77 protein-coding genes (1 of these 77 cut by a window edge) are annotated in these 88,974 nt (G+C 41.3%); 40 read left to right on the forward strand and 37 right to left on the reverse strand.

The window, feature by feature from the left end:
* The 3 genes from ACJAZP_RS06915 to ACJAZP_RS06925 all read right to left on the reverse strand — a co-directional run.
* Positions 1 to 585: the 5' portion of a Gfo/Idh/MocA family protein gene (locus ACJAZP_RS06915; RefSeq protein WP_415230010.1), read on the reverse strand. It extends 399 nt beyond the left edge of the window; the window shows 585 of its 984 coding nt (coding positions 1–585); the start codon lies at positions 583 to 585; the stop codon falls past the left edge of the window.
* 17 nt (positions 586 to 602) lie between these two features.
* Positions 603 to 1,538 (reverse strand): aldo/keto reductase, encoded by a 936-nt coding sequence (locus ACJAZP_RS06920; RefSeq protein WP_415230011.1) that lies wholly within the window; start codon positions 1,536 to 1,538, stop codon positions 603 to 605.
* A gap of 115 nt (positions 1,539 to 1,653) precedes the next feature.
* Complete coding sequence (locus ACJAZP_RS06925) at positions 1,654 to 2,634, reverse strand: aldo/keto reductase (protein ID WP_415230012.1); 981 nt, start codon at positions 2,632 to 2,634, stop codon at positions 1,654 to 1,656.
* Between the two features lie 174 nt (positions 2,635 to 2,808).
* Here ACJAZP_RS06925 and ACJAZP_RS06930 point away from each other — a divergent pair, with 174 nt between their 5' ends.
* Positions 2,809 to 3,690, forward strand: a complete 882-nt coding sequence (locus ACJAZP_RS06930; RefSeq protein WP_415230013.1) for a LysR substrate-binding domain-containing protein — start codon at positions 2,809 to 2,811, stop codon at positions 3,688 to 3,690.
* A 96-nt stretch (positions 3,691 to 3,786) separates the two neighbouring features.
* On the opposite strand, the gene leuE is transcribed toward ACJAZP_RS06930, so the two are convergent.
* Positions 3,787 to 4,422 carry a leucine efflux protein LeuE gene (leuE, locus tag ACJAZP_RS06935; RefSeq protein WP_415230014.1) on the reverse strand — a complete coding sequence of 212 codons (636 nt, stop codon included), beginning with the start codon at positions 4,420 to 4,422 and terminating at the stop codon, positions 3,787 to 3,789.
* 335 nt (positions 4,423 to 4,757) lie between these two features.
* Here leuE and elbB point away from each other — a divergent pair, with 335 nt between their 5' ends.
* Together elbB and nhaD are read left to right on the forward strand one after the other, a co-directional pair.
* Positions 4,758 to 5,417: an isoprenoid biosynthesis glyoxalase ElbB gene (gene elbB, locus ACJAZP_RS06940; RefSeq protein WP_415230015.1), complete on the forward strand. Its 660-nt coding sequence runs from the start codon at positions 4,758 to 4,760 to the stop codon at positions 5,415 to 5,417.
* Positions 5,418 to 5,996: 579 nt separating this feature from the next.
* Positions 5,997 to 7,349: a sodium:proton antiporter NhaD gene (nhaD, locus tag ACJAZP_RS06945; RefSeq protein WP_415230016.1), complete on the forward strand. Its 1,353-nt coding sequence runs from the start codon at positions 5,997 to 5,999 to the stop codon at positions 7,347 to 7,349.
* 90 nt (positions 7,350 to 7,439) lie between these two features.
* Here nhaD and ACJAZP_RS06950 read toward each other — a convergent pair whose 3' ends face one another.
* Positions 7,440 to 8,609 (reverse strand): YbfB/YjiJ family MFS transporter, encoded by a 1,170-nt coding sequence (locus ACJAZP_RS06950; RefSeq protein WP_415230017.1) that lies wholly within the window; start codon positions 8,607 to 8,609, stop codon positions 7,440 to 7,442.
* Between the two features lie 421 nt (positions 8,610 to 9,030).
* Here ACJAZP_RS06950 and arfA point away from each other — a divergent pair, with 421 nt between their 5' ends.
* Positions 9,031 to 9,258, forward strand: a complete 228-nt coding sequence (arfA, locus tag ACJAZP_RS06955; protein WP_415230018.1) for an alternative ribosome rescue factor ArfA — start codon at positions 9,031 to 9,033, stop codon at positions 9,256 to 9,258.
* 525 nt (positions 9,259 to 9,783) lie between these two features.
* On the forward strand, positions 9,784 to 10,362 hold the full coding sequence (locus ACJAZP_RS06960) for a site-2 protease family protein (protein ID WP_415230019.1): 579 nt from the start codon (positions 9,784 to 9,786) through the stop codon (positions 10,360 to 10,362).
* Between the two features lie 130 nt (positions 10,363 to 10,492).
* On the opposite strand, the gene tsaA is transcribed toward ACJAZP_RS06960, so the two are convergent.
* From tsaA to ACJAZP_RS06975, 3 genes are all read right to left on the reverse strand, one after another.
* Positions 10,493 to 10,984, reverse strand: a complete 492-nt coding sequence (tsaA, locus tag ACJAZP_RS06965; RefSeq protein WP_415230020.1) for a tRNA (N6-threonylcarbamoyladenosine(37)-N6)-methyltransferase TrmO — start codon at positions 10,982 to 10,984, stop codon at positions 10,493 to 10,495.
* 273 nt (positions 10,985 to 11,257) lie between these two features.
* Positions 11,258 to 11,941: a hypothetical protein gene (locus ACJAZP_RS06970; protein ID WP_415230021.1), complete on the reverse strand. Its 684-nt coding sequence runs from the start codon at positions 11,939 to 11,941 to the stop codon at positions 11,258 to 11,260.
* Positions 11,942 to 11,958: 17 nt separating this feature from the next.
* Entirely contained in the window at positions 11,959 to 14,115 is a 2,157-nt protein-coding gene (locus ACJAZP_RS06975) for an adenosylcobalamin-dependent ribonucleoside-diphosphate reductase (protein WP_415230022.1), read from the reverse strand.
* Between the two features lie 468 nt (positions 14,116 to 14,583).
* Between ACJAZP_RS06975 and ACJAZP_RS06980 the strand changes: the two genes are divergently transcribed.
* A complete protein-coding gene (locus ACJAZP_RS06980) occupies positions 14,584 to 14,982 on the forward strand; it encodes a CBS domain-containing protein (protein WP_415230023.1) in 399 nt (132 codons plus the stop codon).
* 19 nt (positions 14,983 to 15,001) lie between these two features.
* Here the strand turns inward: ACJAZP_RS06980 and ACJAZP_RS06985 are convergent, their stop codons facing one another.
* Together ACJAZP_RS06985 and ACJAZP_RS06990 are read right to left on the reverse strand one after the other, a co-directional pair.
* Positions 15,002 to 15,391, reverse strand: a complete 390-nt coding sequence (locus ACJAZP_RS06985) for a hypothetical protein (protein WP_415230024.1) — start codon at positions 15,389 to 15,391, stop codon at positions 15,002 to 15,004.
* A gap of 232 nt (positions 15,392 to 15,623) precedes the next feature.
* The gene (locus tag ACJAZP_RS06990) at positions 15,624 to 15,893 is read right to left on the reverse strand and encodes a hypothetical protein (protein ID WP_415230025.1); all 270 of its coding nucleotides are present in this window, start codon (positions 15,891 to 15,893) and stop codon (positions 15,624 to 15,626) included.
* Positions 15,894 to 16,428: 535 nt separating this feature from the next.
* Here ACJAZP_RS06990 and ACJAZP_RS06995 point away from each other — a divergent pair.
* Both ACJAZP_RS06995 and ACJAZP_RS07000 read left to right on the forward strand, forming a co-directional pair.
* Positions 16,429 to 17,448, forward strand: coding sequence for an NERD domain-containing protein (locus ACJAZP_RS06995; protein ID WP_415230026.1), 1,020 nt, complete (start codon positions 16,429 to 16,431; stop codon positions 17,446 to 17,448).
* A 125-nt stretch (positions 17,449 to 17,573) separates the two neighbouring features.
* A complete protein-coding gene (locus ACJAZP_RS07000) occupies positions 17,574 to 20,780 on the forward strand; it encodes a DUF3427 domain-containing protein (protein ID WP_415230027.1) in 3,207 nt (1,068 codons plus the stop codon).
* 89 nt (positions 20,781 to 20,869) lie between these two features.
* On the opposite strand, the gene ACJAZP_RS07005 is transcribed toward ACJAZP_RS07000, so the two are convergent.
* The 8 genes from ACJAZP_RS07005 to ACJAZP_RS07040 all read right to left on the reverse strand — a co-directional run bounded on the left by ACJAZP_RS07005 (position 20,870) and on the right by ACJAZP_RS07040 (position 29,646).
* A complete protein-coding gene (locus ACJAZP_RS07005; protein WP_415230028.1) occupies positions 20,870 to 21,343 on the reverse strand; it encodes a hypothetical protein in 474 nt (157 codons plus the stop codon).
* Between the two features lie 100 nt (positions 21,344 to 21,443).
* Complete coding sequence (locus ACJAZP_RS07010) at positions 21,444 to 22,250, reverse strand: NERD domain-containing protein (protein ID WP_415230029.1); 807 nt, start codon at positions 22,248 to 22,250, stop codon at positions 21,444 to 21,446.
* Positions 22,251 to 22,339: 89 nt separating this feature from the next.
* A complete protein-coding gene (locus ACJAZP_RS07015; RefSeq protein ID WP_415230030.1) occupies positions 22,340 to 22,546 on the reverse strand; it encodes a KTSC domain-containing protein in 207 nt (68 codons plus the stop codon).
* 31 nt (positions 22,547 to 22,577) lie between these two features.
* Positions 22,578 to 24,350, reverse strand: a complete 1,773-nt coding sequence (locus tag ACJAZP_RS07020) for an ATP-binding protein (protein ID WP_415230031.1) — start codon at positions 24,348 to 24,350, stop codon at positions 22,578 to 22,580.
* Positions 24,340 to 25,518, reverse strand: coding sequence for an SIR2 family protein (locus tag ACJAZP_RS07025; RefSeq protein ID WP_415230032.1), 1,179 nt, complete (start codon positions 25,516 to 25,518; stop codon positions 24,340 to 24,342). Before ACJAZP_RS07025 ends, ACJAZP_RS07020 begins: the two co-directional genes overlap by 11 nt.
* Before the next feature lie 73 nt (positions 25,519 to 25,591).
* Positions 25,592 to 26,278, reverse strand: a complete 687-nt coding sequence (locus tag ACJAZP_RS07030; RefSeq protein WP_415230033.1) for a hypothetical protein — start codon at positions 26,276 to 26,278, stop codon at positions 25,592 to 25,594.
* Positions 26,279 to 27,695: 1,417 nt separating this feature from the next.
* Positions 27,696 to 28,610 carry an AEC family transporter gene (locus ACJAZP_RS07035; RefSeq protein WP_415230034.1) on the reverse strand — a complete coding sequence of 305 codons (915 nt, stop codon included), beginning with the start codon at positions 28,608 to 28,610 and terminating at the stop codon, positions 27,696 to 27,698.
* Positions 28,611 to 28,980: 370 nt separating this feature from the next.
* Positions 28,981 to 29,646, reverse strand: coding sequence for a hypothetical protein (locus ACJAZP_RS07040; protein WP_415230035.1), 666 nt, complete (start codon positions 29,644 to 29,646; stop codon positions 28,981 to 28,983).
* A 730-nt stretch (positions 29,647 to 30,376) separates the two neighbouring features.
* On the opposite strand from ACJAZP_RS07040, the gene ACJAZP_RS07045 reads away from it, so the two are divergent.
* Positions 30,377 to 30,589 (forward strand): cold-shock protein, encoded by a 213-nt coding sequence (locus ACJAZP_RS07045; protein ID WP_415230036.1) that lies wholly within the window; start codon positions 30,377 to 30,379, stop codon positions 30,587 to 30,589.
* Between the two features lie 1,134 nt (positions 30,590 to 31,723).
* Here ACJAZP_RS07045 and amt read toward each other — a convergent pair.
* Positions 31,724 to 34,774 (reverse strand): ammonium transporter, encoded by a 3,051-nt coding sequence (gene amt / locus ACJAZP_RS07050; RefSeq protein ID WP_415230037.1) that lies wholly within the window; start codon positions 34,772 to 34,774, stop codon positions 31,724 to 31,726.
* A 374-nt stretch (positions 34,775 to 35,148) separates the two neighbouring features.
* Between amt and ACJAZP_RS07055 the strand changes: the two genes are divergently transcribed.
* The gene (locus ACJAZP_RS07055) at positions 35,149 to 35,418 is read left to right on the forward strand and encodes a hypothetical protein (protein ID WP_415230038.1); all 270 of its coding nucleotides are present in this window, start codon (positions 35,149 to 35,151) and stop codon (positions 35,416 to 35,418) included.
* A 26-nt stretch (positions 35,419 to 35,444) separates the two neighbouring features.
* Here the strand turns inward: ACJAZP_RS07055 and ACJAZP_RS07060 are convergent, their stop codons facing one another.
* On the reverse strand, positions 35,445 to 37,829 hold the full coding sequence (locus ACJAZP_RS07060; protein WP_415230039.1) for a diguanylate cyclase: 2,385 nt from the start codon (positions 37,827 to 37,829) through the stop codon (positions 35,445 to 35,447).
* Between the two features lie 638 nt (positions 37,830 to 38,467).
* Here ACJAZP_RS07060 and ACJAZP_RS07065 point away from each other — a divergent pair.
* The 4 genes from ACJAZP_RS07065 to ACJAZP_RS07080 all read left to right on the forward strand — a co-directional run bounded on the left by ACJAZP_RS07065 (position 38,468) and on the right by ACJAZP_RS07080 (position 44,212).
* Positions 38,468 to 39,112 (forward strand): HAD family hydrolase, encoded by a 645-nt coding sequence (locus ACJAZP_RS07065; protein ID WP_415230040.1) that lies wholly within the window; start codon positions 38,468 to 38,470, stop codon positions 39,110 to 39,112.
* 323 nt (positions 39,113 to 39,435) lie between these two features.
* Complete coding sequence (locus ACJAZP_RS07070) at positions 39,436 to 41,358, forward strand: PrkA family serine protein kinase (protein ID WP_415230041.1); 1,923 nt, start codon at positions 39,436 to 39,438, stop codon at positions 41,356 to 41,358.
* 86 nt (positions 41,359 to 41,444) lie between these two features.
* On the forward strand, positions 41,445 to 42,716 hold the full coding sequence (locus ACJAZP_RS07075; protein ID WP_415230042.1) for a YeaH/YhbH family protein: 1,272 nt from the start codon (positions 41,445 to 41,447) through the stop codon (positions 42,714 to 42,716).
* Positions 42,713 to 44,212, forward strand: a complete 1,500-nt coding sequence (locus ACJAZP_RS07080; RefSeq protein WP_415230043.1) for a SpoVR family protein — start codon at positions 42,713 to 42,715, stop codon at positions 44,210 to 44,212. Before ACJAZP_RS07075 ends, ACJAZP_RS07080 begins: the two co-directional genes overlap by 4 nt.
* A gap of 270 nt (positions 44,213 to 44,482) precedes the next feature.
* Here ACJAZP_RS07080 and ACJAZP_RS07085 read toward each other — a convergent pair whose 3' ends face one another.
* From ACJAZP_RS07085 to coxB, 10 genes are all read right to left on the reverse strand, one after another.
* On the reverse strand, positions 44,483 to 44,860 hold the full coding sequence (locus ACJAZP_RS07085) for an ATP-binding protein (protein WP_415230044.1): 378 nt from the start codon (positions 44,858 to 44,860) through the stop codon (positions 44,483 to 44,485).
* A 32-nt stretch (positions 44,861 to 44,892) separates the two neighbouring features.
* Positions 44,893 to 46,224, reverse strand: a complete 1,332-nt coding sequence (locus tag ACJAZP_RS07090; protein ID WP_415230045.1) for an MATE family efflux transporter — start codon at positions 46,222 to 46,224, stop codon at positions 44,893 to 44,895.
* 129 nt (positions 46,225 to 46,353) lie between these two features.
* Complete coding sequence (gene cyoE / locus ACJAZP_RS07095; RefSeq protein ID WP_415230086.1) at positions 46,354 to 47,304, reverse strand: heme o synthase; 951 nt, start codon at positions 47,302 to 47,304, stop codon at positions 46,354 to 46,356.
* On the reverse strand, positions 47,304 to 48,449 hold the full coding sequence (locus ACJAZP_RS07100) for a COX15/CtaA family protein (protein ID WP_415230046.1): 1,146 nt from the start codon (positions 48,447 to 48,449) through the stop codon (positions 47,304 to 47,306). The genes cyoE and ACJAZP_RS07100 overlap by 1 nt, the downstream gene beginning before the upstream one ends.
* Before the next feature lie 73 nt (positions 48,450 to 48,522).
* Positions 48,523 to 49,023 carry a transmembrane cytochrome oxidase associated protein gene (locus tag ACJAZP_RS07105; RefSeq protein ID WP_415230047.1) on the reverse strand — a complete coding sequence of 167 codons (501 nt, stop codon included), beginning with the start codon at positions 49,021 to 49,023 and terminating at the stop codon, positions 48,523 to 48,525.
* The gene (locus ACJAZP_RS07110; RefSeq protein ID WP_415230048.1) at positions 49,020 to 49,790 is read right to left on the reverse strand and encodes an SURF1 family protein; all 771 of its coding nucleotides are present in this window, start codon (positions 49,788 to 49,790) and stop codon (positions 49,020 to 49,022) included. The genes ACJAZP_RS07105 and ACJAZP_RS07110 overlap by 4 nt, the downstream gene beginning before the upstream one ends.
* Positions 49,791 to 50,678, reverse strand: a complete 888-nt coding sequence (locus tag ACJAZP_RS07115) for a cytochrome c oxidase subunit 3 (protein WP_415230049.1) — start codon at positions 50,676 to 50,678, stop codon at positions 49,791 to 49,793. It lies immediately after the preceding gene.
* Between the two features lie 18 nt (positions 50,679 to 50,696).
* The gene (locus ACJAZP_RS07120; RefSeq protein ID WP_415230050.1) at positions 50,697 to 51,215 is read right to left on the reverse strand and encodes a cytochrome c oxidase assembly protein; all 519 of its coding nucleotides are present in this window, start codon (positions 51,213 to 51,215) and stop codon (positions 50,697 to 50,699) included.
* Between the two features lie 10 nt (positions 51,216 to 51,225).
* Positions 51,226 to 52,821: a cytochrome c oxidase subunit I gene (gene ctaD / locus ACJAZP_RS07125; RefSeq protein ID WP_415230051.1), complete on the reverse strand. Its 1,596-nt coding sequence runs from the start codon at positions 52,819 to 52,821 to the stop codon at positions 51,226 to 51,228.
* Positions 52,821 to 54,818 carry a cytochrome c oxidase subunit II gene (gene coxB, locus ACJAZP_RS07130; protein ID WP_415230052.1) on the reverse strand — a complete coding sequence of 666 codons (1,998 nt, stop codon included), beginning with the start codon at positions 54,816 to 54,818 and terminating at the stop codon, positions 52,821 to 52,823. Before coxB ends, ctaD begins: the two co-directional genes overlap by 1 nt.
* A gap of 526 nt (positions 54,819 to 55,344) precedes the next feature.
* On the opposite strand from coxB, the gene ACJAZP_RS07135 reads away from it, so the two are divergent.
* The 7 genes from ACJAZP_RS07135 (at position 55,345) to ptsG (ending at position 61,937) form a co-directional block, all read left to right on the forward strand.
* Entirely contained in the window at positions 55,345 to 55,704 is a 360-nt protein-coding gene (locus ACJAZP_RS07135; RefSeq protein ID WP_415230053.1) for a DUF2750 domain-containing protein, read from the forward strand.
* Positions 55,705 to 55,946: 242 nt separating this feature from the next.
* Positions 55,947 to 56,477 (forward strand): RNA methyltransferase, encoded by a 531-nt coding sequence (locus ACJAZP_RS07140; RefSeq protein ID WP_415230054.1) that lies wholly within the window; start codon positions 55,947 to 55,949, stop codon positions 56,475 to 56,477.
* 121 nt (positions 56,478 to 56,598) lie between these two features.
* Entirely contained in the window at positions 56,599 to 57,258 is a 660-nt protein-coding gene (locus ACJAZP_RS07145; RefSeq protein WP_415230055.1) for a DsbA family oxidoreductase, read from the forward strand.
* A gap of 158 nt (positions 57,259 to 57,416) precedes the next feature.
* Entirely contained in the window at positions 57,417 to 57,719 is a 303-nt protein-coding gene (locus tag ACJAZP_RS07150; protein WP_415230056.1) for a DUF496 family protein, read from the forward strand.
* An 80-nt stretch (positions 57,720 to 57,799) separates the two neighbouring features.
* Entirely contained in the window at positions 57,800 to 58,600 is an 801-nt protein-coding gene (locus ACJAZP_RS07155; protein ID WP_415230057.1) for a 4'-phosphopantetheinyl transferase family protein, read from the forward strand.
* 207 nt (positions 58,601 to 58,807) lie between these two features.
* Positions 58,808 to 60,196 carry an ATP-dependent RNA helicase DbpA gene (dbpA, locus tag ACJAZP_RS07160; protein ID WP_415230058.1) on the forward strand — a complete coding sequence of 463 codons (1,389 nt, stop codon included), beginning with the start codon at positions 58,808 to 58,810 and terminating at the stop codon, positions 60,194 to 60,196.
* A 331-nt stretch (positions 60,197 to 60,527) separates the two neighbouring features.
* Complete coding sequence (gene ptsG / locus ACJAZP_RS07165; protein ID WP_415230059.1) at positions 60,528 to 61,937, forward strand: PTS glucose transporter subunit IIBC; 1,410 nt, start codon at positions 60,528 to 60,530, stop codon at positions 61,935 to 61,937.
* Between the two features lie 263 nt (positions 61,938 to 62,200).
* Here ptsG and ACJAZP_RS07170 read toward each other — a convergent pair whose 3' ends face one another.
* Both ACJAZP_RS07170 and ACJAZP_RS07175 read right to left on the reverse strand, forming a co-directional pair.
* Complete coding sequence (locus tag ACJAZP_RS07170) at positions 62,201 to 63,268, reverse strand: methyltransferase (protein WP_415230060.1); 1,068 nt, start codon at positions 63,266 to 63,268, stop codon at positions 62,201 to 62,203.
* 108 nt (positions 63,269 to 63,376) lie between these two features.
* On the reverse strand, positions 63,377 to 64,600 hold the full coding sequence (locus ACJAZP_RS07175; RefSeq protein WP_415230061.1) for an NAD(P)/FAD-dependent oxidoreductase: 1,224 nt from the start codon (positions 64,598 to 64,600) through the stop codon (positions 63,377 to 63,379).
* Between the two features lie 206 nt (positions 64,601 to 64,806).
* Between ACJAZP_RS07175 and ACJAZP_RS07180 the strand changes: the two genes are divergently transcribed.
* From ACJAZP_RS07180 to ACJAZP_RS07260, 17 genes are all read left to right on the forward strand, one after another.
* On the forward strand, positions 64,807 to 65,529 hold the full coding sequence (locus tag ACJAZP_RS07180) for a beta-ketoacyl synthase chain length factor (protein ID WP_415230062.1): 723 nt from the start codon (positions 64,807 to 64,809) through the stop codon (positions 65,527 to 65,529).
* A 1-nt stretch (position 65,530) separates the two neighbouring features.
* Positions 65,531 to 66,313 (forward strand): lysophospholipid acyltransferase family protein, encoded by a 783-nt coding sequence (locus ACJAZP_RS07185; RefSeq protein WP_415230063.1) that lies wholly within the window; start codon positions 65,531 to 65,533, stop codon positions 66,311 to 66,313.
* Positions 66,314 to 66,319: 6 nt separating this feature from the next.
* Positions 66,320 to 66,577, forward strand: a complete 258-nt coding sequence (locus tag ACJAZP_RS07190; RefSeq protein ID WP_415230064.1) for a phosphopantetheine-binding protein — start codon at positions 66,320 to 66,322, stop codon at positions 66,575 to 66,577.
* A 4-nt stretch (positions 66,578 to 66,581) separates the two neighbouring features.
* The gene (locus tag ACJAZP_RS07195) at positions 66,582 to 66,839 is read left to right on the forward strand and encodes an acyl carrier protein (RefSeq protein WP_415230065.1); all 258 of its coding nucleotides are present in this window, start codon (positions 66,582 to 66,584) and stop codon (positions 66,837 to 66,839) included.
* Complete coding sequence (locus tag ACJAZP_RS07200) at positions 66,839 to 67,399, forward strand: hypothetical protein (protein ID WP_415230066.1); 561 nt, start codon at positions 66,839 to 66,841, stop codon at positions 67,397 to 67,399. The genes ACJAZP_RS07195 and ACJAZP_RS07200 overlap by 1 nt, the downstream gene beginning before the upstream one ends.
* On the forward strand, positions 67,396 to 67,548 hold the full coding sequence (locus ACJAZP_RS07205; protein WP_415230067.1) for a hypothetical protein: 153 nt from the start codon (positions 67,396 to 67,398) through the stop codon (positions 67,546 to 67,548). The genes ACJAZP_RS07200 and ACJAZP_RS07205 overlap by 4 nt, the downstream gene beginning before the upstream one ends.
* The gene (locus ACJAZP_RS07210) at positions 67,545 to 69,317 is read left to right on the forward strand and encodes an AMP-binding protein (protein ID WP_415230068.1); all 1,773 of its coding nucleotides are present in this window, start codon (positions 67,545 to 67,547) and stop codon (positions 69,315 to 69,317) included. The genes ACJAZP_RS07205 and ACJAZP_RS07210 overlap by 4 nt, the downstream gene beginning before the upstream one ends.
* Positions 69,317 to 71,017 carry a glycosyltransferase family 2 protein gene (locus tag ACJAZP_RS07215; protein ID WP_415230069.1) on the forward strand — a complete coding sequence of 567 codons (1,701 nt, stop codon included), beginning with the start codon at positions 69,317 to 69,319 and terminating at the stop codon, positions 71,015 to 71,017. Before ACJAZP_RS07210 ends, ACJAZP_RS07215 begins: the two co-directional genes overlap by 1 nt.
* Positions 71,007 to 72,551 carry an HAL/PAL/TAL family ammonia-lyase gene (locus ACJAZP_RS07220; protein ID WP_415230070.1) on the forward strand — a complete coding sequence of 515 codons (1,545 nt, stop codon included), beginning with the start codon at positions 71,007 to 71,009 and terminating at the stop codon, positions 72,549 to 72,551. The genes ACJAZP_RS07215 and ACJAZP_RS07220 overlap by 11 nt, the downstream gene beginning before the upstream one ends.
* An 87-nt stretch (positions 72,552 to 72,638) precedes the next feature.
* The gene (locus ACJAZP_RS07225; RefSeq protein WP_415230071.1) at positions 72,639 to 73,073 is read left to right on the forward strand and encodes an acyl-CoA thioesterase; all 435 of its coding nucleotides are present in this window, start codon (positions 72,639 to 72,641) and stop codon (positions 73,071 to 73,073) included.
* Complete coding sequence (locus tag ACJAZP_RS07230; RefSeq protein ID WP_415230072.1) at positions 73,060 to 73,680, forward strand: LolA family protein; 621 nt, start codon at positions 73,060 to 73,062, stop codon at positions 73,678 to 73,680. The genes ACJAZP_RS07225 and ACJAZP_RS07230 overlap by 14 nt, the downstream gene beginning before the upstream one ends.
* Entirely contained in the window at positions 73,664 to 75,964 is a 2,301-nt protein-coding gene (locus ACJAZP_RS07235) for an MMPL family transporter (protein ID WP_415230073.1), read from the forward strand. Before ACJAZP_RS07230 ends, ACJAZP_RS07235 begins: the two co-directional genes overlap by 17 nt.
* A 12-nt stretch (positions 75,965 to 75,976) precedes the next feature.
* Positions 75,977 to 76,558, forward strand: a complete 582-nt coding sequence (locus ACJAZP_RS07240; RefSeq protein ID WP_415230074.1) for a DUF3261 domain-containing protein — start codon at positions 75,977 to 75,979, stop codon at positions 76,556 to 76,558.
* A gap of 18 nt (positions 76,559 to 76,576) precedes the next feature.
* Positions 76,577 to 77,797: a beta-ketoacyl-[acyl-carrier-protein] synthase family protein gene (locus ACJAZP_RS07245; RefSeq protein ID WP_415230075.1), complete on the forward strand. Its 1,221-nt coding sequence runs from the start codon at positions 76,577 to 76,579 to the stop codon at positions 77,795 to 77,797.
* On the forward strand, positions 77,790 to 78,257 hold the full coding sequence (locus ACJAZP_RS07250; RefSeq protein ID WP_415230076.1) for a hotdog family protein: 468 nt from the start codon (positions 77,790 to 77,792) through the stop codon (positions 78,255 to 78,257). Before ACJAZP_RS07245 ends, ACJAZP_RS07250 begins: the two co-directional genes overlap by 8 nt.
* Positions 78,250 to 78,975, forward strand: coding sequence for a 3-ketoacyl-ACP reductase FabG2 (locus ACJAZP_RS07255; RefSeq protein ID WP_415230077.1), 726 nt, complete (start codon positions 78,250 to 78,252; stop codon positions 78,973 to 78,975). The genes ACJAZP_RS07250 and ACJAZP_RS07255 overlap by 8 nt, the downstream gene beginning before the upstream one ends.
* A gap of 59 nt (positions 78,976 to 79,034) precedes the next feature.
* On the forward strand, positions 79,035 to 80,261 hold the full coding sequence (locus tag ACJAZP_RS07260; RefSeq protein ID WP_415230078.1) for a beta-ketoacyl-ACP synthase: 1,227 nt from the start codon (positions 79,035 to 79,037) through the stop codon (positions 80,259 to 80,261).
* A gap of 113 nt (positions 80,262 to 80,374) precedes the next feature.
* Here the strand turns inward: ACJAZP_RS07260 and gcvT are convergent, their stop codons facing one another.
* Positions 80,375 to 81,505, reverse strand: coding sequence for a glycine cleavage system aminomethyltransferase GcvT (gene gcvT, locus ACJAZP_RS07265; protein ID WP_415230079.1), 1,131 nt, complete (start codon positions 81,503 to 81,505; stop codon positions 80,375 to 80,377).
* A 113-nt stretch (positions 81,506 to 81,618) separates the two neighbouring features.
* Positions 81,619 to 82,245, reverse strand: coding sequence for a helix-turn-helix domain-containing protein (locus ACJAZP_RS07270; protein WP_415230080.1), 627 nt, complete (start codon positions 82,243 to 82,245; stop codon positions 81,619 to 81,621).
* A gap of 425 nt (positions 82,246 to 82,670) precedes the next feature.
* On the opposite strand from ACJAZP_RS07270, the gene gcvH reads away from it, so the two are divergent.
* Together gcvH and gcvP are read left to right on the forward strand one after the other, a co-directional pair.
* Complete coding sequence (gene gcvH, locus ACJAZP_RS07275) at positions 82,671 to 83,048, forward strand: glycine cleavage system protein GcvH (RefSeq protein ID WP_415230081.1); 378 nt, start codon at positions 82,671 to 82,673, stop codon at positions 83,046 to 83,048.
* A gap of 124 nt (positions 83,049 to 83,172) precedes the next feature.
* Positions 83,173 to 86,073 (forward strand): aminomethyl-transferring glycine dehydrogenase, encoded by a 2,901-nt coding sequence (gene gcvP, locus ACJAZP_RS07280; RefSeq protein ID WP_415230082.1) that lies wholly within the window; start codon positions 83,173 to 83,175, stop codon positions 86,071 to 86,073.
* Between the two features lie 1,065 nt (positions 86,074 to 87,138).
* Here the strand turns inward: gcvP and ACJAZP_RS07285 are convergent.
* The 3 genes from ACJAZP_RS07285 to ACJAZP_RS07295 form a co-directional block, all read right to left on the reverse strand.
* Positions 87,139 to 87,654, reverse strand: a complete 516-nt coding sequence (locus ACJAZP_RS07285) for a DVUA0089 family protein (RefSeq protein WP_415230083.1) — start codon at positions 87,652 to 87,654, stop codon at positions 87,139 to 87,141.
* Positions 87,655 to 88,028: 374 nt separating this feature from the next.
* A complete protein-coding gene (locus tag ACJAZP_RS07290) occupies positions 88,029 to 88,178 on the reverse strand; it encodes a hypothetical protein (protein ID WP_415230084.1) in 150 nt (49 codons plus the stop codon).
* A 35-nt stretch (positions 88,179 to 88,213) separates the two neighbouring features.
* Positions 88,214 to 88,974 (reverse strand): DMT family transporter (locus tag ACJAZP_RS07295; RefSeq protein WP_415230085.1); only part of this gene is annotated, 761 nt, incomplete at its 5' end.

Raw genomic sequence — 88,974 nt, forward strand, 5'->3', positions numbered from 1 at the left:
AAGTGTCGAAAGTGCAGCAAAAATGGGATAAATACCTATATCTAAAAGACTGCCCCCGCCGAGTGATTTATTAAAAAGCCTAGATTGTCCGTCAAATTCTTTTATAAAACCAAAATCTGCTTCTATTTTAAGGAGCTTGCCGTAGGTTTGGTTATTTAACGCGCTTAATACAAACTGATAATGCGGCAGAAAATAGGTCCACAGCGCTTCCATCAACAGCACATTTTTTTCTTGTGCCACGGCAATCATGCTATTCACTTGTTCGGCATTCATGGCAAAAGGTTTTTCGCATAACACCGCGATCCCCTGATCTAAACACAAGAGTGCATTTTTTTGATGCTCGGAATGGGGGGTTGCTATATAAACAGCATCAATATTTGTATCATTGGCTAAGGCTTGATAGCTGGCATAGGCTTTAGTGGCGTGATGTTTTTGCGCAAAGTCCTGCGCTTTTTGCTCGCATCTGGAAGCGACGGCATATAGCTCTGCGCCCTTAACCGTTAATAAATCACTCGCGAATGTATCGGCTATATTACCTAAGCCAATAATTCCCCAGCGAATATTCCTATTTTTCAGTGAGTTCATTTGTCTCTTCCTAAAATTTACCAGCCTAAAGGCGCTGATTTAACCTCGGTTTCATAATACGCTTTAAGTTTTTGCTGTAGTTCCGAGGACATTACTTTTTGAGACGCGGCGATATTATCAGCCAACTGCTGCTCATTTTTTATTCCGGGGATCACCGTAGAAACTTCTGGTTGAGCGAGAATGAATGACAGCGCAGCCTCGTGAAGTCTCATCTCAGTGCCGATTATCTTAAGCAGTTCCTGCTGCAGCACAAAACGCTGTTCAATCTCCTGTTTAGACCAGCGCGAGCGTATATCATTAAAACGACTCTTATCGTTAAATTTACCCGTTAACCAGCCGGAGTCGAGTGGCACTTTTACGACTATGCCATAGTCTTTTTCAGCCGCTTCTTTAAACGCATCACCACTGTCTTGAAAATTGATATTATAGAGCGGCATGACGATATTACTGGGTGTTGTTGTAACCAGTTTATGGATACTTTGATAATCATCAAGCGAGGCACCAAAGCCAAGTATTTTACCTTCCTGTACTAACTCCTCAAACACCTTATAAACCGAATGTTCACCATCACACAGTTCAATAACCGGACTGTGCAGCAGCACGGAATCGATATAATCGGTTTTTAAGGTAGTCAGGGTTTTTTCAACGGTCTTTTTCAGGGTTTTATGATCAAAATTTTCACCCTCGGGGTTATGCCCGAACTTAGTGTTTACCACAACAGCAGCGCGTTTACCTACCAGTGCTTTGCCCAGATATTCCATCGAGGCGCCCTGACCATAGTTAGGCGCGGTATCAAAAAAGTTAATGCCCTGATCGATGGCTGCATGAACAAGGCGAATAGGATCTTGATTTACATCTCCCCATTCATTTTTATTGGTATTACCTAACTGCCATGCGCCAAACCCTAACTGCGAGACCCTTTTTCCGGTTTTTCCATATTTTCTTTGTTTCATATAATGCTCACCTAGTTATTTTAGGACCATTAAACGTCCTGTATAATTTACGTTAATTGCATTTTTCACAGGCTTTTTAAACACAAGCTGTGCGTTTAACTAATAAAAAAATCGGCTAAATATCACCACGAACGTGCTCTCTGACCTGCGAGTAATAGAAATCGGATAATGTATCGTGTAAGGATTTTGATAAAGATGCCATGCCGGCAACGCTGGCATTTTGCTTAACTTGCTGCGCGCTGCTTGCGCCGCTAATAACGCTGGTTACTTGTGGTTGATCGACCAGCCAACGTAACGCCAGTTGCGCTAATGGAATATTGGATGGCAGCAAGCCTTTAAGCTTATTGATTAATTCAATGGCTTTAGCATAAGGTAAACCAGAGAAGGTTTCGCCAACATTAAAGAACGCGCCGTCTTTATTGTAATTGCGATGATCGCTTTTACTAAATTCAGTGTTCAAAGCAAATTTTCCGCTTAATAAACCGCTGGCCAGTGGTAAACGCGCAATAATCCCCACATCAGCCGCAGCCGCTTGTGGTAAGAGTTTTTCAACTGCATCTTGACGGAACAAGTTAAAGATTATCTGTAATGAGGTTAAACCCGGCTTATCCAGACACATTAACCCTTCTTTAATATTTTCAACACTTGCACCGTAATGTTTGATTAAACCCTGTGAGCGAAAATCTTCCAGCGCCTGCCATACGGCATCACCTTGTAACACGGCAGGGGGAATGCAATGCAGTTGTACTAAATCGAGACAATTTACCTGTAAACGCGCGAGTGATCCTTCAATACTGCGCTGCATATTTTCAGCGCTATATTGATTCGGGTAAAGAGAAGCATCACGACCAAGCTTAGTAACAATGGTGCGTGGTTGCGGATGCGTCTGTTGCCAATCACCTATTTTCTTTTCGCTTTCTCCACCGCCATAGACATCGGCTGTATCCCAAAAAGTGATCCCTTCATTATCTGCCGCACTTAAAATTTGCTGGCTATTTTCAACACCAGCAGGACCAAAATCGCCTCCTAACTGCCAACAGCCCAAGCCAATGACCGATCCAGATAGTCCGCTTTTACCTAATTTACGTTGTTCCATTATTACCACCTATTATTTACGACCAAGAAATAACCTCAATACATTAACACCAATCTAATCGCATTCTCTGCTAAGCACCATTGTAATAAATCGCACAGTGTTTATCATCATCAATACAATCAACTTACTGTTCAACTTTACTTAACAATCAAAACTGACAATAGAAGATAATTTATGTTAAAACCTGAGATATTGGCATTTTTAGCGGTGGTAAAAACGGGCAGTTTTACCCGTGCAGCAGAACAGATGAAAACATCAAAATCCCGTGTATCACAACAAATATCGAGCTTAGAGAAAACCCTCGGGATCACCCTGTTACACAGATCAACCCGTAAAATACGACTAACAGATGCGGGTGAATCTTATTACAGCGAATGCGCCCGCGCCGCCGCTATTTTAGAACAGGCCCGAAAAAACTTAAATGAGCGGCAGGACCAAGTAGCAGGACTGATTCGACTCAATTCAGTGGGCGGTTTATTTTCAGAAAAGATCCTTGCGCCTGCGCTTATTGCTTTTATGAAACAATATCCGCAAGTCGAAATACAACTCGATTTCAGCAGCGCACAAGTTGACGTTATTGCTGAAAGCGTTGACTTGGTGGTGCGCATGGGACAATTAAATAACTCAGCGCTTATTGCGCGTAAGTTAATGGAGATAAAAACCGACGTCGTGGCCAGCCCGGCGTTTATCAAAAAACACGGGAAACCCGATCAACCGCAACAATTAGCCCAGTTCAATTGTTTATGCGGCAGTATACGAAAATGGCACTTCCAGCATACAGGTTCAGAAAAAACGCAGGATGTAACTGTTGCAGGCTCACTCACCTCTGCTAACGGTCATATATTATGCATGGCGGCCCTTGCGGGGTTAGGGATAGTGCGTTTAAACGAACTTTACACTGATCAGTATTTACGCACGGGAAAATTGATCTGCGTATTTGAACAATGGCAAATCCCATCGGTCCCGGTATCACTTATTTACCCCAAGGTGCGTTATAAAACCAAACGCATTAAGATATTTGTAGATTTTCTGATAGATTGGTTTAAGAATAAATAAGGACAATGGCAGTTGCTATTATTCAACACAGCCCACACATCACCCCATAGTTTTTTATCACATTTCTGAAAATTAAAGACTCGGTGCCGCGGGTTTCTAATTCAGGCTGCTCAGCCTTGCCGCAAAGCCCATAAAAAACAAACCTAACAGGCTGTTTCCCATTTTGGCTAAAGGCTTGTTTTGATGAAAATACTGCGTCAGCGCACGCCCCAACACAATTAAGAGACTCAGATAGATTAAACTAAAAACCTCTAATATCATTGCCAAAATTGAATACGAAATCCAAGTACTGTGATAACTATAATCAACAAATTGAATAAAAAACGACACATAAAAAAGCAGGGCTTTAGGATTGGTCAAGCTCAAGGTAAGTGACTTACGGAAAACTTTTTCTGTCTTGATCTTTGGAGACAATGTTTTAACTTTCGGGACGACCCAGTTGCTGTAGATTAAGCTCAGACCAAGATACAAGAGATAAGCTGCGCCTAAATAACGAATTGCGGTAAACAAAACAGGAGAAGTTTGCACCAAAGATGCAACACCAAGATAAGACAATAAAATCAGAATCGCATCCCCTAACAATACCCCTGCTGCGGCGCGGTAGCCAGTAGCAATGCCGTAACTGGCACCCGTTTTCAATACGTAGAGTGAATTAGGTCCAGGGGCAAGAATAATAAAAATGAGACCGGCAATATAGGTCCAGATATTAATGACGCCAAAACTTTCAAGCATATAAATTCCTCGCAATAAGCAGAATACGTTATTACTACATAATCGCGGCCGCTGTCAATAATTTTAAAATAATGAACAGCGAGAGTTCATCTTTGTAGCGTTTTTTACACTCTTATCCTGACTTATAAAAAGGCTCAACAGCCGATTTAGAACGGCGTAGCGGATGCCAATCTTTAACTGTGTTTAGCGAATAAAACAAATGATGGTTTACCGTGGCTGCAACTAAACTCAAAAAGACTAGAATGTACGAATGAGAGAAGAGTTAGTGTTTTTTAGAAGTTCAAGGTTCAAGCACAGATAAATTCAATTTATAAAACTATAAAAGGAAAATATAGATGAAACATGTAGCAGTGATATTAGCCGGATGCGGCTTTCTTGATGGCTCGGAAATTAGAGAATCGGTTCTGACGCTTTTAGCCCTGGACAGTGAAGGTGCCAAATATAAAATATTTGCGCCGGATAAAGATCAACACCATGTTATTGATCACCTTAAAGGTGAAGAAGTGCCCGGTGCGAGCAGAAACGTGCTTGTAGAATCAGCTCGAATTGCGCGTGGCGAAATTCAAGATTTAGTGAATTTAAATGCCGAAGATTTTGACGCTTTGATTATTCCCGGTGGTTTTGGGGTGGCCAAAAACATGTGTTCATTTGCATTTGATGGCAGTGCGGCGTCGATTGATCAGCAAGTTGTTGCCAAACTGCAAGACTTTAAAAAGGCAAACAAACCTATTGGCGCAATCTGTATTGCTCCGGCCTTGGTTGCCCTGTCGTTTGGTGAGCACAACCCCACACTTACTATCGGTAGCGATGAGGGCACCGCTGCTGAACTTGAAAAACTGGGCGCCAAACATCAAAACTGTGCAACATTTGACTGTGTCGTAGATGCCGCGCATAAAATCGTCACCACGCCAGCTTATATGGATGGCGGTGCCGGGATAGCCGATGTTTATGCCGGTATTTCAAAGCTAGTGAAAAACGTGCTTAAACTGGCTTAATATAAAAAAGGTACATTGACTCAAACGGCTTTGCTGTGAATGTGCCTTTACTATTAGTTCGCCTATTGCCAGATGATGTGGTCTATTTACTTTGAAGTCCGCTTTCGCTTGAGCCGTTTGGTTTAACTTACTTTGAACAATCCTCTACTCCTGAATCTCTCCCCCATTATTTACGACAGTTCAGTGTCATTCTGCGCGCCCTTTCCCTTTCTAGCTGCTCCCTAAAAATACAATTCTTTATAATTAATAGCGATAACTAACGCAAACAACAGATACATAGCGATATATATAAAAAGCGACCGTTTTGTTGATCTAGGTCTGTTGCATAGCTCTGGGATAATGTTTATTCTTCCCCTGCTTAAATCAAAACTAACAAAAGGCAGCACATCGATTTACTGAAACAGAAACAGAAATAACAATAAGTTCCTCGATAAAACACTCTGAAGTTCAGGGTAAAAACAGATACCCGTTAACAATAAAATTAGTTATTCAGTCAATATTGACGCTGAAATAGATTTTCCTATCAGCATTAGCGAGATAGATATCTAAAAGTGTCCACACAATTTTACAGGAGGTAACATGACACGAGCAGGAAGTGGCATTCAAGCCGTTGATTTAGCGGTTGAACCATTTGGTTGGTTATTATTAGCAATATTTATCGTAGGATATTACTTTATTGCTGCAGAAGAAAAATACCATATAAACAAAGCTAAACCGGCATTGTTTACCGGCACATTTATGTTCATGTTGCTCGGCGGTTATTACGCCGTTAATGGACTAGATTTTTCAGCCTTTGACACAGAAATAGCACATCTGATACTGGAAATTGCAGAGATTTTCTTCTTCTTATTTGTCGCAATGACCTTTATTGAAGCACTTATTGAGAGAAATGTTTTTGATGCTTTAAAAGAAAAGCTGCTCAAAGCTGGATATAACTATAAAAAGCTCTTCTGGGTAACCGGATTATTAGCCTTTTTCATCTCTCCCGTTGCAGATAACTTAACCACAGCGCTTATTCTTTCAACCGTCCTTATTACCATAGAAAAAAACAACAAGGCTTTCTTAGTACCTGCTGCAATCAATATAGTCGTCGCGGCGAATGCCGGCGGTGCCTGGTCTCCCTTTGGTGATATTACAACACTGATGGCATGGTCTGCGGGTAAGGGAGGATTTATTGATTTCATATTTTTATTCCCTTCTGCTGTTGTTGGTTGGGGTGTTACCGCCTTCTTACTTTCACGTTTTGTACCGGAAGGATCTCCTCAAAAAATTGAAGGGGCAGAGCCCGTTCATATTCACAAGGGTGGTAAAGTAATTATCGGTCTGGGTATATTTACTATCGCTTCAGCCGTTTTAGGCAAGCAGCTTATGCACTTACCGCCTATGTGGGGAATGTTATTCGGTCTTTCACTTTTACAACTTTATGCATACACACTTAAAAAATATCATGACCACGACATTCAGATTTATAAATCTGTTTCAAAAGTTGAAAATGACACACTGCTGTTTTTCTTCGGTATATTAGCAGCCGTTGGTGCACTTCACTTTGCCGGTTTCTTAGGTCATGCGGTTAAGTTATATACCATGTTTAATCCAATGTACGTCAATATGGGTGTCGGTTTCTTGTCGGCAATTGTTGATAATGTGCCGGTTATGTCTGCCGTTTTAAAAGCGTCTCCGGATATTCCTTTAGCACAATGGATGCTGGTGACGTTAACCGCCGGTGTTGGTGGTAGCATGATCTCTTTCGGCTCTGCCGCAGGTGTTGGTGTAATGGGCAAACTTAAAGGTGTATATACCTTTGGTGCGCACATGAAATACTCATGGACGATAGTTATCGGTTACTTTGTATCCGTTGCTGTTTGGTATACTCAATATGAAGTTTTAGGCTTTTATATTAAACCCGCAGTGCAAGCCGTTGCTGGTCACTAAATAAAAAATTTGTTCTCAGGCTTTGCTTGAGAACATCCCCCTATTGCTACTCAAATCGAAACTCAAAGCTCGCAGCTGAAAGCTTGATCCTTAAGCCTCTATTCTTTTTGCATAAACCAAAAGCACGATGCCTGTAAAAACGATGAATGCGGTTAAATAAAGAGCAGCGTCATAATCACCAAAATATTCAATCAGAGCGACGCAATAAAGGGGCGCGGTTACCTGCCCTACACCATAAGTCGCGGTCATTGCTCCCATCAGAACAACCGGGTTTTTGGCAGCCAGCCTACCGCCAAGGTTCATAAACAGAGCAACAAGCCCTATAAAAGTCCCTCCGTATAAAATGCCACTGAGTAAATTTAAATACATATTATTGGTCAATGCCGGAATAAGAATACCGACCAGCTGAATAGACATAGCAACAATAATAATATTTATACTGCCGTATTTATGCGCTAACCTCATCCAGATAATAGAAGATGGAATGCCTGCAATGCCGACTAAAAGCCATGCCAAACTGCCATAACCATCAAGCCCGTCAAGAGAGTTTATAATATCAGGCAAAAATGTTCCCTGAACGACAAACCCCACCCCCTCGGCAAAATAGGCCAAAATAAGCAGTACCACATAAGGGGAAAAAATTGACTTTGAAAGTTTATGTTTGATAGCTTGTTGCTTGAGTTGTTTGTCAAAAGAGAGAATATACACAGAGTAAAAAGAGATAATAAAAGCGAATAAGCTCAAAACCAGCCAGGCATCACTCCAAGTTCCCCCGTGCAGCACATAGCGGCTTATTAAATCACTGACAACGATTGCAATGCCGATACCGCTGAAGTGTATTCCCATTGCTTTAGTTTTATCTTCAAAATTAAGCTTTACCATGACGATCGCGGTACCGACTATGATAAGCATGGCAGAACCGAATCCTGCAATCACTCTTGATACCAGCCAAAGGGTTTCATTTGTAGTTGTCGCTAAAACGAAGGTGGTCAACACACTAAGCACCATACCAATTCTAAAATATTTTACTTTGGTATTAATGTCCTTTATAAAAATAGAAAAAACCGCCCCGGCGAGATAACCTGCAAAGTTTAAGGAGGCTAAGATACCGGCATAGGTAAGGGTTAAAAAACCATCCAGCATAGAAGGTAGCAGAGATGTAAATGCAAATCTGCCGACCCCGATACCGACAACAATGGCTAATATTCCGGCCAAAAGAATGGCGATATTATTATTTCTATCCAGCAGTGTTTTTCTCAATGGGTCATCCTCGTCATTATCTGAAGCTAAGTTTCTAAAAATTCTATTTTTAACATCTTAGCGGTAACGACCGCTCTAACCCTATATTATATACATCTATTTTCTAACTTTTTAAATCAGTGAATAAAACCGGATACGGCGGTTATTGCAAAGTATATGGCTGTCTAGGCTTTGCTTGAGAACATCTATTCTCTTGTTACTCAATTCAAAAGTAATCCATCAGGCTAAGTATTTCATGGTGCCCGCTCTTATATAAAATCCACTCATTTTCTGTTCATTTAGGCTGATTAAAGGGGCAGATTTTTATAAAAATTTAAACGCAAAAATAATTTCTTTTAACCTGCAAAATTGATTAGATATTTATCGGATTTGGTGTAATAGTATTGTCAGACTGATTGCACTTCAAAGGAGAAGACAACAAATGGCTAAACATAAAAAAGTGCTAAAGGCGCCAGCGCCGAGCCCAAAACAACAACCAGTACAAAAACAGGCAGACCTTGCACGCGGTACGATCAACCACTGTGCATTGGCGGCACTGGTAACAAGCAAAGTTTTTTGCATGAGAGTCGTAAAAGCGAAGAAAGGCAAAGGCGCATTTAATCGTAAAGCAAAGCACTCTGGAAAAGAGTGTTATCAAATAGCGGCTTAATCTCCAGTTATTATTTGATAACACTTTTAAAAATGGTTTCAAAGCGCAGAACTAAAAGGTTAGAAGGCCAAAGATAACAGCCTGAAATCTGCAAGGAAAATCCCCCCCACACCCCGTCATTCCCGATTTTTTTATCGGGAATCTAGAACCAAAAGGCTGGACAGCCAATCTTTTTTTACAGTTTAGGCAAAAGGAAAGACCCTAGTCGCAAGTTCCAAGAACCGGTGCACACTTTATCATTTGGAACCGCGCCTTCAGGCGGGCTAATGTTTTGTAAAATATCCTATCAAAAATGCTTATACCCAACGCATAAATTTAATGCGTTGGGTATGATTCAACTCACATTGCTCGACGAATGGCGGCGTTATTTTCCTCATAATATAATACCAATTCAGCAGTGAAGAGCATGAGCTGTTTGCATTGATTAGTGGTAAAGTGATTAAACAAAAATAATAACTTAACAAGGTTAAAAATTTAGCTATGGGCCTCTTATCTCTTTTAATGCAAAACCCGGTAACATTTTTAATGTTAGCGATACCGCTTTTATATTCCATTATTTTTCATGAGATTGCACACGGGCTGGTTGCGTCGTGGTTTGGTGACAACACGGCAAAACGTTCCGGGCGATTAACCCTCAACCCTGTTGCACATATCGATCCGATTGGCACGCTGATGCTGTTGCTGGTTGGATTTGGCTGGGCTAAACCAGTACCGGTAAATTTCAACAATCTAAGACCTTCTAGGCTCGGTGTTATTTGTGTCGCACTTGCCGGTTGCACAATAAACATCATCATTGCAATGACCGCAATATTGTTGATGCAGTTTGACGTTTTTAATACAAGTTCGGTATTTTCAACGGTTTTACCTATTGTGGCAAAAATTAATATTATGCTGGCGGCCCTTAACTTAATCCCGATCCCCCCGCTTGATGGATCTAGAGTGCTGATGGAATTTCTGCCCAGGCAGTTGCAGGCAACGTTATCGCGGTTCGAACCCTATGGATTTTTGATCATCTTAATATTGCTTTATACCGGTTTCTTGTACCCTGTTATTAATGTTTTCGAGGATGTTATTTATAGCTTTATTTCGATATTTTTTGTTTAGTGATGAGTGGCAGGTTTGCTTAAACTTTGGGCTTATGAGTGAAATAATGAAAGGCTAGGCAGCCTAGTCAGCATCAAAGTTTAATGCTGTCTCAAACTACTTTTTTACTGGATAAGCTTGAACACTCCGATTAAACTATAAATCTTTCATCGGAACGAATTTCACTCACTTCTTGATAGCTTGATTTCATCCACCCATTTTTGATTTCACCCTCTATTCTATCAAAATCACCGATATGTGGTTTTATGTCTAACAGTGGTGTTCCATCAAGTATATCTATCCCCTGTACCGTCACTATATTTTTTTCCACACCGATAAGTTTAACGACAGAGAGTCCGATACTGTTGGGATGCATGGGTGTTCTAGTTGAGAACACCCCTCTTGAGGTATTGGTCTTATCATTAAAAGGTATGACGCTAAGGCTGTGCATCTCTATTTTATGAAAATAATAGATCAGATATACATGGCTAAAACCATCCAAATCTTTAAGTCCATCAATAAACTCATCTTTAAATTCAATCGTAGCATAAGTATCTTTTGCACCAACAGGTTGAACGGGCATATTCTTTAAATCACTAAATGGCGATCTAATAGTGGCAATTTGCTTTAAATTTATATTCATTTATTTTCCAAAACTCTTAACCTGAGCAAAGCAGATTCAAATTCGGTGCACTTTGTATGCTCGCCAGACAATCTTCACTGATAATAAGTAGCCTGCTGTCTTAAATCAATCAAGCTACATAAAATCCAATAACAGATTAACTAACAGATTAAACAGCCAATCCTTTTTTAAAACCTTTTTACGATTTTGCAAAAGGAAAGGCTTGGTCCTATGCCGATTAACCTCAGGCCTATTAACCCTATGCTTATTCGCTCCCAGGGCGCTTCTTTGCCATTAGCCGCACTTGCTATCACCACAGTTTAGACAAGTCAAACAGCCATCCATGGTGATCGCCGCTTTCTGGTGACACTTATTACACATGATAGCCGTATCAGGGAAGCTACCATTATTGCTTTCTTCGGTGGCATTTTTTGCCATCTGCGCTTTTTTTTCAGCGAGGTAGCGTTGCTGATGGACATCTGTTTCATCTTTGAGCATACCAATCCGCTTCATGTGTGTTTCGATCACAAAACCTATCTCGGCAACAATACTCGGCATATATTGCCCGGTACCGGGCTTGAAGTATCCGCCCTTCGGATCGAATACCGCTTTCAACTCATCGACCAGGAAGGTTGCATCACCGCCTTTACGAAATACCGCAGAGATCACTCGTGTCATTGCAACTACCCAAGCATAGTGCTCCATACTTTTAGAGTTGATGAAGATCTCGTAAAGGTGGACTTGTTCATGTTCAGTACCTTCATTGAGTAGCACATCATTGATGGTGATATAGAATGCATGCTCAGAAACCGGTGGTTTAATCTTATAGGTAGAGCCCATTAAAAAATCTGGGCGGGATACCGTTTCATTCATTTTCTGAACCTGATCTTCATTTTTATCTTCAGGTGCTACTTTCGGTTTTTGCTCGTTGCTGACAACCTTGTAGCCAACAATTTTTTTCTCTATTTTAATCGTCATAATGGATCCTTTCCTGCTTATAATTTTCCGTAGTAGCCTTCTTTTAGCGCTTCGAATAGGTTTGCTGCCGTATGTTCTTCGCCATCATAATCAATGTGATCATTACCCTTGAATGTTACCGTCGAGCCATCTTCGAGAGTGAATTCATACTGGGTATTTTCAAGATCCTTCTCTTTGACCAAAACCCCCTGAAATGCCTCGGGATTGAAGCGGAACGTTGTACAACCTTTTAACCCCTGTGAATGTGCATAGAGATAGATCCCTTTAAACTCTTCGTAGGAAATATCCGTTGCGACGTTGATCGTTTTAGAGATAGATGAATCGATCCAACGTTGGGCTGCGGCTTGAATATCAACGTGTTCGCTTGGAAGCACTTGCTCAGAACTGGTAAAATAATCTGGTAGGTCAGTTTCAGTGACGCTGCCGTCGATGAGTGAGCGATAAGCTAACATCTCAAACGAATAAACATCGACCGCCATCTTAGATTTTTTGCCCTCGGTGATAATATTACGCATGTATTTATGGGAGAAACTCGGCTCAATACCATTACTGACATTATTTGCAATCGACAGTGAAATCGTACCGGTAGGCGCAATAGAAGTATGGTGGGTAAAACGACAGCCCTTTTCTATCATTGCTTGAATCAGTTCAGGCTCTTCTTCGCCAATCTGTTGCATATAACGACTGTAAAGCGCATGCAGCACCTTGCCTTTGACTTTATCGCCAACTTTAATGCCGTTATCGACCATCTCTGGGCGTTTAGCTAACATCGCAGCACTGATTTCAAACTCTTCATCCATAATCGGCGCAGGACCTTTCTCTTCGGCCAATTCAACACCCGTACGCCAGCCCTGCAGCGCCATCTGTTTAGATGTTTCTTCAGTAAAGGCCACCGATTCTGCACCACCATAACGAATACCTAACATCGCCAGCGCTGAGCCCAAGCCAAGGAAACCCATGCCGTGACGACGTTTACGCATTAGTTCTTGTCGCTGTTCTTCCAGGGGCAGGCCATTAATCTCCACCACGTTATCGAGCAGACGGGTAAATACGGCTACGACTTTACGGAAACGATCCCAATCAAAACGGGCTTGATCACTAAAAGCATTATCAATAAATTTGGTCAGATTAATAGAGCCCAACAAACAAGCACCATAGGGAGGAAGTGGCTGTTCACCACAAGGGTTGGTTGCGCGAATATGCTCGCAGAACCAATTGTTATTCATCTCATTAACACGGTCGATCAGGATAAATCCCGGCTCAGCGAAATCGTAGGTTGATGCCATGATCACATCCCAAACTCGCGAAGCGCGCATATATTTGTAGACACGACAGGCTACCTGACCATTGTCGTTGAGGATATATTGCTGCTGTTTTGTGTATTCTAAATCAAAGGGGCTGTCGCGCCATACGATCTGCTCGCGATCATTAAGCACCAGGTTATCCGCTTCAACCTCTTTAGCTGTCGCAGGGAAACTAAGCGGCCATTGTGCGTCTTCTTTTACTGCGTTTATAAACTCTTCAGAGATCAGCAGTGAAAGGTTAAACTGGCGGAGTCGACCATCTTCACGCTTGGCACGGATAAACTCTAATACATCAGGGTGAGAGACATCAAAAGTCCCCATTTGCGCACCACGACGACCGCCAGCAGAGCTGATGGTACAACACATCTTATCAAAGATATCCATAAAGGAGAGCGGACCGGAGGTATAAGCGCCGGCGCCGGAAACGTAGGCATGGCTAGGGCGAAGAGTCGAAAACTCATAACCAATACCACAGCCGGCTTTCAAGGTTAAGCCCGCTTCATGAACCTTGCTAAGAATGCCATCCATAGAGTCTTCAATAATACCAGAAACGGTACAGTTGATAGTGGAGGTTGCAGGTTTATAAGCTTCAGCCCCGGCATTAGACGTGATACGACCAGCAGGGATAGCACCATTTTGCAGCGCCCAGAAAAAATCTTGCGTCCACCGATCCTGCTCGGCTTTGGTCTTCTCAACGGCAGCCGTTGCTTTCGCAACGCGCATAAATGTATCATCCAACGATTGATCGACAGGATTTCCGTGCTTGTCTTTTAAACGGTATTTTTTATCCCAGATATCCCAGGATGCGCCCTGTAGCGGTATCTCCTGAGCAGTTGTTGGGGATGTTTTTTTAAAGCTGGTTGAGGTCATGTCACTTTCCTTAGGAATGCCATATATAGTGTTTTATATGATAGCTGACACTATATGTTGTGTTTAAGCGAAAAAGTATAGCATATTGATAATTATTTTTTCGGGATATTGATGAGATATTTTTGGATTGCTGGTTTGTTATCGGTTGCACGGTAACCCTCGGCACCCTGCGGGCCAGAAAATCGGGAACATAGCTTTTTAAAAGATATATATTCATCTTACCTTAATGATTTTTACGGTTCAGGCAAAAGAAAGCCGCGACCCTATGGATTTTCCATCATCTTAATCTTGCTGTATACCAGTTTTTTGTACCTTGTCATCGATGTTGTCGAGAATGTTATTTATAGCTTCATTTCGATATTTTTTGTTAAGTAATGAGTCGCAGGTTTACTTAAGCCTCTAGGCTTATTGCATAGCTCAGGAATAGCGTTTATTCTTTCCATACTCAATGAAAACTAAGGCTAAAAAATGAAAGAGATGATCGTTAAAGACTTTATGAATGTTAATTTTGCGAAAATCAGTGACGACATGCCGGTCATTACAGCATCCATCGAGCTCATTAAAAAAGAAGCTCTGGGTGGTCCCGTTGTGGACAAAGAAAACAAACTGCTAGGCTGGATTTCCGAACAAGAGTGTTTACAAGTGGCAATCCAATTTGCCTATCACAACGAACGCGTTGCCCTTGTTAAAGATATTATGCGTAAAGACGTACTGAGCACCAAAGCGAATCAGTCGATTTTTTCTCTTGCAGAAAAGATGATAGGTACACAACCTAAAAACTATCCCGTTATCGACGACGACAACAAAGTAATTGGCGTGATCACCCGTCGCCGAGTTTTAAATGCCCTGCTCGGCCCGCTTTTCTAATAAAAAATCATGGGAAAAGTTATGGGTGTTTAACCTTCTCTAACCCACCTGCTTTAGTCGGTGCGTTAGAGTTTATTTTATCTTGAAGCCTCACTGCCTCAGCAAGTATTTCATCAGAAACTTTAGCTGCCCTAATTACATCAGATTCTATTCGAACCATAATAATTATTTGAAATAGTTCGATAGAATTAAAGTTCATAGATATTTTCTTCCCAACGTTTTTCTCTGAAAATTCCGTAAAATAAGAGGCTTTACTCGGAACAAGTTTTAATGCAATTTCCCTATCTTGGATATAAACATCTTCTACATCTTGATCATTTATATTCAATTTTATAAGTTCTGAATCTGCAGCAACGAGGCCAACCTGAAAGCACAATAATAAGCTAAATAAACACAGCGACTTTTTCATTTTGAGCCTTTAAATAATTAGAAAAACAACGGGCCTCTGATTCTAAATAGCATTAATAACAGGGGTTAATTGGCATTCCCTCGGCCAATAAAAGACAGGATAGCCAATTCTTTTTCTAAAAGCTTTTTTAGGATTTATGCAAAAGGAAAGACTTGGCCCCATGCCCTTCTTGAACTAAAAGGAAAAACGCAAGACTTAGCCCTATTTGCCGCTTTAGACCTGAGCCATCCCGTTACTTTGAACGAGTATTTTTTGGAGTGTTTTCCGAGTGATTTTGGTTTCTGTTAGCTTCACGTTTCACTAACAAAATAGTTAAATACATTTTTGTTGGCAAAGAAAAAATAAAACCGAATGCAATACAACTGGCGCTAATGATAATTCCGTTTGCTCCCAAAGAATCAATATATTCGCTATAGTTGTGAAGATATATACCTGTCAGCAACAATCCTAAGCCAATAAAAATAGACAACTTTAATAAAAATATTTGTTTATTTTCTGACATAAGCGTTTATACCAATTCCACTAATTAAGTGATCTATTTAGGCGCTGGAAAAATGCATGAAAGCAAGGCATTAATTGAAGTAACTAGTTGTTCTAATTATAAGATAAATAACGAAGCTAGCATATGTTTTAACCAGCATAAATGAGCAGAAAATTAATGGATTTGGTATTATGACCCTTTTAATCGTTATCCCTTGCACATATAGCCGTTAAGCAATATTTGGGATTTGGCTACCAACAAAAACAATGTAGCACAATGGCTAGAAAATACCGGGCAGCCAACTCTTTTTCTAAAAGCTTTTTACGATTTATGTAAAAGGAAAGACTTGATTCAATGACTATGATATTCCTAATAAAAGTAAAAATTTTATTTCTTTCTAACCTTTTACTTTCGGTATAGCTGTATTTAAATCAAATAACTTTAAAAAAATCAATTTGTTGTGAGATACTTATCATCATCATTTACATGCCCTATTAAAGTGATAAAAAGATAAATTTCATTACCACTCATCAACTCCTACTGAAAGGCTTTCGTTTTGATAATTAAGAATAAAGAAGTAACCACGTCCATTGATGTCAGACAATTAGCCGGCAATAAACAAGAACAAGATGTCGCCTTTTTCTTACGTAGAGCCTTCAAAGATCATGAAAAAGTATTTGTTTTTAATGACTTAAGAATTGAACACAATAACGAAGTGGCACAAATCGATCACTTGGTTTTATATGTCTATGGTTTCATTCTTATTGAATCTAAAAGTATCACTGGTGAAGTGAAAATCAATACCGATGAAGAATGGTCTCGCAGTTATAACGGTAAATGGGCGGGTATGCGTTCCCCTATAAAACAGGTCGAGTTACAACAAAAATTACTACGTGAGCTTCTCCATGAAAACCGTAAAATTATGCTAGATAAAATTATATTTGGAAAATTACAAACCACTTTTGGCGGACGTTGTTGGAACCAATTTTGTGCTATTTCAAGTAACGCGATAACTCATCGTGAACATATGCCAAAATCTGTATCTGACAAACTAGTGAAATCAGAATTTCTAATAGATAAACTCAATAAAATCATACCAGGTACTATTAAAAGCAGTCTATTTAAGTTTTCTAGTCAACCTTGGTTCGTAGATGATGAGCTAAAAAATATTTGTGACTTTTTGATGGGGCAGCACAAACCTATTTCTACTATTATGGAAGCTAGTGAAAAGAATGTACAACATATAATCGCTGAACAAGTTCAACAAAAAACAGCAAAATCACACGATGAAAGAACTATTAACTCAGAGCCAATTAAAACGCTTAAAGCAATTCAATCCACCAGCACATTAGTAATGTTATCCTGTAAAAAATGTAACAACACAGTGAATTTGCAAGCTGCCTGGGGGAAATATGGTTATTACGTTAAATGCCCAATTTGCGAAACCAATACCGCAATGAAAAGCGCTTGCCCAAGTTGCAACAGTAAAAATACTAAAGTGAGCAAAAAGAAAGCGTATTACCACCTTATCTGCCAAGAATGCAGTAACCGTAGCGAAATTTTTGTTGAAAATTAACGCTTAACAACCGCAAACTAGCATTCTTTAAAATCGTTACGGGAACGATTAAATAAATATCCGATAAGCATTAATTGCTAACTTATTATTCCCCTTTTATTCGTACGCATAATACATAGGCTTTCATGAATCAAACTGGTATCTACGAACAACTTATTACTCAACTCGTTGAACAAAACCTTGACCGCGAAAAATTTTATGTGGGCGAACGGCAGTTAGAGGCGAATGAGGCGACAACTTGGTTATCACGATTTCTCACCCGGCTTATCGAACTGACTATGGATTCCGTTCCACAAAGTACTCACCGAATTAGTGAGCAAATTTCATTAGCCAACACTATCATTCGCTGGCTAAGCGAACATCTTCAAGACTCTGAAATTATCAGCGAGAACTTACTCGATAGCCAAGGAAAAATTTTAACCGCCCTTTTTGATAAAACCAATGCAATAGCAGCCGACCTACCCAAATATGTTGAATCTATCATTCCTATTACAGGGCTCACTCAAAGTGAGCTGTTTTCTGGCAGCAACGCCGGTATCTCACTTGATTCAGAATTAAAACGTGAAATACAATCCTCTGATAAGATCTATTGGTTAGTCTCATTTATTAAATGGTCTGGCCTTCGCATACTTCAAAAAGAGTTAGAAGCCTTTACCCGCAGTGGCAAAGAATTAAAAGTGATCACCACTTCTTATATGGGTGCAACCGATGCAAAGGCGGTTGAATTTTTAGCCTCGCTGCCTAATACCGAGGTCAAGCTCAGTTACAATACCAGCCGCGAACGACTGCATGCAAAATCCTATCTGTTTATGCGCGACACAAACTTTCACACTGGTTACATAGGCTCATCTAACCTATCTTATTCGGCATTAACCAAAGGCTTAGAATGGAACTTAAAAATCACTTCACAAGAGATTCCGCATATTATTGAGAAGTCACTCAATACCTTTAAAACCTATTGGGAATCACCTGATTTTGAAATTTTTAATGGTGATCTGGCAAGCCGCGACAAATTAAAACAAGCACTGCAAACAGATCGAGGTGATTTTAGTGCCAATACTCCAAGCCATTACTTTGATATAACACCTCATTCCCACCAGCAAACTATTTTAGACAAATTACAGGTTGAAAGAGAACTCCACCAGCGTTATAAAAACCTTATTGTAGCGGCCACGGGAACAGGTAAAACGATCATCTCCGCATTTGATTTTGCACGTTTTTACCAAAGTAATCCCGATGCTAAATTTCTATTTATTGCTCATAGAGAAGAGATATTAAAACAAGCATTAGGGGCATTTAGAGGCGTACTTAAAAACAGTGATTTTGGTGAATTATGGGTAGGGGGTCATCAACCAAGCAGTTACAAACACCTATTTGCTTCGATTATGAGTTTGAATAATCAAATCGACGAGCTAAAACTAAGCAAAGACTATTTTGATTATATCGTTATTGATGAAGTACATCATATTGCAGCCAACAGTTATCGAGCAGTATTAGCTCATTTTCAGCCACAGATATTATTAGGCTTAACCGCAACACCTGAGCGCCATGATGGTGTCGATATCCTATCTGACTTTTGCAATGTTATCGCGGCTGAAATTCGTTTACCGGAAGCGATTAACCAACGTCATTTATCACCCTTTCAATATTTTGGCATTGATGATGACACCGACTTAAGCAGAATAACTTGGTCTAAAGGCGGTTACGATATCGCTGAACTCACTAAGGTGTATACCCATAATGATCAGAGGGTGTTTCGTATTCTGCAAAGCCTAGATGAAATCATTACAGATATTAGTATGATGCGCGCCTTAGCATTTTGTGTCAGTCGTGATCACGCTAAATTTATGGAACAAAAATTCACACTGAAAGGAATAAAGTGCGACATTTTAACCAGTGATAATAGCAAAGACCGAGAAATACAGCAGCAACGCCTTAAAAGTAGAGAAATCAATATCTTGTTTGTGGTCGATATCTTTAATGAAGGTGTTGATATTCCGGAGCTTGATACCCTGCTATTTTTACGCCCCACTGAAAGCCTCACCATTTTTCTGCAACAACTGGGTCGCGGTCTACGACTAACCGATGGCAAAGAGTGTTGTACCATACTTGATTTTGTTGGTAACTCTCGCCCTGAATATGACTTTTCACAAAAATTCAGGGCGTTAGTAGGTAAAACAAATCAGCCGATCGCCAAAGAAATTAAACAAGATTTCCCACACTTACCCATTGGTTGTCGCATTGAATTACAGAAAAAAACCCAAGCGATAATCTTAAAAAACATCAGCCAAGCAACTCTTACTAAAAATAAGTTAATACGGGATATTACCCACTTTCAACACATCACCAACCTGCCCTTAACGCTAACTAATTTTTTATATATTCACCCCAATATAACATTAGAGGATATCTACAAAGTTAAACTCGGACGCCCTTCAAATTGCGGCGGCTGGCAAGCCTTGATCGCAGCAATTAAAAAAAATGAGGACAACGACACAACTCCAGCACTCTATGCAGCCTATTATCGCGCTATTAATAACCGCTTGCTAAACTGCACTTCCATTTCATATCTGCGCTTTTTACAGTGCTTATGTAAAAACAATTTTATTTTTAATGAAAATGACAATACAAGCCACAGTGCAAAACAAAACCAACTCTTTGCGCTGATGTGCCACTATGATTTTTGGGATAAAACAGGCGCACAACTTGGGGTAAAATTACTAATCGAAAGTTTACAAGCACTGCATAATACAAGCTTACAACATGAGCTTAACGAAGTGTTATCGCTGCTGATTGAACGTTTAGCGATAAACGAATTTGCGATGCCAACGGGGAACAATAAAACCGTGAATACTTCACCACTGAAGATGCACGTACGCCATCCCAAAGAGCATATTATGGTAGCTTTTGGTGATAGCACCTTTAATAGAAAATCATCTAGCCGCGAAGGTGTGTTAAACCTGCCCGCAATAAATACCGAACTGTTATTTGTGACCCTCAATAAGTGCGAGAAACAATTTTCACCAACCACTATGTACCATGACTTTGCCATAAGTCCCACTCTATTCCATTGGCAAACGCAAAATAGCGCAAAGCCGACTTCAGGCAAAGGTCTTGCTTATATCACCCAAAAACAGACCCGTAAAACAATACTACTTTTTGTTCGCGAACAAGCCAAAGATGAAAATGGCCGCACTATGGGTTTTGTAAATTTTGGGCCAGTGGAATTTGTAAAATATGAGGGCAGCCAGCCAATGAATATCACATGGAAACTTGCCAAACCAATGCCAGCTTACTTGTGGCATGACACTGCGAAGTTAGCGGTTGGTTAGGACAGAGTAAGAAACAGCATAATGTAAGTTGAAATATTTATGGTGTAACACTTTTACGTTTAGGCGAACGGCACAAAGCAATCCGACAGTTATTTACACATCAAATCTCTTTCGACTATAAGATCTTTATTCTTATTCCCCATTGTTTTTAAAATGAGTAAGTTACACTGTTTCTCTTTTTTTCGTTGCTTAGTCTTCTTTTTGGGATTAGATATTGTAGCTATAACGGGTTGGTAATTTACTGATGCATTACAATACATGTTTTTAGTTTTTTTTATTTTCCAATTTGAATCATCGCGTTTAGTTAACTCTTTGCAAAGTTTGCTAAAAAGAGATTTTGCTTTAACAGTGCATTTAGAGAAAGTAGGTGTTCCTTGGCTGTAGGAAGAACAAACAGTATTATTTTTTACCTTCCACATCTGGTATTGAAACGAAATACTCATATCTTCATATTGTATAAATTCAGTTTTAAGCTCTGTTCCATAAATATCAGAAACCTGTAAATGAACATTGGTTGTTGCAGCCGAAATATAGGCCGCTAGAAAAGCTGATACTGGATCCATTACATATCCTTATGTTTATTAACCAAATTAGCGGTAGCTATCATCATGCACTGAAATAGTTATAGCCATCTTGTTTTAACTGACATCGCAATATATTAAATCAGTTACCAATCACCGTCCTACACTGAGGGAAATTACTGCATCCCCAAAATTGATTGCCTGTATTTTTACCTTTTTTCGCTTCACGTAAAATCATCACAGTTCCACATTTTGGACATAACTTTTGTTCAATATCAGAGTGTTCTACAACCACTTTAGGTATCTGTTTTGCTGTAATAATCGTTTTTACATGCTTTATATGCTGTAAATTTGTTTTCAAACCACGGGTTAAGCGACCCGCTTCAATCGCCGTTACTATTTCGTTAACTTGCTCAGCGGTATAATGAGTCTCATGTTTGCTTTTGATGTATTCCACACAACCTCGGGCATAAGTGACATTTTCAGGCATCCTAGTTTTAAAGGTGCTGTCTCCAATAAACACAATCACAGAATAAATATGCTCACTTGGTATGGCTAAACAGCTTGCTAACGTTTGTGTGTGTTTGTAATTTTGATGCAGCGGGTTTTGAAACTTTCCAGTGTATTTAAAAATCTTTTGTGTCCACTGTTTTTGTTTGGCATTACCAAAGATCCACCCTTTCATATTCTTGGTTTCAATAACAAATACACCGAACTTCGACACCACAATATGATCTATTTGAGTCGTTCCATCATCCGTTGGTAAAGTGACATTTTTGATCAAGGTGTATTGATCTTTTGGCAGGAATGTTTTTAATAAAAAATTAACCAAAAACTCGCCTAACACGCCTTTAAACCAAGCCGATTTTAATACAACAATCAGAAGAAATAACGAGAAAAAATACCAATAAGCACTTAATGCGTTAAATATGAGAGGAGTTAAATCCATTTTAAATCCTTGGTGGTTAGATAAAAGGCAAAGGGAAAGATTTGATCCCAGAACTATTGCTGGCTTGATCCACCATTTTTAATTTAGTGTTAAATTCGTTCGCAGCTAAAAGAATTTTTTACAGTTCTATGCATATATGATCCCTTTGAATCAGAATTCATAAGTTCTTCATATACATAAGCAGGTACGTCAAAATACTGATAAAGACCACTATTAAACTCAACTTCGAGCGTAGATGTATCTTTATCGTATCCAACTGAAACGAGATTACTTGAATCTACTGACATTCTTTCCATTAGTTATGTTCCCTATATTGTTTAAGTAAGATTACTTCTTTGGTTTGGTATCTTGCAAACGCCAGCAGTTAACTAACGATTTGAAGTCTGATGGCTGAAATTCTTTCGACCAACTTTCAGCTATTTTAGGATCTTTGCTATCTGGAAATTGTCCTTCTTGAGGAATTCTGAATTTGAATCTCATAGGTAATTTTGCGGCTTCACCAGTGACTATAGCTTCGCCAGTTCTTAATATAGGTAAAGCATCTATAATGCCTGAAAGCCCATCAGCCATCGCTGATTTGACCCTTGCTCTATCGGTTGCATTATTTATTCTCAACGAAAATAAAGTCCCACATTGAGATAAAATAGTTTCATCGATTTCAGAAGGCCTCTGACTTACTAGCATTGTACCGACACCAAATTTGCGACCTTCTTTAGCTATTCGACGAACCATATTTTTTGCTAGCCCATTATTGTCAATAGATAAATATCGATGTGCTTCTTCCATAACTAATAATAAAGGATTTTTATTCATTCCATCGTCTAGATAACGCCCCCATATAGCCGATTCAAATAACACCTCGATGACTGAACCAAGTAGCAACTCTAAGCGAGAAGATGGCATTCCAGATAAGTCAAGGATAGAAATTGGTTTCCCATTACTTAACCAAGTACTAATTAATTCATGTAAGTCTTTTTGTATTTCGTTGTGTATATCAGGAGTCCAATCACCTGGCTTTAATAAAAATGAGTACTGATCATCTAAAAGTATTGACCGCATCTGCTCTAATTGTTTCCGCCACAGTTGATTGCCTCCTTTGAATGGAGGTTTACTTGCCGTACCAGGAGGGTTAAATACAGGTGCAATGAGATCTTCAGCACATCCTTTATTCATATAAGAGGAATTTGTTTTTTCTTTTTCTAGATAATTAACATTGTCATAATGAACTAAGTCATACCAAATCTTTTTCAGTCGAAATGGCAGAGGAGTCATTGCAGTTACTTTCACAGGATCAATATTTAGTTCTACACGCTTTTCTGCATAGCCCCTTTTTTCTTCGAGGACTAACTCCATAAATTTATTGCTCAAACTTTCATTTTGACCACAAAGAAAGCTACATAAACTATAAGGTGAAACACACCAATAAGGAATATAGAAATTTTTTTCTCCTGCAATTGGTGTAATAGAATAAACAGTAGCAATATCCCATAGCGCAGAAGCATATTCACCATGTATGTCGAATAATACAACTCTCGCTGAAGGCATCACGACATCATTTCCATGTGAAGTAATTATTGCTCGTAAAAGGCTTGCTACACTAGTAGATTTACCAGATCCAGTTGAACCTAGAACCGCTGAATGCCTGCTTACTAAACTGTCCAAGTCAACACTTACGTTGATACTGTCGGAGCTAGATAGTTTTCCAATAACTATTTTCCTATCATTTTTTTCACCATAAATCTTTTTCAGATCATCTTCAGTAACCAAATGGACTTCTTCAGATATTGATGGAAATTGGCTAATCCCCCTTTCGAAATCATAACCGATTGACTCACCAACAAGTTCTACTTTAATTAATCTTTTTTCATTAAAAAGTTTACTTTCATCGTCACGGGAAGATGTTTCACTTGTTTCCGATATCACACCAAACAAATTGTTATAGCCTTGAGGAATACGGACAAAACTACCCACTTGCCCAATTCGATATGTTTTTCCTTCGATGATTAATAAGCCAGACCTAACTTGTGGAGTTAATTCTACGCTAACCGAAGAACCATACACTGAAGTTATTTTTCCTAAATAAGTTGGATTATGATTCATTTTCTTCACCTAGAATTGATTTGATATCCGCGACGCTTTTCCCTCCCCCTGAATTAGCTAAAAATTTTGCAAATTTAACAAAATCGCCTAAATGAAACTGCTCATTATCCCAGTATTCTTTCCTGATTATTTCCCAGTTTTTACTGGGTTCTTCACCTATTTTCCATTTAGCTTCAACTCCGTTAATTACAGCTCCATCTTTACAATACACGCTTATATTAGGCCGACGGCGCGCGGCTTCTATTGCGGACGGCTCATCCACCAAGTCATTGAACTGAAATGCAAATATCGCAGACGATTGATTTTCAGAAAGACATTCATCCAGTTTTGCTGTGATATGAGCGTCCGCAAATGAAAATCCAGTTGTTAGTAATAAACTATCCGGTTCAAGCAAGAAATTTTTTAGTCTGTCAAACAAAGATGAAAAAGGGGCAGACTGTGTTTGGTCATATTTAATATGAGAGGGGTATACCATTGTACCTTCATCTGTTCCATCTCCACGGATAACTTCATTTTTAGCATTTTTAGACCAATTAATAGAACCATGTAATTTCCATAACCGTATCCATCTCGCAGGCATATCATTACTAGAGATACTGGATGGATCAAAGAAGGCTGCTTTGGATCCGGAAAAACCATCAAAATATGGCGTTCTTGCTTTTTCCATTGCTTCTTCTGCTAACAGATCATAGTTTGTTGTAAAAATTTCCACAGCATAATCGCGGTTAATTCCATTGATCCAAGAAATTAGATGTGAATAAGGGTTTTCACCATCAGGTAATGATTTATTAACTACTTCTTTAATCTTTTTACAAATGGTTATTGAAAGAGTTTTATATCCGTCACTATTCAAACCATGAACTTTGGCTTCACCGATAACCTCGGCAAGTGATCTAACACGAGAGAGAACCTGTTCAATATTATTATTTGATAGTGAATCAGCGATAGCATTAAATGCAATGACATCATCTCCAGCTAAGCTCTCTTTAACTATTTCAGTAAGTCCTGCTATATCGGGAATTAGTGACTTCCAAGTTTTTTCATTACCTACATTTATGCTTACTGGCGCACCAGCCCCCAGTAGGATTCCGATCTTCTTTTTGCTATGAGTTAATACATGTTGAAAATCATACATGTACTGATCCGGATTATGCACTGTAGTAGTCATATCTTGCCTCAATTAGTATTCTTAAAATTATTATTGGTCAATTAACTATGCCGAAGAATTACCCACGAATAGTTTATTTTCTGACTTTAGAGCCAATTTTTTCCGGTATATATTTCCGCTCAATGACTGCATCACTAGGTAACAGAAAAGTCTTCAATATTTTGTCTTCAGGAAGGTAAATGGTTATTTCTTGCTCTTTTTTATCTAACAGTAAACCTTCAAACTCAACCAACTTATTCGAGTCGGTATAGGTTACTTTGGAGCACTTCTCCCAATATTTTGATTCAATATCACAACCTTTTTCGTTGATGAGCTTTATTTCTTCGTGCGCAGTTGTCATACCCTTTTCATAAGCGGCCATAGGGAAACCGATGAATATATAAAGAAAAATCAAAAATACATATGCGTATTTAGCATATTTTTCCGTTACTGATGTGAGTCCTTCAGCAGGTTTTTTCTCTATGAACACATCAAATAAAACAATAAAAGTACCTATCAATAGTCCAACAATTATCATGTGCCAATTAGTTATAGCTAACCAAAAAGCATTTAATGCAATTGGGCCGACTAGTCCTATTAATATTATTAAACCAGTAGCAACTAATTCTTTCTCGGTTCCAACTACGCTACTAACGCCATAACCATCGTCTATACCTTTAAAAAAGAAAAAAGCCACCATATAAAATAAGAAAGCAAACACTACAACTAGCGCTGTTAAGAAAGGTATAAATCCATTGACTTTATTTAAAGTTTTTTCCATATTCCATTCTCAATTATTATTTTTATTTGTCAGTTTTAGTGCTTTGCTAAAGTAAATCACCTATCAATTCTTAAAGGTTATTTCACAATGATGTGCGAGATCATCAACTGAGCTGTTTTCTGTATTTAAACCGGGCAGGGCCATAATTCGGTCAACGAGCAAAAAGCATGCAGTGATTTATCTATCCAAACACAATTATGCTGATCGGTTTTCTTAATGATTTAGAAACGTCGACGCACTGCATTAGAAGCGTTTTCTTTATAAAATTTTGATAAGCGATAGGGCCTAACAATCTGATATATCAGCGATAATATAGAAGCCAGTAGTATAATGTCATCGCATAGCTCAAAATTACAGATATTTTTCATAAAAACATCACATTTAAATAAAGCTAAAATAGGTGCAGTCAAAAATCATATGCGCTTAAGCTGAAAAACCGTTTTACTATCTTCTGGTGATTTTATTGAAAGCTTCAGCAGCACGGACTGAGATTCCCGCTAAAATACTGCGGGAATGACGGCGTGGGAGGGAAGGTTTGCCTTCAAGCTTTTTTGCCTTTCGCTTTCCAGCCTTTTATCCAAACCAGTGCGGCCAGGCAATTTCCGATCATTTTATTGAAAGTTGGCGAATAGGGAGAAGGAGCATAATTGCTAAATTATCAAATGTAAGGACGGTCTTATTGGAGTTCGCAGGGTACACTCCGCGCACCAAGCATCATTAACGGTGCATAAAATGCACCCTACATATAACTTCCTCCGACCGTCATCCCCGAGTTGTTTCATCGGGGATCTAAGCGTCATTCTTGCCAGCGCACCGATTACCGCTACCTTTTTTTTTAAGTAAATTCAATGCATTAGAATGTCAAACCAATGTGGCTAGGCAATTTCCGTACGTTTTTCTTGCTCAATCAATATCTTTAGCAAGTGGAAACATGGATATTTCCACTAAGTTCGGCTCTGCACATGGATGTGCTGTCCGGACTGGTGCGTTAAAAAGAGATTTATTTAGTAAGATAAAAAAACGTCTCGGACGGCACTTTTTGGTTACTTTTACTTGCTGTTGAGAAAAAGTAACACGCCGTCAAGGGCGGAAGACCAACAAAAAAAGTTACACCAAACGCTTACAAGCGACAGGCTACAAAAACACCTTCCGGTTTATCTTGGCAAAAACAGACAGATTAAACAGGAAGGCAGCCAGCCAATGAATATCACGTGGAAACTAGCGCAGCCGATGCCAGTTTATTTGTGCCATTACACAGCGAAGTTGGCGGTGGGATAAAAAGTTGATTTGATAATAGAAACAGCGTGTTAAGCGCCGTTATATTGATAAAGGATTTTTACGGTTTAAGCAAAAGGCAGGACGCGCCCCCGTGAAAAGTACAGAAACTGTTACTAATGGCTCACGATTCGGACTCTAATTAAAGCAACAGTATTCCTAATACAGGCATAATAAGAAATGCTAATAAAGTTTGCACTGTAATAATAGAGGCCATTGTCTCTTTATCGCCACCTAATTGGCGTGCAAGTATGTATGCAGAAGGCGCTGTTGGCGTCATAAAGGCAATAATCAATACGGCTGCAGCGACACCAGTAAGCCCCGTATAGGAAACTAAAGTTATAGTAATCAATGGCTTTAGTCCAAACTGTGCTATTGACGATAAAGCAACAGCCCTAAAATGGCCTTTGATTCCTTGTAGCTGAAGCGCCGCTCCAACGGCTAAAAGTCCAAAAGGTAATGCCGCTTGCCCCACTATTTCTAGAACATCTCCAACGACAAAGGGTAATCCAATACCGCTTAGACTTAAAAACCAACCAATAGCACAAGCTATGATTAATGGATTGCTAACAATCTCTTTTATAAAGGGTAGTACCCCTTGAAATGAAGCTTTTCCCCAAATCACAAAGACTGATATGCACCACAAATTGATCAATACAATCATAAAACCAGCAGCAACAGAGCCCATTGCGAGTCCCGTTGCACCATATAAACTTTGTGCAACAGCCAGTGTAATGTAAGTGTTGAAGCGTATACCACCTTGGAAAATGGAAGTGAAAGTCGCATTATTCTTTGACAGTGATTTACGTAAAATAATAAGTAATAGCGCAGATGTCATTATTGTTCCAACGACAATCAATAACATTGATGGCCAAGGCGCGCCAATAAGGGATTGTTTTCCAAGAGTCCTGATGAGCAAAGCCGGGAAAAGCACAAAATAGGTCAGTTTTTCTATGCCTGCCCAAGTTTCTTCTGGTAGAAATTTAGCACGCCTTAAAATAAATCCCAAAATAATAAGAATCATGATGGGGATAAGCGCTGTAATAAAAGTCATCATTCTGAACTCACTAGAATTTTGCAGTTAACTGACTGGCTTTAATCGTTTGAAAATGAAATAAAATGAAAACCACAATAATTTATATTTGCTTGATATTCAATGGATTATTCTATTTTTAATAATCGACAGGTTAACTTGAGCGCCAAATCAATAAACGCTGCCATTATAGTTCGTAGGGTGCGCTCCGCGCATCGATTACTGCTGCCTGTTGTCTACTTTTCTTTTGTAGGCAATTCAATGCATTAGAATGCTAAGAAAAGACAGGACAGCCAAACATTTTTAGGTAAAAAATATGGTTGTCGGCTACGCGACACCCATATCTTTATATTACTTTCCCCCAAGCCCAAATTTAGTTTTTTATTAAAACCGGTTATAGATTCCAGTCTGATGGTGAAGCGGTATTAAAACGAGAAATTCGCTTACTTGACTCCCCTTTAAGCTGGTAATAACTATCTTCATAAATATTCCACCTGCATAGGTCGATCGGGGTAACCTCTGATGCATTTATACTAGCCACTGCGCCTGAGACCTCTAATCCTGCGCAGACAAGCTCAGAACAAAAGAACTTGCTGAAATCTTCTTGATTGTATCCAGGACCATGCATTCCTAATGGAAGATTATCTAGCGCATCGACCACCGATTTTATTGCCTGAGGCATATCATAAGGTTTTCTTTCTTTGGCTTGATTAAATAGAAAGTTAAAGAACTCAACTTTATTAAATGAAGTATCTCTAATGCTTTTTTTGAGAGGTAGCCACCACAATTCACCGCTATAGGTGTTGAGTCTGTCACTAAATCGAGAAACATTTACGCCATTGAATCCATTGAGTGAGGTAGATTCAATAATTTGATTAAAGAATCTACCGGTTTTATCTTCCGGTATTTTTGTTTGCAAAATAACGCCAACATGAGAAACACCGGAGAAAGTGGCAAACTTAATTATTTCTGAAAAATGACCTTTTCCTCCAAAAGCAATGACATCTCCTGGCTGCATTAGGTTTCTAGCTTCTTGGTAGGATATTTGTTTTGCTGACATAATACTTCACCTTATCTAGTAGTTAGACCAAAAGAATTAATGAAGTAATCAATGATTGCGAAGGAAAAATCAGCACTAAAGTTGCATTCGAGCGTTGTTCTCTCTTCACAAAATTGTATACCACAATTTTGAACAGCTTTAGCTGACCACGTGGTAGTGGTGAAGAACAGGATGTTCTGAATAAAACTCATAACGCAATTAGGGATGATTTTAACCAGCAAGGGTGATCACCTTTTTAGTTCTTTTGGTATTAGGATTATTCCGTACAAACTAGGCTGTAGAATTCTTTTATTACGATAAAAGCTCTATTTCAGAAATTTAAAGCCTGCAAAAACCATAGACTAAAAAGTGAATTTTATGTATAAAATGACAAATGCATTCGAGCTTAAGCACCTTACTACCTACCAATAAATTAGCGCTGTTTTGTTGTTTACAGAAAAGAATGCATATTGAAGAATTGAAAACGAACACCAGCAATAAAGTTGGGGTGGGCAAATAAAGTTGAAAATAAAGTTAGCTGTTGAGGTTTTTTTAGGCTATCATACGTTCGCTCTGAAAAATAAGAGTTGTTAATGAAATTATAAAGTCCAAGTTGTTATCTTAGTTACTCCCGCGTCATCGTAGTTGTCCTTAGTTTATCCCTTAGCTTCATCATCACATTCAATAATTCAATTCTCAGCACTTCGCATTTTCGCGATATTTTTTTAATGAATTTATATAAGGGACAAACATGTCTAATTCAACAACTGGTCTAGTAAAATGGTTTGACGAAGCAAAAGGTTTCGGTTTTCTTGCTCAAGATAATGGCGGCGCTGACGTATTTTGTCATTTCCGTGCAATCGCTTCTGAAGGCTTCAAAACATTGGCTGAAGGCCAAAAAGTTTCATTTGAAGTTGAGCAAGGCCAAAAAGGTCTGCAGGCTGCAAATGTAATCGCACTATAATTTAGTGCAATAAAAAAGGTGGTATCAGATCACCTTTTAGTCAATCATTACAACATTAAATTACCCGCTACAAAGATTAATCCAGAACACCCACTTCAGTTTGTGTCATGTCGATTTATATTCTTATTGTTAGCGCTAAAATTTAAAGCTGTAGTGGTTATTCTTTTCTATCCAAATAAGGATATTTGTTATGGCTCGTGCTACGGGAAGAAAACGATTTTGGTACCATCAAAGTCGCGTTCTATTATCAGAAACAAAAAACACCATTAAACAATCACAACAAGTAACTCAGTAAAACTACCAGCGATGTTATTTTTGAGGAGCCTCTATCCTTTTAAAATAACCGAGCGGGAATATTTCTCGTTACCGCTACCGGCTAATAAAACTTGATAATGTTAAACCCCATCAAGGTCAGCCAATAAAAAACCGCACACTTAAACCTTTATAATCCCCCTTTTGCTATAAAACATTCCGCTAAACTTGATAAATCAACCATCCTATTTACTGCTGTTTATCTTTTTATAACTCATCGAGATCTTCGATTAAAACACCTCGAAGATGACAGTGTGGGAGTGTGATCGAAGATGACAATGTTGAAGTGGGATCGAAGATGATAATGTTGAGGTGGGATCGAAGATGATAATGTTGAGGTGGGATCGAAGATGATAATGTTGAGGTGGGATCGAAGATGATAATGTTGAGGTGGGATCGAAGATGATAATGTTGAGGTGTTATTTTTGAGGAGCCTCTATCCTTTTAAAATAACCGAGCGAGAATATTTCTCGTTACCGCTACCGGCTAATAAAACTTGATAATGTTAAACCCCATCAAGGTCAGCCAATAAAAAACCGCACACTTAAACCTTTATAATCCCCCTTTTGCTATAAAGCATTCCGCTAAACTTGATAAATCAACCATCCTATTTACTGCTGTTTATCTTTTTATAACTCATCGAGATCTTCGATTAAAACACCTCGAAGATGACAGTGCTGAAGTGTAATCGAAGATGACAATGTTGAAGTGGGATCGAAGATGACAATGTTGGTGTGTGATCGAAGATGACAAGGTTGATGTGTGCTCGAAGATCACAAGGATGTTTAAAGGACATCGACTTCTGCATCAACTCAGAACGATTTATGCCGGCACTGCTTCTCGCTGCAGTAGTTTTTCGATAACCTGCGCCGAATTTGGTTTATGGAAGAAGTACCCCTGATAGGCATTGCAACTATGTGCGGCCAGAAAATCCAGTTGTGCCTGAGTTTCGACTCCCTCGGCCACGGTTGTCAGCTCCAGGTTTATAGCCAGATTAATGATCGTTGCACATATTTTTCCGTCTTCTGATGAGGTGGCACACTCATCAACAAATGATTTGTCAATTTTAAGCACATCGATAGGCAGGCGTTTTAGATAGGTTAGTGAAGAATACCCCGTTCCAAAATCATCGATGGATATTTTAATGCCTAATGATTTGAGATCTGACATCACTTCGATGCACCTATCTATATCCGTTAACAATACCCCTTCGGTGATTTCAATTTCAATGGCGCTGCCATCTATATCAAAACGGCTCAATAACTCGAAAATATAAGGAACAAGCGTGTCGGAAACAAGATGCTTACCCGAGATATTTATCGATACGATAACTTTTTCATATCCGCTATCCAGCCAGCAGCGCATCTGCCTAAGCACCGTTAGAATGGCAAATTCGCCCAGTTCAATGATCAGGCTGGACTCTTCGGCCAGCGGAATAAAATCAGACGGTGATATCAGCCCTTCCTGGGGATGCTGCCAGCGCATTAAAGCTTCCAGCCCGACCAATTGATTATCAGCCGTTACTTTAGGCTGATAGACCATAAAAAACTGCTCTTTTGCGGCAATACCTTTGCGCATATCCTGCTCAAGATTAAAATTACGCGCAGCCTGATCACCCATCTCAGCTTCAAATACCTGGTAGTTATCCCGGCCGTGCTGTTTGGCTGAATACATGGCAATATCAGCCTGCTGCACTAATTGAGCGGCGGTGGTAATACCGGGTTGGGCGGTGGCGATACCAATACTGGTGGGGATGCTGATGACTCGCCCTTCTAATGCTAAGGGCTGGCGCATAACGTTCAATATTTCTTTCGCTTTGTCATCTATAAAGCCATGGTTAACCGCTTCAATAAACAAGATCACAAACTCATCGCCTCCCCATCTTGCGATAACATCAGTGCTGCGGGTGACGCTAATCAGCCGAGTTGCTACTTCACATAGCAAATCGTCACCGGCCTTATGCCCTAATGTGTCGTTGATCTTTTTAAATCTATCTAAATCCATGAAAAACATGAGAACATTTTGATCGCTATGGGCATTGTGATTGATCGCTTTGGTTAACGAGTCCATCAGGTAGGTACGGTTGTATAAACCGGTTAGTGGGTCACTATAGGCGAGCAATTTTAGTTTTTCCTGCAGTTTTAACTGCCGCGTTATATCACGTATATGCAGGGTAAATTCATTTTGCATCTCACTGCCAAAACTTGCCCCGGTAATGGTTATTTCGGCTGGAAATTCAGACGCTAAGTGGCGAGCCAAGTTAAGCGAATTGCGGTGATTACGCACTAACCCCTGCGCGGATAAAAATTTATAGGCTAAATTTTCCCGCACGTCTTCCCGATCGGCTTCTAATATAAACAAGTCGATAAAATTCTTGTTAATGACCATATTTTTTGAATAGCCGAAGGTGCGTTCAGCGGCTGGATTAAATTCGATAATAGCGCCACTTAAATCAATGGTGACAATGCTGTCCATGGATGAATTGAGAATGGCACTTTTTCTCTTTTCACTGAATTTAAATTTATTAATCGCGCTATCACGATTTGAAATTTCGCTGTGCACCCGTTTGATCACTTTGTTGTATTGCGTTGCTATTTGTCCCACTTCGGTAAAAGGTTCAACTTTAACCGGTTGTGAAAATCCGCCGTCTAACTCCTGTTTATTCATGGCACCAAGCAGGCTGATTAATTCTGTAGAGGCGTTATGTTCAGAGATATTCATGCCCAGGTGTTCATCTTCAGCACTGACTCTTAGGGGAAAAAAGCGGTTAACCAGGGATAATAGTAGAAAACTGAGCCCGAAACTGTAACCACAAATAGCCAGCACGCCGGTAAGTTGAGCGAGTAGCTGATCGCTTCTGGTAAGCCCAGTTCCTAAGACACTCAAATCGGCAAACAGTGCGACGGCTAAGGTGCCCCAAATACCGGCAAATAGATGCACAGGAACAACGCCCAGGGCATCATCTATTTTGAGTTTCTCCATCCATAGGCTGCCAAAATATAAAATGACGCCTGCTATCATACCAATTAACATCGCCGCTTTAGGCGTAACCGCGTGACAGCCAGCGGTGATCGCGACCAGTCCGGCGATAACCCCATTGAGAATGGTGCCGACATCGACATAACGTTTGTGCCAATAATGACATAACGATGCGACAAAACCGCCTCCCACGGCCGCCAGACAGGTATTAAGCAGGATCAACGGCACTTGATCAGTCATTACTAAGGTACTACCCCCGTTAAATCCGAACCAGCCTAACCAGATTAAAAGTGCGCCAAGCACCGACATAGGTAAATTACTGCCGTTGGGTAACTCCTGCTGCGAATCAAAGCGTCCAATTCTTGGCCCAATTACGATTATTGCCGCCAGCGCAACGCAACCGCCAAGCGAGTGCACAACGGTCGATCCCGCAAAATCTACAAAACCTAATTGTTCTAACCAGCCTTGGTTAGCAGCCTGATAGTTAGATGCCCAGGCCCAATGCCCCGCCACCGGATAGATAAAGGCGCTCAGTATGGCTGCAATACACAGGTAGCCCATAAAAGACATGCGCTCGGCAACCGCACCCGAGAGCAGGGTTGCAGCGGTGCCGCAAAACATCATTTGAAATAGAAAGAAGCTGATTTGGTAGGGTGATTGCTGTTCACCAACAAAAAAAAGGTTAGTACCCAGCACGCCACCGAGAGAATCACCGAACATCAAGGCAAAGCCAAATACCCAGTAGATAATCGCTGCGATAATAAAATCAGAAATATTTTTTGCGGCGACGTTGATGCTATTTTTACTGCGGATTTGACCACTTTCGAGACACAAAAATCCGGCCTGCATAAAGAACACTAAAATTGATGCAATAAGAAGCCATGAGTAGTCCATTATCTTTCCTTAGTATCAGCAATCCTGCATGATATTTATCTGTGATTTGTATGTGCTGATATAATGCTTATCGCATAATAGATACCCAATACTAAGTGAATTAATGAAGAAGGTACAGAAAATGCATAAATGCAAATAACTAAAATCGCTAAGGTAAAGCAGTAAAGTATGCTGGGAATAGATTGATTGCTGTTACGAGGCTTAAATTGATAGGACGCTATTAGGTTATACAGCGCCCTTATATACGCATCCCTTTTTATTGAAACAAACGGTTAACACCTTTTACAGTATCGATCGGCTATTTATACAGATCGATATCACTTATCAACAATATGGTGTTTACCAATCGAATCTACGCTGCTGGCCTGAGGTCCTTGATCCCCGGCTTCTTCAATAAAGCGCACCTCATTGCCTATTGCCAGGGCATCGAAGCCGCCATCGACCAGACTATTGCGATGGCTGTAGATATCTCTTTAATCTGTGGTTATTATCCTGCCGAAATCCTTGTCACTTCAAATCGCCGAGATTTTTCCATGGGCGGGACTCGCATGTTTTTTACTTTGCCACGCAGCTTTCTGACAAATTCCTGCAACTATCTGCGGGCTGATTTAAAGGCAACAAAAGGCAACGCTTATAGCCACTAGCCTTCTGCATGGGCGTGATGTTCCGGTTAATATTTTTTAACCTGATTTCTACCGTTTGCTTTTGCGCTGTATAATGCCAAATCAGCGCGATTAATTAATTGTTCTAACGTATCGTTATGCTGGTACTGGCTGACCCCTATACTAATAGTGATAGAAATATCCATGCCGTCTTTTTGGTAATGGTTTTGCTCCACACTGAGTCGTAATTTTTCAGCAACAATCATGCTTTCTGTAATATTTGCTTTGGGCAGTAAGATAATAAATTCTTCTCCGCCGAAGCGCACAAACAGATCATCTGTTCTTAATATTTTCAGAATATTTTTGACAATAAGTTTCAATATATTATCGCCAATCAGATGGCCATAGGTATCGTTTATGTTTTTGAAATTATCAACATCAATTAATAGCAGTGATAAAGGTTTTTGCATCTCATCGGCTACGGCTAAAAGCGCAGGTGATATCTCAACAAGGTAATGTCGATTAAAAATATCGGTTAAATGATCTTTAAAAGCAACATCTTGCAATAGCGCTTTTGAATGCTCAATCTTTTCGGTCCTTTCCTTTATTTTTGTTTCAAGACTTTCATTAAAATCCTGTAACGCTTTGGTTTTAATGTTTATTTTTTCATTTAATGTTTTATTTAAGTTAGTTAGCAACCATTGCCTATATGAAACAAAAGCGATAATTAACAATACAACAAACAGCACCCGCCATAATAATTTGTAATTAAACTCTGCTTCATATTTAATGGAACTGTTTTTGGTATTAATCTCTTGCTTTATTTCTTCTGATAAATTATTTACAAGTTTTTCAAAGACTTGCAAAAGTAATATCTCATCATTTCTGACCCCGATACCCAGTTCTGTTTTTTGTTCAAGTTTTCCGCTGACTTTGAGCTGCCCGACAAAACGGTTTTGTAATAACTCTCCGATGGGAAAGAGTGCGCCTACAAAGCCATAAAGTTTGCCATTGACCACTTTTTCAAGTCCGTCTTTTACCGTCTCAACTTTGACTAATATGATATTCGGGTAATTTGTTCTGATCAGCTCTTCCTGCTCATAACCTTCTGGCACGCCTATTTTTTTATTTTCCAGATGCGTGAAGTTATCTATAAACGGGATATTAAGTTTGGTGACTAAAACACGCGGAGTGACTAAATAAGGAGAGGTGTAATTGAGATATTGACTTCTCTCTGTGGTTTTTGCAGCTAAAGACAACAGATCACATTTTCTCTCTTTGGCAAATTGAAGTGACTCACTCCAGGACCCGGTATGGACTATTTCAATGGGGATCGGTAGCTGCTTTCTAAAAATATTAATAAAATTCGTATTTAAACCAATATGCTTGCCTTGCTTATCAAAACCTTCATAGGGTAACCAGTTAGGGTCAATACACATGCTAATTTGTTTTTTATGTTCCAGGTAAGTTTGTTCTTCTTCGGTTAAAATTAATTTGATATTTTGATCATCAAAAATAAGTTCTTTAAAATCAACCTTTCCTTTGGTCACACCTAATACTTTGTATAGTTCTAAGATTCTTTTTACTTTATTGTTATCTATTTCACCTATTTCATCTGTGTTAAAAAACGCTAATTTCTTAAGCTCTTTGCCTTCGAACAGAAGCTCTTCTTTGCTTAAATTTTGCTCATTATATTTTGCCAAGATTAAATCGACTGTTTCAGGTATATGGCTAAATGCGTATTGCCAGCCTTTTAATGAAGCCGCTTTAAATGCCTTAACGGTGGAGATGTCTTGTGCAACTGATTTTTCACTTGTATATAAAAAATTACTATACATATCAAAGCCATAGTCTTTAGGATCAAAAATATTATATTCCACCCCTTTTTTAATTAATTCGTAGGGTGTTTTTGAAAGATAAGCGCTGATCAGATCGGTTTTTTCATTGATCAAATCATTTATATTATGCGAATGGGGTATGAAATTTAAATCGCCGATGTCTATATGACTTGAATTAAGCATGGCTTTTAATGAGGCCTGATTAATATCGTTGTTTGTGGCCATTATTTTTTTGCCGTAAAAATCATTAATAGTATTGATTTTTGATGCTTTGGTACTGAGCAGGACAAGCGGACTCGATTGAAAAAGTGCATATAAAATAACAATTTTTTTGTTGTTAGCCTTTTCGAGTATTATACTTTCGGAACCAACAGCAAAATCAATTTCTCGATCATTGATCTGTTGTACAGCGTCCATGCCTAATTTATAAGCTTTAATAATAACGTCTAATCCAAGATCATTATAAAAACCTTTTTCTTTGGCGACATAATAACCTGCAGATTGGAATTGTTCGAACCAGGAAGGTTGAAGCGTTACCTTTTTTAGCTCACTTGCAGATAATTGCTGACTCAAAAAAACAAGAAAACAAAAACAAATTCTTAGAATGCTAAGCAAAAGAAAATCCTTTTCTTAAAAAAATAACCTTATTTTAGGTAAATCAGACAACAGTTAATTAATGACGATTGTCCTGTTCAAGCCTAATAAAATATAAAGGGATAGGGAAGCTTAAGCTCATCATTCCCAACAAAAAATTAATGTACAGGCAGACTTGGATTAATAAGTCTGTTTATTTCTCCGATAAAAACAGTTTCTATAATTTGTTATAAAACAATCAATTTAATCAAAATCAAAGCACTGTAACATCTCTATTTTATATTATTTCATTAAATCATCTTTAAGTAAGCTTTGCATCACACAATCAGAGTCAATAAATAAAGAGAATAATTTTCGTTTGCTAACCCCCCCGCTGCAGCTATTCTCTCTTTATGTTTATTCAGTGAATCTGTTACTTAATAGGGGGGATCCGCACAAATGAAAACAGTAGGTTTTAGCCTACAGAAATATAAGGAGCAATATATATGAATAATATAAAGGAACAATATAAAGGAACAATACAAGAAAATTAAAGTCTAACGTTCAGCCTGTAATTAAAACCTAACCGGCGTTAACGGATGCTTTTTAATCATTACGGAATCAATTAACAGCTAACGCAGTGGTCAATCCCCTTTTGCACCCTTAATAAAGAACGATATATGAAAAACTTAAGCACTATACAAGCACTGATATTCGATTTAGACAATACCCTGGTCAGCTCACAGCTTAATTTTAAGTTATTGAGAGATATACTTAATTGTCCCGAACAGGTTGATATTTTAGATTTTATTAAGGGCATGAAATCGGCATCGCTTATGGAGCAGGCAAACGATTTTATCGTTTCTCATGAGATGTTAGATGCACTGACATCCTCGTTTTTACCGGGCTCAAAAAGTTTGTTGGCATTTATTGCCCTGCGCAAATACCCTGTTGGTATAGTGACTCGAAACTGCCTGCAGGCAGCTACGACGAAATTAAAGAAAAATGCGATTAAGGTGGATATTTTAATCACGCGTGAAGACTACCCGGCAAAACCCAGTCCCGAAGCACTCTTTGCAATCGCGCAATTATGGGGAATAGATTGTCAGAATATCGTCTATGTGGGTGATCATTTATATGATGTCCAGGCGGCCAATAGTGCCGGTATGATATCTTGCCTTATTACCCATAATATTGACCTTTCCTTTAAAGACAGGGCGCATTTGGTTTTTAATGAACTGCATGAATTAGAAGATGCGCTAAAAGAAAGTCAACCTGTAATGGAAACTCTGCACACTTATCATTTAAGAAAACGGGAGCAATAAACGCAGCCCGCTCTCCTTGCATTAAAACCCCCATAGACTGACTCAATAACCGGATTGCTCCGCAGGCAAGCTATGTAAGTGGCTAAATATAAAAGTATAAAAGTATTTTTTCCGTTGCTTAAACAGTGCGATGCAACGCGCTATTTGAAATATTTTTTTGAAAACAAAAGTAAAATATTTGTATTGTTGACTACTCTTAAACCAAGGTAATAAGATTGAATTAGTTATTCTCATTCGTTATCGGTTAATAGGTTTTGGAAAATATCACCACAGAAACCATTAACTATTAGTTATTTACACATTGCCTATGATCAGGGGGAATTATGAGTCTTTTAGAGCACTATCGTCAGCGTTACGAGAATGTCAAAGAAGAAGAGATATCCATTCAGGAATATCTGGAGCTATGTAAAAAAGATCCCGGAGCCTATGCTTCTGCTGCGGAAAGAATCTTAATGGCGATTGGTGAACCTGAGCTGATAGATACTTCTCGCGATCCGCGTTTAAGCCGCATTTTTTCCAATAAAGTCATCAAACGTTATGCCACATTTGATGACTTCTACGGTATGGAAGAATGCATTGAAAATATTGTTGCCTATTTTAAACATGCCGCGCAGGGGCTGGAAGAGAGGAAACAAATTATTTATTTGCTGGGCCCCGTGGGTGGCGGTAAATCATCATTGGCAGAAAAGCTCAAAGCACTGATGGAAAAACAGCCTATCTACTGCATTAAAGGCTCTCCGGTATTTGAATCACCACTGGGTTTGTTTGATCCGGAAGAAGATGGACAAATACTCAGCGAAGATTATGGCATCCCTAAACGTTATATCAGCACTATTATGTCGCCCTGGGCTGGCAAACGTTTACAGGAATATAATGGTGATATCAGCAAATTTAAAGTGGTCAAACTCTTTCCTTCTATTCTTAATCAGATAGCGATTTCCAAAACCGAGCCGGGTGATGAAAATAATCAGGATATTTCATCTTTGGTGGGTAAGGTTGATATTCGCCAACTGGAAGATTTTCCGCAAAATGATCCCGATGCTTACAGTTTCTCGGGCGCTTTATGTCGCTCAAACCAAGGTTTGATGGAATTTGTGGAGATGTTTAAAGCTCCGATCAAGGTGCTTCATCCGTTATTAACCGCCACGCAGGAGAGTAATTACAATAGTACCGAGGGCTTAAGTGCCATTCCCTTTGACGGCATTATTCTTGCCCATTCCAATGAATCAGAATGGCAAACCTTCAGAAATAATAAAAATAATGAGGCCTTTATTGATCGGGTCTACATTGTAAAAGTCCCTTACTGCCTGCGCGTATCTGAAGAAGTTAAAATTTATGAAAAATTATTAGAAAACAGCTCTTTGTACGCTGCACATTGCGCTCCGGATACGCTTAATATGCTCGCCAAGTTTGTTATTTTGTCACGCCTGAAAGAGCCTGAAAATTCCAGTATCTATTCAAAAATGAAGGTTTATGACGGTGAAAACTTAAAAGACCGGGATCCTAAAGCTAAATCGATGCAGGAATACAAAGATACAGCGGGTGTTGATGAAGGGATGAATGGTTTATCCACCCGTTTTGCTTTTAAAATACTCTCTAAGGTGTTTAATTTTGACCCCACTGAAGTTGCCGCTAATCCGGTACATTTATTGTATGTGTTAGAGCAGCAGATTGAACAGCAGCAGTTTAAAAAAGAGTTACAGGAAAAGTATTTAACCTTTATTAAAGAATTTCTTGCCCCGCGTTATATAGACTTTATCGGTAAAGAGATTCAAACCGCCTATTTAGAATCCTATACTGAATACGGTCAAAACATCTTTGACCGTTATGTCACCTATGCGGACTTTTGGATTCAGGATCAGGACTTCAGGGCACCGGAAACCGGAGAAATGTTGGATCGAACCTCCCTTAATGAAGAGCTGGAAAAAATCGAAAAACCAGCGGGAATAAGTAATCCAAAAGATTTCCGTAATGAAGTAGTTAATTTTGTGCTGCGCGCACGCGCCAATAACGATGGTAAAAATCCCAATTGGAACAGTTACCAGAAACTGCGTACCGTCATTGAGAAAAAAATGTTCTCCAATACGGAAGATTTATTACCGGTTATTTCATTTAATGCCAAAGCGTCGGCAGACGACCAGCATAAACACAAAGAGTTTGTTGATCGTATGAGGGATCGCGGTTATACCGAAAAGCAGGTCCGCTTACTTTCCGAGTGGTATTTACGGGTTAGAAAATCACAATAATCCGAATAAAATGAGGGAGATACCATGTTTTTTTATTTTGATAAAAATCCATTCCCTGCGGTCAACTGCACTGAAGGTGGTTGTTTATGAGTTATATTGTGGATCGCAGGCTAAATGCCAAAAAAAAGAGCACGGTTAACAGACAGCGCTTTTTGAAACGTTACCGTAAACATATCAAAAAAGCGGTGGCTGATGCGATAAGCAGGCGTTCAATCACTGATATCGAAAATGGCGAGGAGATACATATTCCCGCAGACGATATGAAAGAGCCGCTTTTCCGCCATGGTCAGGGAGGGCATGCCGAACGCGTCTTACCGGGCAATAAAGAATTTATTGGTGGTGACCGTATTAAACGCCCTTCAGGCGGTGAAGGTGGCAGTGGCCCGGGTGCAAGTGATAGCGGAGAAGGTGAAGATGAATTTGTTTTTCAGATAACCCAGGAAGAGTTTCTTGATTTTATGTTTGATGAACTCGCCCTGCCGAATATGATTAAGCGCCAACTGACAGGTAGCGATGAATTTAAACTCCGTCAGGCGGGTTTTAGTAATCAGGGCTCCCCCGGTCAAATTGATGTTGTCCGCTCATTAAAATCAGCGCATGCACGGCGCATTGCACTGACCTCCGGTAAACGTAAAAAATTAAAAGCACTTGAACAGCAACTGGAACGACTAGAGGCAGAACAGCCGCTTTCAAAAAACCCGCATGAAATTGATACATTACGTAAAAAAATAGCAACCCTGAAATCACTGGTTAAGCGCGTTCCCTGGCTGGATGATTTTGATTTAAAATATCACCTGCGTGCTAAAGAACCGGCTCCCCAGGCAAAAGCGGTGATGTTTTGTCTGATGGACGTTTCCGGCTCAATGGATCAGGCCACCAAAGAGATTGCAAAACGCTTTTTTATTTTACTGTATCTGTTTATACAGCGAAATTATCAGCGTACTGAGATTGTTTTTATACGTCACCATACGGCTGCTACTGAGGTCGATGAGCAGGAGTTCTTTTATTCACGGGAAACCGGCGGAACTATTGTTTCCAGCGCATTAAAGCTGATGCATGAGATTATTGATGAGCGCTATCCGCTTGGCGACTGGAATATCTATGGTGCACAAGCATCCGATGGAGATAATTGGAATAATGACTCGGCGGTTTGCACCGAAATATTGCGTAAATCACTGCTGCCGAAATTACAATATTTTTCATATATTGAGATCACCCCCAGCGCTCACCAGTCGCTCTGGTATGCTTACCAGCAGGTCAAAGAAAGTTTTCCTGATACCTTTGCCATGGAACAGGTTGTTGATGCAGCTGAAATCTACACCGTGTTTCGCGAAATATTTCACAAGCAGGTTATATGAAAAAAAATCCTATTTCGACCACATCCGAATGGACCTTCGAACTGATTGAAGCCTATGACAGTGAAATAGGTAAAATAGCAGCAGAGTTTGGTCTCGATACTTATCCTAATCAAATTGAGGTTATCAGCTCTGAGCAGATGATGGATGCCTACGCCTCGACGGGCATGCCGCTGGGTTACCACCATTGGTCCTACGGAAAGCAGTTTATCAGTACCGAACGTTCCTACCAACGCGGACATATGGGGCTGGCCTATGAAATAGTGATTAATTCAAATCCTTGTATTGCCTACCTGATGGAAGAAAATACCATGACCATGCAGGCTCTAGTAATCGCTCATGCCTGCTACGGACACAACTCTTTTTTCAAAGGAAATTATTTATTTAAAACCTGGACAGATGCAGACGCTATTATCGACTATCTGCTTTTTGCTAAAAATTACATTGCAAAATGTGAACAAAAACACGGTATTAATGCCGTGGAAAGTATTATTGATTCTTGCCACGCAATGATGAATTATGGCGTGGATCGTTATAAACGTCCGCACCCTATATCCGCGGAAAAAGAGCGTAATCGTCAGCATAAACGCGAAGAGAACCGCCAAAAGCAGGTCAATGATCTATGGCGTACAATACCGCAGGGAAAAACTGCAAATCTTAAAAACAAAATCTACTTTCCCGAAGAGCCGGAAGAAAATTTACTTTATTTTATCGAAAAAAATGCTCCCCTACTAAAATCCTGGCAGCGAGAAGTGGTGCGTATCGTGCGTAAAATATCTCAATATTTTTACCCGCAACGTCAAACTCAAGTAATGAATGAAGGCTGGGCGTGTTTTTGGCACTACACGCTGATCAATGAAATGTACGACCGCGGATTGGTCACCGAGGGTTTTATATTGGAATTTTTACAATCCCATACCAGCGTTATCTATCAGCCTCCCTTTGACAGTGAATATTATAACGGTATTAATCCTTATTCTCTGGGCTTTAGTATGATGTGTGATATTCGCCGTATTTGTGAACATCCCAGCGATGAAGATAAACACTGGTTTCCGGAGCTGGCCGGCAGTGATTGGAAAGAAAGTATGGATCAGGCAATGCGTAACTTTAAAGACGAGAGTTTTATTCTGCAGTATTTATCTCCCAAAGTGATTCGCGACTTAAAGCTTTTTTGTATTGTTGATGATGACAAAAACCCCTACATTGAAGTCGACGCAATTCATGATGATGATGGTTATCAGCGTATTCGGGAATCACTTGCGGGTATTTATAATTTAGGCAATCAGGAGCCTGATATACAGGTTTACAGTGTTGACCTTGAAGGTGACCGTTCGCTAACCCTGCACCACAACCAGTATGACCGAAAACCTCTGGGTGATTCAACGCCAGAGGTTTTAAAGCATATTCATCGTTTATGGGGATTTGATGTGCATTTACATTCAATAGAAAACAAAACGATCACTAAAAGCTACCACTGTCCGCCTATCGGTGTCCCTTAAGCTCACCCTGCCAAAGCGAGGTATTGCTTGTGGTTATCAGTTTATGCTGCGAGCTCAATAGTTATCGGTAGGGTGCATTCTATGCACCGCAATCGGTGCTCGGAGCGCACCCTACGAGATATCCAGCTTTCTGTGGTAGTACTTTTAAGTTTGATACCTGACTCTTTTGCTTGGTGGATCAATTTCCAGGCAACACGGGCACACTTTTATTTGCCATGTTTGCTCTCTAACCCGATTGCGATACTTTGGCATAGGTACAGGTAAGTGGGATTATGGCTGCCAATTTTTCTTCATTTTGTTGATTAATAACAGGTCAACATTATGGCTATTTTGAAAGTTGCCGGTACAGACTTTAATGCTAAATTGTGCATTAAATAATTTAGCCAGCTTACGGTAAGCCTGCATTTCCCAGTGCTTCACAAAAGTATTTGCGATCACCACATTCTGACCTTCACTTAAATAATATTTACATTGGTTCTGACACCATAAGTGCGCCTTTTTTAATTCTTTGGGGTCAAACTGATATTCACCCTGTTTGTTTATAAAATACATATCCGCCTCTAAATGCACGGCATTTAATGTTTTTGCCAGGGTAGACTTGCCACTGCCCGGTAACCCGCGAATTAGAGTGAGCTTAAGCCTGTTCAAAGCAGTTTCCCTGTTACAAAAATCAGCTGCAATTACTCAAACCCGGCCGCATTGGATCGCATTTTTTTAATGGCATTATGATAAAGACCCCAGGCCATTAAACCCGCCAGAAGATTGCCGAGCATTGCACCGATAAAAACGCCTTCTAGCTGCCATAACTCGCTGGCTATCCAAACTAAAGGCAGGTAACAAACAAACAAACGTAGTGTTGAAATAAGTAATGCGCGCATCGACATCGCCAATGAATTACAGATAGAAACCATTAACATGCATACTCCCAATGAACTTAAACTAACGGGAACCACCAGCAAATACTGATAAATAACGCTTTCGACTTGACTGTCTGCACTGAAAAAAGCAGCTAACGGCGCGGCAAAGATAAACAGCAGAACAGCTAATATAACCTGCAAAATGACTGTGAAGATAACCGCCATTTTAACTAAGTTGATAATAGTCTTACAATCTTTAGCGCCAAATAATCGCCCGATCATAGGTGGCAGCGACATGGTTAGCGCGAGGACCACGACAATGGTAAAAAATTCAATACGCGATACCATTGCCCACCCGGCAACCGCAGCAGCGCCAAAAGAGGCGACAATTTTAGTCGCAAAAACAGAGGAAAGCGGGGGTAATAATTGACTCATCATAGCGGGCGTCATGACGGCATTAATTTCTTGAATTGATTTCCATATCTGCAGCGATTGCCAATCAAAGGAGAGCCAGTTTCTGGTTGTTAATTTAGGCAGAATAATCAATAGGCCAATGGTGAATGAACAGATGGTTGCGACCGCCGCCCCGAGCAAACCTAAATCGAAATAAAAGATAAAAAGCGGATCCAGGGCAATATTAATGATGCTGGTTGCCATCATTAATATACCCGGTAGAAAAGTGTTTCCGTGAGAGCGGCAAATGCTGTAGGCAAAATAGAGCATGGCACCTAACCATGCACTGCATAACCACACCGGCCAGTATTGATTAATATAGGGAGTCACCTCGGCCGGAGCACCTAACAGAGTTAATATTTGAACGCGCATAAACCAGATAATAAGCGCCATGACAAACACCCCGACCGCCCCGACCATAAACACTAATCCGCCAATCTGCCTGGCTCGGTTATCATCTTTCTGACCTAATATTCTTGAAATAACCGCCGTGGTTGCAATACCTAATCCCACCTGCAGACCAATAATCACCATCTGTAAGGGCATGGTAAAACCTTGGGCTGCTAAGGGTAAAACCCCCAGTTGACTAATAAAAGTACTGTCTGCCAGTTGAAAGCTCATTAAAGAAAATATACCAAAGACCATTGGCCAGGTTTGCTTAAAAATATCTCTGGCGAGGGCGATTGTTTCCGTTCTGTTCATATTGGCCTTAAGGCTGCTTAAAAATAATAATGAAAAATGGCGGTGACAATACCATTATCAAGCAGGAATTGGGAAAAAAAATGGCCTGAAATAGAGGTTATAACGATTTTCTGACTGCCCAATGCATCTTCAGGCAGCCAGCATATAGATAAGGGCTTTATCTAAAAACAACGCTATAAATAACAGAGTTAAATGGATAATCGAATATTTAAAAAGATCCAGCGCGCCATAGGATGTTTCTGACAATTTTAATGCAACCGCTTTATAGACAAAAATAGCATTGATCAGCATCGCCACCGATAAATACAGATAACCCGACATGTGGATTAAAAAAGGTAAACAGCATACTACGGTCAATAATAAACTATATAACAGAATACAGGTTTTAGTGAAATCAATGCCGTGGGTAACCGGCAACATCGGTATTTTCGCTTTTTCATAATCGGCTTTACGGTGAATCGCCAGCGCCCAAAAATGCGGAGGCGTCCAGGTAAATATAATCATCACTAATATCCACGGCTGTGCGGCGAGTTCTCCGGTTTCAGAAATCCAGCCAAGAAGAGGTGGCATCGCACCTGCTAATCCGCCGATCACAATATTTTGCGGTGTGGCACGTTTTAAAAACATAGTGTAGACAAATGCATACCCCACCAGCGCAATCAGGGTCAGTTGCGCCGTTAACCAATTTGCGGCAAACACCAGCAAAGCAAAACCTAAGGCCCCTATTAGCGCGGAAAAAATCAGAGCTTGCCGGCGAGACACCGCTCTTCTCACTAAAGGCCGGTTTTTTGTGCGTGTCATTTTAGCGTCAATTTTGCTGTCGACCACGTGATTAATCACCGCGGCACTGCCCGATAACAAGCCGATTCCCGCCAAACTGAGTAACTGTACAAAATAACCGCGCCCCACGTCAGGCGCCAGCGCTAATCCGACCAATGCGGTTAATACCAATAACGCCACCACCTTGATTTTGCAGAGCTCTAAGTAGTCACTTATTTTAGGCGAGTGACGCTCAACTACAGCGTGATTATTTAATGAAGCGCCGAGTGTTGCTGTATTGTGACTGCTACTGTTCGCCATCATTTCTCTCCTGATAGAGTATTAAAACCGGCAGCCGTTCCCGCCGTCTTATTGGACAAGGGTAATAATTTCACGTAATAGGTTAATCGTATTAAACTCAGCAGCAACATCGCGGCGGTTAAATTATGTGCCAATGCAATGCTTATCGGGAAAGTCCAATAAACTAAAGAAACACCCAATAAAACCTGACAGATAACCATCAACATCACCAGCAGCGCACTGTTTTTTACTTTCTTAGATTGGCTTAAGCAATAAATCTTTATTGCCACGGCCAAAAGCGTCACGGCGGTGATGATTGCCCAAAATCGGTGCAGCAAATGGATAGACATGCGCGCCTGCGCCGACAACACCCCATATTCATAATTGCTGGAGGTCGAGGGCAACTGAAATATCTCTAAAATTGAAAAACTTTGCTGCCAGTGACCATCGTTCCACCCGCCACTGCATAATGGCAAACCGGCGCAAAAAGGCGCAGCATAATTAGCCGCTAACCACCCGCCTAATGCGATTTGTATCAGCAGCACAAATAATGCCCCCAGGCACCATGAGAAATAGTTCTGAACACCGGAACCATTGCCGAATGAGGCTTTGTCGCCAAGGCGCAGATAGAGCAGAGTTACTAAACTCAAGATGGCAAAACCACCGAGCAGATGGCCCATTACAATCAGCGGCTGCAGCTGCATGGTCACGGTTAACATGCCTAAGAATGCCTGAAATAGCACTAAGACAACCAACAGCGCAGGTAATTTAAACGGCATTAAAGCGCCTGCTGAGCGATTTTTTTTAGCAGATGATTGCTGACTTAATACTTTTAGATTGTTAAACAGAGGCAGTAATAGAATCGCTAACAGCAGCAACCCGAGCGTGCCGGCAAAGTACCGGTGGATCATCTCTTTCCAGGCCTTTGCGGATTCAAAGACTAAATCCATGCTGCCCGGTTGACTGTGTTTTGCGGTAAGACTTGCATCTAACTCTGCCGGCACGGTTAAAAAGCCGTAACAACCGGGCCAATCCGGGCAACCTAAACCGGCATCGCTTAAGCGGGTATAGGCGCCTAAACCGACTACCACAACAGATAACAGACAACTCAATAGGACTAATTTTTTATAGCGATTATTGATATTATTTAGAGCTGTTTTCTGCATTTTATCTAACCTTCCCTATGATTAAAAAAAGCGACGAGCTTCGAGCTTCAAGTTACGAACTACGAACTACGAACTACGAACTACGAGAATAATTGAGTAATTTTTTAAGATCTTTGATTAAGCCTTTGGCGGTTAATTGATTAGTGTGCAGATCAGAGACAAGAGGATAATAAAAAACAACCAGCCCCATGTGATCGATCAAATATAAAACCTCAGGTTGAAGATCATCACTGGCCACGGGATAATTTTTAAAACCTTCAACAGCCGGACTTTTTTCACCCAGTAATACCAGGCCAACTTTATTTTTATTTTTTCCTAATGCGACATATAAATTTTCCACATGAGCGCGGTGCGCTAAGCAGATAGCAGTACAGTTTTCACCGGCCAGTAAAGCAATGGACCAAGGTTTAGGATCAATATCAGACCACTCACTCAATTTAACTTCAGGGGTTAAAAACTTGCCATTATTAACCATTTGACCCGGTAACCACTCCAACTTTAATACCACCATCGCCAGGGCTAAGGGCAGAATGAAACTGATCACAAATAAGGAGATTAATTTTTTATTATTCATTTTGTTTCCTTAAATTTGTTTTTTCCTGAATTTTTATCAAAGGTGGAGGCCTGTTTATCTTTTTGGTACTGCTTGCGCATTGCAAAAACAAAGACCACCAGGGCAGATAAAGCCAGCAGTAACCATTGCACAGCATAAGCCAAATGTTTTTCAGGCGGCATAATAACGGGCTGATAGTGAGGTTGTGCAAACCGCTGATCGTCAACGACATATCCCATATAATCAACGAGTTGTGCTAGGCTTTGCTGCTCTTGTTGGTTAATGTCAATAAATTGAATAAGTTTAGGCCATCCCCTGCCGGCCTGCTCTGCTCCGGACAAATAAAAACCGGCTAAATCACCCTGTTTTAACTGCACAGTAATATCTAATGGTTTTTCTGGAAACTGCACTTGCGGCAGTTGATTACGACTCTGCCCTTGTTCTACCCAGCCAAAATTAACTAATAAACCAAGCGCACTGCCCGTAGGATAAAAGATGGCAAGAAGATCGTATCCCGGCCGACCGTTGAGGGTGCGGTTATCCAATAACCAGTATTGTGAACTTTGCACCCTGCCCTGTAACTGCAGGCGTAATCCGGTTTTATCCAGCGTTTCCGGCAATAAGCTTAAGCCAGACCAACTCAATAACCCTTTTTTGTGCATTGTTTCAATATTATTCAACCTCTGCTGTTTCTGCTCCGCCCGCTGCCATTGCCAATTGGCCAATCCGATGCCCAAGATCACTACAAACAGCACCACTGAAGTGGTAATAACCGGCAGTTTCAACATTTAAAATATGTACACAAAAAAGAATAAACACAGCCACACAACATCGACAAAATGCCAGTACCAGGTGGCGGCCTCAAAAGCAAAATGGTTATCTTTATTAAAATGTCCTTTAAAGATTCGCAGCGTAACAATTAATAATAAAATCGCCCCTAGGGTCACGTGCATGCCATGAAAACCGGTTAACAGATAAAAAACATTACCGTAGATACCCGATGTCAGGGTTAAACCTAACTCATGGTACGCATGGATATATTCGGTCACTTGAAAGTATAAAAAGGCGAATCCCAGCAATACGCTGATGATCATAAAAGTTTTTAATTGCGCACGTTTTCCTGCCAGTAAAGCCTGATGCGCAAAATGCACGGTGACGGAAGAGGTTAGAAGGATAAATGTATTTAACAGGGGCAGACCAAACCAGCCCATTGCCTGAGTTGTCTCACCCGAGGGGGTTGTGGTTAAGGGCCAGACAGCTTGGAATTCCGGCCATAACAACTCATTGGTCATGAAATTATTACCCGCCCCACCTAACCAGGGAACAGAAAACATGCGCGCATAAAATAACACTCCGAAAAAGACCAGAAAAAACATCACTTCAGAAAAAATAAACCACCACATGGACTGCCGAAATGAAAAATCCATCTGCTTGGAATAAAGCCCGGACATTGATTCATGGGCGACATTTTTAATCCAACCAAAAAGCATAAAAAACAGCACGACAAACCCGGTGATCAACAGATAGGACCCCGATGTTCCCTGTTTACCGATTTGCATCACAGTCAAACCAGCCCCCGCGGCAATACAAAACAGGGCGACAGCGCCGACTATTGGCCAGTGGCTTTGCGCCGGTACATAATATTTATCATAACGAGTGGCAGCTGCAGATTTCATCTATTAACCCCCTTAAATTCATTTAGCCGTAACGATGTCAAACACGGTGTAAGACAAGGTTAACTCTTCTATATCTTCTGCTATTTCTGTATCTATATAAAACAGCAGGGTAAGATCTACCCGCTCACCGGGTTGCAATATTTGCTGGGTAAAACAAAAACATTCCACTTTATGCATGTATTGCGCCGCAAGGCCGGGGCTAATCGACGGTACCGCCTGCATTGTCCGGCTTTCATTACTGAGATTATGGGCGCTGAACATGACCTGATTCATTTCACCGGGTTTAACTGTTACCACGGCTTGATCCACCGTCACCTCAAAGGGAGCCTCATTTTGCACGTGAGTTAAAAAACCAACGTCAACCAGCCGGTTAAGATCCACCTCACTACTGACTTTCGCCCGCTCTAATGAGGGTTTACCGTTAAGGCCGGTGATATCACAAAAAACGTTATATAACGGGACTAAGGCAAAGGCAAAAGCGAACATGCCGACGCTTGCTATAACCAATTTTTTGAATAACTTAGTATGTTTACTCATTGGCTAAGCACTAATTAATAACGGGTGGAGTGGCAAAGGTATGATGCGGCGCGGGAGAAGGCACCTCCCATTCTAATCCTTCTGCGGCTTCCCATACGTTTGCCGGTACTTTTTCTCCACCTCTAACACATTTAATAACAACCCAGACAAATAATAATTGTGATAATCCAAAGGCAAAACCACCGATACTAATAATGGCGTTAAAATCGGCAAACTGCAGCGCATAGTCCGGAATACGACGGGGCATGCCCGCTAATCCGACGAAGTGCATCGGGAAAAAAAGGATATTTACGCTGATTAATGACAACCAAAAATGTGTTTTGGCAAGGCGGATATCAAACATGTTTCCGGACCATTTTGGTAACCAATAATAAACGCCGGCCATAATTGAAAATACCGCGCCAGTCACTAATACATAATGAAAATGTGCCACTACAAAGTAGGTATCATGGTACTGAAAATCGGCCGGAGTAATGGCTAACATCAGCCCGGAAAATCCGCCTATGGTAAACAAAACAATAAAGGCAATGGCAAATAACATCGGTACTTCAAAGGAGATAGACCCCCGCCACATGGTCGCTACCCAGTTAAAAACTTTTACGCCCGTCGGCACCGAAATCAGCATAGTGCTGTACATAAAAAACAGCTCGGCTGCTAACGGCATCCCGGTGGTAAACATGTGATGCATCCACACCACAAAAGATAAAATTGCGATCGAACCGGTGGCATAGACCATCGAATGGTAACCAAAGAGCTTTTTACGGGAGAAGGTCGGGACGATGGTAGAAATGATACCAAAAGCCGGCAGAATCATAATATAAACTTCAGGATGACCGAAGAACCAGAATATATGCTGGAACATCACCGGATCCCCACCGCCCACTGCATTAAAAAAGTCAGTGCCAAAGTATTTATCGGTTAACACCATAGTCACGGCACCGGCCAGAACAGGCATCACCGCAATTAATAAAAAAGCAGTAATAAGCCATGTCCAAACGAACATTGGCGTCTTCATCCAAGTCATACCGGGGGCGCGCAAATTGACAATAGTGACAATAACGTTAATCGCCCCCATGATTGAACTGATCCCCATGATATGCACAGCAAAAACAAACATGGCCGTATTATCATTACTATAGGTTGTTGATAATGGAGCATAAAAAGTCCATCCGAAATTCGGGCCGCCGCCCTCCATAAATAACGATCCTAATAACATCGCAAAGGCAAAGGGTAGAATCCAAAAACTCCAGTTATTCATGCGCGGTAACGCCATATCGGGCGCACCGATCATCAATGGAATCATCCAGTTGGCCAGACCGACAAAAGCCGGCATAACGGCACCAAAAACCATAATCAAACCATGAACCGTGGTCATCTGGTTATAAAAATTTGGCTCCATAAGCTGCAGTCCGGGCTGAAATAATTCCGCCCTAATCAGCATTGCCATGGCACCGCCAATCAAGAACATCAGCAATGAAAAACCTAAATAAAGGGTGCCGATATCTTTATGGTTGGTACTAAAGATCCAGCGTTTGATCCCCGTCGGAGCTTGATGTTCATGATGCTCAGTGACTTCAGTTTGAGTGTTACCGGCTGCAGCTGTCATTACTGTTCTCCCTTAATTGCCTGCACAATATCGTTGGGTTGGACAAGGTCACCCGACTCATTACCCCAGGCATTACGCTCATAGGTGATAATAGCCGCTAACTGTTCAGCGCTGAGTTGCTGTGCGAAGGCTTGCATTGCGCTTCCGGCTTTACCGTTTAATACAATATCAAGGTGTTCAGCGACCGCTCCTGTTGCTATCGGGCTACCTTTTAAGGCAGGAAAAACAGGCGCCACTCCCAAACCTGTCGGTTGATGACAAGCGGCGCAGAAAGTCAAATAATGCTGCTCACCCGATGTCATAAGCTGCTCTTTGGTTAACCCTGCTGAAACAGGTGTTTCCTCAACAGCATCAGCTTCTGTGCTTATCGTCTGTTCATTAAGCGCTTCTCCCTTACTGACTTTGTCAACATCGCTTGGCTGCACCAGATCTCCTGACTCATTACCCCAGGCATTACGCTCATAGGTAACCACAGCAGCAAGCTCTTCAAGTGAGAGTTGAGCTGCAAAAGATTGCATTGCAGTGCCGCTCTTACCGTTTAAAACCAGATTGATGTGCGATTCAATATCACCTTTGACAATCGGGCTGTCTTTTAAGGCAGGGAAAGCCCCGGTAATGCCTAACCCGGTCGGCTGATGGCAGACACTGCAGGCTTGTGCATAAACTTGTTCGCCCATGTCCATTAACTGCGCTTTTGTCAGACTGCTTAAGGGTAACGCTGGGGTGCTTTTATCAGCTTCAAGTTTAATCTCATCATTAACGGCTTCCTGAGCAGGAATGACTTCAATGGCAGCGTCCGGCTGTATGTCGGTTGTTGTGGTTAATGTATCGCTTGTGGTGGTGAACGTAGCGCTTGCTTCAGCATTCATTGCGTTACTAATTTCAATCGGCTGCACCAGATCCCCGGTGTCATTTCCCCAAGCATTTCGCTCATAGGTGACCACAGCGGCTAATTCTTTAAGCGATAACTGCTTTGCAAAGGACTGCATAGCGGTGCCCGCTTTGCCCTTTAATACAATATTAATATGTGCATTCACATCACCGGTTGCAATCGGGCTGCCTTTTAATGCGGGGAAAACCCCCGGCAATCCGCTTCCCGTTGGCTGATGGCAAACAGAACAATGCCCCACATAGACTTGCTCACCGAGGGTCATCAGTTGCGCTTTAGAGAAGCTCGTCGATTGCGATGCTAAGGCTTCCTGCGCTTGTTTTTGTTTCGCTATTTTTTCCATGGCCAACCAGTTATCAAAATCATCGACCGCCATCGCATTAACAACGATCGGCATAAAACCATGATTTTTACCGCATAACTCGGCACATTGACCACGATAGATACCAATCTCATTAATACGTGCCCAGGCTTCATTAATAAAGCCCGGAACCGCATCTTGTTTAATGGCAAAATCAGGGACCCACCAGGAGTGAATAACATCGTCGGAGGTTATTACAAAACGTATTTTTTTATTGATGGGCACAACCAGAGGTTTATCAACTTCAAGAAGATAGTTGGGTGTTTTTTCTGCCCGGTTGTTTATTTGTGCCTGCGGGGTAGAAATAACAGAATAAAAATCGATATCCAGGATTTCATTATTATAAGTAAGGTATTGATAGTGCCATTTCCATTGCGAGCCGGTTACTTTAATGGTGATATCGGCTTTACTGTTATCCTCCATCGCAATCAGGGTTTTGGTGGCAGGGACTGCCATGGCTATTAAAATAACAAAGGGAATCGCTGTCCATAACACCTCGATTTTAGTACTTTCATGGAATTGCGCGGCTTTGACACCTTTGGATTTACGATGATGAAAAATGGACCAGAACATGATGCCAAAAACGACTAAGGCAATAGCACAACAGATAAGAAAAATGGTCATATGCAGTTGATAAACATTTTCGCTGATATCAGTAACACCTTCGCGCATATTAAAGGCGCTGTCTGCAGAGCTTAATTGAGCAATAAACAGTGTTAATAAAATAGCAACTCGAATAACAATCATGCAACATTTCCTTTTGGGCGGAACATAATGATAGATGGCGACAATCTCAGACCCCGTTCATGCTCAGAATATAAAAGCAAGACTGTGCACTTTTATATTAAGTGCAACAATTGCTCTTTTATCTGTTAGCATTTAAATAAGCGCTTAATATAGTTAGAGTTATTTTCCTTTTTATAATTTTTCATTTATAAACAGCTCTACAAGAAATAGACAACATTTACCATTAGTGCAAGTTTTAGATGCAATAGCTGAGGAGCAGATCATTGTATTTTCATTTTAAGTAAAAAATGATAACGCACTGTATCTTTACATTTTTTTAACAATTTATTTTTAATTAACTCTTTTCAAACCCGCTTCACCGGGCGCTCAGAAATGAACAGCGGAAGATTTTAAAAATGCGCAGGGATATATTTTATTAAGCTTAATAAACAGAGATAATTGTCGGCAATTTGCACTTTGCTATGCTGTTAATTAAGTCATATAACAGTATACTGTTGCCCTTAAATAAACTTATATGAGAAAAACTATGGCTGACAATAATCAAGTACTAGTAGCATTTATTTCTGAAGTAAAACCAACTCAAACGTTATGGGCACTGCAGGATAAAGAAAGTCAGGATTGGGTTGTCGTTGACTCTATTAACTATGAGAAAACAGAGGTTATGCCGTTGTGGTCAAGTGCTGAACTGGCTTTACCACATTGTACTGAAGAGTGGAAAGATTATGTACCTGCAGCCATTTCTTTAGCTGATTGGCTGGAGTTTTGGATTGAAGATTTGCTTGAAGATAACATCGTTGTTGGTATTAACTGGCTTGGTGAAGACAATGATTTAGAAATAGATTTATCACAATTCACCGAAGCACTGGTTGATATTGAAGCGCTGTAGGTCTGCACTAAAAAGTGCGTAAAATAACAATTTAATCACTCTGCCTACGCATTTCAACAAGCTGCCCGGATTGGTCAAGCATAACAAAAGCGTCCTGTGTTGATAGGACGTTTTTAATGAAAATGGCTGCACATATCCCCTGAATAAAGAATAATCCTTGTGCTTATGTTAAGCCCTAATCACTTTTCAAGTAGTATTCGATAATGCTTCCTATAGCCACTATTATTTGTACGAGAAAACAGATGTCAGAAAATAAAGTTTTAATTGCTTTAATTAACCCCAAAAGCCCGACTAATGTAGGTGCTGTAATGCGTGCCGCCGGCTGTTTTGGGGTTGATGGCGTTTTATATACGGGCAATCGCTATGATCGCGCCATGAAACTTAAGACCGATACTAAAAATATCAGCGCGACGATTCCCTTAACAGGCGAGCCTGATTTACTTGATAATTTATCTGCTGATTATTCAGATAATGATATTAAAGTGGTTTGTATTGATCTTATTGAAGGGGCAACTCCCCTGCCTAATTTTATACATCCTGAAAAAGCCTTATATATTTTTGGTCCGGAAGACAGCACTATTAAACAGTCCGTCGTCAATCAGGCTGACGCTGTGGTTTATATCCCCACCAATAGCTGCATGAACCTTGCTGCGACTGTTAATGTTGTACTTTACGATCGCCTGGCAAAATCAACACAACATGTTGCCGATAATGAGTTAATTAAAAAAAGCAGAGACAACAATAATAAAGTGAAAGTAAAATCTATTTTATAAAACCCCTATAATCCCGGACCCGCATTTTTACACAGGAAAATCGCGCCAAGACTACCTACAACCAACCCTCTAATTGGTGCTAAAATAGAGTCATCAAACCTGTTAGAACAAAGAGAGTAATATGCCTGAACTTCCAGTTATTCGCATTGATATAGTGTCGGACATCATGTGCCCCTGGTGCATTATCGGTTATAAAAAACTTGAGCAAGCCATGCGAGCGATGAAAGATGCAGCTGAGTTTGAAATAGTCTGGCAGCCCTTTGAATTAAATCCCGACATGCCCTTTGAAGGAGAACATTTAGGAGAGCACTTACGGCACAAATATGGTTCAACGAAAGAGCAGAGTATTAAAAGTCGCCAGCACATTATCGAAACAGGTAAAGCCTTAGGCTTTGAATTTTGTTTTAACGAAAATTCACGCATATTTAACTCCTTTCTGGCCCATCAATTATTACATTGGGCTAAATCATATGATAAACAGACGGTTTTAAAGTTGGCATTATTCGATCTTTATTTCACCCAACAGCAGAACCCAAGTGTGTTACAAATACTGCTGGATGTTGCAGAAAAAGTTGGCCTGGATCGTAACACCGCCAAAGAGATATTAGAGACTCAGTGTTATGCACAAGCAGTCAGAGACGATCAGTCTTTTTGGATGAAAAATGATGTGCGGGCGGTACCTGCCTTTATTTTTAATAAAAAGTATTTACTTTCCGGTGCGCAGGAGCCGCAAATATTAAAAGATGTCATTGAAACCATTATTAAAGAGCAGACGCAATAATAACGGCAGCCAATACTTCCCATTAAAAAGCGCTTATTTGGAATCCTTTCGAGTATTTTATTAAAAATAATTATCCCGTTTTTCATCACAATCAGTATAATGACCTGAACTCGCTTAATAATTTTAATTTTTTTAATATTTATAGAAAAGGTAAAATAATGGATAATTTACTTGAATTGGTAAAAAGTGCTCGCCGTAAGAATAAACTAAAGCGCGAAATCATTGATAACGAGAAAAAAGTTCGCGATAACCGTAAACGCGTTGATCTACTCGCCAATTTATTGGAATACATCAAGCCAAATATGTCACATGACGATATAGTGAAGATTGTTGAACATATGCGGACTGACTATGAAGACCGTGTTGATGACCACATTATTAAAGGTGCGGAGCTTTCAAAAGAACGTCGTGAAATTAGTCACAAAATCAATTCATTTAAACTTAAAGAAATAGCTAAATAATTATTTTGTTTAAATGGATATAAAAGGGATAGCTGAGCTATCCCTTTTTATTATGTCTTTTCTAGATTATCGGGTGAGTTGTGTTTGTCCATCATACTGCTTCAAAATTAACACTGCATAACAATGATGTGCATATATGGTTAATTGAGCCTGCCAAAGTAAGCGATGGCAAACGCCTTAATACATTAAAAGCGTTACTCAGTAATACTGAAATTGAAAAAGTACAGCGTTACCGTCTGGCAAAAGCCCAACACACCGCCCTCATTACCAGAGCCTTTGTTCGCACCGTTTTATCCCAATATACAGACGTCCCCGCTCAAAAATGGCTATTTACTATTGGCACCCATGGTAAACCCGAAATAAAGCACCCCACCGTTCCGCTCTCTTTTAATCTAAGCCACAATAATGATTTGATCATCTGCGCGGTATCGGTGAATAAAAACATCGGCTGCGATATTGAAAGTCTATCGCGAAAAATAAGCATCAAAGCCATTGCTCAGCGGTACTTTTCGACAACAGAATTTTCCGCATTAATGGCACTTTCCCCGCCACTGCAGGCGCACCGTTTTTTTGAGTATTGGACACTCAAAGAAGCATTTGTAAAAGCCACTGGAATGGGCATCAGTCAAGGTTTAGAATCATTTAACTTTACAATAGGTAAGACGGGAAACCGGCAATTTAACGATAATATCCAGCTAGGCTTTTCTCCATCCTGCAGCGAACAAGATAATCGACACTGGTACAGCTGTTTGCTCTATCCGGATCCAAAACACTGTATCGCTTTATGCGTAAAGACAGATAACGTGCCTAAGCCACTTTCTGATAAAGCTGTTTTAAATATTCAACTTTTTGACGGGCTGGCGTTACTTAACCGCGATTGAAGATCCCGAAGCGCTATCGGTGCCTTAAATCCTGATTGTGTTTAATGCTGAAGGCTGATTAGGTTTTTTATTATTAGCCTTGATGTTTAATCGTAGCTTTTACACATTCAGATAATATTACCCTAGATACTTTGTGAAGCAGTTAACAAAATGTTATAATGCGTCCCTTTTAATCTTACCAAACAGATATTCTATAGGATCTAAACCTTGAGCCAATCCCCTTTCTCAATACTACCATTGCATCGCGATCTTTTACATAACCTGGAGTCTTTAGGTTATGACAAAATGACTCCCATTCAAGCGCAAAGTTTACCGCATGTACTGGCAGGTAAAGATGTTATTGCACAGGGCAAAACCGGCTCCGGCAAAACAGCCGCCTTTGGTTTAGGTTTGTTAGAAAAGCTTAATGTTAAGCGTTTTCGTATTCAAAGTTTAATTTTATGCCCGACGCGCGAACTGGCCGATCAGGTTGGTAAAGAGTTACGCAGACTTGCCCGCACCATTCATAATATTAAAGTATTAACCCTCTGTGGTGGTGTTCCCTTTGGACCGCAAATCGGATCCCTTGAGCATGGCGCGCATATTATCGTTGGTACGCCAGGACGAATTGAAGATCATCTGCGCAAAGGCACACTGCGCTTGGATAACTTAGAAATGTTAGTCTTGGATGAAGCTGACCGTATGTTGGAGATGGGCTTTCAAGCATCGATCGATGCAATCATAGATCAAGCGCCTAAACAGCGTCAAACGCTATTATTTAGTGCCACCTTCCCGGAAAAAATCAATTCTATCGCCAAACGAATTATGATTGATCCGATCATGGTTAAGGCTGAATCTACACATGATGACAGCACTATCGCCCAGCATTTTTATAAAGTAGATAATAATCAGGATCGCATGATAGCGCTGCGCTTATTAATACAAAAGTACCAACCGGAATCGGCGGTAGTTTTCTGCAATACCAAAAAAGAGGTACAAGAAGTTGCCGATGAACTTGCAAACCGCGGGTTTAACGCCCTTGCCCTGCATGGTGATTTAGAACAAAAGGATCGCGATCAGGCGTTAATTCGTTTTGCCAATAAAAGTGCCACTATTCTCGTGGCAACCGATGTGGCAGCCCGCGGTCTGGACATTGACAATCTCAGTGCGGTTTTTAATTATCATATTGCCCATGATCAGGAACTGCATGTTCATCGTATTGGTCGTACCGGCCGTGCCGGAAACAAAGGCTTAGCATTCTCTTTATACAGTGATAAAGATCAGCACAAAGTCGCTGTACTGGAAGACTATTTAGACCGTACTATTTCACCCGAACAACTGCCACTTTTGAATCTGCTTGATAAAGAGCCTCAACAGGCCAACATGATAACCATTCGAATTGATGGCGGTAAACGTCAAAAAATCAGACCCGGTGATATTGTTGGCGCATTAACCGGAGAAAACGGTATTAGCGGTGATCAAGTGGGCAAAATCCACGTATCAGATAACTGGTCATATATCGCAGTACAACGTGATACCATCAAAGTTGCCTTTAAAAAATTAAGCGAAGGCAAGCTTAAAGGGCGTACATTCCGAGTAATGGTTGTTCGCGGTTAATATTAAAATACTTTTTATGTTCATTTTTAAAGTTCAGATGGTTACCCATCTGAACTATTTCCAGTGCCTATTGGCGATGCTCCTCACAAAAACCTCACCGTCTTCAGTCGCTAATTCAATTGTCAACCTTATTCAGTAAAAACTCCGTGACGGAATGTAACATAGAGTAACAATCACCCTGCTTGTGTAAGCAATTGTAACTTAAAAAAAAGTGTGATCCGGTTATCACTCCCCTCGCCTACTTGTTCGCTATACTCCGCCTAAATAAATCAAAGCCGTTTAGGTTTGTTGTTGTTTTTTATGAAATTTAACATTAATTGGAGAGTTGTGTATGAACATTTTCGGAAGTTTACAAAAAGTAGGGAAGTCATTAATGCTTCCCGTATCAGTACTGCCTATAGCCGGTATTTTACTGGGTGTCGGTGCTGCAAAATTCGCTATCTTACCAGATGTTATTTCGCAGCTTATGGAACAAGCTGGCGGTGCAGTATTTGGTAATATGGCACTTATTTTTGCAATTGGTGTTGCTCTTGGTTTTACAAAAAATGATGGTGTAGCGGGTCTTGCTGCTGTTGTTGGTTATGTGATCATGATGAAAACCGTTGAAGTACTTGCACCTGGCGCAAATACAGGTGTACTTGGCGGTATCATCGCCGGTGGTATTGCTGCTGCGATGTTCAACCGCTTCTACAACATTAGATTGCCCGAATACCTAGGCTTCTTTGCCGGTAAACGTGCTGTTCCTATCATGACAGGTTTTGTTGCCATCATCATGGGCGCCATTCTTTCTGTTGTTTGGCCTCCTGTTGGTAATGCTATTGCTTCTTTCTCACATTGGGCTGCAGATCAAAACCCAACACTAGCATTTGGTATTTACGGTGTTGTTGAGCGTGCATTAATCCCATTTGGTCTTCACCACATCTGGAATGTACCCTTCTTCTTTGAAGCTGGTAGCTGTGTAAACAATGCCGGTGAGCAACTTAACGGTATCTTAACTTGTTACCTATCTGCCGATGATGTATCACGTGCTGCAGGTAATGGTTTTGGTCAACTAGCGGGCGGTTACATGTTTAAAATGTACGGTCTACCTGCTGCTGCGATTGCAATTGCACATTCTGCTAAGCCTGAAAACCGCGCTAAAGTCATGGGTATCATGGTTTCTGCTGCGTTAACTTCATTCTTAACAGGTATCACTGAACCTATCGAATTCGCATTCCTATTCGTTGCACCCATTTTATACGCAATCCATGCGCTACTAGCTGGTTCTGCATTCGTTGTAACTAACATGTTAGGTATGGTACATGGTACTTCATTCTCTCATGGTCTGATTGACTACTTGGTACTTTCTGCTAACTCACAAAAATTCTTGTGGTTCCCAGTGATAGGCCTTATCTACGCAGCTATCTACTACACAGTATTCCGTGTTGTAATTGCTAAACTAGACCTTAAAACACCTGGTCGTGAAGATGAAGAACTTCTTGGAGAAGAAGTTGCACTTGATAATACTGAAATGTCTATCCTGCTTGTTGCTGCCTTCGGTGGTAAAGCGAACATTGATAGTTTAGATGCTTGTATTACACGTTTACGTATCAGTGTTAAAGATATATCACTAGTAGATAAAGCTGAACTTAAGAGATTAGGTGCTGCCGGTGTGGTCGTATCAGGTAACGGGGTTCAAGCAATCTTCGGTACTAAATCTGATAACTTGAAAACAGACATGGAAAACTACATGTCTAAATAATAAGTTGCCGGGCAGTTGATTCAGCTGCCCACTTCTTTAAAAAAAGCTTAACAATTTTGTTAAGCTTTTTTTTTACTCTCCCCAATATTTTAATACTTTAATCTTCTTTTTTAAAACCTTATTGCTACATGACTGCTTATTAAAATCACAACGATTCAAACGATTCAAACGATTCAAACAATACAAACTCCCCCTTTTAATCACACAATCGCAAGGCTCTTTAGCAAAATGAATTTGTTGAGCGCTTAACAATAAAATATCTGTTAAGCAAGCCTCAGTTCAAGCAGAGTATGGCCAAGGCCAATATCATCGCTGCGCCTCTCAACCATAAAACCCGCTGCAGTAACAATTTCTAAAAAGTCTTCACTACGATAAAAACGGCTATTGCCATTCGCTAAGCAGGTGAAATATAAGGAGGTAGCGTTAAGACTTAATGTTGCGGCATCATAACGTTGAACATCCCAGAACAACTCCAGAATATAAACCCGTGCGTCTGCCGACATCGCTCGACGTACTCGTTGTAAAATACTTAAAATTTCCATCGGTGAAAAACAATCTAAAAATTGACTCATCCACCAAACGTCAGCGCCGGTCGGTAAAGCTGCGGATTTATCCAGCATATCGGTTGAATACCCTTTGATACGTTGTGCAAAACCTTGTTTTTTAACATTTTTCATTGCCATTTCTATTTGCTGAGGCAAATCAATAATGGTCATTTCAACTTCGTTATCGTATCCACAACACTGCAAAGACCATATTCCGGTATTACCACCAATATCAAAAATTCTTTTCGGTTTATGCTCAAAAATCTTTTCCAGCAGAATAGGAAAAGAACGGTCTGAATAATAATGATCAAAATTAAACCAGCTTTGTTTGGCTTTTGCCGGTAACTGCGACAAGCCTTCATAAATAGTTGGCCAGTCACCTAACTCTTTAAGTCCAGCCGGCGTGCCCTCTTCGATCGCCTCGGTTAAGTGCATCATCGCCGCATAACAAACATCCGCTGTAAAATCTAAATTGACCCGGGTCATGCCGTCATGTAATAAAAAATGTCCCAGCTTGGCAATCACGTAATTAGGATTTTTCCTCGTTACAATGTGCACACTCAGCGCCATGTCTAATAAAACTTTAACGCCGTATTCAGAAATAGCAGTTTTTTCACTGATTTGGCCGGCATTCAAACCATCGTCATTGGCACTGTCTAAAACGGCTAGAATGCCTAAGTCACGTAAGGTTCTGGCGGTATGAAAAATGATAGGTGAGAAAGCAAGTTTTTGTGCTTCTGTTTTTGCCTGCAGCGCAGTATATGGATCCTTTGTATAATCAGCCATTATTTTCCTGTTGTTTATTTGGTGATTGTTTGCCTATGAAAAAGCGCGAAAAACAACCCTCAATTAGATTTTAAAAACACCCTTTACCAGCCATATCTATTACCGGTCTTATTTACAAAACTCGGCAACGGCCTTTAAGCGTCTGTAGGGTTGGGTGACAAAGGGATTATTAATATCCCAGGCATAACCGGCAAGAATCGCGCAGATCATCTGTTTTATTTTTGGATCAGGGTTAGGGTGTAAAATAACGCGCTGCAGCTCGCCCGTATACCAGCCTTCAACATAGCAGCGAAAGGTATTGACGCCAACCATTAATCTTTCCTGGTAATCTTTTTGCCAATCTACTTTTTCGCCATTGAACTGCTTAACCAGAGTTTCACTGGCAAATTGTGCAGATTTTAGCGCGATTGTCACTCCCGATGAAAAAATCGGATCTAAAAATTCTCCGGCATTACCTAATAACGCAAATTTATCGCTGCAGAGTTGTTTTACATTGGCAGAATAGCCGATAATTTCACCACTGGGATGAGGATATAAAGCATTAGCGAGGATCTCTTTTAAGTTTGCCTCCTCGTTCACCAGCAGCTTTAGCGCTTGAATATTATCCTGCGGATAATTTTCTAAAAAATCCGCCTTGGCGACCACACCTAAGGAACAGCTGCCATTGCTGAAGGGGATTAACCAGTACCATACTTCAGGGTCATCGGGATGCACCGAAATTAAAATTTTATCCCGATCAAAAGCTGTGCTGCTGATATTATCCTCAATATGGGTAAAAATAGCTTTGCGGGCAGGTAAGGTCGACGGCACTTCCAAGTCCAGTAATTTGGGCAGAACCCGTGCAAAACCACTGGCGTCTAAAACAAAATCTGCGCTAATCTGATAAGGCTGTTGATCTTCATCGAGAACAGTGAGTAAGGGTTGGTTTTCTAAATTTAGATCTATGACTTGATGCTGATAATAAATATCAACGCCCTGAAATTGCGCCTGATCGGCAAGTATTTTATCAAAACCTGCACGCTGCACCTGATACGTTTCTCCTATACCCGGGGTGAATTTATCATTAAAGTCAAACTCGGTGTAACGGCCATCATGGTGAAAAGCCGCACCGTTTTTAAGCTGGAAATTGCCCTTTTTAACGGCATCTAACATATTTGCCTGTTCAATCACTTCCATACAGGCAGGTAATAAACTCTCACCGATTGAAAAACGCGGAAAAAGCATTTTTTCAATAACAATAACCTTGATATTGTGTTGATCAAGCAGTGCCGCCGCGACGGCACCGGAGGGTCCGGCGCCAATGATAACCACCTGCGTAATCTGCTTTTTCATCAAAACGTTATCCCTATAAATATAAAAAAATCATGGCATGGATTAGGATCTGCAGCAATGCTAAAATAGTTCTCTCGTTACCCTGCTCTTTTACGTGGTAATGACAGATAGTTTTTAATAAGCTTAACATTCTAAAGTTCAAGAAACGGATAAATTGTAACGCTTTATGTTATCTTTTATGAAGATAAAAAGGCCCCATATACCCTATGAATTCAATTAATATTAGTATAACCGACTGGTCCGCCCTTTCTCCCGGCCTGATTGAGCGCGGTGACTGGCTAAAATGGAGCAAAAATAATAAACATTGGCCGCCGACACTCGCTGCTGCTCCTGACTTTTTGATTCCGCCGATGATGCGCCGGCGTATGAGCAGTTTAAGTAAACTTGCTTTACAATGCGCGTTGCAAGTTTCTGCGCAGCAAAAAATTGATTACATTGTTTTTTCCAGCCGTCACGGTGAATTAACACGCACCGTTAAATTGATTGAAGATATTATTAACGGCGGCGATGCATCACCGATCTTTTTTTCTCAATCGGTGCACAATACCGCGGCGGGTTTATTCACTATTGCGGCAAAACGCGCAACACCGGCCACGTCACTGGCAGCCGCAGAAAACTCATTACATTATGCGGTTATCGAAGCGGGCACTTATTTACAGGAAAACCCGCAGGATACGGTGTTGCTGGTTAATTTTGATCAGCCTTTACCCGCGCCTTATCAGCAGTTTGAGACAAACAGTTACAAGGGTTTTGCCCTGGCAATGTTATTAACAACAGGTGATCAATTACAGCTAAGCTGGTCAAAAAACCGCGATTCAGTGTCAGCGGAATATCCGCAAGCTTTTGATTTTATAGAATACCTTTTAAATAATGAAAAACACACCAGCATCAGTAGCAAAAGGACGAATTGGATATGGGCGAAAAATTAACATGACTATTTTGCAGCGAATAAATAAAATATGGCGCGTTTTCATCACCGGATTTTGTTTTGTCTTATTTGCTGCTGGCGGTTTGCTGTTAACTTTTATTGTTTTTCCGGTATTAACCTTTTCTATAAAGGATAAATTAGCTCGGGAGTTAAAGGTTCAAAAAACAATTCAACGCGCCTTCTCTTTCTTCTGCACCACCATGCGCTTGACGGGTTGCATCGATTATCAGTTTATCGGTCAGGAAATCCTACAAAAAGATAAAAACTGCTTAATTGTGGCCAACCACCCAAGCCTGATTGATTACGTTTTAATTGCATCACGTTTGCAGCAGTGTGACTGTTTGGTCAAACAAGCTATATGGCACAATCCCTTTATGAAAGGAGTCGTAAAATCAGCAGGTTATATATCAAATAAAAATCCGCAAACCCTATTGGATGATTGCTCGCAGCGCCTTCAGCAGGGAAATGTGCTGCTGGTGTTTCCAGAAGGCACACGCACCACACCGGGTTTAAAACCGACCCTGCAACGCGGTGCGGCACAAATAGCGGTTAAAACAGCCACTGATTTGCGCGTGGTACATATCTCTGTCACGCCCCCCTTTTTAACCAAAGAAAAAAAATGGTATCAGGTTGCCGATACAAAGCCCTTTTTCTTAATAGAAATTAAAGATAAAATAGAAATTGCGCCTTTCATCGAAAATTCACAACCGCCTTCCATTGCAGTAAGAAGCTTAAACAAGCATCTTGCTACAGCCCTTTTCCCATCTTTAAATAACAACGAGTAGAACCCCATGGAACAGTTACACGCAGAACTAAAAAAATTAATTATTGACGCACTTTTTCTGGAAGATATCTCCGTTGATGATATTGAAACAGACGCGCCACTTTTTGGCGAAGGCTTAGGGTTAGATTCAATTGATGCGCTGGAACTTGGTTTAGCCATTAAAAAACAATATAACGTGGTGATTAATGCCGACGATGCAAACATAAAAGAGCATTTTGCATCGGTTGCAAATCTGGCAAAATATATCTCAGAAAATAAAGGGTAATAATATGACTCAATTAAATAGGGATGAAATTTTCAACCAAATCCAAACTGCTTTAGTTGAATTATTTGAACTGGACGCAAAAGATATCAAGCTCGAAACTCAGCTATATCAGGAGCTTGATTTAGACAGTTTAGATGCCGTTGATTTAATAGTACATTTACAGAAACTAACCGGTAGTAAAATTAAAGCGCAGGAGTTTAAAACGGTACGCACGGTAGAAGACGTGGTTAATTCCGTAGAAAATCTGTTGAAGGAAAAATAATGAAACTGCTGACTATATTGTCAGCCCTGGTTTTATTAGCTTATCCGCTGGCTGTTTATTACGGGCTGAGCCAATGGGGTATAGGATCGGTTGCCGGACTGCTGGTTATACTATTTGTGCTGCGCATTGTCGGTGGCAACCAAACCCGCTTACGTGAGCTCAAATACATCGCCTGGCTGAGTGGCGCTGCGGGTATTTTATTAACCGTACTGGCGCTGATTTTTAATAACAGCAGCTGGTTCCGCTATTACCCGGTGATTGTCAATATGATCATGTTCTCACTTTTTTTCAGCAGTTTATGGCAAAAAGAGAGCATGATTGAACGTTTTGCCCGTTTGCAGGAGCCGGATTTACCTGCTTTTGCGGTTATTTATACCCGCAAGGTCAACAAAATTTGGTGTCTGTTTTTTATTATCAACGGATCTTTAGCATTGATAACCTGCTTTATGCCACTCGCTGCCTGGACCTTATATAACGGTTTAATAAGTTATATGCTCGCGGGCAGTTTATTCGCCTGCGAATGGCTAGTTCGCTCCTACGTAAAAAGAAAAAACTCATGAATTTCTGCTCTCTTGCGCAACTGCTGGTTAACCCGCGATCTGATCAGCATTATCTTGTTTTAGCTGCCTTTGATGCTCAGCTGCAGGTCACTTGGCCGGAGTTATTGGCTGATCCAAGGGTATTAACCGTAAAAAGAAAAAACTCATGAATTTCTGCTCCCTTGCGCAACTGCTGGTTAATCCACGCTCGGATCAACACCTGGTTGCCTTTGATGCTCAGCAGCAGGTTACCTGGCCGGAGTTATTGGCTGATGTTAGGGTATTAAGCCAAAAACTGCTTACCAGCGAACAAAAAAACTGGGCAATCTGCTGTGCGGACAGTTACCATTTTTGCGTGGCATTTTTTGCCGCCGCCTATGCGCACAAAAAAATAATATTACCCGGAAATCATCAACCGGCGATGTTAGCTTCTCTGACGAATCATTTTGACGCTGTTATTGACGATGGTCTGCTTTCGGCTGATTTAAAGCAGACGCAATTTACGCTGCCTTTAGCTAATCAATCTATAACAAATAAATCTCTAGTTAATAAATCTCTAGCTAATAAACCCAAGTCAACAGCGCTGCCGTTTCCATGTTTAAATTTATCAAAGGTTAGAATCAGCCTGTTTACCTCTGGATCAAGCGGGCAACCCAAAGCAATTAATAAAACATTATTGATGCTCGATGATGAAATCATCACTCTGGAAAACAAGTGGGGGGATTTATTAACCGACTCAAAGATTGTTAGCAGCGTATCCCATCAGCATATCTATGGTTTATTATTTCGCCTTTTATGGCCTTTATGTGCAGGCAGAGCATTCCAGCGACAGGATCTTGTTTACCCCGAGCAACTATTTTCCAGTGCCAATGCCGATAGCACCTTAATCAGCAGCCCCGCTTTATTAAAACGTTTACCCGCGGGAAGTGAGCCGAACCCCTACCGCGCGGTATTTTCATCGGGCGGACCGCTGCCCTTGAGCGCGGCAAAAGCCTGCAATGTATTATTTAAACAGCCCGTTTTTGAAGTCTTTGGCAGTACAGAAACCGGCGGCATTGGTTTTCGTCAGCAGCTAACAGCCGATACAGTCTGGCATTTGTTCCCGGGAATAGAAGCCAAAGTGGCGCAGGACAACTGCTTAATGCTGCGCTCCCCCTGGATAGATGCGCAGGCCTGGTATCGGACAAACGATCAGTGTGAGTTATTAGCCGAGCAGCAGTTCATTTTAAAAGGCCGGGTTGATCGTCTGGTCAAAATTGAGGAAAAACGGGTTTCATTAAATGAAGTTGAGCAACGCTTGAATCAACTTGAGTGGATTGAAGAGAGTTATGTTGTGCAGATTGAGAATGCCAACTTAACCCAGCGCATCAGCCTGGGCGCGGTATTAAAACTGAATAAACTCGGTGCGCAAACCATTGCTGAGATAGGCAAAGGCAAGTTCTGGATCAAGCTTCGTCAGGCACTTCGCGCGTGGCTTGAACCCGTTTGTATTCCAAGAAAGTACCGTATTGTCGAGCAGATTCCCATGAACAGTCAGGGTAAACTATTAAAAACATCACTGCTTGATCTGTTTGCCAAAAAACAGCAAGCACCGCGCTCTAAAGCCACCATTATTGAACAGGTTGTCAGCGAAAACACTGCGCTATTAACCCTGCGAATAGATGCGGACCTTATTTATTTTGACGGGCATTTCCCCGATTACTCGATATTACCCGGTGTCACTCAGCTTGACTGGGCCATCTATTACGCAAAAAAAATGCTTAACAGCGGAACACGCTTTGCGGGAATGGAAGTGATTAAATTCCAGCAGCCTATTTTACCCAATGATATTGTGCAGTTAACCCTGACCTGGTTTGCCGATAAACAAACATTGCAATTTTCTTACGCCTCAGCGGGCAATACCCATTCATCCGGTCGCGTCAAATTAGAGAAAACTTAATGCCGTCATTTAAGCCGTGTTTTTTAATCCCCTGTTACAACCATGGTGGTGCTTTGCCCGATGTTATAACGGCTCTGACAAAGCGCTACGAATACCCCATTATTATCATCGATGACGGCAGTGATTTGGCCACTAAAAAGATCATTCATTCACTCACCAGGCATTCTGACGTCCACCTTGTCACCCTGCCGCAAAATCAGGGCAAAGGCGCGGCGGTGATCGCCGGTATTAATGCCGCTAAGCAGCTTGATTTCACTCATGCGATTCAGATTGATGCCGATGGACAACACGATTTATCTGCGCTTGCGCTATTACTCAGTGAATCGAAGCAGCATTCGACCGCACTGATTTCCGGCTACCCGGTTTATGATCAGTCGGTCCCGAAAGCGCGTTTTTACGGTCGTTACCTGACCCATGTTTGGGTGTGGATTGAAACCTTATCCTTCTTCCTTAAAGACAGTATGTGCGGATTCCGCGCCTATCCGATTGCCGAGACCACTGCGCTTCTGAGCCGCACAAAAGTGGGCCTGCGCATGGATTTTGATATCGACATAATGGTCAGACTTTACTGGGCAGATTGTGAGGTCAGGTTCGTTAAAACACGGGTTAATTACCCTGAAAATGGACTTTCACATTTTCATGCTTTCCGCGATAATCTGAGAATAACGCTTCTGCACACGCGCTTATTTTTTGGAATGCTGCCGCGCATTCCACAATTATTAAGCCGTTCTAAACGCTTAAGCAAAGAGTCAAAACACTGGTCAAAAGAGTCCGAGCGCGGCACCTATTACGGCATGAAAATACTGCTGGGCATCTATTCACTATTCGGTCGGGGAGTGTTTAAACAGTTATTAAAAGTGCTGATGTTCTATTATACCCTGACCTCAAAATCCACCCGTGAAACCTCTTTATTATATTTGAATAACCTGCAAAAACACGCAAAAAAATTGAGCGTGCCACTGCCGACAAAATTAACCCCCTATCTTCATCTGAGCTCTTTTGCAGAAACAATATTGGATAAAATGGTCGCATGGAAAGGTGATTTTTCCATGGATAACCTGACCGTCAATGACGAACAACTGCTCACCTCTTTAATAGAATCTAAACGCGGCTTATTTATACTAGGCTCACACCTTGGTAATCTGGAGCTCTGCAGAGCGCTGAGCGCACGTCATCATGATTTGAAAATTAATGCTCTGGTTTTTACCGAACACGCACAAAAATTTAATGCGATTCTTCGAGCAATCAATCCAAAATCAGAACTGAATGTGATTCAGGTCAATCATGTCGGGCCGGAGACCGCCATTTTATTAGATGAAAAAATAAATAACGGAGAGTGGATTGTCATTGTTGGCGATCGCACTTCAACCAGTAAAGAAAATAGAGTCGTTTGGACTGATTTTTTAGGTCAACCGGCGCCTTTTCCGCAGGGCCCCTTTCTGCTCGCTTCAATTTTAAAAGCACCGGTCTATTTGCTCTTCGGCCTGCGCGATGAGAGCCAAAAAAAGGTTCATTACCAAGTGTTTTTTGAGCTTTTCAGCGAACGAATAATATTGCCTCGAGGAAACCGTGAGGCGGCACTGCAGTCGGTCATTGCCGATTATGCAAAACGCCTGGAGTATTACACAATGAAAGCCCCGTTACAGTGGTATAATTTTTTTGATTTCTGGCACTTAAGTGGAAAAAACGATGACAAATAAAGACACAAAAATCACCTTTGGTGCCGAGCGGTTACGTATCGAAGATGTTGTTGATATCGCCGAGGGTGCCGCTGCGAAAATGAACAGCAGCCCTGAATTCAGCGCAAAAATTGACCGTGGAGTGGCTTTTTTAGAACGTTTATTAAAAGAAGACGGCGTGATTTATGGGGTAACAACGGGTTATGGTGACTCCTGCACTGTGTCTATTCCGGCTGATTTAGTCGACGAACTGCCGCTGCATTTAACCCGCTTCCATGGTTGCGGTTTAGGCGACAACTTATCTGAGCAGCAGTCAAAAGCCGTATTGGCGACCCGTTTATGTTCCTTATCACAGGGTTACTCTGGCGTGACGCATAATCTCTTAAATCAGATTATCACCCTGATCAATCATGATATTTCGCCGCGTATTCCCGAAGAAGGTTCGGTGGGCGCGAGCGGTGATTTAACGCCGCTTTCATACCTGGCTGCGGTATTAATTGGTGAGCGAGAAGTGATTTATAAAGATCAAATCCGCCCGACCGCCGAAGTGTTTGCCCAGTTAAATATCAAACCTATTAAGCTCAAACCCAAAGAAGGCCTGGCGTTAATGAATGGCACAGCGGTGATGACAGCGCTGGCCTGCTTAGCCTTTAAACGGGCGGAATACTTGGCGCAGGTTGCCACTAAAATAACGGCCATGGTCTCGCTTGCCATGCAGGGTAACGATTTTCATTTTGATGAAGCTTTATTTGCCGTCAAACCACACCAGGGGCAGCAGCAGATAGCCGCCTGGTTGCGCCGTGATCTGCAGTCTAGCTGTCCTCCCAGAAACAGCGACCGTCTGCAGGATCGTTACTCCCTGCGCTGTGCGCCACATGTGATTGGAGTATTACAGGATACTCTGCCGTGGTTAAGGCAGATGATTGAAAATGAATTAAACAGCGCTAACGATAATCCCATTATCGATGCTGACAACGAACGGGTGCTGCACGGCGGGCATTTTTACGGCGGTCATATTGCCATGGCAATGGATACCTTAAAAGTGGCGGTCGCCAATATCGCTGATTTATTAGACAGGCAGATGGCCCAGCTGATGGATTACAAGTTTAATAACGGCCTGCCCTTTAATTTAACCGGCGCTGAAGGACTGCGAAAACCTATCAACCACGGTTTTAAAGCGGTGCAAATTGGCGTATCGGCATGGACTGCCGAAGCTCTTAAGCAGACTATGCCGGCCAGTGTTTTTTCTCGTTCAACGGAATGTCATAACCAGGATAAAGTCAGTATGGGCACGATTGCCGCACGCGATTGTATGCGCGTATTAGTGTTAACCGAGCAGGTGACAGCGGCTTCATTATTGGCAGCCACTCAGGCGTTGGTATTAAGAAAACGCCAGAACGAGTTGGATGAATCACATTTAAGTCCGGGGTTAAAAGCAATGACCGAGTCGGTGTTAAGTGAATTTGCAGCGGTCATAGAAGACCGGCCTTTAGAGGCTGACCTGCGCCACTTTATGACCCTGATTCAAAATCGTCACTGGGATTTATATCCTTAATGCCTTATATCCTTAGTACCCTCTATCCTTAATACCCTTTATTCTTAATACCCTTTATTCCTAATACAAGCGCGACAGGTGGAATCAATGAATGTCAAAAAGCTGAACTTAACCGCTGAGATTGAGTTATTAACCTCTTTTCAAGATGCCGACCCGATGGGCGTCATTTATCACGGCAATTACTTCCGTTTTTTTGAGGAAGCCCGCCGAGTATTAATGGAAAAAATCAATTACAACTACCGGGAAATGGCTGACTCGGGTTATATGTGGCCGGTCATTGATTGCCAGGTCAAATATATCAAAGCGATTCCTTTTAACCACAATATAAGAATAACTGCCGAATTAACCGAATGGGAACACCGTCTGCGTGTTGATTATGTTATTTATGATGCCCAAACCGGCGGACGCATGACTAAAGCAAATACGCGCCAAGTGGCCGTTGGTATTGACGATCAGGAGATGTGTTTTGCCTCTCCGGCGGTTTTTATTACAAAATTGGAGCCCTACTTTGTTGATCAATAAAAAATTATCCCTTTTATGCTGCTTATTTGTTTTTATGTTTACGGCTTCAGCACAGGCCGTCACACTGGAGGATATTCAGCAAAAACTAACCACCCATAAACTGCTTCGCGGTCAGTTTGTACAGACAAAAACCCTGCAAATGTTTAATCAACCGCTACTTTCTGCCGGGCATTTTTTATTAGACCAGCAGCAGGGTTTATTATGGGCACAGGTTGAGCCTTTTCCGGTGTCCCTGGTATTGGTCAAAGACAAACTTAGCCAGCAATTTGCAGGGCAACCCGCAGAGGTGATTCTGGCTAAAGATAATCCCATGGTTTTTTACTTCAGCCATCTGTTTCTGGCACTCTTTAAGGGCGATGTTGCAGCATTAAGTGAGCAATTTACCATTAAAGTCAGTGCAAATGAGCAGACCTGGCAGCTGCTGCTGACTCCAAAATCAGCTCCCCTGAATAAAATATTTTCCGGCATCTCCATCGAGGGGAAAGACTTTATTGAACAACTACAGTTAACTGAATTAAACGGCGATCTTTCTTTGATTGAATTTAATGAGCAGCAAACCACGCCCTTACAACTGAGTGATGAGGAACTGCGTGCCTTCCAATTCTAAACTCGCCACGCTCTGGTTGTTGGTTATTTTAGGCTGCGCCGCCACTTTGGTTCGGCAAACACTGTTGCAGCCGAATTTTCCGCTGCAAACCGACGTTCTGGCTCTTTTACCGGAAAACCAGCAAGATCCCGTTGCGCAGCAAGCCTTCGAGCAAATAGCCGCTAATATCAGCAATAAAGTAGTATTTTTGTTTTCCGGTGAGAATAGAGTAAAACTGCTCGATGGCGTCAAAGCCTTTTCGGATAAGTTATTACAAACGGGACTTTTTTCACAATTTTCAGCGCAATTAAGCGAGCAGGATCAACAGGCATGGGGGAAATTATATTTCCCCTACCGGGCACAATTACTTAACGATGCACAAAGAATGCGTTTAAAAAATGCTCCGCAGTCTCAAGTAACTAAGGTGCTTCAGCAGCTTTACTCGCCCTTTGCCGGGGTTTCCGGCAGTGAGCTTAAAAACGATCCTTTTTTATTATTTCGAGAGTTTATAAGTACGCAGGGATCCTCTTCTAATTTCACATTAGATCAGGGTTATTTAAGCACCGAATATCAGGGCAAACAGTACATTATTTTGCATGCTACTCTGCTAAAAAGTCCCTATAACATGCAGCTGCAGGGTAATCTTAACAACCTAACAGCACTTGAAACCGACATAAAAACCCGCTTTGATGTGCAAATTGCGCATACCGGTACGCTCTTTTATGCAGCTTACGGCGCACAAAGTGCCAAAGATGAAATCAGCACTATCGGTATCGGCTCAATAGCCGGCATTATTTTATTGATTTTACTCGTTTACCGCAGTGTATTACCGCTGGCGCTGGCGCTACTGTCGATCGGTTGCGGATTATTAGTGGCTTTTGTGGTCACAGTGGCGGTCTTTGGCAAGGTCCATCTTTTCAGCTTGGTCTTTGGAGCAAGTTTAATTGGCGTTTCCATAGATTATGCTTTTCATTATCTCACCGAACGTTTAGTCACTAAAGATAACTGGCAGCCGAATGTTGCCCTAAAACATATTTTTAACGCTATCACTCTGGGGTTAATAACCAGTTTAATCGGCTATTTAGGCCTGTTGATTGCCCCCTTCCCCGGTTTGCAGCAACTGTCCCTGTTTTCGGTGGTCGGTTTACTGGCAGCTTATCTAAGTGTTGTTTGCTGGTATCCGTTTTTAACAAAAACAGCCAGTACAGCGGCGATCCCCAAGTTGGTTTTTTTAAGCCGCTGGTTAAGCCTGTGGCAAAACCCTAAACTGCGTTTGTACCTACCGCTTATTTTGCTGATATTTTCATTTATCGGTTTTTCAACGCTGCATTTTGATGATGATATTCGTCAGCTACAGGCCATGCCTGAAAGCCTTAAAGCACAGGAAGCGCAGATAAAAACAATTTCCGGTGTCGGCCAAAGTCAGCAGCTGCTGTTGGTCAGAGCTGATAGCGAGCAGGCTTTATTAAGCCGTCTGGAAGAGACGGGAGAGCAGTTAAAGCGCTGGGAAAAAGACCAGCTATTATCTGGCTATCAAAGCATCGCCCAATATGTGCCTTCGGAAAAAACCCAGAAAGAAAATTTTAAATTAGTGACATCTTTGTATCAAAAACAAGCTGCCCTGCTTACCGAAAAGTTGCATTTTTCAACGCCGATTCGTTTTGATAAGCAGTTTAAGTTATTAACGGTGCAGGATTTTTTATCCTCCAGTGTCTCTCAGTCTTTAGGCTTTTTGTGGTTAAAAGAAATAAAAGATGTTCACTCTGCGGTTATTTTACTTAATCAGGTCAAGGATCCAAACAGGGTTAAGGCATTCATCGATTTGCACGATGATTTAACTTATCTGGATAAAGCCGATCAAGTCTCACATGTTTTTAAAAAATATCGCGTGCAGATAAGTAAACTGCTGATAGCAGCTTACGCCCTGATCAGTCTGCTGTTAATCTGGCGCTATGGTCTCAAACTGGGGATTGTGGTTATCAGTCCGCCGGTTATTGCCGCCTGCGTAGCGCTTGCGGTGACCGGTGTTGCCGGGATCCCGATAACTATCTTTAACTTACTGGCACTGATCCTGATTTTAGGCATAGGCATTGATTACACCCTGTTTTTTGCCGAACAAAAAAACACTCGAGCGGCCAAATATACCCTGCTTGCCATTACCCTTTCAGCCATTACCACTGTCTTGTCCTTTGGTTTATTATCCTTAAGTGAAACACAGGCCATTCATGGTTTTGGAGTTACCCTGTTAAGCGGTATTATTATCGCCTGGATTTTAGCGCCGCTGGCCATGAATAATCGCAAATAAAGGGTCACCATAATGAAAAAAAATTGCTTTATCCTGCTACTGTGCACTTTGCTCTTTGCTTGTTCAATGCAGAAAAAGCAGCTGCCGGTGCAGGTTGAAGTCGGTGAAGGCCTCTTTGTGACCCTGCCGACACCGGCGATGTTGGGCCATTCCCTGAATGTCAGTCAGTTGATCAGCGCGCAATGGGGGCAAACAAAACAGCAAAAATTGCAGATGCAGTTGCAGGTTGATTCAGATCGGGTTGTATTGGTTGGTTTTTCAGCCTGGGGTGCCCCACTACTTAAATTGACCTACACAGGTGAGCGAATACAGACCTCGGTGATGGCCGGATTGGAGAATAAACTGCCCAAACCGCAGCAGGTATTATTGAATTTAATGTTATCACTGTGGCCGGTGAGTGCATGGCAAAAACCCCTGGATAACATTGGCTGGAAACTGACCGAGCAGGGTTTATTGCGGCAATTAATTGATCAAAAAGGTAATATTGTCGCAGAGATAAGATATCAAAGTCGCCCTGCAACCGATGGACTGATAGAGTTCAAACACCGGCAATTAAATTATATTATTACCATTGAAACGCAGAAAATAGATTGAGAAATAAAGAGATGGTAAATGAATAAACAACCCCCAGAGCAACACAGGCAAGCGACTTTTCCTGTTTATATCCATGCAACTGCAATGAACAGTGCATTGGGTGGAACATTAAAAATATGCCAGGCGCAATTAGCGCAAAACAGTAATGCCAATATGTGTTTAGAATCCGGCTGGTTAAATGATGGCAGCCAGACGGTCGTTGGCAAAATAGCAAGCGCCTTACCCGAAATTGAAGATGCATTAGCCCATTACAATACGCGTAATAACCGCATCGCCTTATCGGCGCTGTTACAGATTAAACCCGAGATTGAAAAAGTGATTCGACGTTACGGCAGCGAACGGGTTGCGGTGATCATGGCGAGCAGCACCTCGGGTATCAGCGACGGTGAACTGGCATTGGCAGCAAAGCTTAAAAACGGCGAGTTCCCCAAAGGTTATTGTTATCAGCAGCAGGAAATTTCCAATCTGGGTGAATTTATTGCTGATTATTTTAAGTTAGACGGCCCGGTTTATAGCATTTCAACGGCCTGCTCATCGAGCGGACGGGCTTTTATCTCCGCCAAACGTTTACTGAAATCGGGATTGGTGGATGCGGTACTGGTCGGCGGCGCTGATTCATTATGCAAACTGACCTTAAACGGTTTTCACGGTTTAGCTGCGTTATCCGATCAAATTTGTCACCCTTTCAGTGATGACCGCAAAGGGATTAATATCGGTGAAGCCGGTGCTTTTATGCTTTTGTCGCGCGATAAAAACAGCAGCGGACTGGCCCTGCTTGGCGCGGGCGACAGCTCCGATGCTTTTCATCTTTCTGCCCCGCACCCCGAAGGTAAAGGCGCGATAGAGGCGATCCACAAAGCTCTTAATGATGCGCACTTATCAGCCGAGGATATTGGCTATATTAATGCCCACGGCACAGCCACCAAACTCAATGACCAGGTCGAAGCACAGGCTATCTATTCGATATTTTCCGATACGGTGCCGGTCAGTTCAACTAAAGCGCTTACCGGACATACTCTAGGGACTGCCAGTGTTCTAGAGGCGGTGATCAGCTGTTTAATTCTGCAGCAAAATCTGGATCTGCCCATACAAACTATTCATGATGGTATTGATAAAAATATTAAACCAATAAACTTGAACGATGAAAAACAGAAACTTAAAGTGAAAACAATATTAAGCAACTCATTTGCTTTTGGTGGTAATAATATCAGCCTGATTTTTGGATATGCCCATGTCTGAATTTCCTAATCTGAGCGTACTTTTACCCCATAAAGCACCCATGATATTGATCCATAAGCTTATCCACGTGAGCGCATCAAGTGTTCACTGCCAGGTAAAAATAGACAGCAACAATCTATTTTTTGACCGACAGCTCAATGCAGTTCCAAGCTGGGTCGGTATTGAATTTTTAGCGCAAAGCATCTCAGCCTGGGCGGGATATCATGATTATTTAGAAAATCGCCCGCCGACCGTTGGTTTTTTATTGGGTAGTCGTTCTTATAAAGCCAACTGCGATCTATTTACAGAAAATGTGCTGCTTGATCTTTATGCTGAGCAGTTAATGGAAAATGAAGGAATGTCGGCTTTTGCCTGCCGTATCGAATGCCGGGGGAATGTGCTGATCACAGCTCAAGTTAATGTTTTCGTCCCGCCCCCCGCACAATTAGAAAAGATATTAAAAGGAAAAGATAATGCTTAGACAGGTTTTAGTCACCGGTGCCAGCAAAGGTATAGGTCGTGCGGTTGCCTTGCAGTTAGCTCTGGATGGTTTCACCGTTGCCGTGCATTATCGAAGCGATAAAGACGGTGCATTACAAACGTTGCAGAGCATTGAAGAAGCTGGCGGTCAAGGGCGTTTATTACAGTTTGATATCAGCGATCGCAGCCACTGCAGAGAAGTAATAGAGGCGGATATTGAACAAAACGGCGCTTATTACGGCGTGGTCAGCAATGCAGGGATCAGTTGTGATACGGTTTTTCCGGCGATGACCGGAGAAGAGTGGGACAGCGTGGTGCATACCAACTTAGACGGCTTTTATAATGTTTTACATCCCTGTATTATGCCAATGGTTCAGCTGCGTAAAGGTGGCCGGATTGTCACCCTGGCATCGGTCTCGGGAATCACCGGAAACCGCGGTCAAACCAACTACAGCGCAGCCAAAGCGGGCATTATTGGCGCAACCAAGGCCTTAGCCTTAGAAGTTGCCAAACGCAAAATCACAGTGAACTGCGTCGCCCCGGGTTTAGTGGATACCGGCATGGTCAATGAAAGTGTTAAAGAGCATGCGTTACCCCTGGTGCCGTTGCGCCGCATGGGGCAACCGCAGGAGGTTGCCGGTTTAGTCAGTTATTTAATGTCAGATGTAGCCGCTTATGTGACCCGTCAGGTGATCTCAATTAATGGCGGCATGGTGTAAAATTTAATGAATTATCAGAAAACCCCGAAAAACATTATAAAAAATGGAGGCATGATTTAATGGAGCATCGCGTTGTTGTTACCGGAATGTCTGCTGTTACCGCTCTGGGTAACGACTGGAAAGAGGTTGAAGCAAAATTAAAAGCATGTGAAAACGCCGTTTTATACATGAAAAGTTACGAGCAGTTTGAGGGTTTAAATACCAAATTAGCCGCGCCTGTTACGGATTTTGAGTTACCCGCGCATTACACCCGTAAAAAAATACGCGGCATGGGCCGGGTTGCCAAGCTGGCTACCTTCGCCTCGGAAAATGCATTAATTCAAAGTGGCTTACTAGGCACTGATGTTTTGACCAATGGCCGGACGGGTATCGCTTACGGCTCTTCCATCGGCAGTACCGATGCGATCGCAGCCTTTGGCGTGATGCTCAATGACAAAAGTACCAGAGCCATCACCGCAACCACTTATATACAGATGATGCCGCATACCACGGCTGTCAATGTGGGACTGTTTTTTGGATTAAAAGGCCGGATCATTCCCACCAGCAGCGCTTGTACCTCTGCCAGCCAGGCCATAGGTTATGCCTTTGAAGCCATTAAACACGGTTATCAAACGGTCATGGTCGCGGGCGGTGCGGAAGAGTTATGCCCCACTGAATCGGCGGTTTTTGATACTTTATTTGCCACCAGCTTGAAGAACGAAGCCCCTAAATCCACCCCCAGCCCCTTTGATAAAGGCCGTGATGGATTAGTGATTGGGGAAGGTGCAGGAACTCTGATATTAGAAGAATACCAGCACGCGAAAGCACGCGGTGCGACAATATTTGCCGAAGTGGTTGGTTTTGCTACTAACTGCGATGCCACACATGTCACCCAACCGCAGCAGGAAACCATGCAGATTTGTATGGAGATGGCACTGGAAAATGCTCAGCTTAGTGCCGATGATATTGGTTATATCTCGGCTCACGGCACAGCCACGGAACGCGGGGATATTGCAGAATCCCAGGCAACCGCCAACATTTTCGGCAATAAAACCCCGATCAGCTCATTAAAGAGTTATCTCGGTCATACTCTGGGTGCCTGTGGTGCAATTGAAGCCTGGACTGCCATTGAAATGATGAATAACGGCTGGTTTCATCCGACCTTAAACCTCAACAATGTTGATCCGCAGTGCGGCGCACTGGATTATATTAGCGGCACCGGTCGTGATATGAAGTGTGATTATATTATGAGTAATAACTTTGCCTTCGGCGGCATTAATACTTCATTAATATTTAAACGCAGTTAATCTTTCGGGCAATAAAAAAGGAGCTTTTAAAGCTCCTTTTTTTTAAGCGTTTTTTAAGCGCTTTTTTAACTTTAGTAATTTTTAATTACTAAAGTTTTTAACCTCTGAAACTTTTAACCTCTGAAGTAATGCGCGGCAACAAAGGGCATTTTCACCACTGTCATGGGCAGTTTTTTGGTGCGAACTTCAGCAAAAATTACCGTATCAATACTGCTAAAATCTGTGTTTACATAGGCCATTGCAACGGGCATGCCGATTGAAGGACCGAAGGTTCCGCTGGTGACGATACCGATTTTATTATTATCGGCATCAAACAATTCACAGCCTTCACGCACCGGCGCTTTTGATTTGCCCAGTAAACCGATACGTTTACGAGTTATGTTTTTGCTTTTGATCTGTTCAAGAATAAGCTCCGCCCCCGGAAAACCGCCCGGACGTGTCCCTTCTGCACGGCGTGCTTTGCTAATACCCCATAATAAACTGGCTTCCACCGGCGTTGTTGTCGGGTCAATGTCATGACCGTATAAACATAAACCCGCTTCAAGGCGTAATGAATCCCGCGCACCAAGGCCAATCCACTCAACTTCAGCAAAAGCCAGTAGCTCTTGCGCTAAGGCCTGTGCATCAGCGCCAGGGACCGAAATCTCATAGCCGTCTTCACCGCTATAACCGGAGCGGCTAAGATAACACTCCGCCCCCGCCAGCTGTATTTTTTGCGCGTCCATAAACAGCATATCGGAGACCTCAGGATTAAGTCGTGCTAATACTTGTGCTGCTTGCGGACCTTGTAAGGCCAGTAAGGCGCGATCTTCCATCACTTCTATTCTGACATCATTCGGCAGATTAGCCTGCAGATGAGCAATATCTTGCTGTTTACAGGCGGCATTGACTACTACCAATAAAAAATCGCCAAAGTTCGTCACCATTAAATCATCACTAATGCCGCCCTGCTCATTAGTGAAAAAAGCATAACGCTGTTTGCCCGCCGCTAAATCAATAATATCAACGGGGACTAATGCCTCTAACGCCTGCGCGGCATGTTCACCAAAAAGACGCACCTGCCCCATGTGTGAAACATCAAACAACCCGGCCGCAGCACGGCAGTGCAGATGTTCTTTACGTACACCCAGGTCATACTGCACGGGCATATCGTAACCCGCAAAAGGGACCATTTTACCCCCCATCTCAATGTGTAATGCGTGTAGCGGGGTAACTAGAAGTGCTTCGGACGTTTCTTCTGACATAGCTTTAATACTCCATATTGCGCAATAGTTGCGGCTAATTCATTTACTTGCAGGATGGTTAGAGATAATTTTTTGGTGGTTATTTTTCCCGTATTGCGCAGCTTCAGTGATATCTATGTGGCGGTCACCCAAAGAATTAAAGCATCTTCTTCACTGCTAGAAATAAGCATGTGCCCCATATTGGCATCGTAATAGACCGAATCACCTTCATTTAAAATGACCGGTTCATAATATTCTGAAAAAAATGTTATCTCGCCATTTAATACTAATAAAAATTCATCTCCGTCGTGACGGATCCAATCCGAATAATCGCCAAAATCCCGCGCCCGGACCCGCGACTTGAACGGCATCATTTTTTTATGGGTTAACTGCGTGGCCAGCAATTCATGTTCATAGGTTGCAGTCGGATGTCCCTTGCCCTCTTCATTACGGGTAATATCACGACGACCGGTCGCACTAACCTGTTTGGGCGGCGCAAAGAGCTGCGGGAGATCTATCTGTAAACCACTGGTCAATTTCTGCATTGCCTGAAAGGTTGGCGATATCTGTTCATTTTCTATTTTAGATAAGGTAGAACGTGCCAGCCCGGTTTTCTTGCTGGCTTCTTCCAGCGTCAAACCCAGTGACTTGCGAATTTCTTTTAAACGCATCCCGAGTTTAACGGGTTCTATTTTTTTCGAGCCCTGATCGTTAGTAACTTTCATTGATGGGTAAATATCTTGTTCATTCAGATCAGTCATCACTGCTCTCCTTTTGCTTTGCTACATAGTAAACGTCAAAAATAAAAGCGCACAGGAAAAAACAAGATCCAGATCTCATAAAAGAGAAAAAGTTTCCTTTTGGAAACTTTTGATCAAGCAGAATAGAATAATCTACATATAATAGCTTAAAAGTTTGATCTGACCACCAGTTAGATCATCTTTTTTACCCATAAAGAGCAAAGCTTAGCGATTATTTGCCTTTAGTCAGACACTAATAAAACAGGCACAGTACTTGATTTCAAGCGGCCTTTCAGGACAATTTCCATTATTGGAAACTTATTCTTAGTGCTCGATCTACAGTGCAAGCACTTTGATTTTAATAAACAGAAAATTCAACTATTGTCATTATCTCAATATGAGCAATGGGCATTATTTTTTCACCCTAATTTAATAAAGGATTTAACATGGAAAGCGCATTGATGTTTACTGAGACACATGAGTGGGTACTCGATAACGGTGATGGTACCGTCACTGTCGGTATTTCAAACCAGGCTCAACTACTTTTAGGAGATGTTGTTTTCGTAGACTTGCCGGAGGTTGGCGGCAGCACTGAAGCGGGAGAAACGTTCTCTTTAGTCGAATCAGTCAAAGCCGCTTCGGATCTCTACGCTCCGGTAACGGGTGAAATTATTGAGATTAACGAAGAGCTTGAAGATAGCCCCGAATTAATTAATGAATCTCCCTATTCTGCGGGTTGGATTGCCAAAATTAAATTTGCTGATCCCGCTGAGCTTGATGATCTTATGTCCAGTGAAGATTATCACGCCAAGAACCAAGAATAATTCTATCCATTCTATCCATTCTATTAAATTAGGCAGCTTCGAATGAAGCTGCCTTGCTTTTATTTCTACCACCCTGCTTGATCAGAATAAATCAGGACAGGCAGAAATCATTCAGGAATCCCCTATGACAGATATAACGCTTCTTGATTTATTAAGTGACGATAAAGAGTTTGCGACCCGTCACAACGGACCGGATGCAGCACAACAAAAAATGATGCTCGAGACCATCGGTGTGCACAGCATTGAGCAGCTAATTGATCAAACCGTACCCGCCGCGATTCGCCTGCCCGAGACCATGAAGTTAGCTGAGCCGCAAAGTGAATCAAAGATGCTCGCTTCGCTTAAAGCTATCGCCGAAAAAAACATCATTAACCGTAGCTTTATCGGTCAGGGTTATTACAACACCTTAGTACCTAACGTTATCTTGCGTAATGTTCTGGAAAACCCCGGCTGGTACACAGCCTACACCCCCTATCAACCGGAAATTTCCCAGGGCCGTTTAGAATCTTTATTAAACTATCAGCAGATGGTGATGGATTTAACCGCCATGGAAATAGCCAATGCTTCGTTGCTGGATGAGGCCACGGCTGCCGCGGAATCAATGACCCTGTGCAAGCGTGCCGGTAAAAGCAAAAGTTTAGCTTTCTTCGTGTCCAATGAAATTCATCCGCAAACCATAGACGTGGTGCGCACCCGTGCTAAATACTTTGGTTATGAGATTATCTGCGCTGCAATTGAAGAGCTTGAAAACCATGATGTGTTTGGCGCACTACTGCAATATCCAAGTACCACGGGTAATGTTCAGGATCTCACCGACATCATTGATAAAGCCCATGCCAAAAAGACCCTGGTTTCAGTCGCTTCCGACTTATTAGCCTTAACCCTGCTTAAAGCACCCGGCGAAATGGGCGCAGACATTGTTATCGGCAGTGCCCAACGTTTTGGCGTACCCATGGGATTTGGCGGGCCGCACGCTGCCTTTATGGCAACGAGAGACAAATTCAAACGTACTATGCCCGGCCGAATTATCGGTGTCTCAAAAGACAGCAAAGGCAAACCCGCATTACGAATGGCAATGCAAACCCGTGAGCAACATATTCGTCGCGAAAAAGCGACCTCAAATATCTGCACCGCTCAGGCCCTACTGGCTAATATGTCCGCTTTTTATGCGCTTTATCACGGCCCTGAAGGTCTGCGCAAAATAGGCCGTCGTGTCCACCATTTAACGGCTATTCTAGTGGCGGGTTTAGACAGTGAAGGGATTGAATTAGCAAACCGCTCTTACTTCGATACTATTACCTTAAACAGCAACGAGAACAGTAAAGCGATTTATCAAAGAGCTCTGGCTAACGGTATGAATTTACGTAAATTCCCAACACCCGATAATATGCCGGTGCAACTTGGTATCAGCCTTGATGAAACAACCACGATAAAAGACGTTGAAGATTTACTGCTGGTGATCACCGGTAATGCACTTTTGGCGAGTAGTTTTAGCGCGCAGATAGCAGACGATGAGTTTGCCGGCATTCCGGCCGCATGTCGTCGCAGCAGTCAATACTTAACCCATCCGGTATTCAATAAGCACCACAGTGAAACGCAAATGATGCGTTACATGAAAAAATTAGAGAATAAAGATTACTCGCTGACCCACGGCATGATCCCGCTTGGAAGCTGCACCATGAAACTCAATGCGGTAGCGGAAATGCTGCCCGTCACCTGGCCTGAATTTGCTCAAATGCATCCTTTCGCACCAACCGAGCAAAGTTTCGGATATCAGGAACTGGCAGAGAAATTATCCACCATGCTTTGTGAAGTGACCGGTTACGATGGTTTCTCACTGCAGCCTAATTCCGGTGCGCAGGGTGAATACGCAGGTCTTATCGCGATTCAACGATACCACCAGAGTAACGGTGATAATCAGCGTAACGTTTGTTTGATACCCAGCTCCGCTCACGGTACTAATCCGGCTTCCGCGGCAATGGCCGCAATGCAGGTGGTGGTCGTCGGCTGTGATAATCTCGGTAATATTGACCACGCAGACTTAAAAGCTAAGATTGAAAAACACCGCGAGAACCTCTCCTGCATCATGGTCACCTACCCCTCTACACACGGTGTTTATGAAGAAGGGATCCAGGAAGTCTGTGCATGGGTGCACGACGCCGGTGGTCAAGTCTACCTTGATGGCGCAAACATGAATGCTCAGATAGGTATTACCAGTCCGGGGTTTATCGGCTCCGATGTATCACACCTTAACTTGCATAAAACCTTCTGTATTCCGCACGGCGGCGGCGGTCCGGGTATGGGCCCCATTGGCGTTAAAAAACACCTTATCCCTTTCCTGCCCGGACATATCGAAGTCACCGAGTCCGCGGATAACAAACATTATGCGGTTTCTGCTGCCGAGTTAGGCTCAGCTTCTATTCTGCCTATTTCCTATGCTTACATTGCAATGATGGGCGAACCGGGATTAACCGCAGCGACACAGCTGGCTATCTTAAATGCAAACTATGTAATGGAACGCCTACGCCCGCACTACCCGGTTTTATTCCGCGGTAAAGAAGGTCGCGTGGCGCACGAATGTATTATTGACATTCGCCCGCTTGAAGCTGCATCGGGTATTTCCAATGAAGACATCGCTAAACGGCTGATGGATTACGGCTTCCACTCCCCCACCATGTCCTTTCCTGTCGCAGGCACCTTCATGATTGAACCGACTGAATCGGAAGATCTCACTGAACTGCAGCGATTTTGTGATGCGATGATCGCTATCCGTCACGAAATCACTCAAGTAGAAGACGGAGAATGGAGTGCCACGGACAACCCACTGGTCAATGCACCGCATACTCAGGTTGACTTGATAGAAGCAAATTGGACTCACGAATATAGCCGCGAGCTTGCCTGTTTCCCGTCTGCCCATACTAAAGAGACCAAATACTGGCCGACAGTAAACCGTGTTGATAATGTATTTGGAGACCGTAATCTGATCTGCTCATGTCCGAGCATTGAAAATTATATGGAAGAATAATAGCAACTGATTAGAATAATTTAGGATTTAACAAAGACCGTTATTTTAATCAATTTAAAAGGCGAACCAAAATGGTTCGCCTTTTTTTTGCTCCTAATATCTGAGTCAATGCCAGAGATTCAAGGCTTGAATTGACCTTATCGGAAAAGTCGAAAAATCCAAAAGACTCAGAAAGCGCCTAAAGATAAAGTCCGCATACCACAAGCTGAGCTGCCGAAGCTTAATCAGTTTGAGTTTGAATGACAATAAGTCTCAGGTACTTGAACTTACTTGCTTATTGACCGATAAATAATTTAAGAAACCTTCTCTTTCATAATTCCCCATCTCTTTATAGGCAGCTATTTTTATATGCAGATATAATTCACATGAATAGTTTTCCCACTTTTATTGCACATTATATGAACACTTCCTACACAATTTTAGCCTTATAAAATCATTAACCAATTGAAAATAAACAGTTAAGTTTTTATATGTTGCATTTATAGAGATTTTTACAAATGCCAACACGTCATTTCCCCAACATAAAATATCAACTTACAATCATGCTTTGGGGCGTTGCGAAAAAACCATTTTTTATTCAATTAGCAGGTCTTGGTGTAATGTTAATTGGTGTAGCGTAAATAAAATTCTAGAAGTTGCAACACGCGGACTCGATACAGTTGTCGCCGTTTTGCTAAAAGAAAAGCCGGCAAAAACAGCACCAACTTATTCGCCAGTAAGCAAAGCGTTAGCATTCAGTGTTACCCACGATTAGTAGACACACTCTATAGTTAAAAAAGGCTGCGGTGTCTTAATGGCTCTGCATTAAGCTATATCTATATGATTAGATGGTGGGATGAAAGATGGGATCAGAAATTTATTAGGTATTAAGAAAAAGAATATCGCAGAAAAGATAAAAAAGATAAAAAAGATAAAAAAGATAAGGTCAAGATTAATGACCTTATCTTTTAATTTTAACATTAGATTTTTGTTAAAAGGTTTGAGTGTTTTTTTACAATTTAAGATTCAGATCGCTTATTTAAAACGTCTTTTATCAATATAGCTTTTAGAGCTATTTAGCGCATATTATTTGCTACCGCGACGACGGGTTGCACCCATGCAGAGTAAACCAAGCCCCAATAGCGCGATGCTGGCCGGCGCTGGAACTGAAACGTTTGCAGTTGAGGTGATGACTAGATCATAATCACCGAAACCCCGACTACCATTATTGACGCCAGAGACAGCTTCTCTAGTGTTTAGGTTAAAAGCACCTACCGCTGCGATGTAGTTGCCAGCATCGAGAGTCAAAGAAATAAGTGAGTTGTACCAGCTAAAGCCATTAAATGTACCGCCATCATCATTATGAGTAATTAAGTCACCAAGACTTAATGCGCCGTCATCCTTAAAAAGGAATAACTCAGAATCAAAAGTACCGGTGAAGGTTTCAAGAGATGTTGTACCCGTCGCATCTTGTGAAAAATAGGTGTAACCAACTGAGCCAAAACCACCATTCGTAATAGTTTGCGAATCAGTGATGCTATTGGCCATTACAGAAGCAGGTAACAGCAATACAGCTGCCAGTAAAGAAGTGAGTTTATTCATTTTTATTCCCTTAAATTTTTATATCCATGTTTAATATAGAACACTTAAAGCATTATCCATGCCAACTACACTTAATTGTTTAAATTCAATTACTTATGATTTTTTGTGTTTGTTCTTTTAAATTGAACGTAAAATATTCCGACAGCCCACATATTATTAAATCATTATTAATCAATAACTTAAGGTTTTAAAGGCATTTAATTAAGCGTTAAGAATACCGACACTTGTTGGTTGATAGCGCCATTATTCTAATCTTTTACCTAAACACGAAAGACCTGATCCTGATGATATTATCAACAGTTAAAGTGCACTCTCCGGCTAAAATCAACCCCGGAAAGTGCAAGTTTAAAGGTTATAACTAACCTTTAAACAGACTAAGCAGCTTTGACTATGGCGTTTTTAGGTTTATGTTGCACCATAGTACTTGCGATCTCCAAAGTCGCAGCGCCGATTAATTGCACCTCGGTCATGGCGACACTTAAATATAACCAATTAATAAAAATAGCAGCAACAGGAAAAAACATTTCAGCTAATGTCGCCCAATGTGCAGGAATCCGCTTTAAACCCTGGTAGTAAAATACATACCTATTACTCCGAAGAGCAAAGCGAGTATTGCTATTTTTTGTAAAATACTTATCTCTATAGTGGTTATTAAGGTTGGCGTCATAAAGGCAAAAGGCAGCATACCTAACAAACCAAAACTAAAGCGACCAGCCATTAAATCCACACTGTCTAAACCTTTAGTGCTGAGCTTTTTACCAAATACTGTTGCACATCCCCAACTAACCACTGCAAATAAAGCAAGCCCATAACCCAGTAATGCATTATTGTTATGCTCAATACTGCCCTCTTGAAAGCTCGAGGAGAGACTTTGTAAGTCTGGCCAGATAAGTAGCAGGCTACCTAACAATGCAAGCCCTAGCCAGAGAAAGAAGCGTGGATTTATTTGTTCTTTTAATAGGACACAAGCTAAAGTCACTGCGACTATAGGTTGCAGCTTTTGCAATAAAATAACAACGGTTGGATTAGCAAGATAGAAAGCTTCGGTAAAGGCAAGTGTTCCAAGCGCAGAGCCAAAGATGCCAATAACAATAAATGGCAACAACGTCTGACGACTTAAAAAGTTAGGTTTACGACGCTTAAATACAAAAATACCAATGACTACAGCAACTAATATTAAGTGTTCAAATAACACTATTTGTTGTGCACTGGAGCCGCCAAAAAGTAAGGGGTAGCGGATTAATGTATCTGCGGCCCAAAGTAGGCACGCGAAAAAAATAAAGATGATACCTGTCATTACATTTCCTAAACAAAAAAGGA

Source organism: Psychromonas sp., from assembly GCF_047632955.1.
Classification (GTDB): domain Bacteria; phylum Pseudomonadota; class Gammaproteobacteria; order Enterobacterales; family Psychromonadaceae; genus Psychromonas.

Bases quoted from the DNA above. Each gene is read 5' to 3' on its own strand.
- ACJAZP_RS06920 (WP_415230011.1), bottom strand. From the start codon at position 1,538: ATGAAACAAAGAAAATATGGAAAAACCGGAAAAAGGGTCTCGCAGTTA.
- ACJAZP_RS06925 (WP_415230012.1), bottom strand. From the start codon at position 2,634: ATGGAACAACGTAAATTAGGTAAAAGCGGACTATCTGGATCGGTCATT.
- ACJAZP_RS06930 (WP_415230013.1), top strand. From the start codon at position 2,809: ATGTTAAAACCTGAGATATTGGCATTTTTAGCGGTGGTAAAAACGGGC.
- leuE (WP_415230014.1), bottom strand. From the start codon at position 4,422: ATGCTTGAAAGTTTTGGCGTCATTAATATCTGGACCTATATTGCCGGT.
- elbB (WP_415230015.1), top strand. From the start codon at position 4,758: ATGAAACATGTAGCAGTGATATTAGCCGGATGCGGCTTTCTTGATGGC.
- nhaD (WP_415230016.1), top strand. From the start codon at position 5,997: ATGACACGAGCAGGAAGTGGCATTCAAGCCGTTGATTTAGCGGTTGAA.
- arfA (WP_415230018.1), top strand. From the start codon at position 9,031: ATGGCTAAACATAAAAAAGTGCTAAAGGCGCCAGCGCCGAGCCCAAAA.
- ACJAZP_RS06960 (WP_415230019.1), top strand. From the start codon at position 9,784: ATGTTAGCGATACCGCTTTTATATTCCATTATTTTTCATGAGATTGCA.
- tsaA (WP_415230020.1), bottom strand. From the start codon at position 10,984: ATGAATATAAATTTAAAGCAAATTGCCACTATTAGATCGCCATTTAGT.
- ACJAZP_RS06970 (WP_415230021.1), bottom strand. From the start codon at position 11,941: ATGACGATTAAAATAGAGAAAAAAATTGTTGGCTACAAGGTTGTCAGC.
- ACJAZP_RS06975 (WP_415230022.1), bottom strand. From the start codon at position 14,115: ATGACCTCAACCAGCTTTAAAAAAACATCCCCAACAACTGCTCAGGAG.
- ACJAZP_RS06980 (WP_415230023.1), top strand. From the start codon at position 14,584: ATGAAAGAGATGATCGTTAAAGACTTTATGAATGTTAATTTTGCGAAA.
- ACJAZP_RS06985 (WP_415230024.1), bottom strand. From the start codon at position 15,391: ATGAAAAAGTCGCTGTGTTTATTTAGCTTATTATTGTGCTTTCAGGTT.
- ACJAZP_RS06990 (WP_415230025.1), bottom strand. From the start codon at position 15,893: ATGTCAGAAAATAAACAAATATTTTTATTAAAGTTGTCTATTTTTATT.
- ACJAZP_RS07000 (WP_415230027.1), top strand. From the start codon at position 17,574: ATGAATCAAACTGGTATCTACGAACAACTTATTACTCAACTCGTTGAA.
- ACJAZP_RS07005 (WP_415230028.1), bottom strand. From the start codon at position 21,343: ATGGATCCAGTATCAGCTTTTCTAGCGGCCTATATTTCGGCTGCAACA.
- ACJAZP_RS07010 (WP_415230029.1), bottom strand. From the start codon at position 22,250: ATGGATTTAACTCCTCTCATATTTAACGCATTAAGTGCTTATTGGTAT.
- ACJAZP_RS07015 (WP_415230030.1), bottom strand. From the start codon at position 22,546: ATGGAAAGAATGTCAGTAGATTCAAGTAATCTCGTTTCAGTTGGATAC.
- ACJAZP_RS07020 (WP_415230031.1), bottom strand. From the start codon at position 24,350: ATGAATCATAATCCAACTTATTTAGGAAAAATAACTTCAGTGTATGGT.
- ACJAZP_RS07025 (WP_415230032.1), bottom strand. From the start codon at position 25,518: ATGACTACTACAGTGCATAATCCGGATCAGTACATGTATGATTTTCAA.
- ACJAZP_RS07030 (WP_415230033.1), bottom strand. From the start codon at position 26,278: ATGGAAAAAACTTTAAATAAAGTCAATGGATTTATACCTTTCTTAACA.
- ACJAZP_RS07035 (WP_415230034.1), bottom strand. From the start codon at position 28,610: ATGATGACTTTTATTACAGCGCTTATCCCCATCATGATTCTTATTATT.
- ACJAZP_RS07040 (WP_415230035.1), bottom strand. From the start codon at position 29,646: ATGTCAGCAAAACAAATATCCTACCAAGAAGCTAGAAACCTAATGCAG.
- ACJAZP_RS07045 (WP_415230036.1), top strand. From the start codon at position 30,377: ATGTCTAATTCAACAACTGGTCTAGTAAAATGGTTTGACGAAGCAAAA.
- amt (WP_415230037.1), bottom strand. From the start codon at position 34,774: ATGGACTACTCATGGCTTCTTATTGCATCAATTTTAGTGTTCTTTATG.
- ACJAZP_RS07065 (WP_415230040.1), top strand. From the start codon at position 38,468: ATGAAAAACTTAAGCACTATACAAGCACTGATATTCGATTTAGACAAT.
- ACJAZP_RS07070 (WP_415230041.1), top strand. From the start codon at position 39,436: ATGAGTCTTTTAGAGCACTATCGTCAGCGTTACGAGAATGTCAAAGAA.
- ACJAZP_RS07075 (WP_415230042.1), top strand. From the start codon at position 41,445: ATGAGTTATATTGTGGATCGCAGGCTAAATGCCAAAAAAAAGAGCACG.
- ACJAZP_RS07080 (WP_415230043.1), top strand. From the start codon at position 42,713: ATGAAAAAAAATCCTATTTCGACCACATCCGAATGGACCTTCGAACTG.
- ACJAZP_RS07090 (WP_415230045.1), bottom strand. From the start codon at position 46,224: ATGAACAGAACGGAAACAATCGCCCTCGCCAGAGATATTTTTAAGCAA.
- cyoE (WP_415230086.1), bottom strand. From the start codon at position 47,304: ATGGCGAACAGTAGCAGTCACAATACAGCAACACTCGGCGCTTCATTA.
- ACJAZP_RS07100 (WP_415230046.1), bottom strand. From the start codon at position 48,449: ATGCAGAAAACAGCTCTAAATAATATCAATAATCGCTATAAAAAATTA.
- ACJAZP_RS07105 (WP_415230047.1), bottom strand. From the start codon at position 49,023: ATGAATAATAAAAAATTAATCTCCTTATTTGTGATCAGTTTCATTCTG.
- ACJAZP_RS07110 (WP_415230048.1), bottom strand. From the start codon at position 49,790: ATGTTGAAACTGCCGGTTATTACCACTTCAGTGGTGCTGTTTGTAGTG.
- ACJAZP_RS07115 (WP_415230049.1), bottom strand. From the start codon at position 50,678: ATGAAATCTGCAGCTGCCACTCGTTATGATAAATATTATGTACCGGCG.
- ACJAZP_RS07120 (WP_415230050.1), bottom strand. From the start codon at position 51,215: ATGAGTAAACATACTAAGTTATTCAAAAAATTGGTTATAGCAAGCGTC.
- ctaD (WP_415230051.1), bottom strand. From the start codon at position 52,821: ATGACAGCTGCAGCCGGTAACACTCAAACTGAAGTCACTGAGCATCAT.
- coxB (WP_415230052.1), bottom strand. From the start codon at position 54,818: ATGATTGTTATTCGAGTTGCTATTTTATTAACACTGTTTATTGCTCAA.
- ACJAZP_RS07135 (WP_415230053.1), top strand. From the start codon at position 55,345: ATGGCTGACAATAATCAAGTACTAGTAGCATTTATTTCTGAAGTAAAA.
- ACJAZP_RS07140 (WP_415230054.1), top strand. From the start codon at position 55,947: ATGTCAGAAAATAAAGTTTTAATTGCTTTAATTAACCCCAAAAGCCCG.
- ACJAZP_RS07145 (WP_415230055.1), top strand. From the start codon at position 56,599: ATGCCTGAACTTCCAGTTATTCGCATTGATATAGTGTCGGACATCATG.
- ACJAZP_RS07150 (WP_415230056.1), top strand. From the start codon at position 57,417: ATGGATAATTTACTTGAATTGGTAAAAAGTGCTCGCCGTAAGAATAAA.
- ptsG (WP_415230059.1), top strand. From the start codon at position 60,528: ATGAACATTTTCGGAAGTTTACAAAAAGTAGGGAAGTCATTAATGCTT.
- ACJAZP_RS07170 (WP_415230060.1), bottom strand. From the start codon at position 63,268: ATGGCTGATTATACAAAGGATCCATATACTGCGCTGCAGGCAAAAACA.
- ACJAZP_RS07175 (WP_415230061.1), bottom strand. From the start codon at position 64,600: ATGAAAAAGCAGATTACGCAGGTGGTTATCATTGGCGCCGGACCCTCC.
- ACJAZP_RS07180 (WP_415230062.1), top strand. From the start codon at position 64,807: ATGAATTCAATTAATATTAGTATAACCGACTGGTCCGCCCTTTCTCCC.
- ACJAZP_RS07185 (WP_415230063.1), top strand. From the start codon at position 65,531: ATGACTATTTTGCAGCGAATAAATAAAATATGGCGCGTTTTCATCACC.
- ACJAZP_RS07190 (WP_415230064.1), top strand. From the start codon at position 66,320: ATGGAACAGTTACACGCAGAACTAAAAAAATTAATTATTGACGCACTT.
- ACJAZP_RS07195 (WP_415230065.1), top strand. From the start codon at position 66,582: ATGACTCAATTAAATAGGGATGAAATTTTCAACCAAATCCAAACTGCT.
- ACJAZP_RS07200 (WP_415230066.1), top strand. From the start codon at position 66,839: ATGAAACTGCTGACTATATTGTCAGCCCTGGTTTTATTAGCTTATCCG.
- ACJAZP_RS07205 (WP_415230067.1), top strand. From the start codon at position 67,396: ATGAATTTCTGCTCTCTTGCGCAACTGCTGGTTAACCCGCGATCTGAT.
- ACJAZP_RS07210 (WP_415230068.1), top strand. From the start codon at position 67,545: ATGAATTTCTGCTCCCTTGCGCAACTGCTGGTTAATCCACGCTCGGAT.
- ACJAZP_RS07215 (WP_415230069.1), top strand. From the start codon at position 69,317: ATGCCGTCATTTAAGCCGTGTTTTTTAATCCCCTGTTACAACCATGGT.
- ACJAZP_RS07220 (WP_415230070.1), top strand. From the start codon at position 71,007: ATGACAAATAAAGACACAAAAATCACCTTTGGTGCCGAGCGGTTACGT.
- ACJAZP_RS07225 (WP_415230071.1), top strand. From the start codon at position 72,639: ATGAATGTCAAAAAGCTGAACTTAACCGCTGAGATTGAGTTATTAACC.
- ACJAZP_RS07240 (WP_415230074.1), top strand. From the start codon at position 75,977: ATGAAAAAAAATTGCTTTATCCTGCTACTGTGCACTTTGCTCTTTGCT.
- ACJAZP_RS07245 (WP_415230075.1), top strand. From the start codon at position 76,577: ATGAATAAACAACCCCCAGAGCAACACAGGCAAGCGACTTTTCCTGTT.
- ACJAZP_RS07250 (WP_415230076.1), top strand. From the start codon at position 77,790: ATGTCTGAATTTCCTAATCTGAGCGTACTTTTACCCCATAAAGCACCC.
- ACJAZP_RS07255 (WP_415230077.1), top strand. From the start codon at position 78,250: ATGCTTAGACAGGTTTTAGTCACCGGTGCCAGCAAAGGTATAGGTCGT.
- ACJAZP_RS07260 (WP_415230078.1), top strand. From the start codon at position 79,035: ATGGAGCATCGCGTTGTTGTTACCGGAATGTCTGCTGTTACCGCTCTG.
- gcvT (WP_415230079.1), bottom strand. From the start codon at position 81,505: ATGTCAGAAGAAACGTCCGAAGCACTTCTAGTTACCCCGCTACACGCA.
- ACJAZP_RS07270 (WP_415230080.1), bottom strand. From the start codon at position 82,245: ATGACTGATCTGAATGAACAAGATATTTACCCATCAATGAAAGTTACT.
- gcvH (WP_415230081.1), top strand. From the start codon at position 82,671: ATGGAAAGCGCATTGATGTTTACTGAGACACATGAGTGGGTACTCGAT.
- gcvP (WP_415230082.1), top strand. From the start codon at position 83,173: ATGACAGATATAACGCTTCTTGATTTATTAAGTGACGATAAAGAGTTT.
- ACJAZP_RS07285 (WP_415230083.1), bottom strand. From the start codon at position 87,654: ATGAATAAACTCACTTCTTTACTGGCAGCTGTATTGCTGTTACCTGCT.
- ACJAZP_RS07290 (WP_415230084.1), bottom strand. From the start codon at position 88,178: ATGTTTTTTCCTGTTGCTGCTATTTTTATTAATTGGTTATATTTAAGT.